The sequence below is a fragment of the Variovorax sp. 10N432 genome (assembly GCF_056394465.1).
Map to the genome: position 1 here is coordinate 110,099 of NZ_JBFTHX010000008.1, position 110,524 is coordinate 220,622.

110 protein-coding genes (2 of these 110 cut by a window edge) are annotated in these 110,524 nt (G+C 69.6%); 66 read left to right on the forward strand and 44 right to left on the reverse strand.

Going from position 1 to position 110,524, the window contains the following annotated elements; genetic code table 11:
* The 3 genes in view from glgX to AC1DF3_RS12050 are tightly spaced (at most 16 nt apart) and all read right to left on the reverse strand, a layout consistent with a single transcriptional unit that may run on beyond the window.
* Positions 1-418, reverse strand: the start of a protein-coding gene (gene glgX, locus AC1DF3_RS12040) for a glycogen debranching protein GlgX (protein ID WP_478139741.1). The gene continues 1,622 nt to the left of window position 1, outside the view; 418 of the gene's 2,040 nt are visible here — the first part of the coding sequence; its start codon is at positions 416-418; the stop codon falls past the left edge of the window.
* A 16-nt stretch (positions 419-434) separates the two neighbouring features.
* Positions 435-2,594: a 1,4-alpha-glucan branching protein GlgB gene (glgB, locus tag AC1DF3_RS12045; protein WP_286533549.1), complete on the reverse strand. Its 2,160-nt coding sequence runs from the start codon at positions 2,592-2,594 to the stop codon at positions 435-437.
* Positions 2,584-4,206 (reverse strand): alpha-glucosidase, encoded by a 1,623-nt coding sequence (locus AC1DF3_RS12050; RefSeq protein ID WP_286533550.1) that lies wholly within the window; start codon positions 4,204-4,206, stop codon positions 2,584-2,586. The genes glgB and AC1DF3_RS12050 overlap by 11 nt, the downstream gene beginning before the upstream one ends.
* 170 nt (positions 4,207-4,376) lie before the next feature.
* Between AC1DF3_RS12050 and leuS the strand changes: the two genes are divergently transcribed.
* From leuS to AC1DF3_RS12095, 9 genes are all read left to right on the forward strand, one after another.
* Positions 4,377-7,016 carry a leucine--tRNA ligase gene (leuS, locus tag AC1DF3_RS12055; RefSeq protein ID WP_478139742.1) on the forward strand — a complete coding sequence of 880 codons (2,640 nt, stop codon included), beginning with the start codon at positions 4,377-4,379 and terminating at the stop codon, positions 7,014-7,016.
* Complete coding sequence (locus AC1DF3_RS12060) at positions 7,013-7,516, forward strand: LPS-assembly lipoprotein LptE (protein ID WP_478139743.1); 504 nt, start codon at positions 7,013-7,015, stop codon at positions 7,514-7,516. Before leuS ends, AC1DF3_RS12060 begins: the two co-directional genes overlap by 4 nt.
* 6 nt (positions 7,517-7,522) lie before the next feature.
* The gene (holA, locus tag AC1DF3_RS12065) at positions 7,523-8,596 is read left to right on the forward strand and encodes a DNA polymerase III subunit delta (protein ID WP_286533553.1); all 1,074 of its coding nucleotides are present in this window, start codon (positions 7,523-7,525) and stop codon (positions 8,594-8,596) included.
* 91 nt (positions 8,597-8,687) lie between these two features.
* Positions 8,688-9,980, forward strand: a complete 1,293-nt coding sequence (locus AC1DF3_RS12070) for a glutamate-5-semialdehyde dehydrogenase (RefSeq protein WP_478139744.1) — start codon at positions 8,688-8,690, stop codon at positions 9,978-9,980.
* A gap of 116 nt (positions 9,981-10,096) precedes the next feature.
* Positions 10,097-11,395, forward strand: a complete 1,299-nt coding sequence (gene gshA / locus AC1DF3_RS12075; protein WP_286533557.1) for a glutamate--cysteine ligase — start codon at positions 10,097-10,099, stop codon at positions 11,393-11,395.
* A gap of 152 nt (positions 11,396-11,547) precedes the next feature.
* Positions 11,548-13,416 (forward strand): potassium transporter Kup, encoded by a 1,869-nt coding sequence (locus tag AC1DF3_RS12080; RefSeq protein ID WP_286533558.1) that lies wholly within the window; start codon positions 11,548-11,550, stop codon positions 13,414-13,416.
* 19 nt (positions 13,417-13,435) lie between these two features.
* Complete coding sequence (locus tag AC1DF3_RS12085; protein ID WP_478139746.1) at positions 13,436-14,683, forward strand: benzoate/H(+) symporter BenE family transporter; 1,248 nt, start codon at positions 13,436-13,438, stop codon at positions 14,681-14,683.
* On the forward strand, positions 14,680-15,627 hold the full coding sequence (gshB, locus tag AC1DF3_RS12090) for a glutathione synthase (protein ID WP_478139747.1): 948 nt from the start codon (positions 14,680-14,682) through the stop codon (positions 15,625-15,627). Before AC1DF3_RS12085 ends, gshB begins: the two co-directional genes overlap by 4 nt.
* Positions 15,624-16,475 (forward strand): PhzF family phenazine biosynthesis protein, encoded by an 852-nt coding sequence (locus AC1DF3_RS12095; protein ID WP_286533565.1) that lies wholly within the window; start codon positions 15,624-15,626, stop codon positions 16,473-16,475. Before gshB ends, AC1DF3_RS12095 begins: the two co-directional genes overlap by 4 nt.
* Here AC1DF3_RS12095 and AC1DF3_RS12100 read toward each other — a convergent pair.
* The 3 genes from AC1DF3_RS12100 to AC1DF3_RS12110 form a co-directional block, all read right to left on the reverse strand.
* Positions 16,472-16,642, reverse strand: coding sequence for a hypothetical protein (locus AC1DF3_RS12100; protein ID WP_286533567.1), 171 nt, complete (start codon positions 16,640-16,642; stop codon positions 16,472-16,474). The two genes, AC1DF3_RS12095 and AC1DF3_RS12100, sit on opposite strands and share 4 nt — an antisense overlap.
* 72 nt (positions 16,643-16,714) lie before the next feature.
* Positions 16,715-17,479: a class II glutamine amidotransferase gene (locus AC1DF3_RS12105; protein ID WP_286533568.1), complete on the reverse strand. Its 765-nt coding sequence runs from the start codon at positions 17,477-17,479 to the stop codon at positions 16,715-16,717.
* 25 nt (positions 17,480-17,504) lie between these two features.
* Positions 17,505-18,962 carry an MFS transporter gene (locus tag AC1DF3_RS12110; RefSeq protein WP_286533569.1) on the reverse strand — a complete coding sequence of 486 codons (1,458 nt, stop codon included), beginning with the start codon at positions 18,960-18,962 and terminating at the stop codon, positions 17,505-17,507.
* Between the two features lie 117 nt (positions 18,963-19,079).
* Here AC1DF3_RS12110 and AC1DF3_RS12115 point away from each other — a divergent pair, with 117 nt between their 5' ends.
* Positions 19,080-20,408, forward strand: coding sequence for a zinc-binding metallopeptidase family protein (locus tag AC1DF3_RS12115; RefSeq protein WP_478139748.1), 1,329 nt, complete (start codon positions 19,080-19,082; stop codon positions 20,406-20,408).
* Here the strand turns inward: AC1DF3_RS12115 and AC1DF3_RS12120 are convergent.
* The 7 genes from AC1DF3_RS12120 to AC1DF3_RS12150 form a co-directional block, all read right to left on the reverse strand.
* Positions 20,400-20,597, reverse strand: coding sequence for a hypothetical protein (locus AC1DF3_RS12120; RefSeq protein WP_478139749.1), 198 nt, complete (start codon positions 20,595-20,597; stop codon positions 20,400-20,402). The genes AC1DF3_RS12115 and AC1DF3_RS12120 overlap by 9 nt on opposite strands.
* A gap of 3 nt (positions 20,598-20,600) precedes the next feature.
* Complete coding sequence (locus AC1DF3_RS12125; protein ID WP_478139750.1) at positions 20,601-20,822, reverse strand: cysteine-rich CWC family protein; 222 nt, start codon at positions 20,820-20,822, stop codon at positions 20,601-20,603.
* Complete coding sequence (locus tag AC1DF3_RS12130) at positions 20,819-22,078, reverse strand: 6-phosphofructokinase (RefSeq protein ID WP_478139751.1); 1,260 nt, start codon at positions 22,076-22,078, stop codon at positions 20,819-20,821. The genes AC1DF3_RS12125 and AC1DF3_RS12130 overlap by 4 nt, the downstream gene beginning before the upstream one ends.
* A 43-nt stretch (positions 22,079-22,121) precedes the next feature.
* Positions 22,122-23,285, reverse strand: coding sequence for an acyl-CoA dehydrogenase family protein (locus AC1DF3_RS12135; RefSeq protein WP_478139752.1), 1,164 nt, complete (start codon positions 23,283-23,285; stop codon positions 22,122-22,124).
* Entirely contained in the window at positions 23,282-24,085 is an 804-nt protein-coding gene (locus tag AC1DF3_RS12140) for an enoyl-CoA hydratase-related protein (protein ID WP_478139753.1), read from the reverse strand. The genes AC1DF3_RS12135 and AC1DF3_RS12140 overlap by 4 nt, the downstream gene beginning before the upstream one ends.
* 1 nt (position 24,086) lies before the next feature.
* On the reverse strand, positions 24,087-25,265 hold the full coding sequence (locus AC1DF3_RS12145; protein WP_478139754.1) for an acetyl-CoA C-acetyltransferase: 1,179 nt from the start codon (positions 25,263-25,265) through the stop codon (positions 24,087-24,089).
* Positions 25,266-25,390: 125 nt separating this feature from the next.
* Complete coding sequence (locus tag AC1DF3_RS12150; RefSeq protein ID WP_478139755.1) at positions 25,391-25,702, reverse strand: DUF2917 domain-containing protein; 312 nt, start codon at positions 25,700-25,702, stop codon at positions 25,391-25,393.
* 82 nt (positions 25,703-25,784) lie between these two features.
* On the opposite strand from AC1DF3_RS12150, the gene AC1DF3_RS12155 reads away from it, so the two are divergent.
* The 4 genes from AC1DF3_RS12155 to AC1DF3_RS12170 all read left to right on the forward strand — a co-directional run bounded on the left by AC1DF3_RS12155 (position 25,785) and on the right by AC1DF3_RS12170 (position 30,461).
* Positions 25,785-26,720 (forward strand): LysR substrate-binding domain-containing protein, encoded by a 936-nt coding sequence (locus AC1DF3_RS12155; protein WP_286533581.1) that lies wholly within the window; start codon positions 25,785-25,787, stop codon positions 26,718-26,720.
* An 89-nt stretch (positions 26,721-26,809) separates the two neighbouring features.
* Positions 26,810-27,598, forward strand: coding sequence for a ProQ/FINO family protein (locus AC1DF3_RS12160; RefSeq protein WP_286533582.1), 789 nt, complete (start codon positions 26,810-26,812; stop codon positions 27,596-27,598).
* Between the two features lie 105 nt (positions 27,599-27,703).
* The gene (locus AC1DF3_RS12165; protein ID WP_478139756.1) at positions 27,704-29,176 is read left to right on the forward strand and encodes a DUF1800 domain-containing protein; all 1,473 of its coding nucleotides are present in this window, start codon (positions 27,704-27,706) and stop codon (positions 29,174-29,176) included.
* A gap of 16 nt (positions 29,177-29,192) precedes the next feature.
* On the forward strand, positions 29,193-30,461 hold the full coding sequence (locus AC1DF3_RS12170) for a DUF1501 domain-containing protein (protein WP_478139757.1): 1,269 nt from the start codon (positions 29,193-29,195) through the stop codon (positions 30,459-30,461).
* A 2-nt stretch (positions 30,462-30,463) separates the two neighbouring features.
* On the opposite strand, the gene AC1DF3_RS12175 is transcribed toward AC1DF3_RS12170, so the two are convergent.
* Entirely contained in the window at positions 30,464-32,641 is a 2,178-nt protein-coding gene (locus tag AC1DF3_RS12175) for a malate synthase G (protein WP_478139758.1), read from the reverse strand.
* 308 nt (positions 32,642-32,949) lie between these two features.
* On the opposite strand from AC1DF3_RS12175, the gene AC1DF3_RS12180 reads away from it, so the two are divergent.
* From AC1DF3_RS12180 to AC1DF3_RS12195, 4 genes are read left to right on the forward strand one after another with little or no spacing between them, the layout of a single operon-like run.
* Entirely contained in the window at positions 32,950-33,885 is a 936-nt protein-coding gene (locus AC1DF3_RS12180) for a hydroxymethylglutaryl-CoA lyase (RefSeq protein WP_478139759.1), read from the forward strand.
* A complete protein-coding gene (locus tag AC1DF3_RS12185) occupies positions 33,878-35,071 on the forward strand; it encodes a CaiB/BaiF CoA transferase family protein (protein WP_478139760.1) in 1,194 nt (397 codons plus the stop codon). The genes AC1DF3_RS12180 and AC1DF3_RS12185 overlap by 8 nt, the downstream gene beginning before the upstream one ends.
* Before the next feature lie 46 nt (positions 35,072-35,117).
* Positions 35,118-36,053 (forward strand): LysR family transcriptional regulator, encoded by a 936-nt coding sequence (locus AC1DF3_RS12190; RefSeq protein ID WP_286533588.1) that lies wholly within the window; start codon positions 35,118-35,120, stop codon positions 36,051-36,053.
* Positions 36,054-36,075: 22 nt separating this feature from the next.
* A complete protein-coding gene (locus AC1DF3_RS12195; RefSeq protein ID WP_478139761.1) occupies positions 36,076-36,528 on the forward strand; it encodes a DUF2214 family protein in 453 nt (150 codons plus the stop codon).
* 113 nt (positions 36,529-36,641) lie between these two features.
* Here AC1DF3_RS12195 and AC1DF3_RS12200 read toward each other — a convergent pair whose 3' ends face one another.
* Entirely contained in the window at positions 36,642-36,899 is a 258-nt protein-coding gene (locus tag AC1DF3_RS12200) for a hypothetical protein (RefSeq protein WP_286533590.1), read from the reverse strand.
* 132 nt (positions 36,900-37,031) lie between these two features.
* Between AC1DF3_RS12200 and argS the strand changes: the two genes are divergently transcribed.
* From argS to AC1DF3_RS12235, 7 genes are all read left to right on the forward strand, one after another.
* Positions 37,032-38,705, forward strand: a complete 1,674-nt coding sequence (argS, locus tag AC1DF3_RS12205; RefSeq protein ID WP_478139762.1) for an arginine--tRNA ligase — start codon at positions 37,032-37,034, stop codon at positions 38,703-38,705.
* A 14-nt stretch (positions 38,706-38,719) separates the two neighbouring features.
* Complete coding sequence (locus AC1DF3_RS12210; protein ID WP_286533593.1) at positions 38,720-39,421, forward strand: SPOR domain-containing protein; 702 nt, start codon at positions 38,720-38,722, stop codon at positions 39,419-39,421.
* A gap of 169 nt (positions 39,422-39,590) precedes the next feature.
* Positions 39,591-40,238, forward strand: a complete 648-nt coding sequence (locus AC1DF3_RS12215; protein WP_286533595.1) for a thiol:disulfide interchange protein DsbA/DsbL — start codon at positions 39,591-39,593, stop codon at positions 40,236-40,238.
* A 124-nt stretch (positions 40,239-40,362) separates the two neighbouring features.
* Positions 40,363-41,049 carry a lipopolysaccharide transport periplasmic protein LptA gene (gene lptA / locus AC1DF3_RS12220; RefSeq protein WP_286533596.1) on the forward strand — a complete coding sequence of 229 codons (687 nt, stop codon included), beginning with the start codon at positions 40,363-40,365 and terminating at the stop codon, positions 41,047-41,049.
* A 14-nt stretch (positions 41,050-41,063) separates the two neighbouring features.
* Complete coding sequence (lptB, locus tag AC1DF3_RS12225) at positions 41,064-41,840, forward strand: LPS export ABC transporter ATP-binding protein (protein ID WP_286533598.1); 777 nt, start codon at positions 41,064-41,066, stop codon at positions 41,838-41,840.
* Positions 41,841-41,853: 13 nt separating this feature from the next.
* Entirely contained in the window at positions 41,854-43,449 is a 1,596-nt protein-coding gene (locus AC1DF3_RS12230; RefSeq protein WP_478139763.1) for an RNA polymerase factor sigma-54, read from the forward strand.
* 65 nt (positions 43,450-43,514) lie between these two features.
* Entirely contained in the window at positions 43,515-45,059 is a 1,545-nt protein-coding gene (locus AC1DF3_RS12235; RefSeq protein WP_478139804.1) for a phospholipase D family protein, read from the forward strand.
* Positions 45,060-45,110: 51 nt separating this feature from the next.
* Here AC1DF3_RS12235 and AC1DF3_RS12240 read toward each other — a convergent pair whose 3' ends face one another.
* The 8 genes from AC1DF3_RS12240 to AC1DF3_RS12275 form a co-directional block, all read right to left on the reverse strand.
* On the reverse strand, positions 45,111-45,608 hold the full coding sequence (locus AC1DF3_RS12240; RefSeq protein ID WP_478139805.1) for a VOC family protein: 498 nt from the start codon (positions 45,606-45,608) through the stop codon (positions 45,111-45,113).
* 128 nt (positions 45,609-45,736) lie between these two features.
* Entirely contained in the window at positions 45,737-46,438 is a 702-nt protein-coding gene (locus AC1DF3_RS12245) for a Crp/Fnr family transcriptional regulator (protein ID WP_286533603.1), read from the reverse strand.
* 29 nt (positions 46,439-46,467) lie between these two features.
* The gene (locus AC1DF3_RS12250; protein WP_478139764.1) at positions 46,468-47,772 is read right to left on the reverse strand and encodes an MFS transporter; all 1,305 of its coding nucleotides are present in this window, start codon (positions 47,770-47,772) and stop codon (positions 46,468-46,470) included.
* A 149-nt stretch (positions 47,773-47,921) separates the two neighbouring features.
* Positions 47,922-48,218, reverse strand: a complete 297-nt coding sequence (locus AC1DF3_RS12255; protein ID WP_286372042.1) for a hypothetical protein — start codon at positions 48,216-48,218, stop codon at positions 47,922-47,924.
* A 242-nt stretch (positions 48,219-48,460) separates the two neighbouring features.
* Positions 48,461-49,078, reverse strand: coding sequence for a YceI family protein (locus AC1DF3_RS12260; RefSeq protein ID WP_478139765.1), 618 nt, complete (start codon positions 49,076-49,078; stop codon positions 48,461-48,463).
* 37 nt (positions 49,079-49,115) lie between these two features.
* Positions 49,116-49,700: a YceI family protein gene (locus AC1DF3_RS12265; protein ID WP_478139766.1), complete on the reverse strand. Its 585-nt coding sequence runs from the start codon at positions 49,698-49,700 to the stop codon at positions 49,116-49,118.
* Positions 49,697-50,299, reverse strand: coding sequence for a cytochrome b (locus AC1DF3_RS12270; RefSeq protein ID WP_478139767.1), 603 nt, complete (start codon positions 50,297-50,299; stop codon positions 49,697-49,699). Before AC1DF3_RS12270 ends, AC1DF3_RS12265 begins: the two co-directional genes overlap by 4 nt.
* A gap of 18 nt (positions 50,300-50,317) precedes the next feature.
* The gene (locus tag AC1DF3_RS12275; RefSeq protein WP_286533613.1) at positions 50,318-52,081 is read right to left on the reverse strand and encodes an ATP-binding response regulator; all 1,764 of its coding nucleotides are present in this window, start codon (positions 52,079-52,081) and stop codon (positions 50,318-50,320) included.
* A 62-nt stretch (positions 52,082-52,143) separates the two neighbouring features.
* Between AC1DF3_RS12275 and AC1DF3_RS12280 the strand changes: the two genes are divergently transcribed.
* Genes AC1DF3_RS12280 through AC1DF3_RS12290 form a run of 3 tightly spaced genes read left to right on the forward strand, consistent with a single transcriptional unit; the run spans position 52,144 to position 54,528 of the window.
* Positions 52,144-53,361: a THUMP domain-containing class I SAM-dependent RNA methyltransferase gene (locus AC1DF3_RS12280; RefSeq protein ID WP_478139768.1), complete on the forward strand. Its 1,218-nt coding sequence runs from the start codon at positions 52,144-52,146 to the stop codon at positions 53,359-53,361.
* Between the two features lie 50 nt (positions 53,362-53,411).
* Entirely contained in the window at positions 53,412-54,116 is a 705-nt protein-coding gene (locus tag AC1DF3_RS12285; RefSeq protein ID WP_286533615.1) for a glutathione S-transferase N-terminal domain-containing protein, read from the forward strand.
* Between the two features lie 7 nt (positions 54,117-54,123).
* The gene (locus AC1DF3_RS12290; RefSeq protein WP_286533616.1) at positions 54,124-54,528 is read left to right on the forward strand and encodes a putative toxin-antitoxin system toxin component, PIN family; all 405 of its coding nucleotides are present in this window, start codon (positions 54,124-54,126) and stop codon (positions 54,526-54,528) included.
* Here the strand turns inward: AC1DF3_RS12290 and AC1DF3_RS12295 are convergent.
* Entirely contained in the window at positions 54,525-55,418 is an 894-nt protein-coding gene (locus tag AC1DF3_RS12295; RefSeq protein ID WP_478139769.1) for a BUD32 family EKC/KEOPS complex subunit, read from the reverse strand. The genes AC1DF3_RS12290 and AC1DF3_RS12295 overlap by 4 nt on opposite strands.
* Positions 55,415-57,064: an FMN-binding glutamate synthase family protein gene (locus tag AC1DF3_RS12300; RefSeq protein WP_478139770.1), complete on the reverse strand. Its 1,650-nt coding sequence runs from the start codon at positions 57,062-57,064 to the stop codon at positions 55,415-55,417. The genes AC1DF3_RS12295 and AC1DF3_RS12300 overlap by 4 nt, the downstream gene beginning before the upstream one ends.
* Before the next feature lie 64 nt (positions 57,065-57,128).
* Here AC1DF3_RS12300 and AC1DF3_RS12305 point away from each other — a divergent pair, with 64 nt between their 5' ends.
* Genes AC1DF3_RS12305 through AC1DF3_RS12325 form a run of 5 tightly spaced genes read left to right on the forward strand, consistent with a single transcriptional unit; the run spans position 57,129 to position 60,558 of the window.
* Entirely contained in the window at positions 57,129-57,914 is a 786-nt protein-coding gene (locus tag AC1DF3_RS12305) for a UPF0149 family protein (protein WP_478139771.1), read from the forward strand.
* A 55-nt stretch (positions 57,915-57,969) separates the two neighbouring features.
* Positions 57,970-59,163: an MFS transporter gene (locus AC1DF3_RS12310; RefSeq protein ID WP_286533827.1), complete on the forward strand. Its 1,194-nt coding sequence runs from the start codon at positions 57,970-57,972 to the stop codon at positions 59,161-59,163.
* 24 nt (positions 59,164-59,187) lie between these two features.
* Complete coding sequence (locus AC1DF3_RS12315; RefSeq protein WP_286533624.1) at positions 59,188-60,099, forward strand: ketopantoate reductase family protein; 912 nt, start codon at positions 59,188-59,190, stop codon at positions 60,097-60,099.
* Positions 60,096-60,347: a DUF3297 family protein gene (locus tag AC1DF3_RS12320; protein ID WP_286372029.1), complete on the forward strand. Its 252-nt coding sequence runs from the start codon at positions 60,096-60,098 to the stop codon at positions 60,345-60,347. The genes AC1DF3_RS12315 and AC1DF3_RS12320 overlap by 4 nt, the downstream gene beginning before the upstream one ends.
* Positions 60,348-60,363: 16 nt before the next feature.
* A complete protein-coding gene (locus tag AC1DF3_RS12325) occupies positions 60,364-60,558 on the forward strand; it encodes a hypothetical protein (RefSeq protein ID WP_478139772.1) in 195 nt (64 codons plus the stop codon).
* Positions 60,559-60,567: 9 nt separating this feature from the next.
* On the opposite strand, the gene AC1DF3_RS12330 is transcribed toward AC1DF3_RS12325, so the two are convergent.
* Genes AC1DF3_RS12330 through AC1DF3_RS12350 form a run of 5 tightly spaced genes read right to left on the reverse strand, consistent with a single transcriptional unit; the run spans position 60,568 to position 63,145 of the window.
* Positions 60,568-60,876, reverse strand: a complete 309-nt coding sequence (locus tag AC1DF3_RS12330) for a GNAT family N-acetyltransferase (protein ID WP_353506398.1) — start codon at positions 60,874-60,876, stop codon at positions 60,568-60,570.
* Positions 60,877-60,895: 19 nt separating this feature from the next.
* Complete coding sequence (locus AC1DF3_RS12335) at positions 60,896-61,384, reverse strand: nuclear transport factor 2 family protein (RefSeq protein ID WP_286533630.1); 489 nt, start codon at positions 61,382-61,384, stop codon at positions 60,896-60,898.
* Positions 61,385-61,395: 11 nt separating this feature from the next.
* Positions 61,396-61,923, reverse strand: coding sequence for a CinA family protein (locus AC1DF3_RS12340; RefSeq protein ID WP_478139773.1), 528 nt, complete (start codon positions 61,921-61,923; stop codon positions 61,396-61,398).
* Positions 61,917-62,477 (reverse strand): phosphatidylglycerophosphatase A family protein, encoded by a 561-nt coding sequence (locus AC1DF3_RS12345; RefSeq protein ID WP_478139774.1) that lies wholly within the window; start codon positions 62,475-62,477, stop codon positions 61,917-61,919. Before AC1DF3_RS12345 ends, AC1DF3_RS12340 begins: the two co-directional genes overlap by 7 nt.
* Positions 62,477-63,145 (reverse strand): helix-turn-helix transcriptional regulator, encoded by a 669-nt coding sequence (locus AC1DF3_RS12350; protein WP_478139775.1) that lies wholly within the window; start codon positions 63,143-63,145, stop codon positions 62,477-62,479. The genes AC1DF3_RS12345 and AC1DF3_RS12350 overlap by 1 nt, the downstream gene beginning before the upstream one ends.
* Positions 63,146-63,232: 87 nt before the next feature.
* Between AC1DF3_RS12350 and AC1DF3_RS12355 the strand changes: the two genes are divergently transcribed.
* Positions 63,233-64,690: an MFS transporter gene (locus AC1DF3_RS12355; protein WP_478139776.1), complete on the forward strand. Its 1,458-nt coding sequence runs from the start codon at positions 63,233-63,235 to the stop codon at positions 64,688-64,690.
* Here the strand turns inward: AC1DF3_RS12355 and AC1DF3_RS12360 are convergent.
* A complete protein-coding gene (locus AC1DF3_RS12360; protein ID WP_286519984.1) occupies positions 64,665-64,934 on the reverse strand; it encodes a hypothetical protein in 270 nt (89 codons plus the stop codon). The two genes, AC1DF3_RS12355 and AC1DF3_RS12360, sit on opposite strands and share 26 nt — an antisense overlap.
* 125 nt (positions 64,935-65,059) lie before the next feature.
* On the opposite strand from AC1DF3_RS12360, the gene AC1DF3_RS12365 reads away from it, so the two are divergent.
* Positions 65,060-65,674: a response regulator gene (locus AC1DF3_RS12365; RefSeq protein ID WP_478139777.1), complete on the forward strand. Its 615-nt coding sequence runs from the start codon at positions 65,060-65,062 to the stop codon at positions 65,672-65,674.
* Positions 65,674-67,491 carry an ATP-binding response regulator gene (locus AC1DF3_RS12370; protein ID WP_478139778.1) on the forward strand — a complete coding sequence of 606 codons (1,818 nt, stop codon included), beginning with the start codon at positions 65,674-65,676 and terminating at the stop codon, positions 67,489-67,491. The genes AC1DF3_RS12365 and AC1DF3_RS12370 overlap by 1 nt, the downstream gene beginning before the upstream one ends.
* A gap of 7 nt (positions 67,492-67,498) precedes the next feature.
* On the opposite strand, the gene thiL is transcribed toward AC1DF3_RS12370, so the two are convergent.
* The 4 genes from thiL to apaG form a co-directional block, all read right to left on the reverse strand.
* A complete protein-coding gene (gene thiL, locus AC1DF3_RS12375; protein WP_286533640.1) occupies positions 67,499-68,467 on the reverse strand; it encodes a thiamine-phosphate kinase in 969 nt (322 codons plus the stop codon).
* 7 nt (positions 68,468-68,474) lie between these two features.
* Positions 68,475-69,599 carry a YbdK family carboxylate-amine ligase gene (locus AC1DF3_RS12380; RefSeq protein ID WP_286510404.1) on the reverse strand — a complete coding sequence of 375 codons (1,125 nt, stop codon included), beginning with the start codon at positions 69,597-69,599 and terminating at the stop codon, positions 68,475-68,477.
* 59 nt (positions 69,600-69,658) lie between these two features.
* Complete coding sequence (locus tag AC1DF3_RS12385) at positions 69,659-70,927, reverse strand: cation:proton antiporter (RefSeq protein WP_286533643.1); 1,269 nt, start codon at positions 70,925-70,927, stop codon at positions 69,659-69,661.
* Between the two features lie 83 nt (positions 70,928-71,010).
* Positions 71,011-71,406 carry a Co2+/Mg2+ efflux protein ApaG gene (apaG, locus tag AC1DF3_RS12390; RefSeq protein ID WP_286519991.1) on the reverse strand — a complete coding sequence of 132 codons (396 nt, stop codon included), beginning with the start codon at positions 71,404-71,406 and terminating at the stop codon, positions 71,011-71,013.
* A gap of 69 nt (positions 71,407-71,475) precedes the next feature.
* Here apaG and rpe point away from each other — a divergent pair, with 69 nt between their 5' ends.
* Positions 71,476-72,171, forward strand: a complete 696-nt coding sequence (rpe, locus tag AC1DF3_RS12395) for a ribulose-phosphate 3-epimerase (protein ID WP_286533645.1) — start codon at positions 71,476-71,478, stop codon at positions 72,169-72,171.
* Here the strand turns inward: rpe and AC1DF3_RS12400 are convergent.
* Complete coding sequence (locus AC1DF3_RS12400) at positions 72,161-72,424, reverse strand: hypothetical protein (protein ID WP_286533647.1); 264 nt, start codon at positions 72,422-72,424, stop codon at positions 72,161-72,163. The two genes, rpe and AC1DF3_RS12400, sit on opposite strands and share 11 nt — an antisense overlap.
* An 81-nt stretch (positions 72,425-72,505) precedes the next feature.
* Here AC1DF3_RS12400 and AC1DF3_RS12405 point away from each other — a divergent pair, with 81 nt between their 5' ends.
* Complete coding sequence (locus tag AC1DF3_RS12405) at positions 72,506-73,516, forward strand: succinylglutamate desuccinylase/aspartoacylase family protein (RefSeq protein ID WP_478139779.1); 1,011 nt, start codon at positions 72,506-72,508, stop codon at positions 73,514-73,516.
* Here AC1DF3_RS12405 and AC1DF3_RS12410 read toward each other — a convergent pair.
* The gene (locus AC1DF3_RS12410) at positions 73,494-74,096 is read right to left on the reverse strand and encodes a phenylacetic acid degradation protein PaaY (protein ID WP_478139780.1); all 603 of its coding nucleotides are present in this window, start codon (positions 74,094-74,096) and stop codon (positions 73,494-73,496) included. The two genes, AC1DF3_RS12405 and AC1DF3_RS12410, sit on opposite strands and share 23 nt — an antisense overlap.
* 173 nt (positions 74,097-74,269) lie before the next feature.
* On the opposite strand from AC1DF3_RS12410, the gene AC1DF3_RS12415 reads away from it, so the two are divergent.
* The 18 genes from AC1DF3_RS12415 to AC1DF3_RS12500 all read left to right on the forward strand — a co-directional run bounded on the left by AC1DF3_RS12415 (position 74,270) and on the right by AC1DF3_RS12500 (position 92,954).
* On the forward strand, positions 74,270-75,070 hold the full coding sequence (locus AC1DF3_RS12415) for an enoyl-CoA hydratase-related protein (protein WP_478139781.1): 801 nt from the start codon (positions 74,270-74,272) through the stop codon (positions 75,068-75,070).
* 17 nt (positions 75,071-75,087) lie between these two features.
* On the forward strand, positions 75,088-75,534 hold the full coding sequence (gene paaI / locus AC1DF3_RS12420) for a hydroxyphenylacetyl-CoA thioesterase PaaI (RefSeq protein ID WP_286533655.1): 447 nt from the start codon (positions 75,088-75,090) through the stop codon (positions 75,532-75,534).
* Positions 75,535-75,569: 35 nt separating this feature from the next.
* On the forward strand, positions 75,570-76,889 hold the full coding sequence (gene paaK / locus AC1DF3_RS12425) for a phenylacetate--CoA ligase PaaK (protein WP_478139782.1): 1,320 nt from the start codon (positions 75,570-75,572) through the stop codon (positions 76,887-76,889).
* Between the two features lie 24 nt (positions 76,890-76,913).
* Positions 76,914-77,927, forward strand: coding sequence for a 1,2-phenylacetyl-CoA epoxidase subunit PaaA (gene paaA / locus AC1DF3_RS12430; protein WP_286533658.1), 1,014 nt, complete (start codon positions 76,914-76,916; stop codon positions 77,925-77,927).
* A 27-nt stretch (positions 77,928-77,954) separates the two neighbouring features.
* On the forward strand, positions 77,955-78,260 hold the full coding sequence (gene paaB, locus AC1DF3_RS12435; RefSeq protein WP_286372007.1) for a 1,2-phenylacetyl-CoA epoxidase subunit PaaB: 306 nt from the start codon (positions 77,955-77,957) through the stop codon (positions 78,258-78,260).
* A gap of 8 nt (positions 78,261-78,268) precedes the next feature.
* On the forward strand, positions 78,269-79,042 hold the full coding sequence (gene paaC, locus AC1DF3_RS12440) for a 1,2-phenylacetyl-CoA epoxidase subunit PaaC (protein ID WP_478139783.1): 774 nt from the start codon (positions 78,269-78,271) through the stop codon (positions 79,040-79,042).
* On the forward strand, positions 79,036-79,557 hold the full coding sequence (gene paaD / locus AC1DF3_RS12445; protein WP_478139784.1) for a 1,2-phenylacetyl-CoA epoxidase subunit PaaD: 522 nt from the start codon (positions 79,036-79,038) through the stop codon (positions 79,555-79,557). The genes paaC and paaD overlap by 7 nt, the downstream gene beginning before the upstream one ends.
* Before the next feature lie 10 nt (positions 79,558-79,567).
* Positions 79,568-80,653, forward strand: coding sequence for a 1,2-phenylacetyl-CoA epoxidase subunit PaaE (gene paaE, locus AC1DF3_RS12450; RefSeq protein WP_286520009.1), 1,086 nt, complete (start codon positions 79,568-79,570; stop codon positions 80,651-80,653).
* 22 nt (positions 80,654-80,675) lie between these two features.
* Entirely contained in the window at positions 80,676-81,299 is a 624-nt protein-coding gene (locus AC1DF3_RS12455; RefSeq protein WP_478139785.1) for a TetR/AcrR family transcriptional regulator, read from the forward strand.
* A gap of 54 nt (positions 81,300-81,353) precedes the next feature.
* Positions 81,354-82,508, forward strand: coding sequence for an ABC transporter substrate-binding protein (locus AC1DF3_RS12460; RefSeq protein WP_478139786.1), 1,155 nt, complete (start codon positions 81,354-81,356; stop codon positions 82,506-82,508).
* Positions 82,509-82,674: 166 nt separating this feature from the next.
* The gene (locus AC1DF3_RS12465; RefSeq protein WP_286533667.1) at positions 82,675-83,703 is read left to right on the forward strand and encodes a branched-chain amino acid ABC transporter permease; all 1,029 of its coding nucleotides are present in this window, start codon (positions 82,675-82,677) and stop codon (positions 83,701-83,703) included.
* A complete protein-coding gene (locus AC1DF3_RS12470; RefSeq protein ID WP_478139787.1) occupies positions 83,700-85,529 on the forward strand; it encodes a branched-chain amino acid ABC transporter ATP-binding protein/permease in 1,830 nt (609 codons plus the stop codon). Before AC1DF3_RS12465 ends, AC1DF3_RS12470 begins: the two co-directional genes overlap by 4 nt.
* Positions 85,526-86,263, forward strand: coding sequence for an ABC transporter ATP-binding protein (locus tag AC1DF3_RS12475; RefSeq protein ID WP_286533669.1), 738 nt, complete (start codon positions 85,526-85,528; stop codon positions 86,261-86,263). The genes AC1DF3_RS12470 and AC1DF3_RS12475 overlap by 4 nt, the downstream gene beginning before the upstream one ends.
* A 101-nt stretch (positions 86,264-86,364) precedes the next feature.
* Positions 86,365-88,410, forward strand: a complete 2,046-nt coding sequence (paaZ, locus tag AC1DF3_RS12480) for a phenylacetic acid degradation bifunctional protein PaaZ (protein ID WP_286533670.1) — start codon at positions 86,365-86,367, stop codon at positions 88,408-88,410.
* A gap of 79 nt (positions 88,411-88,489) precedes the next feature.
* Positions 88,490-91,018: a DNA ligase D gene (ligD, locus tag AC1DF3_RS12485; protein WP_478139788.1), complete on the forward strand. Its 2,529-nt coding sequence runs from the start codon at positions 88,490-88,492 to the stop codon at positions 91,016-91,018.
* A 55-nt stretch (positions 91,019-91,073) separates the two neighbouring features.
* Complete coding sequence (locus AC1DF3_RS12490; RefSeq protein WP_286533673.1) at positions 91,074-91,463, forward strand: hypothetical protein; 390 nt, start codon at positions 91,074-91,076, stop codon at positions 91,461-91,463.
* 19 nt (positions 91,464-91,482) lie between these two features.
* Entirely contained in the window at positions 91,483-91,992 is a 510-nt protein-coding gene (locus AC1DF3_RS12495) for a gamma-glutamylcyclotransferase family protein (RefSeq protein WP_478139789.1), read from the forward strand.
* A 44-nt stretch (positions 91,993-92,036) separates the two neighbouring features.
* Positions 92,037-92,954 carry a hypothetical protein gene (locus tag AC1DF3_RS12500; protein WP_286533676.1) on the forward strand — a complete coding sequence of 306 codons (918 nt, stop codon included), beginning with the start codon at positions 92,037-92,039 and terminating at the stop codon, positions 92,952-92,954.
* 6 nt (positions 92,955-92,960) lie between these two features.
* Here AC1DF3_RS12500 and AC1DF3_RS12505 read toward each other — a convergent pair whose 3' ends face one another.
* Entirely contained in the window at positions 92,961-93,578 is a 618-nt protein-coding gene (locus tag AC1DF3_RS12505; RefSeq protein WP_478139790.1) for a hypothetical protein, read from the reverse strand.
* Between the two features lie 158 nt (positions 93,579-93,736).
* Between AC1DF3_RS12505 and AC1DF3_RS12510 the strand changes: the two genes are divergently transcribed.
* Both AC1DF3_RS12510 and AC1DF3_RS12515 read left to right on the forward strand, forming a co-directional pair.
* Positions 93,737-94,705, forward strand: a complete 969-nt coding sequence (locus tag AC1DF3_RS12510) for an AraC family transcriptional regulator (RefSeq protein ID WP_286533679.1) — start codon at positions 93,737-93,739, stop codon at positions 94,703-94,705.
* Positions 94,702-95,142, forward strand: a complete 441-nt coding sequence (locus tag AC1DF3_RS12515; RefSeq protein ID WP_286533680.1) for a cyclophilin-like fold protein — start codon at positions 94,702-94,704, stop codon at positions 95,140-95,142. Before AC1DF3_RS12510 ends, AC1DF3_RS12515 begins: the two co-directional genes overlap by 4 nt.
* Here AC1DF3_RS12515 and AC1DF3_RS12520 read toward each other — a convergent pair.
* Positions 95,120-95,593, reverse strand: coding sequence for a YqhA family protein (locus tag AC1DF3_RS12520; RefSeq protein ID WP_286520025.1), 474 nt, complete (start codon positions 95,591-95,593; stop codon positions 95,120-95,122). The genes AC1DF3_RS12515 and AC1DF3_RS12520 overlap by 23 nt on opposite strands.
* Positions 95,594-95,674: 81 nt before the next feature.
* On the opposite strand from AC1DF3_RS12520, the gene AC1DF3_RS12525 reads away from it, so the two are divergent.
* Positions 95,675-96,061: a DUF4345 family protein gene (locus AC1DF3_RS12525; protein WP_286533682.1), complete on the forward strand. Its 387-nt coding sequence runs from the start codon at positions 95,675-95,677 to the stop codon at positions 96,059-96,061.
* Here AC1DF3_RS12525 and AC1DF3_RS12530 read toward each other — a convergent pair.
* Positions 96,058-96,876, reverse strand: coding sequence for a transglutaminase-like domain-containing protein (locus AC1DF3_RS12530; RefSeq protein ID WP_286533684.1), 819 nt, complete (start codon positions 96,874-96,876; stop codon positions 96,058-96,060). The genes AC1DF3_RS12525 and AC1DF3_RS12530 overlap by 4 nt on opposite strands.
* 275 nt (positions 96,877-97,151) lie before the next feature.
* Between AC1DF3_RS12530 and katE the strand changes: the two genes are divergently transcribed.
* A complete protein-coding gene (gene katE, locus AC1DF3_RS12535) occupies positions 97,152-99,356 on the forward strand; it encodes a catalase HPII (protein WP_478139806.1) in 2,205 nt (734 codons plus the stop codon).
* Positions 99,357-99,359: 3 nt separating this feature from the next.
* Here the strand turns inward: katE and AC1DF3_RS12540 are convergent, their stop codons facing one another.
* The gene (locus AC1DF3_RS12540) at positions 99,360-100,037 is read right to left on the reverse strand and encodes an outer membrane lipoprotein (protein ID WP_478139791.1); all 678 of its coding nucleotides are present in this window, start codon (positions 100,035-100,037) and stop codon (positions 99,360-99,362) included.
* A gap of 27 nt (positions 100,038-100,064) precedes the next feature.
* Complete coding sequence (locus tag AC1DF3_RS12545; RefSeq protein ID WP_478139792.1) at positions 100,065-100,898, reverse strand: amidohydrolase family protein; 834 nt, start codon at positions 100,896-100,898, stop codon at positions 100,065-100,067.
* A gap of 127 nt (positions 100,899-101,025) precedes the next feature.
* Here AC1DF3_RS12545 and AC1DF3_RS12550 point away from each other — a divergent pair, with 127 nt between their 5' ends.
* From AC1DF3_RS12550 to AC1DF3_RS12575, 6 genes are all read left to right on the forward strand, one after another.
* Positions 101,026-104,499, forward strand: a complete 3,474-nt coding sequence (locus AC1DF3_RS12550) for a response regulator (protein ID WP_478139793.1) — start codon at positions 101,026-101,028, stop codon at positions 104,497-104,499.
* The gene (locus AC1DF3_RS12555) at positions 104,496-105,347 is read left to right on the forward strand and encodes a CheR family methyltransferase (RefSeq protein WP_286533691.1); all 852 of its coding nucleotides are present in this window, start codon (positions 104,496-104,498) and stop codon (positions 105,345-105,347) included. The genes AC1DF3_RS12550 and AC1DF3_RS12555 overlap by 4 nt, the downstream gene beginning before the upstream one ends.
* Before the next feature lie 61 nt (positions 105,348-105,408).
* A complete protein-coding gene (locus AC1DF3_RS12560) occupies positions 105,409-106,008 on the forward strand; it encodes a chemotaxis protein CheB (RefSeq protein WP_286533692.1) in 600 nt (199 codons plus the stop codon).
* Positions 105,998-107,203 (forward strand): hybrid sensor histidine kinase/response regulator, encoded by a 1,206-nt coding sequence (locus AC1DF3_RS12565; protein WP_478139794.1) that lies wholly within the window; start codon positions 105,998-106,000, stop codon positions 107,201-107,203. The genes AC1DF3_RS12560 and AC1DF3_RS12565 overlap by 11 nt, the downstream gene beginning before the upstream one ends.
* Positions 107,204-107,284: 81 nt before the next feature.
* The gene (locus tag AC1DF3_RS12570; protein ID WP_286533696.1) at positions 107,285-107,641 is read left to right on the forward strand and encodes a response regulator; all 357 of its coding nucleotides are present in this window, start codon (positions 107,285-107,287) and stop codon (positions 107,639-107,641) included.
* A gap of 7 nt (positions 107,642-107,648) precedes the next feature.
* Complete coding sequence (locus AC1DF3_RS12575; RefSeq protein WP_286533697.1) at positions 107,649-108,374, forward strand: hypothetical protein; 726 nt, start codon at positions 107,649-107,651, stop codon at positions 108,372-108,374.
* 5 nt (positions 108,375-108,379) lie between these two features.
* Here the strand turns inward: AC1DF3_RS12575 and AC1DF3_RS12580 are convergent, their stop codons facing one another.
* Positions 108,380-108,598, reverse strand: a complete 219-nt coding sequence (locus AC1DF3_RS12580; protein WP_286520044.1) for a hypothetical protein — start codon at positions 108,596-108,598, stop codon at positions 108,380-108,382.
* Positions 108,599-108,767: 169 nt separating this feature from the next.
* Positions 108,768-110,524, reverse strand: the 3' portion of a protein-coding gene (locus AC1DF3_RS12585; protein ID WP_286533699.1) for an ATP-binding protein. 235 nt of this gene lie beyond the right edge of the window; only the last 1,757 of its 1,992 coding nucleotides appear in the window; the start codon falls outside the window, past its right edge — the gene reads right to left on this strand; its stop codon occupies positions 108,768-108,770.

The window sequence follows — 110,524 nt, forward strand, 5'->3', positions numbered from 1 at the left end:
CGGGCAGCGGGGTCGTGACGCGGGCCTTGAGCGCGATGGCCGCGTTGTCGCGCGCATCGCGCTGCAGCGGCTGCGCGGGGTCGTGGCCGAGGAACAGGTCTTCGCCGCCGTAGCTGCCGACGATCTCGCGCGCGTAGGGGTCGAGCAGCAGCTTGGCGGGGTTGAAGCGCAGCCCCTCGGCGGGCGACCAGGGGCCATGGACGCGCCAGCCGTAGACCAGGCCGGGCCGGGCGCCCGGCAGGCGGGTGTGCCAGACGCCGTCGGTCCGGGCCTGCAGCCTCAGGCGCTGCTGCTCGTGGGCGCCGGTGCCGTCGAACAGGCACAGCTCCACGGCCGTGGCGTTGGGTGCGGCGAGCGCGAAATTGACGCCTTCTGGGCTCGCCGTGGCGCCGAGCGGCAGGGGCGTGCCGTCGTTCATGCGCGCTGCCCCGGCCTCACGCCAGCACCCACATCACGGTTCCGAGCGGCGGCACCGACATCACCATCGAGCGCGCCCGGCCATGCCAGGGCACGGGCTCGCTGGCAACCGGCCCGTTGCCGACGCCGCTGCCGCCGTAGACGTGGTTGTCGGTGTTGATGAGTTCGCGGTAGGTGCCGTCCGCCGGCATCCCGAGCCGGTAGCCCATCCGAGGCACCGGCGTGAAGTTGCACACCGCCACCACGAAGCGGCCGTCGCGTGCCCGCCGCACGAAGGAGAACACCGAGTGGTCGGCGTCGTCGTGGCAGATCCACTCGAAGCCTTCGCCCTCGCAGTCGAGCTCGTGCAGCGCCGGGAAGTGCCGGTAGACGTTGTTGAGGTCGCGCACCAGCCGGCGGATTCCCTGGTGCGCCGGCTGGTCGAGCAGGTGCCAGTCGAGGCTGCGGTCGGCGTTCCATTCGGCGAACTGGGCGAATTCGCCACCCATGAACAGCAGCTTCTTGCCCGGGTAGGCCCACAGGTAGCCGTACAGGTTGCGCAGGCCGGCGAACTTCTGCCAGTTGTCGCCCGGCATGCGCCCGATCATCGAGCCCTTGCCGTGCACCACCTCGTCGTGCGACAGCGGCAGCACGAAGTTCTCGCTGAAGGCGTACATCAGGCCGAAGGTGATCCGCTGGTGATGGTGCTTGCGGTAGATCGGGTTGATCCCGGCATAGGCCAGGGTGTCGTTCATCCAGCCCATGTTCCATTTGTAGTGGAAGCCGAGGCCGCCGTTCTCGGGCGGTCGCGTCACACCCGGGAAACTGGTCGATTCCTCGGCCAGGGTCATGGCGCCCGGCCGCTCGACGCCGACCACGCGGTTCATGCGGCGCAGGAACTCGATCGCCTCGAGGTTCTCGCGGCCGCCGAGCGCGTTCGGCACCCATTCGCCGGCCTTGCGGCTGTAGTCGCGGTAGAGCATCGAGGCCACCGCGTCGACCCGCAGGCCGTCGACGCCATAGCGCTCGAGCCAGTACAGCGCGTTGCCGACCAGGTAGTTGCGCACCTCGACCCGCGCATAGTTGAAGATCAGCGTCTGCCAGTCGTTGTGGAAGCCCTCGCGCGGGTCGGCGTACTCGTAGAGCGCGGTGCCGTCGAAGTTGGCGAGCCCGTGGACGTCGGTCGGGAAATGGGCCGGCACCCAGTCGAGGATCACGCCCAGGCCCGCTGCATGGGCGGCTTCGACGAAGTGGCGGAAGTCGCCCGGCGTGCCGAAGCGCGAGGTCGGCGCATAGAGGCCGATCGGCTGGTAGCCCCAGGAACCGTCGAACGGGTGCTCGCTGACCGGCAGCAGCTCGATGTGCGTGAAGCCCATGTCGCGGGCATAGGGCACCAGGGTGTCGGCCAGTTCGCGGTAGTCGAGCCATTCGTGGCCGTTCTTGCGCCGCCAGGAGCCCAGGTGCACTTCGTAGATGCTGATCGCGGCGTCGCGCGCGTTGGCTTCGGCGCGTCCGGCCGGCAGGGCCACGGGGGCCGGCAGCGGCTGCACCACGCAGGCGGTGTCGGGCCGCAGGCGGGCCGAGAAGCCGAAGGGGTCGGCCTTGCGCAGCACCTGGCCCTGGGCCGAGAGCAGCTCGAATTCGTAGGCGTCGCCAGGTGCCACGTGCGGCGCGAAGATCTCCCAGACCCCGCACTCGCGCCGCAGGCGCATCATGTGCCGCCGGCCGTCCCACTGGTTGAAGTCGCCGACCACCGAGACCCGGCGCGCATTCGGCGCCCAGACCGCGAAGGCGACGCCGCGCACGCCGTCGATCTCGCGCAGGTGGGCGCCGAGCTGCTCGTAGGGCCGCAGGTGGGTGCCCTCGGCCAGCAGCCAGACGTCGGTCTCGCCGAGCACCGGCGGGAATCGATACGGGTCTTCGAGCGCCGATCTGTGCGCGCCCCAGTCGACCTCGAAGCGATAGCCGAGCCGGGCCTCCGAGGCCGGCACCAGGGCGGCGAAGAGGTCGCTGTCGCCCTGGCGGTCGAGTTGGGCCAGCGGCCAACCCGAGCCCGAGTGCAGCACGGCCACGGACTGCGCGCCCGGCAGCAAGGCGCGAACCCACAAGCCCTCGTCCGTCTCGTGCGGACCGAGCACGGCGAACGGGTCGCCATGTTCGGCGCGCATCAGTGCGCGGACTTCGGCTTCAGGCAGCATGCGGGGGTTCTCCCATGAAAACGCCATAGGGCGGCAGCGTCAGCATGCGGCCGTCGAGCCCGGCGCCGCCGAACGGCGATCCGGACAGCGGCACCAACGGCGCGTCCAGTTGCAGCGTCGCCGGTGCGTCGGACAGATTGAACACCGCCTGCAGCGCCTTGTCACCTTCGCGCCGCTCGAACCACAGCAAGGGTTCGGGCGCATCGAAGAAGCGCATGCCGCCGGTCCGCAGCAGCGGCTGGGTGCGGCGCCAGTGCAGCAGGGCGCGGCTGTAGTGCAGCATCGAGCGCGGATCGCCGGCCTGCTGGTCGATCGCCAGTGCCAGGTGGGCTTCCGATACCGGCAGCCAGGGCAGCCCGTCGGTGAAGCCCCCGTGCGGCTGGTCGGCCCGCCAGGGCATCGGGGTGCGGCAGCCGTCGCGGCCCTTGAATTCGGGCCAGAAGGCGCGGCCGTACGGGTCCTGCAGCAGCTCGAAAGGCACTTCGGCCTCGGGCAGGCCGAGTTCCTCGCCCTGGTAGACGCTGGCGCTGCCGCGCAGGGACAGCAGCAGCGCCAGCCAGAGCCGGTCGCGCCGGGTGTCGGCCGAGCCGGCGGCGTTCCAGCGGCTGGCGACCCGGGGCACGTCGTGGTTCGACACCGCCCAGCAGCCCCAGCCGTCGGTCCTGGCCAGGGCGCTGTCGAGCGCCTCGACCTGGGTCCGCAGGTGGCGCGCGCTGTGTTCGCTGGTCAGCAGGCTGAAGCTGTAGGCCAGGTGCAGCCGCTTGTCGCGTTCGGTGTAGCGCGCCATCACGGGCGGCGCGTCCTCGTCGCCGACCTCGCCCAGCGCGACCGCGCCGTAGCCGTCGAGCAGCCGGCGCAGCTTTTCGAGGAACAGCAGGTTCTCGGGCTGGCTCTTGTCGTGCAGGTGCTGCTGCATCGCATAGGGGTTGTCGGCCCGCACCGTGCTCACCTCCCCACCGCTGGCCGGCGGGTTGTCGCGCAATTGCGCATCGTGGAACTGGTGGTTGCAGGCATCGAAGCGGAAGCCGTCGACGCCGCGCTCGCACCAGAACTTCACCTCGCCCAGCAGCGCCTCCTGGACGGCGGGGCAATGGAAATTGAGGTCTGGCTGCTCGGCCAGGAAACTGTGCAGGTAGTACTGGCGCCGCCGCGAGTCCCATTGCCAGGCCGAGCCGCCGAAGACCGAGAGCCAGTTGTTGGGCGGCGTGCCGTCGGGTTGGGGGTCGGCCCAGACGTACCAGTCGGCCTGCGGGTTGTCGCGGCTGGCCCGGCTGGCGGCGAACCAGGCGTGCTGGTCGGAGGTGTGCGACAGCACCTGGTCGATGATGATCCTGAGGCCCAGCCCGTGGGCCCGGGCCAGCAGGGCGTCGAAATCGGCCAGGGTGCCGAAGATCGGGTCGACCGCCCGGTAGTCCGAGACGTCGTAGCCGAAATCCTTCATCGGGGAGCGGAAGAACGGAGAAATCCAGATCGCGTCCACCCCAAGCCCCGCCACGTGGCCCAAAGTGCCCGTGATACCCGGCAGATCGCCGATGCCGTCGCCGTTGCTGTCCATGAAGCTGCGCGGGTAAATCTGGTAGATCACCGCGCCCCGCCACCAGTCCTTCGCCATGCATGCCCCCAGGAATCCGAATTCATTGTGGCATGCGAAAAGCATGCCGCTCGCCCCCAGGCAGACGGTGGACGGGCTACATGAAGTGAGCCCAACCTGGGGGCGAGTATCAGAACCCCGCGATAATCCTTTTCCCCGGCCGCCTGGCGCCGGGCTGTTGTCGAGTGCCCATGAACCCCAGCTACAAACCCGCCGATGTCGAGTCGGCCGCCCAGGCCCACTGGACCGCCGCCGATGCCTACCGCGTGACCGAAGACACGCGCAAGAAGAAGTACTACGCCTGCTCGATGCTGCCCTACCCCAGCGGCAAGCTGCACATGGGCCACGTGCGCAACTACACGATCAACGACATGCTCACGCGCTACCTGCGCATGAGCGGCTACAACGTCCTGATGCCCATGGGCTGGGACGCCTTCGGCCTGCCGGCCGAGAACGCAGCGCTCAAAAACGGCGTTCCACCGGCGAAATGGACCTACGAGAATATCGGCTACATGAAGGGCCAGCTCCAGGCCATGGGCCTGGCGATCGACTGGAGCCGCGAGATCGCCACCTGCGATCCGAGCTACTACAAGTGGAACCAGTGGCTGTTCCTGAAGATGCTCGAGAAGGGCATCGCCTACCGCAAGACCCAGGTGGTCAACTGGGACCCGGTCGACCAGACCGTGCTGGCCAACGAGCAGGTGATCGACGGCAAGGGCTGGCGCACCGGCGCCACGGTCGAGCGGCGCGAGATCCCTGGCTACTACCTGAAGATCAGCGACTACGCCGAGGAACTGCTCGAGCACACCCAGCACCGGCTGCCGGGCTGGCCCGAGCGCGTCAAGCTGATGCAGGAGAACTGGATCGGCAAGAGCGAAGGCGTGCGCTTCGCGTTCACGCACAAGATCAAGGACGACCAGGGCCACCTGATCCAGGACGGCCGCATGTACGTCTTCACCACCCGTGCCGACACCATCATGGGCGTGACCTTCTGCGCCGTGGCGCCCGAGCATCCGCTGGCTGTCCATGCCGCGAAGACCAACCCCAAGGTGGCCGCCTTCATCGCCGAGGCCAAGGGCGGCGGCACCACCGAGGCCGAGCTGGCGACGCAGGAAAAGAAGGGCGTGCCCACCGGCCTCACCGTGACCCACCCGATCACCGAGGAGCAGGTCCCGGTCTGGGTCGGCAACTACGTGCTGATGAGCTATGGCGACGGCGCCGTGATGGGGGTGCCGGCGCATGACGAGCGCGACTTCGCCTTCGCCAACAAGTACGGCATCGAGATCATCCAGGTCGTGCTGGTCGACGACGAGCCGCACTTCGACTACCACCGCTGGCAGGACTGGTACGCCGACAAGCAGCGCGGCGTGACCATCAATTCCGACAACTTCAGCGGCATGCACCATGCCGAGGCGGTCAAGGCGGTGGCCCATGCCCTCGGCCAGAAGGGCTTGGGCGAGATGCAGACCACCTGGCGCCTGCGCGACTGGGGCGTGAGCCGGCAGCGCTACTGGGGCACGCCGATCCCGATCATCCACTGCGAAGAGCACGGCGCGGTGCCGGTGCCCGAGAAGGACCTGCCGGTGGTGCTGCCGACCGACTGCGTGCCCGACGGCCACGGCAACCCGCTGATCAAGCACGAAGGCTTCCATGCCGGCGTCGTGTGCCCGGTCTGCGGCAAGCCCGCGCGCCGCGAGACCGACACCATGGACACCTTCGTCGACAGCTCGTGGTACTTCATGCGCTACTGCGATCCGACGAACGACGAAGCCATGGTGGCCGACGGCGCCAAGTACTGGATGCCGATGGACCAGTACATCGGCGGCATCGAGCACGCGATCCTGCACCTGCTCTACGCCCGCTTCTGGACCAAGGTCATGCGCGACCTCGGCCTGGTGAAGGTCGACGAGCCCTTCAGCAAGCTGCTGACGCAGGGCATGGTGCTCAACCACATCTTCTACAACCGGGGCGAGAAGGGCGGCAAGAACTACTTCCCGCCCTCTGATGTCACGCCGGAACTCGACGCGCAGGGGCGCATCGTCGGCGGTACGCTGGCCGACGGCACGAAGCTCGAATACGGCGGCGTCGGCAAGATGGGCAAGACCGAGCGCAACGGCGTCGACCCGCAGGACCTGATCGAGAAGTACGGGGCCGACACGGCCCGGCTCTACACCATGTTCACCGCGCCGCCCGAGGCCACGCTCGAATGGAACGACGCAGCGGTCGAAGGCAGCTACCGCTTCCTGCGCCGGGTCTGGAACTTCGGCGTCGCGCAGCATGGCGCCGGCGCCGCGGCGGCACCGGCGGGCCAGCCCGTGTTCGGCAAGGAGGCCAAGGTGCTGCGCCACGAGATCCACACCGTGCTGCGCCAGATCGACTACGACTACCAGCGCATGCAATACAACACGGTGGTGTCGGGGGCGATGAAGCTGCTCAACGCGCTGGAAGGCTTCAAGCCGGCCGCGGACGACGCCGGCAACCGCGCCGCGGTGCGCGAAGGCTTCGGCATCCTGCTGCGCTGCCTGTACCCGGCGACACCGCACATCGCGCACGCGCTCTGGCATCAGCTCGGCTACGACAAGGACCAGGGCGGCCTGCTCGACGCGCCCTGGCCGGTGGTCGACGCCAGCGCGCTGGCGCGCGACGAGATCGAACTGATGCTGCAGATCAACGGCAAGCTGCGCGGCTCGCTGCGCGTGCCGGCCGCGGCGACCAAGCCGGAGATCGAGAAGATCGCACTCGCCTGCGAGGATTTCATCCAGCACGCCGCGGGCGCGGCTGCCAAGCGCGTCATCGTGGTGCCGGGCCGGCTGGTGAACGTGGTCCTATGAGCGGCCCGTCGCTGCCGCGTCGCGGCTTTCTGGCCGCGGCGGCTTCTGTCGCGCTCGCGGGCTGCGGCTTCGAGTTGCGCAAGGCGCCGGAGTTCGCGTTCAAGAGCATCGCGGTGATGGGGACCTCCGCGTTCTCGAACTACCTGCGGCGGCAGCTGCGGGCCGCCGGCACCCTGGAGGTGTTGCCGGCCGACCAGTCCGACAAGGCCGAGGCGGTGCTGGAGATCCTGGGCGAGAGTCGCAACAACATCGTGCTCTCGACCACGCCCGACGGCCAGGTGCGCGAGCTGCAGCTGATCCTGACGCTGCGCTTCAGGGTGCGGGGCCAGGGCGGCAAGGAATTGCTCGGGCCGACCGAGATCCAGCAGTCGCGCGACATCACCTACAACGAGACGGCGGCGCTGGCCAAGGAAGGCGAGGCCGAACTGCTGTATCGCGACATGCAGAACGACATCGCCCAGCAAGTGCTGCGCCGGCTGGCCGCGATCAAGACCTCCTGATCCGCCGTGCAACTCGCGACTGCCCAGCTCTCGTCCCACCTCGCGAAGCGGGTGGCGCCGCTCTACGTCATCCACGGCGACGAGCCGCTGCTGGCGCAGGAGGCCGCCGATGCGATTCGCGCCGCCGCGCGCACCCAGGGCTACACCGAGCGCAGCGCCTACACCGTCGCCGGTGCCCATTTCGACTGGGGCGCGGTGCTGGCGGCGGGCGGTTCGCTGAGCCTCTTCGCGGACAAGCAGATCGTCGAGATCCGGATCCCGTCGGGCAAGCCCGGCAAGGACGGCAGCGCCGCGCTGCAGCAGATCGCCGAGGCCGCAGCCGGCAATGACAGCACCCTGACGCTGGTGCTGCTGCCCCGGCTCGACAAGGCGACCCGCAGCGGCGCCTGGTTCGCCGCGCTCGAGAACCATGGCGTCAGCCTGCAGGTCGACACCGTCGAGCGCGCCGCGCTGCCGCAGTGGATCGCCCAGCGGCTGGCGCTGCAGGGGCAGCGCGTCAAGGCCGGCGAGGAAGGCCAGCGCACCTTGCAGTTCTTCGCCGACCGGGTCGAGGGCAACCTGCTGGCCGCCCACCAGGAAATCCAGAAACTGGCGCTGCTGCACCCTGAAGGCGAACTCGGCTGGGAGCAGGTCGAGGCCGCGGTCAACAACGTCGCGCGCTACGACGTCTTCAAGCTGTCGGAAGCGGTGCTGGCCGGCAATCCGCAGCGCGTCGCGCGCATGCTCGACGGCCTGCAGGCCGAAGGCGAGGCCGAGGTGCTGGTGCACTACACGCTGGCCGAGGACATCCGGGCCCTGAAGCGGGTCAGGGACGCGATGGCGGCCGGCCGGCCGCTGCCGATGGCGCTGCGCGAGAACCGCATCTGGGGTCCGCGCGAGCGGGCCTTCGAGCGGGTGCTGCCGCGGCTCGACGACCGGGCGCTGGCGCGCATGCTGCGCGCCGCGCACGTGGTCGACGGCATCGTCAAGGGCCTCAAGCAGCCCGACTGGCCGGCCAATGGCTGGCAGGCGCTGCAGCGGCTGGCGCTGATGCTGTGCCGGGCCTGCGGGCCCGCGGCGTCGGCGCCCCGGGCCCGTTGACCGCGCGGGCGATGGGCGGATTGCGCACAGAAATGGTGCATAACTGTCCCTCGGCGCACGCCGCCTTTGGCCGTCGCGGCACAATCCGGGGATGAATACGTTGAATGTCTCCGAGTACGTCCAGACGCTCGGCTTGCAGGCCAAGCTCGCTTCGGCCCTGATGGCACGGGCGGATGCCGCCACCAAGAACAAGGCCCTGAAGGCGCTGGCGCGCCGCCTGCGCGCCGCGGCCGCCCCCTTGGCCGAAGCCAATGCCAAGGACCTGGCCCGGGCCGAAGGCGCCGGCCTGTCGGCGCCGATGGTCGATCGCCTCAAGCTGACGCCCAAGGCCATCGAGACCGTCGCCCAGGGCTGCGAGCAGCTGGCCGCGATGTCCGACGTGATCGGCGAGGTCATCGGCATGCGGCAGCAGCCCAGCGGCATCCGGGTCGGCCAGATGCGGGTGCCGATCGGGGTTTTCGGCATGATCTACGAGAGCCGGCCCAACGTGACCATCGAGGCGGCCAGCCTGGCGATCAAGAGCGGCAACGCGGCGATCCTGCGCGGCGGCTCGGAGGCGATCGAATCGAACAAGGCGCTGGCGCTGCTGGTGGCCGAGTCGCTCGAAGAGGCCGGCCTGCCGGTCGACGCCGTGCAGCTGGTGGGCACCACCGACCGCGAGGCCGTGGGGCAGCTGATCGCGATGCCGCAATTCGTCGACGTCATCATCCCGCGCGGCGGCAAGGGCCTGATCGAGCGCATCAGCCGCGACGCCCGGGTGCCGGTGATCAAGCACCTCGACGGCAACTGCCATGTCTATGTCGATCACACGGCCGAGCTCGACATGGCCCTGAAGATCGTCGACAACGCGAAGACCCAGAAGTACAGCCCCTGCAACGCCGCCGAAGGCCTGCTGGTGGCCTCCTCGATCGCCGAGACCTTCCTGCCCGAGATCGGCGCCATCTTCGCCGCCAAGGGCGTCGAGATGCGCTGCGACCCGGTGGCGGCGCAGATCCTGCGCGCCGAGGGCGGGCACCTGCCGGCCGACAAGGTGCTCGACGCGGTCGAATCGGACTGGTCCGAGGAATACCTGGCCGCGGTCATCAGCATCAAGGTGGTCGAGGGCGTGGACGAGGCCATCGCGCACATCAACCACTACTCGAGCCACCACACGGACGCGATCGTCACCCGCGACCACATGAACGCCCAGCGCTTCCTGCGCGAGGTCGATTCGGCCAGCGTGATGGTGAATGCGAGCACCCGTTTCGCCGACGGCTTCGAGTTCGGCCTGGGCGCCGAGATCGGCATCAGCACCGACAAGTTCCACGCCCGCGGGCCGGTCGGGATCGAGGGCCTGACCTCGCTGAAGTACGTGGTTCTGGGCCAGGGCGAAGTACGGACCTGACCCGGGTGCCCGGACACGAAGCGCCGGGCAACCAGGGGCGAGCTTGTCATCGGGGCGTCCGTCCCCAAATCTACAATCCCTGATTAGCCCAGGCATAAATCCAACAAGGCCGCCGCATGGTCCCCCATCTCGTCACCGCCCTGACCGGCCCCATCAACGAACTCGAGCAGCGCGTGCTCGACTCGACGCCCGCCATCGAGCGCTGGTTCCGGCTCGAATGGATGGAGCACACGCCGCCGTTCTACAGCTCGGTCGACATCCGCAACGCCGGCTTCAAGCTGGCGCCGGTCGACACCAACCTCTATCCGGGTGGCTGGAACAACCTCACGCCCGAGATGCTGCCGCTGGCGGTGCAGGCGGCGCAGGCGGCGATCGAGAAGATCTGCCCCGAGGCGCGCAACCTGCTGGTGATTCCCGAGAACCATTCGCGCAACACCTTCTACCTGGCCAACGTGGCCCAGCTGGTGCGGATCTTCCACATGGCCGGCCTGAACGTGCGGGTCGGATCGATCGATCCGGCGATCAAGTCGCCGAAGAAGATCGAGCTGCCCAACGGCGACACGGTCTGCCTGGAGCCGGTGGCGCGCAGCAAGCGGCGCCTGGGGCTCAAGCACTTCGACCCCTGCACCATCCTGCTCAACACCGACCTGTCGGCCGGCACGCCGGGCATCCTCGAGGATCTGCACGAGCAGTACCTGCTTCCGCCGCTCCACGCCGGCTGGTCGGTGCGGCGCAAGAGCAATCACTTCCACAGCTACGAAGAGGTTTCCAAGCGCTTCGGCAAGCTGCTGGGCATCGACCCGTGGCTGATCAATCCGATGTACGCCAAGGCGGCCGAGGTCAGCTTCGCGACCGGCCAGGGCATCGACGTCCTGACCAGCCATGTCGACGCCCTGCTCACCAAGGTGCGCCGCAAGTACAAGGAATACGGCATCAACGAGAAGCCATTCGTGGTGGTCAAGACCGACAACGGCAGCCCCGGCCTGGGCGTCATGACGGTGCGCGACGCCAAGGAGATCGAGGCCCTGGTCCGCCGGCCGCGGGCCAGCAAAGCCGGCGCCGCCAAGGAAGGGCAGGAGCCCTGCGACCTGATCGTCCAGGAGGGCGTGCTGACCAACGAACGGGTCCACAACGGCGTCGCCGAGCCGGTGGTCTACATGATGGACCGCTACGTGGTCGGCGGTTTCTACCGGGTGCACGCCGAGCGCGCGCCGGACGAGAACCTGAACCTGCCGGGCGCCAGCTTCGTGCCGCTGGCGTTCTCTGAAAGTGCGCACTTACCGCAGCCGGGCGCCAAGCCGGGCGCCAGCGCGCCCAACCGCTTCTACATGTACGGCGTGATCGGCCGGCTGGCCATGGTGGCCGCGAGCTACGAGCTGGAGGCGACCGATCCGGACGCCGAGGTCTATGAATGATTTGGCGATGCAACTTGCAGACCGTCGCCGCGGCGGCAAAATAGCCACCCCATAACAACGACGACGAGGGTGGGAGCCGATGCAGCGGCCGCAACGGGCCGCAACAGCGCCTCGTGGCGTGCTGCACGCCGCCGACCCTTTGCAGCCCTTCCGTGTCCGCCCCTAAATCCTCTTCCGCTGCGCTGATCCTCGCGGCCATCGGTGTCGTCTACGGCGACATCGGCACGAGCGTCCTGTATGCGGTCAAGGAGGTGTTCGGCCACGGCCACGTGCCTTTCACGATCGACAACGTCTACGGCATCCTGTCGATGTTCTTCTGGACGCTGACCGTGATCGTCTCGCTGAAGTACGTCGTGCTGGTGCTGCGGGCCGACAACGAAGGCGAGGGCGGCCTGGTCGCGATGCTGGCGCTGGCCTCCCAGGCGGTGGTCGACAAGCCCCGGCTGCGCCAGGTGCTGCTGGTGGTCGGCATCTTCGGCACCTCGCTGTTCTACGGCGACGGCGTGATCACGCCGGCGATCTCGGTGCTGTCCGCGGTCGAGGGCCTGGAGGTGGTGTCGCCGCAGTTCAGGCACTACGTGATCCCGATCACCCTGGTCGTGCTGTTCTGCCTGTTCGCGCTGCAGAAGCACGGCACGGCGGGCATCGGCCGCTTCTTCGGCCCGATCACGCTGGCCTGGTTCTTCGCCATCGCGGTGCTCGGCGTGACGCAGATCCTGACCCATCCGGAGATCCTCAAGGCGCTGAGCCCGTTCTACGCGCTGCGCTTCATGTGGGAGAACCCGGGCACCAGCTTCATCATCCTGGGAGCCACCGTGCTGTGCGTGACCGGTGCCGAGGCGCTCTACGCCGACCTCGGCCACTTCGGCAAGAAGCCGATCCGCATCGCCTGGTTCTCGGTCGTCATGCCGGCCCTGACGCTCAACTACTTCGGCCAGGGCGCGCTGCTGCTCGAGAACCCGCTGGCCGTGAAGAACCCGTTCTTCATGATGGCGCCCGAGTGGGCCCTGCTGCCGCTGGTGCTGCTGGCCACGGCCGCCACCGTGATCGCCTCGCAGGCCCTGATCACCGGCGCCTTCAGCGTCACGCGCCAGGTGATCCAGCTCGGCTTCCTGCCGCGCATGAACATCGAGCACACCAGCGTGCGCACCGCGGGCCAGATCTACATCCCGTTCGTCAACTGGGGCCTGTTCGTGGCGATCGTGCTGGCGGTCGTGATGTTCCGCTCGTCGAGCAACCTGGCGGCCGCCTACGGCATCGCGGTGACCACCGACATGCTGATCACCACGGTGCTGACCTTCTTCGTGATCCGCTATGCCTGGAAGTACCCGCTCATCCTGTGCATCGCGGCCACCGGCGCCTTCTTCGTGGTCGACTTCCTGTTCTTCGCCTCGAACCTGCTCAAGCTGTTCGACGGCGGCTGGTTCCCGCTGCTGATCGGCGGCTCGATCTTCATGCTGATGCTGACCTGGAAGGAAGGGCGCCGGCTGATGGGCGAGACCCAGCTGGCCGAGGCCATCGACCTGCGCGGCTTCCTCGATTCGGTCTTCGTGAGCCCGCCGGCGCGGGTCGACGGCACCGCGGTCTTCATGACGGCCGAGCCGGGCGTGGTGCCGAATGCGCTGCTGCACAACTTGAAGCACAACAAGGTGCTGCACGACCAGAACCTGTTCGTCACGGTGCGCAACCACGAGGTGCCCTGGATCCCGATGGACAAGCGCATCGAGATGGAAGCGCTGGGCCACCACTGCTGGCAGGTGGTGGTGCACTACGGCTTCAAGAACGAAATCGACCTGCCGCGCGCGCTCGAGAACGCGCGGCTGCGCGGCTGCCAGATCGAGCCGATGGCCACCAGCTACTTCCTGTCGCGCGACGTCGTGATTCCTACCCTCGGCAGCGGCATGGCGCCCTGGCGTGAAAAGCTGTTTGCGCAGATGCACCACAACGCCAGTGGTGCGGCGGATTTCCTCGGGCTGCCGAACAACGCGGTGGTGGAGCTTGGCTCCAAGATAGAAATCTAGGCCCCGGCACAATCCAGGGATGCGGTTCTTCAAGGATTTGAGCCTCTCGGCCTTCACCGCCGGCTTCGTCGCCGTACTGGTGGGCTTCACGAGTTCGGTGGCGATCGTGTTTCAGGCCGCCCAGGCCTTCGGCGCGACGCCCGAGATGGTGTCCTCCTGGATGTGGGCGCTGGGCATCGGCATGGGCCTGGCCTCGGTGCTTCCCTCGCTGTGGTGGCGCCAGCCGGTGATGATCGCCTGGAGCACGCCCGGTGCCGCCGTGCTGGCGGTCGCCGGCGCCGGCTACGGCATGAACGAGGCGGTCGGCGCCTTCATCGTCTGCGCGCTGCTGATGACGCTGGCCGGCGCCACCGGCTGGTTCGAGCGCGTCATGAACAAGATCCCGATGGCGCTGGCTTCGGCGCTGCTGGCCGGCGTGCTGGCGCGATTCGGCCTGCAGGCCTTTATTGCCGCCCAGACCGCGCTGCCGCTGGTGCTGCTGATGCTGGGCGCCTATCTGGTGGCCAAGCGGGTGCTGCCGCGCTATGCGGTGCCGCTGACCCTGGGCGTGGGCATCGCCTTCGCCGCCGCGCGCGGCGAACTGGCCTGGAGCGCCGTGCATTTCAGCCTGGCGCTGCCGGTGTTCACGATGCCGGTGTTCAGCTGGCAGGCGGTGGTCAGTCTCGCGCTGCCGCTGTTCGTCGTCACGATGGCTTCGCAGAATCTGCCCGGCGTGGCGGCGATCCGGGCCGCGGGCTACGACATGCCGGTGTCGAAGCTGATCACGATCAGCGGCCTGTTCACGCTGGTGCTGGCGCCTTTCGGTGCCTTCGCGCTGAACCTGAGCGCCATCACCGCCGCGATCTGCATGGGCCGCGAAGCGCACGAAGACCCGGCACGGCGCTACACGGCGGCGGTCAGCTGCGGCGCGATCTACATCGTGATCGGCGTGTTCGGGGCTGCCGTCACGGGCCTGCTGACCGCCTTCCCGAAAGAACTCGTCGCCACCATCGCCGGCCTGGCGCTGCTCGGCACCATCGGCGGCGGCCTGGCCGCTGCGGTGCGCGACGAGACGCACCGCGAGGCGGCGCTGATCACCTTCCTGGTCACGCTCTCGGGCGTCACGCTGGCGGGCATCGGCTCGGCCTTCTGGGGCGTGGTGGCCGGTGCGCTGGCGCTGGGCATCCAGCAGCTCGGCCGCAAGAAGGCCGCGCCGGGCAAGGACATCGCGCCTGCGTGCAAGATCAAGCAGGAAGCCAAAGCCGCTATTGGAAAGAACAGCCCGTGAACATCCTCTTCGTCGCCGACCCGCTCGAGCATTTCAAGATCTACAAGGACACCACTTTTTCGATGATGCGCGAGGCCCAGCGCCGCGGCCATGGCATCTCGGCCTGCGAGCCGCGCGACCTGGGCTGGCAGACCGGGCAGCCGGTGACGGCCGGCGTGCGCGACATCACGCTCACCGGCAACGGCGACGACTGGTTCACCGAAACCCCGCGCCGCCAGGCTGCGCTGCACGGCTTCGATGCGGTCCTGATGCGCAAGGACCCGCCCTTCGACGCCGAGTACATCTACGCCACGCACCTGCTGGGCCAGGCCGAGCGCGAAGGCGCGAAGGTCGTCAACAAGCCGGCCGCGCTGCGCGAGCACCCCGAAAAACTCGCGGTGATGGAGTTCCAGCAATTCACCAGCCCGACCCTGGTCACGCGCGACCCGGCGGCCGTGCGGGCCTTCCACGCCGAGCACAAGGACATCATCCTGAAGCCGCTCGACGGCATGGGCGGCATGGGCATCTTCCGCGTCCGCGAAGACGGGCTCAATCTGGGCTCGATCACCGAGACCCTCAACAAGAACGGCGCCGAGACCCTCATGGTGCAGCGCTTCGTGCCCGAGATCGCGGCCGGCGACAAGCGCATCCTGATCATCGGCGGCGAGCCGGTGCCCTTCGTGCTGGCCCGCATCCCGCAGGGCACCGAGGTGCGCGGCAACCTTGCGGCCGGCGGCAAGGGCGTGGCGCAGCCGCTGACGCCGAAGAACCGCGAGATCGCGGAGGCCGTGGGCCGCGCGCTGGCGCCGCGTGGGCTGCTTTTGATCGGCCTCGACGTGATCGGCGACTCCGTGACCGAGATCAACGTCACCAGCCCGACCTGCTTCCAGGAGATCACCGAACAGACCGGCTTCGACGTGCCGGCGATGTTCATCGATGCGCTGGAGGCCGAGGTCCGGCGATGAAGGTCGAGCGCTTTGCCGCCTTTTCGGATGGACAGGTCGGCGGCAATCCCGCCGGGGTGGTCCTGTGCGACGCGTTGCCTCTCGCCGATGTCATGCAGGCGGTGGCGGCCGAGGTCGGCTATTCGGAGACTGTCTTTGCTGCGCCCACCGAGGACGGCTGGCGAGTCCGGTATTTCGCGCCCGAATCCGAAGTCGCCTTTTGCGGGCACGCGACGATCGCGCTCGGTGCGGCCCTCGCGCAGCGCCTCGGGGACGGGGTTTTCAAGCTGCAGCTCAACGCCGCTGCGATCAGCGTCGAGGGGCACCGCGAGGGGGCGACGGTCGCCGCGGCGCTGCAGTCGCCGCCGACCGCCAGCAGGCCGGCGTCCGATGCGCTGGTCGACACGGCGCTCGCCCTGTTTTCGTACCGGCGCGACGACCTGGATCCGCGGATTCCTCCGGCGATCGCCAATGCCGGGCTGAACCATCTGGTGCTGGCGCTACGCAGCCGAGCACGACTGGCCGCCATGCGCTACGAGCTTGAGGCCGGCCGGACGTTGATGACGGCCGAGGGCATCGGCACGATCAGCCTGGTCCATGCGCAGACCCCTCGGTGCTTCCATGCCCGCAATCCCTTTGCCATTGGCGGTGTCTACGAGGACCCGGCCACCGGCGCGGCGGCCGCGGCCCTGGGCGGCTATTTGCGTGACCTGGGCTGGTCGCACGAAGGCGCCATCGAGATCATCCAGGGCGAGGACATGGGCATGCGCTCGCGTCTTCGCGTGGAAATTTCGCCGGCGGCCGGGGCGAGCGTCCGCGTGTCCGGCAGCGCCCGGGTCATCGTCGACCCCTCGCGCCCGAGCACCTAGAAGTCGACGCTGGCGTTCAGCACGAAGGTGCGCGGCGCTCCCACAACGAGGTAGTTCGAGCCCGGAAAGCCGCCGGCCGAGGCCCAGGACGACTTGTTGAACAGGTTGCCGGGAGGGCGGGCACGCTGGCGCGCGCGACGGGACGCAGGGAGAAAGGACGCCGGCATGGAACGGCCCTTTGAATGCAACCGAGAACCGTTATTTGTCTCCAAAATCCGCGGCAACGCTTTTTTGAGGTCTCAGCTGCAGCGTCGTCCGTCGACGAACACCGCCAGCTCCTGCGGCGCGAACGCCGTCCATTGCTCGTTGGTCGTGAGCGGCGCGGTCACCACCACGGCGACGCGGTCGTTCGGCGTGGTGTGCTGGGCGAAGTCGATGCTCAGGTCTTCGTCGGACAGCTCGGCCGTCAGGAACGGGTGCTGGCGCTCGACGTACCAGAGGTGCGTCGAGGCATGCGCCCACAGCGCCTGGCCGTTCGACAGCATGAAGTTGAAGGTGCCGTGGGCGGCCAGCCGCGGCGCGAGTTCGCGCAAGGTCAAGGTCAGCTCGTCGACGCTCGGCACGCCGGCATGCGACTTGGCCAGCTCCTGCATGATCCAGCAGAACGCGTGTTCACTGTCGGTGCTGCCGACGGGATGGAAGTTGCCGTGCAGACGGGGCCGGAAATCCTTCAGGTCGCCGTTGTGCGCGAACACCCAGTAGCGGCCCCACAGCTCGCGCACGAACGGGTGGCAGTTCTGCAGGTTGACCGCGCCCTGCGTCGCCTTGCGGATATGGGCGATGACGTTGCGGCTCTGGATCGGGTAGCGCCGGATCAGCTCGGCCACCGGCGACTCGCAGGCCGGCTGATGGTCGACGAAATGCCGCAGCCCCCGGTCCTCGAAGAAGGCGATGCCCCAGCCGTCGGCGTGGTGATCCGTGCGGCCGCCGCGCTGGGCGAAGCCCGTGAAGCTGAAGGTCACGTCGGTCGGCGTGTTGCAGTTCATTCCGAGCAGCTGGCACATGGCGGCTATTAGAACTGAAGCGGGCTCATGGCTGCGCGGCGGGCGGCTTCACCCGCAGCTGCCAGGCCGCGACGATCGCCAGCGCGCACAGGCCCGCCAGCATCAGGAACACCTCGTCGAAGGCCGCCAGCCGCGCCGGGCTGGTCGCCACGTTGGCGAGCGAATCGCCATGGGCCGCCAGCCGCCACTCGAGCACGATCGCGCACAGGCTGACACCGGCGGCGCCGCCCAGCATGCGCAGGAAATTGATCGCGCTGGCGCCCTGCGGAATCAGCGGCTTGGCCAGCGGGCGCATCGAGCCCAGGTTGAGCGAGGGCAGGATGAAGCCGAGTCCGATGCGCCCGATGACCGCGAAGGCCACCAGCAGCCACAGCGCACTGTCGAGCTTCAGCACCACCATCAGCGCGAAGGAGGCGGCCAGCAGCAGCAGCCCGGTGCACACCAGCAGCCAGGTCGGATGCCGGTCGGCCAGCCGGCCGACGCCGGCGATGGTGATCGCCAGCACGATGCCGGCCGGCAGCAGGATGGTGCCGACGTGCGACGCCGACAGCTGCAGCCCGACCTGCATGTAGACCGGCAGCAGGTAGGTCGAGCCGAACAGCGCCGTGCCGTAGATGAAGGCGACCACGCTGCCCATCGCGAACTGGCGGTACTGGAACAGGGCCAGGTTCATCAACGGCGCGCCGCCGCTCGCGGCCAGGCGCTTCTGCCAGGCAACGAAAGCGCCGAAGGCGATGCCGGCGCCGGCCAGCAGCAAGGTCGCGTGCAGGGCCGACTCGCCGCGCAGCGCGACCAGGCCGTTCAGCAGGCAGAGGGTACCGACCGTGCCGAGCGCCAGGCCGCGCCAGTCGAGGCCCTCGCTGCGTGCCGCGACCACGCCGCCGGGCGCGGTGGTCGGCACGAACTTGTAGGCCAGCCAGATCGACGCCAGGCAGAAGGGCACCACCATGAAGAAGATCGAACGCCAGCCGAACAGGTCGACCAGCACCCCGCCGATGCTCGGTCCGATGGCCGGCGCCAGCACCACGCCCATGCCGAAGATGCCGCTGGCGCGGCCCTGCTCGTGGGGCTGGAAGGCGCGCAGGATGATGATCGCCGGGATCGGCTGCACGACCCCGGCCGCCAGCCCCTCGGCCACGCGTGCGGCCAGCACCAGCGTGAAATCGGTCGCCAGTCCGCCGGCCATCCCGCCGGCGAGCAGCAGCACCATGGTGCCGACGTAGGTGCGCCGGTAGCCGTAGCGGGAGAGCAGCCAGGGCGTGGTCAGCATCGACACCGTCATCGCCACCATGAAGCCCGAGCTGACCCACTGGGCCCGCTCCTGGCCGAGCGAGAAATGGTGGCTCATGCCGGGGATGGCGACGTTGACGATCGTCGACGACATGATCGAGGCCATCACGCCGACCATGACCGAGACGAGCAGGAGCCAGCGGTAGCGCTCGCCGTAGCGGCTGCTCAGGGACTGCGGGGGAGGATTGTTCATCAAGGAGGGAAATTGCCGCGCTCGGCCGTCCTACAAGGATATCGGCGTTTGCACCGCTCCGCGCCCCGATGCGCGCCGCCAAAATCATTCGCTGTTCCGCACGCGATCCAGACCGCCATGCAATCCCAGAACCAGAACAACAGCCCAGACGCCGTCGCCGATTCGCTCGAAGCCGACGGCAGCAGCGCCGACACCGGCGGCTCGCTGGCCTCCGAGCTGCAGGTGCCGACACTGAGCCGGGCCTACCAGTGCCAGTGCGGCCGCCCGGTGTTCCTGCGCAACAGCCAGTGCCTGGCCTGCCTGACGCCGCTCGGCTACGTGGTCGAGCGGCTCGGCGTGGTGCCGCTCGCGCCGGCCGGTTTCGAGGGCGCCGAAGCCGACACCTTCACGCTCTTCGGCGACGTCCACGGCAGGGCCTACCGGCGTTGCGCCAACCTCATGACGCCGGCAGCCTGCAACTGGATGGTGCCGGCGCCGCGCGAGGGTGACGACCCGGCCTTCAACACCGAGGGCCTGGTGCCCGGCCTGTGCCTGTCGTGCAGCGTGACGCGGACCATTCCCGACCTTTCGGTGGAGAGCAACGGCGCGCTCTGGCTGAGCCTCGAACTGGCCAAACGCAGGCTGATCTCGCAGCTGCTCGCGCTCGGCCTGCCCGTGGTCACGCGCCTGAGCGACCCGGGGCACGGCCTGGCCTTCGACTTCCTGAGCCATGTGCCGGGCGGACCGCACGTCATGACCGGCCACGAGATGGGCGTCATCACGCTGAATGCCGAAGAGGCCGAGGACGCCGTGCGCGAGCGCATCCGGGCCGAGATGCGCGAGCCCTACCGGACCCTGCTGGGCCACTTCCGGCACGAGATCGGCCACTACTACTGGGACCTGCTGGTGGCGCCGACACCGTGGGTCGACGGCTTCCGCCAGCTCTTCGGGGACGAACGCGACGACTACGCCGCGGCCTTGCGCAGCCACTACGACAACGGTCCGCCGCTCGACTGGGCCGATCGCTTCGTGACCAGCTACGCGAGCTCGCATCCCTGGGAGGACTGGGCCGAGACCTGGGCCCACTACCTGCACATGGCGGACACCGCCGACACCGCGTTGAGCTTCGGCGTCGATGCGCAGAACGTCGAACTGACCAGCGACTTGTTCGGGCCTTCGGACCTCTGGCAGCCCGAGCACCCCGAGGCCGGCCGCTTCCTCGATTTCCTCAATGGCTGGGTGCGGCTGACCAACGTGCTCAACGAGTTGTCGCGCAGCATGGGCCAGCCCGACTACTACCCCTTCGTGCTGCCGCGGGCGGCGGTCGGCAAGCTGCAGTTCATCCACCAGGTGATCACCGAGCAGCGCGAGCGCGGCGGGTTGCCGGCGATGGCGGTGAAGGAGGAGGCGCCGGCTGCGCCCGAGCCCGAGGCGGTCAAGGTCGATCAGTCTCCGGCTTCAGGCTAGGCGGATTGAGACCTCGCGCCGGCCGCCGCCGCTGGCGTCGGCAAGCCTTTCATCAGCCAGATCGAGGGCGGCAAGCGCGCGGGCTCCACGGCGACGCTGAAAAAGCTGGCGGCGGCCTTGGGGATTTCGCTGGATGCGCTTGGCTGATGGATGGGTGCCGGCACGGTGCGCGTCGGCGTCCCGGTCCAAGGCTCACTCCTGAAGCGCGTCCTGCGCGGCGCAGCGCGCGCAGATGCAGGCCATGCGCCGCTGCCCCTCCGGCACCCGCGCCAGCAGGTCCTCGCTGAAGTCGACCTCCATGCACCAGCAGGCCGGCTGCAACTGGCCGGTCTCGCGCTCGATCTCCAGTGCGCAACGATTGGACTCGCCGCACAGCGGACAGCGCGACGGATCGGGGCGCTGCACCGCGTTCATCCAGCGACCTCGAACGGCGGCAGCTTCTTCGGCACCGCGACGTTGTGCAGCGTCACGTAGACCGGCAGCCCGTCTCGATAAGCCGGATAGTCCTCGCCCTGGATCAGCGGCAGCAGGTAGCGCCGGCATTTCTCGGTGATGCCCCAGCCGTCGTCCGAGATGAAATCGCGCGGCATGAACTTCTCGGCATTGGCCACCGCATCGAGCGATGCCGTGCCGAGCCGGTAGTCGTAGGGGACGTCGGAAATCCGCTCGATGGTCGGCATCACCGCGTTGCGCCCCTCCAGCGCCAGCTCGACTGCGCGCTGGCCCAGTTCATAGGCCTGCTTGACGTCGGTGGCCGACGCGATGTGCCGGGCCGCGCGCTGCAGGTAGTCGGCGACCGCCCAGTGGAACTTGTGGCCCAGCGCCTCCTTGACCATCTGCGCCACCACCGGGGCGGCACCGCCGAGCTGCGCATGGCCGAAAGCATCCTTGGTGCCCTGCTCGGCGAGGAAGCTGCCGTCAGGATGGTGGCAGCCTTCGGACACCACCACCGTGCAGTAGCCGTGGTACTTGACCAACGCGTCGACCCGGGCCAGGAAGGCCGGCTGGTCGAAGGGAATCTCAGGGAACAGGATCACGACCGGGATGCCCTGGTCGGCCACCAGCCCGCCGGCCGCGGCGATCCAGCCGGCGTGGCGGCCCATCACCTCGATCACGAAGACCTTGGTGGAGGTCGCAGCCATCGAACGCACGTCCATCGAGGCTTCGAGCGTCGACACCGCCACGTACTTGGCGACCGAGCCGAAGCCCGGGCAGCAATCCGTCAGGGGCAGGTCGTTGTCGATGGTCTTGGGCACATGGATCGCCTGCAGCGGATAGCCCAGCGACTGCGACAGCTGGCTCAGCTTGAAGCAGGTGTCGGCCGAATCGCCGCCGCCGTTGTAGAAGAAATAGCCGATGCCGTGGGCCTTGAAGACCTCGACCAGGCGCTCGTACTCGCGCCGGTTCTTGTCGAGCGACTTGAGCTTGTAGCGGCAGGAACCGAAGGCGCCGCTGGGTGTGCTGCGCAGCGCCGAAATCGCCTCGGCCGACTCGCGGCCGGTGTCGATCAGGTCCTCGGTGAGCGCACCGAGGATGCCGTTGCGGCCGGCGTAGACGTTGCCGATGCGGTCGGGATGCCGGCGCGCCGTCTCGATCACGCCGCAGGCCGAGGCGTTGATCACGGAGGTGACGCCGCCGGACTGGGCGTAGAAGGCGTTGAGGAGGGGCATGGCGGCATTGTCCCGCAGCCCCTCGCCGGGCGCCAGTGGCGGTTCAGCGGCCCGGCAGGCCCATCGCGCGCGCGATCACTTCCTTCATGATCTCGTTGGTGCCGCCGTAGATGCGCTGCACCCGGGCATCGGCGTAGGCGCGCGTTACCGGGTACTCCCACATGAAGCCGTAGCCGCCGTGCAGCTGCACGCATTCGTCCATCACCTTGCACTGCAGGTCGCTGGTCCAGTACTTGGCCATGCTGGCGGTCGCGGTGTCGAGCTTCTCGGCCATGAGCAGCTCGATGCACTTGTCGACGAAGACCTGCGCCACCTGCACCTCGGTCTGCAGTGCGGCCAGCGTGTAGCGGGTGTTCTGGTAGGCGCCCACCGGCTGGCCGAACACCTTGCGCTCCTTCACGTAGGCCACGGTCTGGTCGATCGCCGCCTGCGACGCCGCCACCGCGCTGATCGCGATCTGCAGCCGTTCCCAGGGCAGCTGCTCCATGAGGCAGACGAAGCCGCGGTTCTCCTGCGCGGCGCCGCCCAGCAGCGCCTCGGCCGGCAGCCGCACGCCGTCGAAGAACAGCTCGGAGGTGTCCTGCGCCTTCAGGCCCAGCTTCTTGAGCCGCTTGCCCTTCTCGAAGCCCGGCATGCCGCGCTCGACCAGGAACAGGCTGGTGCCCTTGGCGCCGCCGGCCGGGTCGGTCTTGGCGACCACGATCACCAGGTCGGCATGCCAGCCGTTGGTGATGAAGGTCTTGCTGCCGTTGAGCAGGTAGCTGCCGTCGGGCTGCTTGAGCGCGGTGCTGCGCACCGCCTGCAGATCGCTGCCGGCGGCCGGCTCGCTCATCGCGATGGCGCCGATCATCTCGCCGCTGGCGAGCCGGGGCAGGTAGTGCGCCTTCTGCGCCTCGGTGCCGTAGCGCAGGATGTAGGGCGCCACGATCTCGCTGTGCAGGCCCCAGCCGATGCCGGTGAAGCCGCGGGCCCAGAGCTCCTCGAACTGGATGACGGAATAGAGCAGGTCGGCGCCCGAGCCGCCGTATTCCTCGGGCAGCGACATGCACAGGAAGCCGTTCTGGCCGGCCTTGGTCCAGACTTCGCGGGCCACGTACCCCTGCTCTTCCCAGGCTTCGTGGAAGGGCGCGATCTCCTTGTCCATGAAGCGTCGGAAGGCGTCGCGGAAGGCCTCGTGGTCGGGACCGAAAAGAGTGCGTTCGATCATGGCGTCGCGCGCGGTGGAAAGACCGGTGCACGCTTCTGCAGGAAGGCCATCACGCCTTCGGCGAAGCTCGGCTGCTCGATCAGCTCGCGCTGGCGCTCGCTCTCGTAGTGCAGCTGCTCGGCCAGCGTGTGGCGCTCGGAGCGCTCGATCGCGTGGCGCGCCTCGTGCACCGCATGGACCGGCAGCTGCGCCAGGCGCTGGGCGATCTTCAGCGCCTCGAGCAGCAGCGGGCCATCGTCGATCGCGGCCCAGATCAGGCCCCACTGCGCCGCCGTTTCGGCATTGAGCTTCTCGTCGAGCAGCGCCATGCCCATCGCCCGCGCCGGGCCGACCCGCCGCGGGATGAACCAGGTGCAGCCGAGGTCGGGAACGATGCCGAGCTTGGGCAGGAAGGGCAGGTAGAAGTAGGCGCTGCGCGCCGCCACCACGATGTCGCAGGCCAGCGCCAGGCCGACGCCGGCGCCGGCGGCCGGCCCGTTGACCGCGCAGACCACCGGCACCGGGAGCTCGCGCAGCTCCTGGATCAGGGGGTTGCTCATGGTCTGCATCCAGTCGGCGGTCTGGTCGCCCAGGGTCTGGCCGTCTTCGGGCGGGCGCATCGCGCTCAGGTCGGCGCCGACGCAGAAGGCCTTGCCGGCACCGGTCAGGAGGACGGCGCGCACCTGGCTGTCGCTGCGCACCCGCGCGAAGCATTCGCGCAATGCCTGCTGCAGGTCGAGCGCGACCGGATTGAGCTTGGACGGCAGGTTGAGCGTGAGGGTCGCGATGCCTTCGTTGAGCTCGTAGAGAACCGGGCCCATGTCAGAGCCGCTCCACGATCGTGACGTTGGCCATGCCGCCGCCCTCGCACATGGTCTGCAGCCCGTAGCGCTTGCCGCGCTGGCCGAGTGCGTTCACCAGCGTGGTCATCAGCTTGGTGCCCGAGGCGCCGAGCGGATGGCCGAGCGCGATCGCGCCGCCGTTGACGTTGAGCCGGGCCGGGTCGGCGCCCAGCTTCTGCAGCCAGGCCAGCGGCACCGGTGCGAAAGCCTCGTTGACTTCGTAGAGGTCGATGTCGTCGATCTTCATGCCGGCCTTGGCGAGCGCCCGCGCGGTGGCGGGGATCGGGGCCTCGAGCATGATCACCGGGTCGTGGCCCATCACGCTCATGTGGTGGATGCGCGCCAGCGGCTTCACGCCCAGTGCCTTCAGGCCGCGCTCGTTGACCACCAGCACGCCGCTGGCGCCGTCGCAGATCTGACTCGCGGTGGCCGCCGTGCAGCGCCCGCCCTCGGCAATGAGCTTGACCCCGGCGATGCCTTCCAGCGTGGCTTCGAAGCGAATCCCCTCGTCGACGGTGTGCATCTCGCCGCTGCCGGAACCATCGGCCAGCCGCACCTCGACCGGAACGATCTCGTCGGCGAACAGCTGCTCGCGCGTGGCAGCGATCGCGCGCTGGTGGCTCTCGAAGGCATAGCGGTCGAGCATGTCCTTGGTCAGGCCGTAGTTCTTCGCGATCATCTCGGCGCCGGTGAACTGGCTGAACTCGACGCCGGGGTAGCGCCGCTGCATCGCCGGGCTCATGTAGGTGCCGAGGCCGGCCTTGGCCGGCAGCGCATTGGGCGTGAACATCGGCACCCGCGTCATGCTCTCGACGCCGGCCGCGATCACCGCGTCCATGCTGCCCGACATCACGGCCTGGGCCGCGAAGTGCAGCGCCTGCTGCGACGAGCCGCACTGGCGGTCGACCGAGGTGCCGGGCACCGATTCGGGCAGCTTCGAGGCCAGTACCGCGTTGCGCGCGACGTTGGTGGCCTGCTCGCCCACCTGGCTCACGCAGCCGAGGATGACGTCCTCCACGGCGGCCGGGTCGATGCCGCTGCGCGCCACCAGCGCGTCGATGGCCTGGGCCGCCAGGTCGACCGGGTGCCAGCCCGACAACCTGCCGCCGCGACGGCCGCCCGCGGTGCGCGCGGTGGCCACGATGTATGCCTCTGCCATGGTGTGTCCTTCCTCCGAGAGATGGGGGCCCGGAGCGGACGGCGTCGGGCCGTCGGTTCACGACGGCGACGGAATGCGCCTTTCCTGGCCCGGAGCGTCGATGGTTCAACGCCCGGGGCGCCGGGTCAAGCCGGGGTCATCCCGTGGGCCCACAGTCGCCAAGGCGACCGCTCGGCCGGCGCCGGCCGGGCGGCCACCGACAGCGCGGCGGCGCTGAAGCGCACGCAGGACGATTCGAGCGCCGCCACCAGTGCGCGGCGGTGCGAGTCGCTGCGGAAGCGCTCGCCGGGTTCCAGCACGATGTCGCGCCGGTCGTGGTCGAGCGTGATCCAGACCGCGCCGCGGGTGCATTCGATGTCGACTTCGTGGGCGTCGGGCAGCGTGAAGACGGCCATCTTCGGCAGGCTGAGGCTCAGGCGTTGGGTGCGGGGGTCCATGAAGAGCTCCTTTGCATTCGCGATGGGAATGAATATAGTGAGCAGGCCCCGCCGTGTCATACGGTGATTCGGAACTCGTTGCATGCTTCCCGAGAATGCGAAAAGCGCCGTATCGTCGGCCGACCTGCCGCCGCTCGAACTGCTGCGCAGCTTCGAGGCCGCGGCCCGCTGCCTGAGCTTCACGCAGGCCGCGGCCGAGCTGTTCCTGACCCAGTCGGCGGTCAGCCGGCAGATCCAGCAGCTCGAGGCAGCGCTCGGCGTGCTGCTGTTCGAGCGCCGCCATCGGGCGCTGGCGCTGACCGAGGCCGGGGCCGTGCTGCAGCGCGCGGTGGTCGAGAGCCTGGAGCGGCTGCGCGATGCCACCGCCCGCGTTCGCAGCGTGCCGCTGCCACGGCATGTGGCGGTCACGACCACGCCGGGATTCGCCTCTTTCTGGCTGATCCCGCGGCTGGCGCGCTTCACGGCCGATCATCCCGAGGTCGACGTGCGGGTGTCGGCCACCCTCGACGTGCTCGACCTCGAGCGCAGCCGGGTCGACGTCGCGGTGCGCTTCGTTCCCATCGCGCGCGGCACCGGGCTGGCGCTGTTCGAGGAAACCGTCCTGCCGCTGTGCGCGCCGGAGATCGCGGCGCGGCTGCACGAACCGGCCGACCTGCTGGGCCAGACCTTGCTCACGATCGACGAGCCCGGCCACGCCAACACGCCCACCGTCGACTGGGAGCCCTGGCTGCAGGTCATGGGCCTGAACGACCTGCGCATGAAGAACACGCTGCGCTTCACGCTCTACACCGACGCGGTCGCCGCGGCGGTGGCGGGCCAGGGCGTGGTGATCGGCCGGCTGCCGCTGGTGGGCGCGCTGGTGCGCAGCGGCCAGCTGGTGTCTCCCTTCGGCGAAGGTGCGGCCTCGCGCCGTGGCTATTTCGTCGACAGCGCGCGTCGTGCGTCGGCCAACCCGGACGCCCAGGATTTCGTGCGCTGGCTGCGGGCCGAGGCCGACGCCGCCCAAGGGCCGCCCTGAGGGCCGCGGGACCTCGGGGTCGCGACACGATTACAGTAGGTGCCATTCCGGGGCTTCCGAGCCCCCTCGCTTCGCTGACCAAGATTCCGATGACCCCGACGACAGAGACCGTTTCCGCACCCGAGGCCGCCGAGGCCCCCGCCGCATCCGCCACACCGGCCGCGCCCGCCGCCCCCAGGGAAGGCCGCCGCGGACGGCGCAAGCCCCGGCCCGAGGGCAGGCCCGACGCCAGGCCCGACGCCACGCCGAAGGCCGGCCCCGAGGCCAAGGGCGGCCAGCGCGCGCCGCGCAAGGCCAACGCGGTGCTGGAGCGCCTGTTCGAGCTCTATCCGAAGATGTTCGGGGCCCGCTTCCGGCCGCTCAAGCTCGGCGTCTACCAGGAGCTGCTGGCCTTGCACCCCGACGTCTTCAAGAAGGAGGACCTCAAGATCGCGCTCGGCCTGCATGCGCGCTCGACCCGCTACCTCGATGCGGTGGCCGCCGGCGAGCAGCGCCATGACCTGAACGGCGTGCCGGTCGAGCCCGTGGCGCCCGAGCACGTGCACCACGCCATCCTCGAAGTCTTCAAGCGCCGCCAGGCGCGCACCGCGGAAGACCTGCGGCCGAAGCTGCGCGCCCGCCTGGTCGAGGCCATCGAGGCCTCGGGCCTGTCGCGCGAGGACTACGTGCTGGCCGTGCGCACGCAGGACGAAGTCACCAACGCCGTGCTCGACGAGGCCTTCGTCGAAGTCGGTGCCCGCACCGCCAAGCGCGAGGCCTTGCTGCGTGCCTTCGAGGCCAGCGGCCGCACGGTGGCGGAGTTCGCGGAGATGTACGGCATGGACCCGGCCGAGGTCGGGCGGACCCTGGCGCGCGCCCGGCCGGCGCCTGGCGGCTGACGACGCCGGTCCGTCAGCCGAGCTTGACGGGCAAGGTCGGCCGAGTCCGCCGACGCGGCGTTGTGGAGGTGTCGCCCTTCAGCCACCCCGTCGCAGGAGTTGTCCATGAAAGCTCGCGTCATCGCCTGGGCCCTGGCTTGCGCGGCCTTCGGCGCGTTGCCCGCGCAAGCGCAGCGCGCCTCGGAGGCCGACGCGCTCCATGTGCTGAATCGCCTCGGCTACGGCCCCGCGCCCGGCGACCTGGCGCATGTGCGGCAGGTCGGCATCGATCGCTACATCGACGAGCAGCTGCACCCCGAGCGCCTGCCGCTGCCGGCCGATCTCGCGCAGCAGCTCGCCGCCCTGCCGACGGCCGCGGCGTCGCAGCGGGAGCTGATCACGCAGTACCGCGAGGCGGCGCAGGCGGTCAAGGACGGCGGCGACGAGGCCCGGGCGGCACGCCGCGAGGCCCTCCGGCAGCTCGACATCGAATCGGGCCAGGCGCGTCTCTGGCGGGCCGCGCGCAGTCCGCGCCAGCTCGAGGAGCGGATGGTGGACTTCTGGTTCAACCACTTCAACGTCTTCGTCGGCAAGGGCCTGGACCGGGTGCTGGTCGGCAACTACGAGCGCGAGGCGATCCGGCCCTACGCGATGGGCCGCTTCCGCGACCTGCTGGGGGCCACGGCCCATCACCCGGCGATGCTGTTCTACCTGGACAACTGGCAGTCCGTGGCCGCGGGCTCGCAGCCGCCAGGCGGCGCCGGCCCGGCCGCCAGGGCCAGCGGCCTGAACGAGAACTACGCCCGTGAGCTGATGGAGCTGCACACGCTGGGCGTCGATGGCGGCTACACCCAGCAGGACGTGACCGAGCTGGCCCGCGTGCTGACCGGATGGACCTTCGCGCCGCGCCTGACCACCGGCGCCTCGGTCTTCGCGTTCGACGCGCGGCGGCACGACCGCGGCGACAAGCTCTGGCTCGGGCAGCGGATCGGCGACCAGGGGCAGGCCGAAGGCGAGCGGGCGCTGGACCTGCTGGCGATGCATCCGGCCACCGCGCGCCACGTCAGCTACCAGCTGGCGCAGTACTTCGTCGCCGACCAGCCGCCCGCGGCGCTGGTCGACCGCCTCGCCCGGCGCTACCTGGCGAGCGGCGGCGACATCCAGGCGCTGCTCGAGACCCTGTTCGCCAGCCCCGAGTTCCGCAGTCCCAAGGTGCAGGGACAGAAGTTCAAGACGCCCTACGACTACGTGGTCTCGACTGTCCGCGCCACCGACTGGCCTTCGACCGACGTCCGGCCCCTGCTCGGCACGCTGCGCCAACTCGGCATGCCGCTCTACGGCTGCCAGACGCCGGACGGCTACAAGAACACCCAGGACGCCTGGCTCAACCCGGACGCGATCACGCGCCGCATCGCCTTTGCGACCGCCCTGGCATCGGGCCGGCTGCCGGCCGCGCCCACGCCGCCGGTCGATGCCCAGGCGCTGCTGGCGACGCTGGGCGGCGGCATCTCGCCCAAGACCCGTGCCGCCCTGGCCGAGGCCGCGCCCGAGCTGCAGGCGCCGATGGCGCTCGGCAGCCCGGATTTCATGCACCGCTGACTTGCCGGGAGCCGCCATGCTGCGTCGCGATCTGCTGAAACTCGCCGTCCAGGGCGGCGCCGTCCTGCTCCCGATCGGCCCCTCTGCGTGGGCCGTGGTGGGCGAGAGCCTTACCGCCGCGCCGCCGCGGCTGGTGGTGATCTTCCTGCGCGGGGCCGTCGATGGCCTGAGCGTCGTCGTGCCCCATGCCGACGACGCCTATTACGCCGCCCGCCCGTCCATCGCCCTGGCGCGTCCGGGCGACGATGGCGGGGTGCTCGACCTCGACGGCCGCTTCGGCCTGCATCCCGCGCTGGCGCCCCTGATGCCGCTGTGGCGGGCCGGCCAGCTCGGCTTCGTGCAGGCCTGCGGCTCACCCGATGCGACGCGCTCGCATTTCGATGCCCAGGACTACATGGAATCCGGCACGCCGGGGCGCAAGTCGACCGCCGACGGCTGGCTCAACCGGCTGCTCGGCGCGCTGCCGCCCGACCCGGCGGGCGGCGCGAGCGCCACCCGGGCCGTCAGCATGGGCCCGGTGCTGCCGCGCATCTACGCAGGCCGCAACAGCGTCGCCAATGTCCCGCTGGGGGCTGCCGCCGGCAAGCCGACGCTGCTCGACCGGCCGCAGGTCGCCGAAGCCTTCGGCCGGCTCTATGGCGGCGACGATGCCTTGTCGCGGGCCTTCCAGGCGTCGCGCCAATCGCACCAGGAGGTGATGCGCTCGATGAACGGCGACAGCCTGGAGCGCGAGATGCAGGCCGCCAGCAACGGCGCTCCGTTGCCGAATGGCTTCCCCGACAACGCGGCCCGGCTCGCGACCCTGATGCGCAACGACCCGCGGGTGCAGCTGGCCTTCATGGACCTGGGCGGCTGGGACACCCACGCCAACCAGGGCGCAGCCAGCGGCCAGCTCGCCAACCGGCTCGGGCCGCTGGGGCAGGGCCTGTCGGCCCTTGCGACGCGGCTGGGCCCGGTGTGGAACGACACGGTGGTGGTGGTGATGTCCGAGTTCGGCCGGACGGTGCGCCAGAACGGCAACGGCGGCACCGACCACGGCCATGGCAACGTGATGTGGCTGCTCGGCGGGCGGGTGGCCGGCGGCCGCGTGCACGGACGCTGGCCGGGCCTGGACGATGGCGCGCTGCACGAGGGCCGCGACCTGGCGGTGACCACCGATTTCCGCCAGGTGCTGGCGGAAATCGGCGAGCGGCACCTGCGCCTGCAGGACGCGCGGATGGCCGAGCTGTTTCCGGGTTTCGCCTTCAGGGCGCCGGGTGCGGCGCAGGGCCTGATGCGCGCCTGAACTCAGGCCGTGCCGGCCTTCACCTTGAGGCGCCAGGCGTGCAGCAGCGGCTCGGTGTAGCCGCTCGGCTGCTCGATGCCCTTGAACACCAGGTCCTGCGCCGCCTTGTACGCCGCCGAGGTCGAGAAGTGGCCGGCCATGTTCTTGTAGAGCGGGTCGCCGGCGTTCTGCTGGTCGACCACCGCGGCCATGCGCTCGAAGGTGGCGTTGACCTGCTCCTTCGTGACCACGCCGTGCAGCAGCCAGTTGGCGATGTGCTGGCTGGAGATGCGCAGGGTGGCGCGGTCTTCCATCAGGCCGATGTCGTGGATGTCCGGCACCTTGGAGCAACCGACGCCCTGGTCGATCCAGCGCACCACGTAGCCCAGGATGCCCTGCACGTTGTTGTCGAGCTCCTGCTGGCGCTCGGCGGCGGTCCAGTTCACCGATGGCACCACCGGCACCTTCAGCAGGTCGTTCAGGATGTTGTCGCGCTCGGCATTGGCGTCGATCTTCTCGAGTTCCTTCTGCACCTCGGCCACGCTGACCTGGTGGTAGTGCAGCGCATGCAGCGTGGCGGCGGTGGGCGAGGGCACCCAGGCGGTGTTGGCGCCGGCCTTGGGGTGGGCGATCTTTTGCTCGAGCATCGCGTGCATCAGGTCGGGCATGGCCCACATGCCCTTGCCGATCTGGGCCTTGCCGCGCAGGCCGCACGAGAGGCCCACCAGCACATTGTTCTTCTCGTAGGCCTGGATCCAGGGCGTGGACTTCATGTCGCCCTTGCGCAGCATCGGGCCGGCCTGCATGGCGGTGTGCATCTCGTCGCCGGTGCGGTCGAGGAAGCCGGTGTTGATGAAGGCCACGCGCGCGGCCGCTTCGGCGATGCAGGCCTTGAGGTTGATGCTGGTGCGGCGTTCCTCGTCCATGATGCCGAGCTTGACCGTGTTGGCCGGCAGGCCGAGCAGTTGCTCGACCGCGCCGAACAGCGCGCTCGCGAAGGCCACTTCGGCCGGGCCGTGCATCTTCGGCTTCACGATGTAGACGCTGCCGGTGCGCGAGTTGCCCTTGCGCTTCAGGTCGATGGTGGCGATGGTCGTGGTGATGACCGCGTCCATGATGCCTTCGGGGATCTCCTTGCCGCCGGCGTACAGGATGGCCGGATTGGTCATCAGGTGGCCGACGTTGCGCACGAACATCAGCGAGCGGCCGTGCAGCTTCACCGGCTGGCCGTCGGCGCCGGTGTATTCGCGGTCCGGGTTCAGGCCGCGGGTGAAGGTCTTGCCGCCCTTGGCGACTTCCTCGGTCAGGTCGCCCTTGAGGATGCCGAGCCAGTTCGAGTAGGCCAGCACCTTGTCGGCCGCATCGACCACCGCCACCGAGTCCTCGAGGTCGAGGATGGTCGACAGCGCGGCTTCGAGCACCACGTCGCTGACGCCGGCCGCGTCGCTCTTGCCGATCGCGGTCGAGCGGTCGATCTGGATGTCGAGGTGGATGCCGTTGTGCTTCAGCAGCACCGACTTCGGCGCCGCCGCCTCGCCGGTGTAGCCGATGAACTGCGACGGGTCCTTGAGGCCGGTGCTGCTGCTCTGCAGCGCGATCACCAGCTTGCCGTGCTCGACCTTGTAGCCGGTCGCCATCTTGTGCGAGCCGTTGTCCAGCGGCGCGGCCTGGTCGAGCACGTGGCGCGCGAACTCGATCACCTTGGCGCCGCGTGCCGGGTTGTAGCCCTTGCCCTTCTCGGCGCCGCCGGTCTCGGGAATCGCGTCGGTGCCGTAGAGCGCGTCGTACAGCGAGCCCCAGCGCGCGTTGGCCGCGTTCAGCGCATAGCGCGCATTGAGGATCGGCACCACCAGCTGCGGGCCGGCCTGGAGGGCCAGCTCGGCGTCGACGTTGGCGGTGGTGGTCTGCACGTCCTTGGGCTGCGGCAGCAGGTAGCCGATCGATTCGAGGAAGGCGCGGTAGGCCGGCATGTCGGCGATCGGGCCCGGGTGCGCCTTGTGCCAGGCATCCATCTCGGACTGCAGCCGGTCGCGTTCGGCCAGCAGGGCCAGGTTCTTGGGCGCGAACTCGCTCACGATAGTGTCGAAGCCCTTCCAGAAGACCTCGCTGGCGACGCCGGTCGCGGGCAGCACCTGCTGCTCGATGAACTGGTGCAGTTCGGTGGCGACCTGGAGGCCGTGGACGGTGGTGCGGGCGGTCATGGTTCTGTACTCCTTGAATAGATGCTTGCCAGCACTTTATTCGATACAAGTCTGGCGAGTAATAGCCGAAAACGGGTTTTATCCGTGACCAAAACGAAGGTAATCAATGACGAGGTTCGTGCATTGCAAGCGTACGCGCACGGCCGCGGGAAATCCGCGCTGCAAGCTTCAGACCTGACAGCCGAGCGGCATACAGTGCATGCGGGCGCGGCTTGACAGGAAGCGGAAATGCCGGCTTAATTCTGCTGTATAGAATATTGTTCTATTAGATAGAACTATCAACCACCACCCCGAAGGAGACGACCCCGATGCCCGCCCCCGACGTGCTCATCAGCGAGGTCGGCCCTCGCGACGGCCTGCAATCGGTCAAGGCCACCATGCCGACCGAACACAAGCTGCGCTGGATCGACGCCCTTCACGCCGCCGGCCTGCGCGAGATCGAGGTGGCCTCGTTCGTCCCGCCCCGCCTGCTGCCGCAGATGGCCGACGCCGCCGAGGTGGTCAGGCATGCGATCACCCTGCCCGGCCTCACTGTGATGGCGCTGGTGCCCAATCGCCGCGGCGCCGAAGCCGCGCTCGCTGCCGGCGTCCACAAGCTCACCATGCCGGTGTCCGCCAGCGCTGCCCATTCGCTCGCCAACGTGCGCAAGACGCGCGAAGAGATGGTCGAGGAAGTCCGGGCCATCGCGGCGCTGCGGCGCGAGATGGCGCCGCAGGTCCGGCTCGAGGCCGGCATCTCGACCGCCTTCGGCTGCACCTTGCAGGGCGAGGTGCCCGAGGACGAGGTGATCCGGCTTGCGGTGCAATGCGTCGCCGCGGGCGCCGACGAATCGGGCCTGTCGGACACCGTCGGCTATGCCAATCCGGCGCAGGTGCGCCGCCTGTTCAGGCGCTTGCGCGCGGAACTCGGCGACCGGGCGGGCGCGGCCCACATGCACAACACGCGCGGACTCGGCCTGGCCAACTGCCTGGCCGCCTATGAAGAGGGCGTACGTACCTTCGATGCATCGCTCGGTGGCCTGGGCGGCTGTCCCTATGCGCCGGGAGCGTCGGGCAACGTGGTCACCGAAGACCTGGTCTTCATGTTCGAGGCCATGGGCGTCCGCACCGGCGTCGATCTCGCCAGACTCATCGCGGCCCGCGCGCCGCTCGCAGCCGGCCTGCCGGGCGAACCGGTCTACGGCATGACGCCCGAGGCCGGCCTGCCCAAGGGCTTCACGCAAGGAAAGCAGTCCCATGTCTGAGTCCAAGCCCCCCCTGCCGTATGCCGGCATCCGCGTCGTGGAGTTCACCCACATGGTGATGGGCCCCACCTGCGGCCTGCTGCTGGGCGACCTCGGGGCCGAGGTCATCAAGGTCGAGCCGATCGACGGCGACAACACCCGCCGCCTGCTCGGCTCGGGCGCGGGCTTCTTCCCGACCTTCAACCGCAACAAGAAGAGCATCGCGCTCGACCTCAAGAAACCCGAGGGCGTGGAGGCCGCGCTGCGCCTGATCGCCACCGCCGACATCGTGAGCGAGAACTTCAAGCCCGGCACGATGAAGAAGCTCGGCCTCGACTACGACAGCTTGAAGAAGCTGAACCCGAGGCTGATCTACGTCAGCCACAAGGGCTTCCTGCCCGGCCCCTACGACCACCGCACGGCGCTCGACGAAGTGGTGCAGATGATGGGTGGCCTGGCCTACATGACCGGCCGCGCCGGCGACCCGCTGCGCGCCGGCACCAGCGTCAACGACATCATGGGCGGCATGTTCGGCGCTATCGGCGCGATGGCCGCGCTGCGCCAGCGCGACCAGACCGGCCAAGGCTGCGAGGTGCAGTCGGCGCTGTTCGAGAACAACGTCTTCCTGGTTGCGCAGCACATGATGCAGTTCGCCGCCACCGGCCGCGCCGCCGACCCGATGCCCAGCCGCATCTCGGCCTGGGGCGTGTACGACGTCTTCACCGTCAAGGACGGCGAACAGATCTTCCTGGCGGCGGTCAGCGACAAGCAGTGGGGCATCTTCTGCAAGGCCTTCGGGCTCGAGGAGCTGCTGGCGGATCCGCGCCTGGCGACCAACAACGACCGCGTGATGGCGCGCGACTGGATGATGCCGATGCTGCGTTCGCACCTGGCCGGCCGCAGCGCGGCCGAGCTCAGCGCCGTGTTCGAGCAGAACGAACTGCCCTTCGCGCCCATCACCCGGCCGCAGGCACTGTTCGACGATCCGCACCTCAATGCCACCGGCGGACTGGCGCCGATCCGCATGAACGACGGCAGCCAGTCGAAGGTGCCGCTGATGCCGTTCACGCTCGGCGGCGAACGCCCGGGAGTTCGGCTGCAGCCGCCGCTGCTCGGCGAGCACACGGACGCGCTGCTCGGCGAAGTCGGCTACAGCGAGGCGCAGATCGCGCAGCTCAAGGCGAAGGGCGCGATCGCCGGCGAATGAAGGCCATGCCCCGCAGGACCGCGCCCGCTCGTGATAATCGCCGGCGATGGACCGCCTGAAGCAACTCGAATCCTTCGTCGCGATCGCCGCCCGCGGCAGCCTCACGGCGGCGGCCAAGGCCGAGGGCGTGGCGCCGGCGATCGTCGGCCGGCGCATCGACGCGCTCGAGGAACGGCTGGGCGTCAAGCTGCTGGTGCGCACCACGCGCCGGATCGCGCTCACCCACGAGGGCAGCGCCTTCCTGGAGGACTGCCAGCGGCTGCTGGTCGAACTGGCGAACGCAGAGGCCAGCGTCAGCGCCGGCGGCGTCAAGGCCAGCGGCCACCTGCGCGTCACCGCGCCGGCCGGTTTCGGCCGCCGCCACGTGGCACCGCTGGTGCCGCGCTTCCACGAACTGCACCCCGAGGTCACGATCTCGCTGAACCTCAGCGACCGGCTGGTCGACATGGCGGGCGAGAGCTTCGATTGCGCGGTGCGGGTCGGCGACCTGCCCGATTCGTCGCTGGTCAGCCTGCGGCTGGCCGACAACCGGCGGCGCTGCGTTGCCACGCCCGATTTCGTGCGCCGGCACGGGGCCCCGCGCCATCCGGGGGAGCTGGCGCGCTTCGCCTGCCTGAGCCTGTCGAGCGACGCCTCGCAAACCCGCGGCTGGGCCTTCCGGGTGCCGGCGGCCGGCGGCGAGCATGAAGTGATCTACCTGAAGCCGACCGGTCCGCTCGACTGCTCCGACGGCCAGGTGCTGCACGACTGGTGCCTGGCCGGCCACGGCATCGCCTGGCGCAGCACCTGGGAGGTCGAGGCCGAGATCGATGCCGGCCTGCTGGTGCCACTGCTCGACGAGTTCGCCGCGCCGCCCAACGGCATCTACGCCGTGTTCCCGCAGCGCAAGCACCTGCCGCTGCGGGTGCGGCTGTGGCTGGATTTCCTGAAGGCCCAGTACGCCCGGCCGGAGTTCTGGGGCGGCACAATCGCGGCGCCGTAGAACCACAAGAAGGAAACCCCCGATGACCCTCGAAGCCATCCTTGCCTATCTGCACCTGCTGGCCATCCTGACCATGGTGGTCTTCATCGCCAGCGAGGCCGCGCTGTGCCGCGTCGAGTGGCTCAACGCCGCGGTGGTCGAGCGCCTGGCCAAGGTCGACAGGGTCTACGGCATCGCCGCGGTGGCGGTGATCGCCACCGGCGTGGCGCGCACCTGGTGGGGCATGAAGGGCACGGCCTGGTACTGGACCAATCCGTTGCTGCACCTGAAGCTCACGCTGTTCGTCATCGTCGGCGTGATCTCGATCTTTCCGACGATTCGCTACCTGCGCTGGCGCCAGGCGCTGCGCACCACCGGCGCACTGCCGGCCGAGGCCGAGATCCGCAAGACCCGCAAGCTGGTGATGATCCAGGCGCACATCATCGCGGTCATCCCGCTGGCGGCGGTGTTCCTGGCGCGCGGCTTCGGCAAGTAGCGCTGCGCATCAGGCCAGGGATACCGCGGAACCGGCTTTGCCGGGCCGCTGGTGTTGCCCCCGGTAGGGGGTGGGCGCCCTGACACGAAGTGCAGGGCAACCTGGGGGCGAGCTCAAGCTCCCGCTTCGCACTTCTTCATGAAGCTCGTCTTGGCGGCGCCGGCCAGCGGCTTGCCGTTCTTGTCGATCGCCTTGGCGGCGCAAGCCGGTGCGGCGGCGGCTGCGGTGTCCTTCTCGCACTTCTTGACGAAGCTGGTCTTGGCCGCGCCGCTCAGCTTCTTGTCCGCCGCCTGGGTGTCGCAGGGGGAAGCGTGCGCGATGCCGAACGACAGGGTGGCGCCCAGAGCCAGCAGGGAAAGGAGCTTTTTCATGATGTAGGAGTCCTTGGAAAGTCGGTTGAGACGGTGTTCCCCCGCCCCGGGGCTGTTCATCCTAACGGCCGACGTTCACTGTTGGATGACGTTCGTTACGGGTACGCCTTTTGGCCCCGGTAAAATCCCGCGATGCTATTGGTCAAACAGGAGCTGCTCGCGGCGCTCGCGAACACGCTCGAATCCCTCTCGCCCGGCGCCGGCAGCAAAGCCGCGTTCGAGTCGCCCAAGGTGGCGGCCCATGGCGATTTCGCCAGCACCGCCGCCATGCAGTTGGCCAAGCCGCTGCAGCGCAAGCCGCGCGAGCTGGCCGAACAGCTGGCGGCCGCGCTGCAGGCCACGCCCGCCTTCGCCCAATGGGTCGAGGCGGTCGAGATCGCCGGCCCCGGCTTCCTCAACATCCGCCTCAAGACCGCGGCCCGCCAGCAGGTGGTGCGCGAGATCCTCCAGGCCGGCGCCGCCTTCGGCAGCCAGCCCGCGCGCGACGAGCGGGTGCTGGTCGAGTTCGTCTCGGCCAACCCGACCGGCCCGCTGCACGTCGGCCACGGCCGCCAGGCGGCGCTGGGCGACGCCATCTGCAACCTGCTCGCCACGCAGGGCGACAAGGTCTGGCGCGAGTTCTACTACAACGACGCCGGCGTGCAGATCCAGACCCTGGCCACCAGCACCCAGCTGCGCGCCAAGGGCGTCAAGCCGGGCGACCCCGAGTGGCCCGAGCAGGCCTACAACGGCGAGTACATCGCCGACATCGCGGCCGACTTCAAGGCCAGGAAGACCGTGCGCTCGGACGACCGCGAATACACCGCCAGCGGCGACGTCGAGGACATCGACTCGATCCGCCAGTTCGCGGTGGCCTACCTGCGCCACGAGCAGGACCTCGACCTGAAGGCCTTCCAGGTCCGGTTCGACAACTACTACCTGGAGTCCAGCCTCTACACCAGCGGCCGGGTCGCCGCCACGGTGCAGAAGCTGGTCGATGCCGGCAAGACCTACGAGCAGGACGGCGCGCTGTGGCTCAAGTCGACCGACTACGGCGACGACAAGGACCGGGTCATGCGCAAGGGCGATGGCAGCTACACCTATTTCGTGCCCGACGTCGCCTACCACATCGCCAAGTGGGAGCGCGGCTTCCACAAGGTGGTCAATATCCAGGGCACCGACCACCATGGCACGATCGCGCGGGTGCGTGCCGGCCTGCAGGCGGCCGGGGTCGGCATCCCCGCGGGCTATCCCGACTACGTGCTGCACACCATGGTGCGCGTGGTGCGCGGCGGCGAAGAGGTCAAGATCAGCAAGCGCGCCGGCAGCTACGTCACTTTGCGCGACCTGATCGAATGGACCAGCACCGATGCGGTGCGCTTCTTCCTGCTGAGCCGCAAGCCCGACACCGAATACACCTTCGACATCGACCTGGCGCTGGCGCAGAACAACGACAACCCGGTGTACTACGTCCAGTACGCCCACGCGCGCATCTGCTCGGTGCTGGCGGCCTGGGGCGGTGACCCGGCGAGCCTCGAAGGCGCCGACCTGTCGCCGCTCGAAAGCCCGGCGTCGCAGGCGCTGCTGCTGCAACTGGCCAAGTACCCCGCGATGCTGACCGCCGCGGCCAAGGATTTCGCGCCCCACGATGTCACGTTCTACCTGCGCGAGCTGGCCGCCAGCTACCACAGCTACTACGACGCCGAGCGCATCCTGGTCGACGACGAGCCGGTCAAGCGGGCCCGGCTGGCGCTGGTCGCCGCGACCGCGCGGGTGCTGCACAATGGCCTCGCTGTTCTGGGCGTCAGTGCGCCGCAGAAGATGTGATTCCTCTCTCCACCATGAAACAAAGACAAAGCGGCAACATCGTCATCGGGTTGATCATCGGCCTGGTGCTCGGCCTGGGCATCGCGCTCGGCATCGCGGTCTACGTGACCAAGGTGCCGATCCCGTTCATGACCAAGACCCAGCGCGGTGGCGCCGAACAGGACGAAGCCGAGGCGCGCAAGAACCGCGACTGGGACCCCAATGCGCCCCTGGCGGGCAAGGCCGGCGCGCCGGGCCGTGGTCCGGCGACCGCGGCCCCGGTTCCGGCCACCGCTCCTGCAACGGCCGCGGCGCCGCCCACGGCCCCGGTGCCGGTGGTGGTGGCCCCCGGCAGCACCGCCACGCCGCGGCCGCCGCGGACCGCGCCGGCGCCGGCGGAAGCCAATGCGCTGCCGCCCTCGAACGACCCGATCGGCGATCTCGCCAAGGCGCGCAGCGGCTCGGGCAGCGGCGCGGCGGCGGCCGGCACCGGGACCGATCCCTTCATGTACTTCGTCCAGGCGGGTGCTTTCCGAACCCAGGAAGATGCCGACGCCCAGCGCGCCAAGCTCTCGCTGATGGGCGTCGAGGCGCGCGTGACCGAGCGCGAGCAGGCGGGCCGCACGGTCTACCGGGTGCGCGCGGGTCCGTTCAACAAGAAGGACGACGCCGACCAGCTCAAGGAGCGCCTGGACAGCGGAGGCCTCGAATCCGCCCTCGTCCGCGTCCAGCGCTAGAAAATGGCCCCCACGCTCCCCCACTTCGTGTGGGTCGCTGCCCCCCGAAGGGGGCCGCAGGCCGCCTTGGGGCGGCCCCGCGCCGGCCTCTTCACCGATCTTTACTTCGTGCGCCCGGGGAACTCCACCCCGGTTCGCGGGCTCTTTCTGCCGACAGGAGAATTTCCAAATGCAACGTCGTGACTTTTCTTTGGCCGCTGCCTCGCTGGCCCTTCTTCCGCTGGCCAGCCCTTCGCATGCGCAGGGCCGTGCCTTCAAGGCCGGCACCGACTACATCGTGCTCGGCAAGCCGGCACCGGTCGATGCGCCGGCCGGCAAGGTCGAAGTGATCGAGTTCTTCTCGTTCAACTGCCCGCACTGCGCGGCCTTCGAGCCGAAGGTCGAGCCCTGGATCAAGCAGCTGCCGCCGCATGTCGCGTTCCGGCGGGTGCCGGTGCCCTTCGTCGGCAACGACACCGACGCCAAGGCGCGCTTCTACTATGCGCTGGAGGCCATGGGCAAGGCCGACGAATTCGTGCCCAAGGTCTTCCAGGCGATCCACCAGCAGCGCCTGAACCTGACCGGCGACGCCGCGATCCAGGCCTGGGTCGACAAGCAGCCGGGCCTCGATGCGAAGAAGTTCGCCGAGCTTTTCAAGTCCTTCTCGGTGGTCGGCAAGGCCAAGCGCGCCGCCCAGCTGACGACCGACTACCAGGTCGCCGGCGTGCCCGCCCTGGGCGTGGCCGGCCGCTGGTATGTCGACGGCGACACCGCCGGCTCGCTCGACCGCGCCTTGCAGACGGTCGATTTCCTGGTCACGGAAGCCCGCAAGGGCTGAGCGAAGGGCGGCGCCGCCGCCACATTTCCGTTCACGAAGCCCGCATCCGCGGGCTTTTTCGTCAAGGCCGCGCGAGGCGGCGTCCCGCGGACGCTTACAATCGCAGAGCAAGTTTCGTGCCTCTATGACATTTCCCTTACGCTCTTCCCCCCGCCGTCGTCCTGTGCGCGTGCTGATGCTCGCCCTGGCGCTGGCCGGTTTCGCATCGCTGGCCCCGGCCGAGCAGGCCGACCGGAGCAAGCCGATGAACATCGAGGCCGACAACATGCGCTACGACGACCTCAAGCAGACCAGCGTGTTCACCGGCAACGTGGTCGTCAACAAGGGCACGATCCAGATCCGCGGCACCCGGATCGACGTCCGCCAGGATCCCGAGGGCTACCAGTACGGCGTCGTCACGGCCGAACCGGGCAAGCTGGCCTACTTCAAGCAGAAGCGCAACAGCGGCACCGACGAGTGGATCGAGGGCGAGGGCGAGGTGATCGAATACGACAGCCGCGCCGACAACGTGAAGTTCATCCGCCGCGCGGTCATGCGCCGCCTGATCGGCGCCACCCCCAACGACGAGAGCAGCGGACCGCTGATCGTCTACGACCAGAGCAACGACACCTTCACGGTGAATGGTTCGTCGCTGCCGCCGAATGCCGGCGTCTCGACCCAGGCGAGCGGCCGGGTCAAGGCGATCCTCACGCCCAAGGCGGCCGCGGCACCCGCAACCCCCGGCGCCAAGCCGGCGGCGCCGGCCACCACGCCGGCGCCGGGCAACAGCCTGCGTTCCACCACCACGCTGGGCGGAGACTCCAAGCAGTGATCGAAACAGCCGGGATGAGTGTCAGCGACAGCCAGCCGGGCAGCCGGCTGGAAGCGCGCAGCCTGCAGAAGAGCTATGGCAGCCGCACGGTCGTCAAGGACGTGTCGCTGGCGGTGCAGAAGGGCGAAGTGGTCGGACTGCTGGGCCCCAACGGCGCCGGCAAGACCACCTCGTTCTACATGATCGTCGGGCTGGTGCGGGCCGATGCCGGCGAGATTTCGATCGATGGCGAGCCGATCGCCCACATGCCGATCCATCGCCGCGCCCGCATGGGCCTGAGCTACCTGCCCCAGGAGGCCTCGATCTTCCGCAAGCTGACGGTCGAGGAAAACGTCCGCGCGGTGCTCGAGCTGCAGGCCGAGCCCGACGAACGCGGCCGGATGGTGCCGCTCGACAAGGCCCGCATCGAGGAGCGCCTGGGCGAGCTGCTGGCCGACCTCCGGGTCGACCACCTGCGCGATTCGTCGGCGCTGTCGCTGTCCGGCGGCGAGCGCCGCCGGGTCGAGATCGCCCGCGCCCTGGCGACCCAGCCGCGCTTCATCCTGCTGGACGAACCCTTCGCCGGCATCGACCCGATCGCGGTGATCGAGATCCAGCGGATCATCAGTTTCCTGAAGGAGCGCGGCATCGGCGTGCTCATCACCGACCACAACGTGCGTGAAACGCTGGGCATCTGCGATCACGCGTTCATCATCAGCGACGGGCATGTGCTGGCACAAGGCACGCCTTCGGAGATCGTCGACAACGCCGAGGTACGACGCGTGTACCTGGGCGAGCACTTCCGGATGTAGGAGCCCAATCTCGATGAAGCAGGGGCTTTCGCTTCGCGTCTCTCAGCACCTGGCGCTCACGCCGCAGCTGCAGCAGTCGATCCGGCTGCTGCAGCTCTCCACGCTCGAGTTGAGCCAGGAGGTCGAGCAGATGCTCGACGACAACCCGTTCCTCGAACGCACGGCCGAGGAAGCCGCGCGCGAGGAATTCGGCCTCGAGAGCGCCGATACGCCGGTGCGCGACGAAGATCGCCAGGCCGAATTCAACGGCGATGGCGACGGCGACTTCACGCCCGGCCCCTCGGCGCCCGCCGCCGAGGTCGCGGTGTCCGCCGAGGTTGCCGAGCCCGCCACCCTGGACGCGGTCGACGGCGAGCCCGACTGGGAGGGTGACGGCACGGTCGACATGGCGCCCGACGACAGCGAGTGGGGCAGCGATGCGCCCGCGCGCACCAACAACCTGGGCGACGACGAGCGCACCGATGCCACCGAATTGGCGCGCAGCCAGGAGTCGCTGCAGTCCTTCCTGCACCGCCAGGCGCTGGGCCTGCGGCTCAGCGAGACCGACCGTGCGGCGCTGCGCTTCCTGATCGAATCGCTCAACGACGACGGCTACCTCGAGGATTCGCTGCCGGCGCTGGCCTCGGGCCTGGCCGGCGACGACAACGACCAGTTCGACGACCTGGTGCATCACTTCCAGGTCGCGCTCGGCCTGCTGCAGAGCCTGGAGCCGGCCGGTGTCGGCGCGCGCAACCTGGGCGAGTGCCTGACGATCCAGCTGCGCGCCCTGGCGCAGCCCGACGATGACGCCGACGAGGCGCAGGTGCGCAAGACCGCGATCGCGATCTGCAAGCAGCCGATGGAACTGCTCGCGCGGCGCGACTTCAAGCGGCTGGCGACGCTCACGCGCAGCAACGAGGAAGAGGTCCGCGCGGCGCTGCAGCTGATCGCGCGGCTCGAGCCCAAGCCGGGCCGCCGCTTCGTCGACGTCGAGCGCAACGTGGTGATACCCGACGTGATCGTGACGCGCATCGGCAACGGCACCCACACCAGGTTCCGCGTCATGCTCAACCCCGAGGTCATGCCGCGGCTGCGGGTGCACGACATCTACGCCGGCGCGCTCAAGCAGCACAAGGGCGAAGGCAGCCAGGCGCTGTCGCAGCGGCTGCAGGAGGCGCGCTGGTTCATCAAGAACATCCAGCAGCGCTTCGACACCATCCTGCGGGTGTCGAACGCGATCGTCGAGCGGCAGAAGAGCTTCTTCGTGCACGGCGAGCTGGCGATGCGGCCGCTGGTGCTGCGCGAGATCGCCGACGAGCTCGGCCTGCACGAATCCACCATCAGCCGCGTGACCACCGCCAAGTACATGGCGACGCCCTACGGCACGGTCGAGCTCAAGTACTTCTTCGGCTCGGCGCTCGGCACCGAGACCGGGGGCAACGCCTCCAGCACCGCGGTACGGGCGCTGATCAAGCAGTTCGTGAGCGCCGAAGACCTGAAGAAGCCGCTGTCGGACAGCCAGATCTCCGAGATGCTCAAGGAGCAGGGGATCGAATGCGCGCGCCGCACGGTGGCGAAGTACCGCGAGGCCCTGCGCATCGCGCCGGCCAATCTGCGCAAGGCCCTCTAGGGATGCTTCACCGCCCGGGCCTGCTGGCGCGCTGGTGGCGGCTCGGCCTGGCGCTGGTGGCGACGATGCTGCTGGCCAGCGGCTGCGCGATGCTGCCGGCCGAGTTCGAGCGCCAGCCCTCGAGCGCGATCGCGGCCTCCGCGGAGACCACGCTGGGCCGGATCGCCAAGGCCTCCTCGCCCGACCCGGACCTGAGCGGTTTTCGGCTCATGCCCGGCGGCGATTTCGCCCTCGACACCCGCTTGCAGCTCGCGCGCCGCGCCGAGCGCACGCTCGACGTCCAGTACTACCAGATCGAGAACGACGAGACCGGCCGCTACTTCCTGCGCGCCCTGCGTGACGCGGCGCTGCGCGGCGTGCGCGTGCGGCTGCTGATGGACGACCTCTACACCTCCGGAGAGGACGAACTGCTGCTCGCGCTGGCCGCGACGCCGAACCTCGAGCTGCGGCTGTTCAACCCGTTTCCGGCCGGCCGCGGCAGCATGCTGCAGCGCTTCTCCAGCTCGCTGTTCGACTTCGATCGGGTGAACCGGCGGATGCACAACAAGCTCTTCATCGCCGACGGCGCGATGGCGGTGGCGGGCGGCCGCAACATCGGGAACCAGTACTTCACGCAGACCGCCGGCGCGAACTTCCTGGATATCGACACCTTCGTTGCCGGCGCCCTCGTGAAGCGCCTCGGCAGCCTGTTCGACCTGTTCTGGAATAGCCCCTACGTGCGGCCGATCGGGACCGTGATCGGCTCCCCGCTGCCGCCGGCGGAACTGCAGCAGCGCTTCGATCAGGCCACGGGCCCCGCCACGACGCCGGCGCCGCGCCCACCGGCACCCAACGACGTGCTGGGCTACGCGCCGCTCGGGCCGGAGCTGAAGGACGGCGCCCGGCTCGACCTGATCTGGACCTTGGCCGAGGCCTATGCCGACGCCCCCGACCGGGTCGTCGGCAAGACCGCGTCGTACGGCGGCGTGCCGCTGCTCGATGTCGACAGCGTGCGCTACAACGTGATCGAGCAGATGCGGCGCTCGCGCTCCGAAGTCACGCTGGTGTCGCCCTACCTGATCCCGGGCAAGGCCGGTCTCGAGGTCATGCGCGAGATCCGCGGGCGCGGGGTGCGCATCAGCGTCGTCACCAATTCGCTCGCCGCCACCGACGAGCCGGTGGTCCACACCGGCTACCGGCGCTACCGGCCCGACATGCTGCGGCTCGGCGTCGAGATCTACGAATTGAGTTCGGCGCGCACCAAGCGCAGCGTGCGGCTCGGGCTGTTCGGCTCGCAGGTCGGCCGCCTGCACGCGAAGGCGGCGATCTTCGATCGGCGCTCGCTGTTCCTGGGCTCGATGAACTTCGATCCGCGCTCGGACACCCACAACACCGAGATCGGGCTTTTCATCGCCAGCCCCGAGCTGGCGCAGCAGGTCCTGAAGCTGCTCGACGTGCTCAAGCAGCAGGGCGCCTACCGGGTGCGCTTCGCCAAGGGCGGCGAAAAGCTCGAATGGGTCACGTCGGAAGACGGGGCCGACCAGGTGCTGACGGTCGAGCCCGACTCGGACCTGTGGGACCGCCTGATGCTGGAGCTGCTCGCGCCGCTGGCGCCGGAGAGCCTGCTGTAGAAGGACGTCCGGCCGGCCGTCGAGCCCAGGTGGAGGCGATGCGGACTTGACTCACTTCGACGATTGTTTGCGCGGGTCGAACGTGGGGAAGCCTGGTTCTCGGGTCTGCGCCAAGCCCCAGTGGTAGCCGTTGATGTCCGCGATGAGGGCGAACCGATCCCCCCAGGGGGCGTCACGGGGCGGCTCGAGCACCGTTCCGCCAGCAGCTCTCGCACGTGCAGCCACCGCATCCACGTCGTCTACGTAGAGGTAGAAGTAGGATGTGTGCTGCCTGGGGTCGGCGAAAGAGATCGGCGCCAATGTCGGGCGGCCACCGACGTTCTCCGGCACGAACATGAGCGCCAGTTCGCCGTGATAGTCCATCTCGACGTGCACGGGAAGGCCATCCTTGAGGTTTTCGTAGCGCAGCTTGAAGCCGAAGGTCTGAGTGTAGAACTGCTTGCTGGCGGCGACGTTCTTGACTGTCAGGTGGGGCGTGATCAGCCGGGAAGACAGCCACGGCGAGCCCGTCGTACTCGCGTGTCGGGTCTGCGCATTGCTCGATGCAATGGCAACGCTTGCACCCGTCAGTGACGCAGCAAGCAAGAAGACGCTGAAGAAATTCACTTGATGATCTCCTGTGGAATAAAAGAACACATGCGGGATCTGCCTCGAGGCGATCCCACCGGACCCGCGGCTCAAAGCTTGGTTCGATCCGCCACGTACTCGCCAAGCCGGTCGATGTCGTTGACCACGATCGTGCGCCCCTCCAGGCTGAGCAGCCCGCGGTCGGCCAGTTCGCGGAAGTGGCGCGACAGGGTCTCCGGCGTGAGGTTGAGCTGCGCCGCGACCACGTTCTTGTGCATCGACAGCTCGATCTTGGCGGGCGTCATGCTGCCCGGTGGCAGCAGGCGCAGCAGGTAGGTCACCAGCCGCGCGGCAGGGGGCTGCAGCGAGAAGCACTCGATGTCGTCGACCACGTTGCGCATCCGCATCGACAGGCTGGCGAGCATGCGCATCGCGAAGCGGCTGTCGCTCTCGATCAACCGCACGATCGCATCGCGCGGAAGGTAGAGCAGCAGGCTGTCTTCGAGCGCCTGCGCAGTGAGGTAGTACGGGCGCTCCAGCAGCATCGTGATGTCTCCGAAGCTGCCGCCGGCAGTGACGATGTCCAAAGGCTTGTCGACGCCCTGCGAAGACACCAGGGACAGCTTGACCTTGCCCGACACCAGCATGTGGAAGCCCTCGCAGGGGTCGCCTCGCTTGAAGAGCACCTTCCGGCGTTCGGCGTGCACGGTTCGAACCGATGGCACGAGCGCATCGAGGTCCGCCTGCCTGACCTCCAGGAACAGAGGCAGGTTGCGGAGAATTTCAAGGTAGCGTTGTGTGGGGGCTGTCACTCGAGCGGGTTCCAGGGACCTGGCGATCATCAGCCGGATGCGCCCAGCACGACACCGGGCGGAAGGCTTCTCTTGCGTTCGCGCCACCAGAGGATGCCGCCACAGGCGAAGACGATCGCCTGCGTACCGATGAGCAGAGCGAAGCCGGCGAAGAATCCGGCGGCCGCGCCGCCCGATCCGTCGGTGTTGGCGGAAACCGAGCCGATCACGATGCTCATCAGCGCCGGCATGAAGCCGGCCACCAGGCTGCCCGTGCCATTGACGACGCCGAAGGCGCTGGCAACGTGTTCCGGCCTGGAGAAGTACTGCACCGTGCTCGGAATGGCCGGGCTCAGCAGGCCCCAGCAGAAGCTGGCGGCGATCAGGCAGTAGGTGGCCGAATAGCCGTCTTCGACGTTGATGGCCAGCAGCACCGACAGCGCGACGCCGACGCTGGCGGCCATGAAGACCAGCGGCACCTGCGGGCGGTCGATGCGGTCGAGCAGGATGCCTCCGAGCAGGACCGCCAGCACCGTGGCGTACTGCGGCAGGGAGGCGAGCCAGCCCATTTCCGCGCGGCTGAAGCCGCGTGCCTGCTCCAGGTAGGCAGGCAGCCAGTTGCTGGCGCCCCACAGGTAGGCGAGCGCCGCCGAGGTGAGCACCGTGATCAACATCAGGTGGCGCGTCTGGAGGGCGCCCTTGATGATGCCCTGGATCTGGCCGAGGGCGGCGCCGACGGATTCCGGCCGGGCCTGGTTGCCGATGGTCTTGGGCATGTGGATGAAGGCGAAGACGAGCGGAATGCCCAGTGCGACGTTCATCAGGCCCAGCAGGTAGAACGAGGTCTGCCACTGGAAGTGCACCAGCATCAGGCTGATCAGCGGGAAGCCGACGGCCAGGCCGAGGCCGGTGCCCATGTTCACGAAGGCATTCGGCTTGCCGTTCTCGCGGTCTTCGAAATGCGCCTTGATGTAGGCGGAGGCGAGCGAGAAGAGCGGGCCTTCGGAGACGCCGAGCAGGACCCGCGACGCCAGCAGGCTGCCATAGCTGTCGAACGAGGGCGATATCGCCGTCACCCCGCCCCAGATCAGGAGTCCGCCGAGCAGGCTGTTGCGCACCCCGAAGAGCGCGGCGCAGAAAGGCGTGAAGATGAATGCCGAGATGCCGTAGCCCAGCATGAAGGCGGTGGCCAGGAAGCCCTGTCTGCCCTTGTCGTCGAGCGTCAGCCCGATGTGCTCCAGGAAGTCGGCGTTGTTGAACAGGATGGCGATGTTGATGCGGTCGATGTAGGAGATGGCAACGACGACGAACAGCGTGGTGATGCCGTACCACCGCATGGAACTCTGTGATTTCATGTGTCTCCCCGCCTGAATGGTGGCAGTGGCCTCGGCGGCCTGCTGGATTTGTTCTTGACCCGGATCGGCCGCGTGGGCTCGAAACGAAGATTCGCCGGCGCTTCGGAAGAAGCCGGGCCGGCGAATCGGGACCGCGCTGGCGGGCTCGCCTACTTGGTCAGCCAGATGGCGTCTTCGACGCTCGAGAAGATGCCTTCGGGTGCCACCGGGATCTTGCCGCTGGAGGAGTCCTCGATGACGCGGCGCTTGATGTCCTCGAGTTCCTGGATGCTCTTGTGGTACGACACCATGACCATCTGGCCGATCGGGCCGCCGATGCGGACATGGACCTCGGCATTGGTGCCGTAGGCCTTGTTGACTGCGGCGGCGCGGCCCTTGACGAATTCGAAAGCCTCGGCCTGCTTGCCGGGCAGCGGAGTTCCGATGCGGGTGAATACAACGCTCATGATCAATCCCTTGTTATGGCTGTGTGACGATATCGGCGGGGCGGTGGATCCGTGACCGGATCGCGCCTCTGCCTCCCTGCAGCCGATCCGCTGAGGATCGACTACGGTGTAGCGTACGTTTGCCACTTCCCGGCGTGAACGGGTCGCCTTGATTCAAATCAAGCGATCCGGCGCCTGCGACTAGAGGAAAACCATGGGTGAATGCAACGCGAATGCAAACGTCGATCGCGCTGCCCGCCGACTCACTGAATATTGACCGCCTCGACCTGCACCAGCAGCCGGACCTTGTCCTCGAAGCCGAAGGCCAGGCCCCAGCTGATGCCCCACTGGCTGCGCTCGACCGTGGTCTCGAAGTCGCCGCCGCAGATCTGGCGATTGATCAGCGGGCTCAGGTAGCAGTTGAAGCGGTTGGCCTTGAGCAGCACCGGGCGGGTCTGGCCCATCAGGGTCAGCGTGCCGTTGACCTGCGTGACCTTGTCGCCGCTGAAGTCGATCTGGCCGGCGACGAAGCGGGCGATCGGAAACTCGGCGACGTTGAAGAAGTCCTTGCTCATCAGGTGCCGGTTGAGCAGGTCGACGCCGGTGTTGATGGAGCTGATGTCCATCGTGATGTCGACCTTGCCGGTGCTGCCCGACGGGTCGATCTTGATGCTGCCGTCCTTGGTGCTGAAGCGGCCGCGGTTGGTGGTGGTGCCGTAGTGGCCCATCTCGTAGTTGACGAAGGTGTGGGTCGGGTCGACCACGTAGGTGGCGCCCTTGACCGGGCCGCCTGCCGGCTTGGCGGCGGCTTCGGGTGCCTGCTGGGCGCCGGCCAGTGCCGCCGCGGTCGTCAGGGCGGCGAGAGTGAGCATTTTCTTCATGACGAGCTTTCGGATGGACGTGGCGAAGGTGGCGGGTTCACAGCGGACCGAGTCCGGCCAGCACCAGCTTGAAGCGGACCTGGACGTCGTCGGCCACCACCGACGTGTCGGTCCATTCGCCGTCGCCGATCTTGTAGGCGAGGCGCTGGATCGTAAGGCTTCCGCTCGCGGTCGACTGGCCGGCCGACTGCGTGATCTCGACCGGCACCAGCGCGTCCCGGGTGCTGCCCTTGATCGTCAGCTTGCCGGCGATCTCGAAACGGCCGCCGCCGAGCGCCTTGATCGTGCTGGAGCGGAACTCGGCCTTGGGGAAGTGCTGGCTGTCGAACCAGGCCGCCTTGGGCAGTTCGGCGTCGCTCTGCGGAATGCCCAGGCTGGCGCTGGCGACCTCGATCTCCAGTGCCACGCTGCCGCCTTCGGGCTTGCGCGGATCGAAGGCCACCTGGGCGTCGAATTTCTTGAACGAGCCTTCCACCGGCACGCCCATCTGCCGGCTCACGAAGACGATCTGGCTCTGGGCCGGCAGCAGCTTTGCCGGCGTGACCGGTTCGGCGCCGGCCGCAGCGGCGGCGAGCAGCGCGGCCGCGCACAGCAGGTGGCGGCCCGGGAATGAAAAGGTCATGGCAGGCGATTCCGGTGTGGGAAGGGCGACATGCGATCGAGCAGGCCATCGCGGTCGATGAAATGGTGCTTCAGGGCGGCGGCCGCATGGACCCCGGCCACCGCGGCCAGGCTGAAGGCGCCGAGGGCGTGCAGCGGCTTCAGCACCGCTTCGGCGAAATCCTTGTCGACCGGCACGAAGTCCGGCAGAGGCAGCACGCCGAGCCAGACGATCGGGACACCGAGCGCCGAGCTGTAGGCCCAGCCCAGCAGGGGCACGGCGAAGAACAGCAGGTAGAGCAGGGCGTGCAGCCCGCGGTGGGCGGCCAGCTGCCAGCCGGGCATGGCCGAGCGGATGGGCGCGGGCAGCGGCGGCGGCGGGTGCGACAGGCGCCACAGCAGCCGAACCGCCGACAGCGCCAGGATCGTGATGCCGGCCCACTTGTGCCAGTTGTAGAGCTTGAGGCGCAGCGGCGAGAAGGGCAGGCCGGTCATCGACAGGCCGACGCAGAAAGAGGTCAGGATCATCAGCGCCAGCAGCCAGTGGAGGGCGATCGCCACCGGCCCGTAGCGGGGGGCGTCGCGGGACTCGGCCGGGGATGACTGCAGCGCGGGGGACATGGCGGCAGCATAGGCGCTTCAGCGCTGCAAGCGCCGCAGCAATGCTTGCAGCGTGGCGGGCTGCACGGGCTTTCGCAGCGCCTGCCAGCCGCGCTCGTGCGCCAGCTGCCGGGTCGCGTCGTCGATGTCGGCCGAGACCAGCGCGATCGGCAGCGATGGGCGGCGGCGCTGGAGCTCGGTCGCCAGCGCGATGCCGTCAAGCTGGCCGGGCAGCCGGATGTCGCACAGCGCGATGTCGAAAGGCGCGAGGTCGGGCAGCGCGAGCGCTTCGGCCGCGCTGCCGCAGAGCTGCGGCCGGGCGCCCCACAGGCGCAGCAGCGCCGCGATGCCGTCCGCCACCACGGCGTTGTCCTCGACCACCAGCACGACCAGGCCGGGACGCGGCGGCTGCGGCGCCTGCGCGGCCTCGGCGTCCGCCACCGGTGTCGGCGCCAGCGGCACCCCCGGCGGGGCCGCGGGCAGCGCGAAGGCGAACACCGAGCCGCGCCCCGGCGCCGAGCGCAACGACATCTCGACGCCCAGCCTCAGCGCCAGCCGCCGGACGATCGCCAGGCCCAGGCCATGGCCGCGCTGCAGGTTGCGCTCGACGTTGCCCACCTGTTCGAAGTCGCCGAAGACGCGATCCTGGGCCTCCGGCGCGATGCCGATGCCGGCATCCCGGACCTCGATCCGCCAGCTCTCGCCGCGCTGGCGGCAGGCCAGCAGGACCCGCCCCCGGGGCGTGAACTTGAGCGCGTTGTCGACCAGGTTGCCGAGGATCCGGCGCAGAGCGACCAGGTCGGTCCAGACCACGGCCGTGGCCGGGCAGCGCACCCGCACGCGGCCGCTGCCGGCCTGCCGCGCGAACTCGTTCAAGAGCGGCGCCAGCGCGACCGCCACCGGCGCTATCGGGTCGGCGGCGGCCTCGATGCGGCCGATTTCGAGCAGCTGGTTGGTGAGCCCTTCGAGCGCCTGCTGGGCCCGCGACAGGGCGGCGACGGTGTTCATCACGCGGGCCATGTCCTCGCCCGCATGCAGCTGCTGGCGCAGCACCTCGGCTTGCAGGCCCATCGCCATCACCGGCTGGCGCAGGTCGTGGTTGGCGGCCGAGAAGAAGCGCAGCCGCTCGGCCTCGGCCTGCTGCGCTTCCCGCAGCCCGGCCAGCGCCTGCTGGCGCAGCGCGCTTTCGTTGTGGCGCAGGCCGATGTTCTCCTCGAGCTGGCGGGAGCGTTCCGACACCAGTTTCCAGACCATCGCCAGCAGGCCGATGCCGAGCAGCGACAGCACCTTCATGACCGGCGCACCCAGCGCCAGCCCCATGCCGATGACCGGTGCCAGCAGCAGCGCGATCGCGAGCTGCATCGCTGGCGTGTGGTAGGAGACCGAGAAGGCCGAGGACAGCGTCATCGCCATCACCACCAGGCCGATCATCAGCTGCGAGGTCGGATCCTGCGGGTTGAAGAGCAGGATCCCGGCCAGCCCGTGGGCGCCCTCGTGCAGCGCGATGCGCAGCGTGTGCTGGCGCAGCGCCGGCTGCAGGTTGTCGGCGGTCAGCGGCACCGGGAGCCGTTGCGGGAAGAAGCCGCGCCAGGCGGTGGTGGCCGCGATCAGCGCGAGCCAGGCGGCCGCGTGCGGCACCGAGTATTGCCAGGCGAACAGGGCCGCCACGCCGCAGTCGAGCAGGAACTGCACCCACAGCACCGGCCCGCTCGGTTGGGCGCTGAGCCGCAGCACCTCGCAGCGGATGGCGAATCGGTCCGCGCCGGCGGCCTCGGGGTGTGCGGGGGTGGGCGAGAAGCTCATCGGCCGGTCGACTATAGAACAGCCGACGGCTGGCCGGGCCCTGTCGAGGCGACAATCGCGGCGTGAACGATCTCTCGCTTTTTCTCCCTTGCGCCGCCGGCGTCGAGGATTTCCTGGCGCAGGAAGTGCATGCGCTGACCGGGCGCATGGGGCAGGACCTGCTCACCCTGCGCGGCGGCGTGCGGGTGCGCGCCGACTGGCGTGACGCGCTCAATCTCAATCTGCACAGCCGGCTGGCCCAGCGGGTGCTCATCGAACTCGCGCATGCGCCCTACCGCAGCGAGAACGACCTCTACGCGATCGCCAGCGGCGTCGCCTGGGAGATCTGGTTCACGCCGAAGCAGACTTTCAAGATCGAGACCACGGCCCAGCACAGCCCGCTGCAGAGCCTGAACTTCGCCACCCTGCGCATCAAGGACGCGATCGCCGACCGCTTCCGCGCCAAGGCGGGCGGCGTTCGGCCCAGCATCGAGACGCAGTGGCCCGACTGCCGCGTCTTCGCCCACCTCACGACCGACACCTGCACGCTCTACATCGACACCTCGGGCGAGCCGCTGTTCAAGCGCGGCTGGCGCCAGGACAAGGGCGATGCGCCGCTCAAGGAGACCCTGGCGGCGGCGATGCTGGCGGCCAGCGGCTGGTGGAACCCGGAAACCGGCGCGGTGGCCGCGCAGCCGCTCTACGACCCCTGCTGCGGCAGCGGCACGATCGCGATCGAGGCGGCGCAGATCGCCTCGGGCATCGCCGCCGGCTCGCTGCGGCGCTTCGGCTTCGAGAAGCTGCTGCCCTTCCAGCCCCATGTCTGGTCGGCCCTGAAGGCCGCGTCGGCGCCGGCGTCGCCGCCGCAGCCGCCGGCGATCTTCGGCTCCGACGTCTCGCACCGCATGGTCGACTTCGCCGAGCGCAACGCCGAGCGCGCCGGCGTGGCATCGGCGATCCAGTTCCGCGGCGGCGATGCCCTGCAGCGCATGCCGCCGGCCGAATCGGGCGTGATCGTGCTCAACCCGCCCTATGGCGAGCGGATCGAAGTCGGCGGCGTGGCCCGCGGCCGCGAGGATGCGCAGACCGAGGACGGCGGCGAGTTCTTCGTCCAGCTCGCGAGCCACTGGAAAAAGAACTACGCCGGCTGGACCGCCTGGGTGCTGACGCCCGAGCTGCAGCTGCCCAAGCGGATGCGCCTGAAGGAGTCGCGCCGGGTGCCGATGTGGAACGGGCCGATCGAGTGCCGGCTGTTCCGGTTCGACATGGTGGCGGGCTCCGCACGCGGCAAGGCCGCTTGAGACAGAATGCGGCCCACCCCGGGCCGCCGGCGCCCGACACAGGAACCTTCATGACCGATTTGTCCGCCTTCCCGATCACCAGGAAATGGCCCGCCACCCACCCCGACCGCCTGCAGCTCTATTCGCTGCCGACGCCCAACGGCGTCAAGGTGTCGATCATGCTCGAGGAGACCGGGCTCGCCTACGAGCCGCACCTGGTCAGCTTCGAGACCAACGACCAGATGTCGCCGGCCTTCCTCTCGATCAACCCGAACAACAAGATCCCGGCCATCCTCGATCCGAACGGTCCGGGCGGCGAGCCGCTGGCGCTGTTCGAATCGGGCGCGATCCTGGTCTACCTGGCTGACAAGACCGGCCAGCTGATCCCGCAGGATGCGGCCGGACGCTACCAGACCCTGCAGTGGCTGATGTTCCAGATGGGCGGCATCGGCCCGATGTTCGGCCAGCTCGGTTTCTTCAACAAGTTCGCCGGCAAGGCCTACGAGGACAAGCGACCGCGCGACCGCTACGTGGCCGAGTCGCGGCGCCTGCTCGGCGTGCTGGAGCAGCGCCTCGCCGGCCGCGCCTGGCTGATGGGCGATGCCTACACGATCGCCGACATCGCAACCTTCCCGTGGGTGCGCAACCTGATCGGCTTCTATGAGGCCGGCGATCTGGTCGGCTTTGCCGATTTCCCGAACGTGGGCCGCGTGCTGGAGGCCTTCCTGAAGCGCCCCGCGGTGGTGGCCGGGCTCAATATCCCCAAGCGCGGCTGAGCTTCCGGTGCGGGTCGTCATCGACACCAACATCGCGCTCGACCTGCTGGTGTTCGAAGACCCGGCCCAGGCGCCGCTGGTGGAAGCGCTGGCGGCCGGCGCGCTCGAATGGATCGCGACCGCCGCGATGCGCGACGAACTGGCGCGGGTGCTCGGCTATCCGCTGATCGCCCGCCGGCTGCAGGCCAGCGGGCGGCAGGCCGACGCGGTGCTGGCGGCCTTCGATGCCCGCACGCGCCGGATCGAGGGCGCGCCGCCGCGCGCACCCTGCGTGTGCAGCGATCCCGACGACCAGGTCTTCATCGATCTCGCCGTGGCGCATGGCGCGCGGCTGCTGAGCAAGGACCGCGCGGTGCTGTCGATGCGCAAGCGGCTGGCGGCCCGCGGCGTCGCGGTGTCGCCTGCGTTCTAGCTCCCGTACCAGCGCGCCAGCAGGCGCGCCACGGCCCGCACCCGCTGCGTGTCGCGGCCCCAGCGCCGGCCCGCGGGCAGGTGCCGCAGCCAGCGCATGCGCCCCGCCGCGATCGCCAGCCGGTCGCGCACGTCCTCGCTGGCCTGGTCCAGCACCTCGTGCCATTGCGCGGCGGCCGCATGCGGCGAGGCGGCGTCGACCAGCATCGCGGTGGAGTGCAGGTAGCTGAGCCAGTCGCGCGCTTGGCATTCGGCCAGCGGCAGCGTCTCGCCGGGATCGTCCTCGAAATCGATGTAGCCGATGGTGCCGTCGGGGCACTGCACGAGGTTGCGGTCGAAGGCCTGGCTCAGGTAGGTCTGGCGCGCATGCACGAGCGCGATCGCGGCCAGGCCTTCGCGCCAGGTCGCCAGCAGCGCCGCCGGCCCGGCGGCCGCCGCCTGGTCGAGCCGCTCCTGCAGCACCACAGGCGGGCGCCCGCTTTGCCCGAGGTCGGAGATCAGCAGCCCGTCGGCCTGCTGCGCCAGCACCGCCGGCACCCGCAGCCCGGCGGCGCCGAGCTCGCGCAGCCGTTCGGCCTCGATCGCGATCGCCGCCTCGCCGCCCGGATTCGGCACCGGCTTGAGCACGTCGAGCCGCAGCGCCCCGGCGATCGCCGCCAGCAGGTGGTAGCGCAGCTTGCCGTGGCGCGGTCCGGCCTTCTTGAGCCAGACGCGCTCGCTGCCGAAACGGTGGCTGGCCACGGCCTTCTCCTGCTGCGGCAAGGTGACGCGCAGGAATTCGGCGTAGTCCTCGGGCAGCGGCGGTGCGCCGGCTTCGAGCGGCGCCGGCGCGGAGGCCATGCTCTTGCGCATCTGTACGCGCGTGGATGCGCCTCGTCGGACGGGATTCATAGGGCCAGGGGCTGGAAGCTCTGGGCGCTGGCCAGCGGCCAGTAGGTGCGGAACACGTTGTGCTGGCCGTCGAGCGGCCCGAGCAGCGCGCCGGGCCGCACCTGCATCACCAGGTTGCTGAGCAGCCGCACCTCGGTGTCGGAGATGCGCCGCACGATGTGGTGGGCCGTGATCTGCTGCGGGTGGTCGAGGCCGGCGGCCTGCACCAGCTCCTGCAGCGCATGCAGCGTGCTGCGGTGGAAGTTGCGCACCCGGTCGGCCTTGGTCGGCACCACCAGCGCCTGCTGGCGCACCGGGTCCTGGGTGGTCACGCCGGTCGGGCAGAAGCCGGTGTGGCAGGCCTGGGCCTGGATGCAGCCCAGCGACATCATGAAGCCGCGCGCCGCGTTGCACCAGTCGGCGCCCAGCGCCATCATGCGTGCCAGGTCGAAGGCGGTGATCACCTTGCCGGCGCAGCCGATCTTGATGCGCTCGCGCAGGCCGACGCCGACCAGCGTGTTGTGCACCAGCAGCAGGCCCTCCTGCAGCGGCGCGCCGACGTGGTCGCTGAACTCGACCGGCGCCGCGCCGGTGCCGCCCTCGGCGCCGTCGACCACGATGAAGTCGGGCGTCAGGCCGGTCTGCTGCATCGCCTTGACGATCGCGAACCATTCCCAGGGGTGGCCGAGGCAGAACTTGAAGCCGGTGGGCTTGCCACCCGACAGCACGCGCAGCCGGGCGATGAAATGCATCATCTCGACCGGCGTCGAGAAGGCGCTGTGGGAGGACGGCGAGATGCAGTCCACGCCCACCGGCACGCCGCGCGCGGCCGCGATCTCGGCCGTGACTTTCGGCGCCGGCAGCACGCCGCCGTGGCCGGGCTTGGCGCCCTGGCTCAGCTTGATCTCGATCATCTTCACCTGCGGGTCGCGCGCGTTGGCGATGAAACGCTCCTCGCTGAAGGAGCCGTCGTCGTTGCGGCAGCCGAAGTAGCCCGAGCCGATCTCCCAGATCAGGTCGCCGCCGTGCACGCGGTGGTGCGAGGAGATCGAGCCCTCGCCGGTGTCGTGCGCGAAGCCGCCGAGGCGGGCGCCCTGGTTCAAGGCCAGGATCGCGTTGGCCGAGAGCGCGCCGAAGCTCATCGCCGAGATGTTGAACACGCTCGCGCTGTAGGGCTGGGTGCAGGTCTCGCCCGCGGGCGAGGCCGGGTTGGGCGTGCCGCCGATGACGATGCGGAAGTCGTGGTCGACCAGCTGGGTCGGCTGCATCGAGTGGTTGATCCACTCGTAGCCCGAGACCGTGACGTCGAGCTGGGTGCCGAAGGGCCGGTTGTCGGGTTCGCCCTTGCTGCGCTGGTAGACCAGCGAGCGCTGGGCGCGCGAGAACGGCGCCGCCTCGGCATCGCTTTCGATGAAGTACTGCCGCATTTCAGGGCGGATGTATTCCAGCAGGAAGCGCAGGTGGCCGATGACGGGATAGTTGCGCAGGATCGCGTGGCGGGACTGGCGCAGGTCGTGCACGCCGGTGCCGGTGAGCAGGCCGAAGACGGCCAGCGCCACCCAGGCAGCCCAGAGCTGCGGGGCCATCAGCACGGCCGCCAGGCTGGCGACCGCGCCGGCCGCGGACAGCGCGAACGCGGTGTAGCGCGCCGGGAACGGCGAAATCATCGGTGTCGAAATAGTGGGTCTCCGCAAGCCTTGCTGCATCATAGAGGGCTGCATTTGTAACGCCATGACAACCCAGCCCGACACCCCGACCCCCGCCACGCCCGATGCCGCCCCGCTCGGCCCCGACGATTTCGACGCCCAGGACCAGGTCCTCGACGCCCTGCGCGAGCAGGACGACGAGACGCCGCAGTGGGAGTTCTGCGAGGGCTTCATGGCCGCGCTGGTCTGCACCCGGCGCCCGATCGAGCCGGCCGAATACTGGCCGGTGCTGCTCGGCGAGGGCTTCGTGCCGGCGCAGCACATGGAATTCGTCTGGCGCTGGAAGCGGCGCTGGCGCGAGATCGAGACCGGCCTCGACGCCGACGTGGAGTCGCTCGACGACGAACGCACCTGGCAGCCGGAGGTGCTCGACACCCGCGGCGCGATCGCCGCCCTGCCGGAAGAGGAGCGCGCCGAGATGGCCGGCGAGGCGATCCCGTCCTTCGCCCAGGTCTGGGCGCTGGGCTTCATGTACGCGGTCGAGAACTGGCCCGACGACTGGGCGCCGCCGCGCGACAAGGAGGCGGCCGGGATGCTCGACGAGGCGCTCGACGCCATCGTCACGCTGACCGAGGACGACACCGGCAAGCCGGCGCTCTCGATGTACGCCGAGGACGGCCCGCCCAGCGTCAGCCAGCAGCGCGTGGACGACTTCGGCGCTGCGATCTGGGCCGTGTACGACCTGCGCCAGCTGTGGCGCAGCATGGGGCCGCGCGTCGAGACGATCCGCAAGGAGGCGACGCCGGGCCGCAACGACCCCTGCCCCTGCGGCAGCGGAAAAAAATATAAGAAGTGCCACGGTGCCGGCTGAGACGGCCGCCGCAGGACTGGCGCCGCCGGCGTTGACGCTGCGCGCCGCCTGGGCCATGGTGCTGGCCCTGTGCACCGCCTTCGCGCTGAGCCAGGCCTACCGCACCGTCGGCGCGATCATGGCCAGCCAGCTGCAGGCCGAGTTCAGGCTGTCGGCCCAGGCGCTCGGGATCTTCTCGGCCGCCTTCCATTTCTCCTTCGGCGCGATGCAGCTGTTCATGGGCATCGGCATCGACCTGCACGGCGTGCGCCGCACCGTGCTGACCGCCTTTCCGCTCGCGATCGTGGGCGCCCTGCTGTCCGCGGTCTCGAAGGACTACGCGCTGCTGGTGGCCGGCCAGGTGCTGATCGGCGTCGGCTGCGCGCCGGCCTTCCTGGTCTGCACGGTGTTCATCGCGCGCCATTTCCCGGCCGCGCGCTTCGCTTCGGTGTCGGGCCTGGTGCTGGGCATCGGCGGCGTCGGCATGCTGATCACCGGCACGCCGCTCGCGTGGCTGGTGCAGGAGCACTCCTGGCGCATGGGCTTCGTCGTGCTCGCCGCGGTCTCGGTGCTGGCCTGGCTGGCGATCTGGCACTGGGTGCGCGAACCGGCGCGCCCGGGCGGCCAGCCGCGGGAGTCGGCGCTCGCGGCGCTGCGCCAGTTCGGTGCGCTGTTCGCGCTGCCGCACACGCTCGGCATCCTGGTGCTGGGGGCCGTGACCTACGCGGCCTTCATCTCGCTGCGCGGGCTCTGGCTCGGGCCGCTGCTGATCGAGCGCCACGGCTACACGCTGGTGCAGAGCGGCAACGTGGCGCTGATCGTCTCGGTGATCTCGCTGGTCGGCCCGCCGCTGTTCGGCCGGCTCGACCGCGAGGGCCCGGTGCGGCGGCGCCGCATCATTGGCTGCAGCCTGGCCTATGCGGCGTTGTTCGCCGCGATCGGTTTCTTCACCGAAGCCTGGGTCGACGTCGGCGGCACGATCGCGATCGGGCTGCTTTCGGGCTTCATCGTCTGGCAGTACGCCGACGTGCGGGCCGCGTACCCGGCGGCGATCACCGGCCGCGCGATGGCGGTCTTCACGATGGCGATGTTCCTCGGCGTGGCGCTGATGCAGTGGATCACGGGCGTCGCGGCATCGATCGCGGTGGCGCACGGCATGGAACCCTTCACCGCGGTGCTGGCGACCATCGCCGCCCTGTTGCTGGCCGCGACCCTCGGCTTTGCGATGCTGCCGGCACCCGCGCCGCGGCCGGGCCGGGTGTCTTCGTAGCGGTGTCATCGATTGGAGGCAGGGATGAAGATTGCAGTCATGGGCGCCGGCGCGGTCGGCTGCTATTACGGCGCGATGCTCGCGCGGCAGGGCCACGAAGTCGTGCTGATCGGGCGTGCGCTGCATGTCGACGCCGTGCGGGCCCTGGGGCTGCGACTCGAGACCGCGGACTTCGACCAACGCATCAAGCTGGCGGCCAGCACCGAGGCCAGCGCCGCGAAGGGCGCGGAACTGGTGCTGTTCTGCGTCAAGTCGACCGACACCGAGGCCGCCGGTGCACTGCTCGCGCCGTGGCTCGAGCCGCAGGCGCTGGTGCTGTGCCTGCAGAACGGGGTCGACAACGCCGACCGCCTGCGCGGCGTGCTGCCGCAGGAGGTGGCCGCGGCGGTGGTCTACGTCGCCACCGAGATGGCCGGGCCGGGCCACGTGAAGCACCACGGGCGCGGCGAACTCGTGATCGAGCCGTCGTCCGGCAGCGGCGCGCTGGTGCAGGCGCTGGCCGAGGCCGGGGTCCCGGTCGAGATCTCTGACAACGTGCGCGGCGCGCTGTGGGCCAAGCTGATCCTCAATTGCGCCTACAACGCCCTGTCGGCCATCACTCAGCTGCCCTACGGCAGGATCGTCGCCGGGGTCGGCGTGGCCGAGGTGCTGCGCGACATCGTGGCCGAGTGCGTCGCGGTCGCCCAGGCCGACGGCGTGCGGCTGCCGGCCGGCCTGGACCTCGCGGTGCGCCGCATCGCCGAGACCATGCCGACGCAGTATTCGTCCACGGCGCAGGACCTGGCGCGCGGCCGGGCGAGCGAGATCGACCACCTGAACGGCTACATCCTCCAGCGCGGCGCGCTGCTGGGCGTGGCGACGCCGGTCAACCGCGTGCTGCACACGCTGGTCAGGCTGCTGGAGCGAAAGAACGACGAGGCAAAATTCAAGACATGACCGAAAACACGCCCCTTCCCCCGCTGCCCGACCACCTGTCGATCGACCCGCGCAGCCCGCACCACGTCGCCGCCGTCTTCGAGCGCGACATCGGCATCCGCTTCAACGGCAAGGACCGTTCCGACGTCGAGGAGTACTGCATCAGCGAAGGCTGGATCAAGGTGCCCGCGGGCCGCACGCTGGACCGCAAGGGCAAGCCGCTGCTGATCAAGCTCAAGGGCAAGGTCGAGGTGTTCTATCAAGACTGAGCTCTGCGCCCTGGCCGTGGCGGCGGTGCTCGCCGCCGGCTGTGCGTCGCGCCCGGTGCCGCGCGTGACCCGGCTCGGCGATGGCGTCTTCAAGTCGCCCACCGCGCAGGATGCCGAGGCCTATTGCCGCAACTTCGGCGCCCCGACCCGCTTCCTGGACGGCGCGGCAGCGCGCGTTCAGGCGGGCGAGGTCAGCTACCGCTGCGACTGACGCCCGGCCTCAGATCTTGAAGGCCCGCTGCACGTCGGGGCGCACCAGGTCCGCGTAGTCGCGGTGCTTGCGGATGTAGCCGGCGATGAACTGGCAGACCGGGATCACGTGCTTGCCGTCGGCCCGGGCCTGGTCGAGCACGTGCCTGGCGAGCGCCGAGCCGACGCCCTTGCCTTCGAAGGCCTCCAGCACTTCCGTGTGGGTGAACATGATGGCTTCGCTCAGCAGGTTGTATTCGCAGTAGCCGGCGAGTTCGCCGCCGATGCGGGCTTCGTAACGGTGCTCGGCGGGGTGGTCGGCGATCGTGATGTCGGTCATGGACGGGTTCGTGGTGGGGTCAGGGGTTGCGGGCCAGGAAGGCCTGGAGGTTCGCCGCCGCAGTGGCGCGCACCTTCTTCTTCAGCATCGGCGACCAGCCCAGCAGCAGGCCGGGTGCGCCCAGCGCCTGCCGCGACCAGCGCCAGAAGTCGAAGCGGTCGCGCTGGGTGGCGATCAGGCCCTCGGGCGTGAAGGTGAAGCGCGAGTCGATCGCGTTGTCGACGATGCGGCCCGTAGCGCTGAAGAGATAGTGCGCGTCCCAGTGCGCCTTGCCGCCGGCGGCATCGGCCTCGACGTCTCGGTAGTTGAGCTTCCAGACCGAGGCGCCCTTGGCCTGGGTGCCGCTGCAGAGCATCTTCCACATGCCGCCGACTTCGCGCGCGCCGCGCAGCGAGAAGGCCTCGTCGTCGAAGCGCGCGTCCGGCGCGTAGCAGGCCGCCATGGTGTCGGCGTCGAGCCGGGCGAAGGCGTCGTAGAAGCGGCGAAGGGTCTGTTCGGTGGGCGACATGCGGCATCGTATCAAGGGGGCGCCCGCAGCAGCTCGACCAGCGTCTGCAGCGCGTAGTGCACCGTGGCCGCGCGCACCGCCGCACGGTCGCCATCGAAGCGGCGGCGCTCGGTGCGCGTGCGGCCATCGACCGACCAGCCGAACCAGACGGTGCCGACCGGCTTGTCGGCCGAGCCGCCGCTGGGTCCGGCGACGCCGGTGACGGCGACCGAGACCTGGGCCCGCGAGCGGGCGACCGCGCCTTCGGCCATCGCCCGGGCCACCGGCTCGCTGACCGCGCCATGGGCCTCGATCAGCGCGGCGTCGACGCCCAGCAGCTCGTTCTTGGCTTCGTTCGAATAGGTCACGAAGCCGCGCTCGAACCAGACGCTGGAGCCGGCGAGGTCGGTGCAGGCGCCGGCGATCAGGCCACCGGTGCAGCTTTCGGCCGTGGCCATCATCCAGCCCTTCTGCGGCAGCAAATCGGCGAGCTGGAGCACCAGGGCGGAAACGTCGAGATCGGACAAGGAGGTCGGGTGGTCGTTCATCGGGTTCACCATGCGCGCAAGGCGGCGATCACCAGCAGCGTGCAGAAGGCCGCCACCAGGTCGTCGAACAGGATGCCGAAGCCCGCGGCGCCCCAGCCGGTCGTGCCCGTGCCATTGGCCGACGCCCGCGGCTTGAAGAGCCGGTCGGCCCAGCCCACCGGGCCCGGCTTCACGGCATCGAAGAAGCGGAACAGCCCGAAGGCGATGAGCTGGGCCAGCAGCCCGCCGGGCAGCACCAGCCAGAGGATGATCCAGAAGGCGACCACCTCGTCCCAGACGATGCAGCCGGGGTCGGCGATGTTCATGTGGCGGGCGGTCACGGTGCAGGCCCACCAGCCGATCGGCAGCGACGCCAGGATCACCCAGCCGATGGCGGCGCTCGACAGCCAGCGCTCCATCACGAGGAACGCGACCCAGGCCCAGAGCGTGCCGACGGTGCCGGGCGCCCGGCGCGGCAGCCCGGAGCCGAAGCCCAGGGCGATCAGGTGCGCCGGATGCGCGAACAGGAAGCGCAAAGTCGGGCGGAACGGGGGCGCGGCGGCAGGGGAATCGGAAGCGGTTGGCATCAACCCGCAGTGTCGCCCATCTTTGGCTGCGCACCGGTGACCGGCGTGATCCGGTAGACGCAGCGGCGCGCGCCGGCGATCAGGTGCTCCTCGCGGCGCAGCTGGCCCTGGGGCCCGGCCACTTCTCGGAACAGCGCCAGCTCGGAGCGGCAGAAGCCCTGGCAGGCCTCGGCGGCGACGCAGATCGGGCAATGGTCCTCGATCAGCAGCCAGTCGTCGCCATCGGCCTCCAGCCGCGCCATGTAGCCTTCCTGGTCGCGCAGCGCGGCCAGCCGCCGCAGCCTCGGCGCCAGCTCGGGCAGGTCCCGGCAGGCTTCCAGGTAGCTGGCGCGGGAAGCCTCTTCGCGGCGGGCGATGAGTTGCTCCAGCCCGGCTTCGCCGAACACCTCGCGCACCGTGTCGACCAGCTGGCGCGTGAGTTCGGCGTGCCGGTCCGGAAAGCGGGCGTGGCCGCGGGCGCTCAGCGACCAGGCCTGGCCCGGGCGTCCGACGCCTGAGGGCGCTTCGGCGACGCCACGCACCAGGCCGGCCTCCGCCAGCTTGTGCACCTGCTGCCGCACCGCCTCGGTGGTGGTCTGCAGCGAGGCCGCCAGCGCGGCCGTCGACATCGGGCCGCGGCTTTTGAGCAGCAGCAGGATGCGATCGGCGGTGGTGGCGCTCGGCGTCATGTTATCCAAGAGTTTACTTGCTTAATTGAGGTGTGCTGCTAATATGAAAGTCATTACTTTGATAATTGCCGCCAGGGAGCCGATTGCATGTCCTCGTCGTTCACCGCCGCCCTCCCGCCCCCGACCGCCTCGTGGGCCGAGCTTTTCTCGGGCCGCAACGCGTGGCGCGCGGTCGCCGTCACCGGCGGCGTCGCGCTGCATGCTGTCAACGTCCACATCGTGACCACCGTCCTGCCCTCGGTGGTGCGGGAGATCGGCGGGGTCGAATGGTATGCCTGGAACACCACGCTGTTCGTGGCGGCCTCGATCCTCGGGGCCACGCTCTCGGTGCGCCTGCTGCAGCAGTTCGGGCCGCGCCGCAGCTACCTCGCGGCCTTGGCCGTATTCGTGCTGGGCAGCATCGGCTGCGCCACGGCCCCGGACATGGCCTGGATGCTGGCCGGACGCACGGTGCAGGGGCTTGGCGGCGGCGTACTGGCGGCCTTGGGCTATGCCTTGATCCGCCTGATGTTCGAGGCCCGGCTGTGGCCGCGCGCCGTGGCGCTGGTGTCGGGCATGTGGGGCGTCGCGACCCTGTGCGGGCCGGCGGTTGGCGGCGTCTTCGCCGAACTGGGGCATTGGCGCTGGGCCTTCTGGGCCCTGCTGCCGGTGGCGCTGGGGCAGGCACTGATCGCCGGCCTGCAGCTGCCGGCGCGCAGCCCGGGCGAGACGGGCGCATCCCGCGTCGCCCTGCCGATCGGCCAGATCCTGCTGCTGATCGCTTCGGCCCTGAGCGTGGCGACCGCCAGCCTGTTCGACACGCTGTACGCGCAGCTGGGCATGGTGCTCTTCGGGTTGGCGCTGGGCCTGGCGCTGGTGCGGATCGACCGGCGCGCGAAGGTCCGCCTGCTGCCGACCGGCGCCTGTGCCCCCTTCACCGCCTTCGGTGCGATCTACGCCAGCGTGGCACTGCTCCTGATCGGCACCGACACCGAGATCTTCGTGCCGTATTTCCTGCAGACGCTGCACGGCCATTCGCCGCTCGCCGCCGGCTACCTGACGGCCGCGATGGCCGGCGGCTGGAGCGCGGCCTCGCTGCTGTCCGCCGGCCGCAGCGGCCCGCGGGCCGACAGCATGCTGCGCTTCGGCCCGCTGATCAGCATGGCCGGCCTGATCGGACTGCTGCTGCTGGTGCCGGTGGCGCGATGGGCGCCGGCGGCCCAGACCCTGGGCATGGCGCTCGCGCTGGGCGCCACCGGCTTCGGCGTCGGCATGGGGTGGCCGCATCTGCTGACGCGGGTGTTGACGCTGGCGCCGCGCGGCGAAGAGAACCTGGCCTCGGCATCGATCACCACCGTGCAGCTCTACGGCATGGCGATCGGTGCCGCGGTGGCCGGGCTGGTGGCGAACGCAGCGGGGCTGACCACGCCCGGCGGCAGTGCGGGCGCGCAATCGGCCGCCGGCTGGCTGTTCGGGAGTTTTGCGCTGGCGCCCGCGCTCTCGGCCCTGCTGGCCTGGCGCTTCGTCGCCGGGCCGACCGTCAGGCCGGCTGGAAGTGCTGGCTGATGCGGCGCGCCACGGCCAGCGGGGTGTTGCGCAGCGCGTCGACCGCGCAGGCGCCCAGGAACAGGCCGTCGAACTTGAGTTCCACCTGCTGGAAGTAGCGGCCCAGCGATTCGCCGGCGTCGCGCAGGCAGTGCTCCAGCGCGGCGAAGCTGCGGCTCTCTTCCTGAACCGCGCCGCCCTGGGCGCTGATGCGGTGGCGGAAGGCATCCGGTCCGATGCGTTGGATGTCGATCAGGGGCTTCATTCGGCGTGGCGGCAGGCGGGGGTTCGTCAACGGAGAGAGCTTCGGCACATCGATGGTCGCTCCTGGGGCGCCGCTGGTAAATAGTCCATTTGGACCGGTCCGACTTCGCGCAGAATCGGCGCCTCATGCTCCCGGCCCGCATCCTCCTCATCGACGACCACGCCCTGTTCCGCTGCGGCCTTCGCATGGTGCTCGCCTCCGGCATTCCCGAGCTCGAAGTCGCCGAGGCGAGCTCGCTCGAAGAGGGGCTGCGCGCCGGCATGGACGACCCGGCCCTGGTGCTGCTCGACATCCAGCTGCACGGGCTCAATGGCCTGGAGGGCATCGCGCTGGTGAAGCGCAAGTGGCCCGAGGCGGTGGTGGTCATCCTGTCGTCCGACGCCGGCCCGCACAACGTGCGCATGGCGCTGGAGCGCGGCGCCGCCGCCTTCGTCTCCAAGGCCGACACCGCCGACAACATCCTGGCCGTGATCGAGCAGCTGCGCCGCGGCGAGCCTGCCGGCGCCGCCGCACAAGCGACGGCCGGCGAGGGCGCCGGGTCGCCCCAGTTGCTGACGCCGCGGCAGTTCGAGGTGCTGGACCTGCTGTGCCAGGGCCTGCCGAACAAGGTCATCGGCCGCCGCCTCGGGCTGTCGGAGAACACGGTGCGCGGCCACGTGCAGGCGGTGCTGGCGGCGCTGCAGGTGTCGAGCCGCTCCGAGGCCGGCTTCGCGGCGCGCCGCCGGGGATTGGTCGGCTGATGGCGGGGTTCCTGCGCCTGGCCGACGGGCGCACGCTGGTCGAGCAGCTGCGGCTGCAGCTCGGCAACATCGGCAGTTCGGTGGGCCCGACGATCGGGGTCGCGCTGCTGCTGGTCTGGGTGCTGGCCAACGACACCAATGCGCTGGCGCTGCGGCTGTGGGCCGGCGTCGTGATCCTGATCAAGCTGTATTGCGCCCGCGATGCCCGCCGCACGCTGGCCCGCGAGATCTCGTTCGAGCGCGCGCCCCGGCTGGTCTGGCGGCAGATGGTGCTCAACGGCATCGACGCCGCCGCCTGGGGCGCCCTGGGCTGGGTCACGCTGGGCAGCACCTCGACGGCCGGCAGCATCCTGGTCATCGCGGTGCTGGCGGGCGTGGCCGGCAGCTCGATGTCTTCGCTCTCGCCGGTGCTGCCGGTGTTCGTGGTCTTCGGCACGATCGAGCTGGCCGTGCTGGCGGCCAAGCTGGTGCTGCTGGGCGACCCGGCCTTCAATGCGCTCGGGGCGGCCGGGGTGCTGTACGTGGCGACCCTGCTCGGCCAGGCGCGCAACGGCGCCCGGGCGGCGCGGGCGGCGATCGACCTGCGCTTCGAGAACCTCGAGCTGATCGAGCGGCTGCGGATCGAGACCGGCCATGCGCAGGCGGCCCAGCTCAAGGCCGACGAGGCCAACCTGGCGAAGTCCAAGTTCCTGGCCGCCGCCAGCCACGACCTGCGCCAGCCGATCCACGCCCAGGGGCTGTTCCTCGAGGTGCTGGCGCGCAGCAAGCTGTCGGCCGCGCAGTACGACGCGCTGGCCAACGCCCGGGCCACCTGGCACGCCTCGGCCGAGATGCTCGACACCCTGCTCGACTTCTCGCGCATCGAGGCCGGGGTGGTCGAGCCGCAGATGCAGGACTTCCAGCTTCAGCCGCTGCTCAACCGCATCGAGAACGAACTGGCGCCGCAGGCCGACGCCAAGGGCATCGTCTACCGTTCGCGCGAGACCCATGCGGCGGTGCGCTCCGATCCGGCGCTGGTGGCGCTGATCCTGCGCAACCTGGTGTCGAACGCGATCCGCTACACCGACAGGGGCGGTGTGCTGGTGGCCTGCCGCTCGCGCCGCCGCGAGCTGCTGCTCGAAGTCTGGGACACCGGCATCGGCATCGCGCCGACCCAGCAGAGCGAGATCTTCCGCGAGTTCCATCAGCTCGGAAACGCCGAGCGCGATCGGCGCAAGGGCCTGGGGCTGGGCTTGGCGATCGCCCAGGGCCTGGCACGCGCGCTCGGCCACTCGCTGTCGCTGGTGTCGGTGCCGGGGCGCGGCAGCGTGTTCAGGCTGGCACTGCCGATGGCGCAGGCGGGCGTGGCCAGCGGCGGCCTGGAGGCGGCGGCCGGGCATGCGCGCGTGTTCGACGTGCGGGTGCTGGTGATCGACGACGACGAAGCGGTGCGCGCCGGCATGAAGCAGTTGCTGACCGCCTGGGGCTGCGAATGCGACGTAGCCGATTCGATCGAGGACGCCCAGGCGCTCGCCCGGACTCATCCGCCGGGACTGGTCATCAGCGACTACCGGCTGCGCGAGCTGCGCACCGGCGCCGAGGCCATCGCGGCGCTGCGCGCCGAGTTCGGCGAGCAGCTGCCGGCGCTGCTGATCACCGGCGACACGGCGCCGCAGCGCCTGCGCGAAGCCCGTGCCAGCGGCGTGCCGCTGCTGCACAAGCCGGTGTCGCCGAACGAGCTGTACCGGGGCCTGACCTGCGTGCTGAACGATCTCGAGATCGATTCCGCGTTCGCGGTTTTGGAGGCAGTGCCGGTGCAGGCCCGGCGCCGCGCCTGACCGTGCTTCAGGCGAAGTGGTCGAACGACGCGAAGCGTTGCGTCACGGCTGCGCCTTGCGCATCGACCAGCCGCAGGCCCGCTTCGGCCTCGATGGCGCCGATGCGTGCGACCGGCGTCGCGCTGGCGCGGCCCGCCTGCTCGACCGCGGCGCGCGCCGCCGGCGGCGCGGTGAACGCGAGCTCGTAGTCGTCGCCGCCGGCCAGTGCGCAGGCGCGCCGCAGGTCGACATCCAGGCCTGCCGAATCGACTGTCGCCAGCAGCTTCGCGGCGGCATCGGCGTCGAGCCGCGCACCGACGCCGCTGGCCTTCAGAATGTGCCCGAGGTCGCCGGCCAGCCCGTCGCTGATGTCGACCGCCGCCGTGGCGATGCCGCGCAGTGCCATGCCGAGCGCGACCCGCGGCGTCGGCTGCTCCATGCGGCCGCGCGCCAACGCGAACGATTCGGCCGGCAGCGCCAGGGTGCCGCGGAAGACTTCGAGCGCCAGGCGCGCATCGCCCAGCGTGCCGCTGACCCAGACATCGTCGCCGGCGTGCGCGCCCGAGCGCAGCAGCGCCGCGCCGGCCGGCACTTCGCCGAACACCGTGATGCAGAGGTTGAGCGGGCCGCGCGTGGTGTCGCCGCCGACCAGCTCGCAGCCGTGCGCATCGGCCAGCGCGAACAGGCCGCGCGAGAAGCCCTCCAGCCAGGCCGCGTCGACCGCCGGCAGCGAGAGCGCCAGCGTGAAGGCCAGCGGCCTGGCGCCGCAGGCCGCCAGGTCGCTGAGGTTGACCGCCAGCGCCTTGTGGCCGAGACGCGCCGGGTCGACCGTCGGCAGGAAGTGCCGCCCCTCGACCAGCATGTCGGTGGACACCGCGAGCTGCATGCCCGCGGCCGGCGCCAGCAGGGCGCAGTCGTCGCCCACGCCCAGCGGCGAGCGCCGCGCGGGGCGCGTGAAGTAGCGCGCGATGAGATCGAATTCGCCGGTGCCGCTCATGCCGTGCTCACACCGTCGTGCTGCGGAAGCGCAGCGCGGCCTGCCGCACCACCTCGGCCAGCAGGCGTTCCTTGCCCTGCTTCTCGCGCAGCCAGCGGGCGTCGTTGCGGTTGGCCTCGACGCTGGTGCGCAGCTCGCCGAGCGCCTGCGTGGCGTTGAGGGCTTCGCTGTGCCATTCGAGCTGCGTCATGGTCATGAGGATATGGTCGCGCAGCGGCATGTGCTCGCCGCTGGCCGGGTCGACATACAGAGCATCGAGGCCGAAGCGGCAGGCCTGGAAGCGGTTGTAGGTGTAGACCAGGTAGTCGTCCTCGGTCGGCGTGAAGGGCTGCTCCTGCAGGAACCAGGCGGCCAGCGACTGCACGTAGCCCGCCAGCGCGGCGGCGCGCTCCACCGTGAGCGGGGTGTCGAAGACGCGGATCTCGATGGTGCCGAACTCGGGCTTGGGCCGGATGTCCCAGTAGAAGTCCTTCATGCTGCGGACCACGCCGGTGCGGGTCATGCGCTTGAAGTAGTTCTCGAATTCGCGCCACGACAGGGTGAAGGGCGCGCGGCCCGACAGCGGGAACGCGAACACGGAATTGAGCCGGGCCGAATCGAACTGCGTGTCCTGCCCCTGGACGAAGGGCGACGACGCCGACAGCGCGATGAAGTGCGGGATGTAGCGCGACATGCGGTGCAGCATCAGCAGCGCCGCGTCGGCATCGGGACAGCCGATGTGCACGTGCTGGCCGAAGATCGTGAACTGCTTCGACAGGTAGCCGTACAGCTCGGACAGCTCGCGGAAGCGCGGCTTGTCGTAGATGCGCCGCTCGTGCCACTGCTGGAAGGCATGGGTGCCGCCGCCGACCACCGCGATGTTGAGCTTGTCGGCGTTGCGCACCAGCGCGTCGCGGATCGGCGTCAGCTGGGCGATCACGTCCTGCGCCGAATGGCAGACGTCGGTCGAGATCTCGATCATGCTCGAGGTCATCTCGGGCACCACGCTGCCCGGCAGCGGCGTCTGCGCCATCAGCCGCAGCATGTCCTCGGCATAGGGCGCGAGGTCGTAGTCGTGGGTGTTGACCAGCTGCAGCTCGAGCTCGACGCCGAGCGACAGCGCCACCGACTTGTTGAAGGGCTCGAGCGGCACCACCCGGCTGGCGGGCGTGTTGGCCGGCGAGCCGGTGGCGGGATCGATCGTGCGATGACTCATCTTTGCGTGTCCTCCACGGTGCCGAAGGCCTCGGGGGTCCAGGGCGTGGAGCTCTCGCCGGCGGCGTGGATGGCGACCGTCGCGAGCACCGCGCCGAGCACCTCCATCAGCAGGATCGCAGGCAATGCGACCTGGGTGATCATCGCGCCCAGCAGCGGCGAGGCGGTGACGAAGGCCGAGGTGATCAGCAGCGCGATCGAGGACAGCGGCGACATCGCGCAGCCGACCCAGAAAGCCTGCTTCCAGCTCGCGCCGCTGCCCGGGTTGGCGATCGCGACGCCGGCGATCTTGGCGACCGCGCGCACGCCGATCACGCTCAGCACCACGCTGGCCACCGGCAGGCTCCAGTCGGCCTGGGCGGCGACGATCGAGACCAGCACGAACATCAGCATCGTGAGCAGCGAGGCCGCGGTGCCGAGCTGCCGCGGCCAGGCCCAGGGCTTGGGGTTCAGCGCCTTCAGCAGCACGCCGCCGATCAGGGCCGCCAGCGGCGCCGAACCGCCGAAGTGCGCCGCCAGCGCGGCCCCGGCGGCGATGATCGCCAGCAGCAGGATCGAGGTGTTCTCGCTGGTCGGGCTCATGACGCGCAATGCCGAGCGCAACGACAGCGCCATCAGCGCGCCGACCACGAAGGACAGGCCGAGCACCACGCCGACCGGGTTGAGCTTCTCGAGCAGTCCGGTGGGCGCGTGCTCGATCAGCCCGGCCTGCGCATAGCCGAGCGCCAGCGCGTAGAAGGTGTTGAGGGTGGCGAGCGTCATCGCGCGCTCGGTCACGGGGCCCGAGGCCCGGGTATCGATCACGACCCGGCTCAGCACCGCCGGCGAGGCGACGATCGCCATCAGCGCGATCGGATTGGCCACCGGGTCGGGGATGCCGAGCCAGTGCAGGGTCCAGAAGACGCCGAAGTAGGTCAAGGTCGATTCGAGCAGGCTCTGCACCAGCACCATCGGGTTGTGGCGGAACCAGCGCAGCGGCAGGCGGCCGCCGGCCTCGAACAGCACGATCGCCACGCCGAGTTCGAGCAGGAACAGGCTGATGCCCTGCAGCGGCCAGATCGCGCCCTCGAAGCCGGCGAAGCCGACCACGGTGCCGACGATCGAATAGCCGACCACCTTGGGCAGGCCCATGTAGCGTTGCACCAGGTGGCCGGCCGCGGCCGCGGTGGCCAGCAGCAACGACCACAGCACGGTCGGCAGGCCGGCCGAGGGCCGCACCCACTCCGACCAGAAACCCAGCAGATCATTGGGCAGGAAAGACGTCATCGGTTCAGCTTGAGGGGGGCATCGCCCCCCGCGGAAGATCCAGAGCGCGCAAGGCGTTCATGGCGCGAAAGAGAAAAGCGTGCTCAGTGCAGCACGCGCGAAGTGGGCATGTCGCCCGCGTCGGCTTCCAGCACCAGCGTGGGGATCGGAACGTCGAAGCGTTCGCCGCGCTCGGTGACGAAGAAGAAGCTGCCGTGCATGGTACCGCTGGGGGCCTGCAGCCGGCAGCCGCTGGTGTAGCGGAACGATTCCCCTGGCGCCAGCAGGGGCTGCTGGCCGATGACGCCGAGGCCGTCGACCTCCTGCGTGTGGCCGGAGGCGTCGGCGAAGATCCAGTGGCGCGCGATCAGCTGCGCCGCCACCGGGCCGTTGTTGGTGACCGTCACGGCGTAGGCGAAGGTGTGGACCCGGTCCTCGGGCGAGGACTGGTCTGGCAGGTAGCGTGGCTCGACCTGGACACTGATCGGTAGCGTGGACATCGCAGGGATAGTAACGGAAGGCTCCTGTGGCGCTGCAAGCCGCCGCCCCTGCTGCGACAATCCGGACTCATGAGCAGCCCCTTCAGAATCGCCCCATCCATCCTCTCGGCCGACTTCGCCCGCCTTGGCGACGAGGTGCGCGACGTCATCGCCGCTGGCGCCGACTGGATCCATTTCGACGTGATGGACAACCACTACGTGCCGAACCTGACCTTCGGGCCGATGGTCTGCCAGGCGCTCAAGCCGCATGCGAAGACGCCCGACGGCCAGCCGGTGCCGATCGACGTCCACCTGATGATCCAGCCGGTGGACGCCCTGGCCGCGGCCTTCGCGCAGGCCGGCGCCGACTACATCAGCTTCCATCCCGACGCCTCGCCGCACGTGCACCGCAGCATCCAGGCGATCAAGGCGGCGGGCTGCAAGGCCGGTCTGGTGTTCAACCCGGGCCTGGGCCTGGAAGCGCTCGACTGGGTGATCGACGACATCGACCTGATCCTGATCATGAGCGTGAACCCCGGCTTCGGCGGCCAGAGCTTCATCGATTCCGCCCTGCGGAAGATCGAGCACGCGCGCAAGCGCATCGACGCGACCGGTCGCGACATCCGGCTCGAAGTCGATGGCGGCATCAAGGCCGACAACATCGCGCAGGTGGCGAGCGCGGGCGCCGACACTTTCGTGGCGGGCAGCGCGATCTTCAATGCCAAGGACTATGCGGGCGTGGTGCGGGCGATGCGCGATCAACTCGCCACCGCCGTCAAGGCTTGAGCTTGTCGTTGTAGACCCGGTCGGTCACCGGGCCCTTGTCGGTGTCGACCAGGCCGCGCTCGAGGTCCTCGTGCGCCTGGCGGCCGACGCGCGGCGGGGCGCCGTCGGCGCTTTTCTGGCTGTCGGACGACTGGTCGTGCTCGTGCGGCAGGCGCGGCGCCGATTCGCCCTCCTGCTCGACCTGGGTATTGCCTCCTCCCGCATCCTTCGAACCCTGGGCATCGGTCTTCGCGGGATTGTTCTTCGTGGCCATCGCTTGCTCCTGTCTGGTGCCTGCGTTTGTCTCACGCTACGGGGGAGAACGCGGTAGGACCGGCCTACGCGGGCCTGTAGGATGGGCAGCGAAATGACCGCTTCCACCGACCTCCTTCGCATCCATGGCTACGCCAGCCTGCAGCCGGGGCCGCGGCTGATCGTCCTCGGCGGGGTGCACGGCGACGAGACCTGCGGCACCGCCGGCATCGAGCGCGTCGTGGCCGCGCTGGATGACGGTTCGCTCCAGCTTCTGCGCGGCCAGCTGACCCTGGTGCCGGTCGCCAATCCGCTGGCGCGGCGGCTGCTGCGGCGCGAGGGCGAGCGCAACCTCAACCGCCTGTTCCGTCCGACCACGCCGGGCGCCGAGCCGGCCGACTACGAGGCCCGCATCACCGACCTGCTGTGCCCGCTGCTCGATCGCCACGAAGTGCTGCTCGACCTGCATTCGTTCCAGAGCGAGGGCGAGGCCTTCGCGATGATCGGGCCGCGCGACAACCAAGGGCCGCTCGAGCCGTTCGCGCGCGCCTTCGAGGAAGGGCAGCTGGCGCTGCACCTCGGCACGCCCCGGGTGGTCGAGGGCTGGCTCGACATCTATGCGGCCGGGCTGGCGCAGCGCGGGCAGGCCGCCGACGAGGCGGCGCTGGCCTTCGGCTGGGGCACCAACGAATACATGCGCAGCCGCGGCGGCTACGGCGTGACGCTCGAATGCGGCCAGCACCAGGACCCGGCGGCGCCCGACGTGGCCCGGCGGGCGATCCTTTCGACCTTGCGGCTGCTGGGCATGATCGAGCCCGACCCGGCGGCGGCGCCTCCGCGGGCGCCTTCGCTGCTGCGGCTGGTCAGCGTGGTGGACCGGCTGCACGCCGAAGACCAGTTCGTCCGCGAGTGGGCCACCTTCGACCCCGTGGCGCGGGGCGAGCCGATCGGCGTGCGCGAGGACGGCAGCATGCTGCACGCCGAACGCGACGGGTTCATCGTGTTCCCGAATGCCGAGGCCTTGCCGGGGACCGAGTGGTTCTATTTCGCGGTCGAGAGCGACCGCGACCTGACCCGGCCCGCGCCAGCCCTCAGCCGCGCTTCGTCGCGATGAGCGGCTTGACGTCCGGCGCCGCCACGCGCGGCCGCTCGGGCTCGACCGCGGTCAGGGCCGCCACTTCCTGCATGCTGGCCAGGCTGCGCAAGGTCAGCGCCTGGTAGGTGCGGGTGCCTTCGAGCTTCCAGGCCACTTCCTGGTCGCTGAGGGCGCGCATCACCTTGGCCGGCATGCCGGCGGCCAGCGAGCGCGGCGGGATCTTGCGGCCGGCCGGCACGAAGGCGCAGGCGGCGACGATCGAGGCCTCGCCGATCTCCGCCTCGTCCATCACCACCGCGTTCATGCCCACCAGCGCATCGCGCCGCACGATGCAGCTGTGCAGCACCGCGCCGTGGCCGATGTGGCCGTTTTCCTCGACCACCGTGTCCTGCGCCGGGAAGCCGTGGACCACGCAGGTGTCCTGCACGTTCGAGCCGCGCTCCAGGACGATGCGGCCGAAATCGCCGCGCAGCACGGCGCAGGGCCCGACATAGCAGTCGGGGCCGACGATCACGTCGCCGATCAGGACCGCGGTGGGGTGCACGTAGGCGCTCGGGTCGATGACCGGCACCACGCCTTCGATGGAATAACAAGGCATCGCGAATCTCCGTTGTTTGAATGAGGAACAGGCCCTAAGGGTTATCCCTTGGCACTTTTGACTTGCGTCAATCTTTTTCCGATCCTATGATTAACCGACCGGTCGGTCAACGATACTTTGACGCCGGTCAAGACCCCCAGCCCCACGCCAAGAACCCAGACAGGAGACACAGCTTGTCCGACTCCCTCGTCCTCGCGACCCAGCAGGGTCCGGTCCTGACGCTGACCTTGAACCGGCCCGCCGCCCTCAACAGCTTCACCGAAGGCATGCACCAGGCACTGCGCGCGGGGCTCGACGCCGCTGCCGCCAACCCCGAAGTGCGCTGCGTGGTGCTGACCGGCGCCGGCCGCGGCTTCTGTGCCGGCCAGGACCTGGCCGACCCGATGGTCGCGCCCGCAGCGCCGGGCGAGCCGCCCAAGGACCTCGCGCTGGCAATCAACACGCTCTACAAGCCGCTGGTGCAGCGCCTCAAGTCGATGCCGGTGCCGGTGATCGCCGCGGTCAACGGCGTGGCGGCAGGCGCGGGCGCCAACCTGGCGCTGAACTGCGACTTCGTGCTGGCCGGGCAGTCGGCCAGCTTCATCCAGGCTTTCGCCAAGATCGGGCTGGTGCCCGACACCGGCGGCACTTGGCTGCTGCCGCGCATCGTCGGCCGCGCCCGTGCGCTGGGCCTGGCGATGCTGGGCGACAAGCTGCCCGCGGCCGAGGCCGAGCGCATCGGCCTGATCTGGAAATGCGTGGACGACGCTGCCCTGGCCGACGAATCCGCCAAGCTCGCCCAGCGGCTGGCCGCGATGCCCGCGAAGGCGCTGGCCGCGACCCGCGCCGCGATCGACGGCGCGCAGGCGCTCACGCTCGACCAGGCGCTCGACATGGAAGCCGCGCTGCAGTCGCAGCTCGGCAGCGCCCACGACTACCTCGAGGGCGTGGCCGCCTTCGGCGCCAAGCGCGCCCCCGTCTTCACCGACCGATGAACGCAAGCCCCACAGACATGCCCGACACCTCCGACCGCACCCCCCAGCAGACCGCCGAACGGGTCCGCGAGCGCATGTACGCCAACGATCCCGCCGTGCGCGGCCTGGGCATCGACGTGACCGAGGTCGCGCCGGGCCAGGCCACGGTCACGATGACGGTGCAGGGCCACATGCTCAACGGCCACGCCACCTGCCACGGCGGCTTCCTGGCGGCGCTGGCCGACACCGCCTTTGCCTACGCCTGCAACTCGTACAACGAACTGACGGTGGCTTCGGGCTTCTCGATCGACCTGGTGGCGCCGGCGCGCGAGGGCGACGTGCTCACGGCCCGCAGCTTCGAGCTGTCGAAGGCCGGCCGCACCGGCGTCTACGACAGCGAGATCACCAACCAGCACGGCGAGCGCATCGCGATGTTCCGCGGCCGCTCCTACACCATCAAGGGCAAGCCGGCGGTCGCTGACTGACACGCCGCCGACCGAACCGCCAGAGGAGACACCACATGCCCGTCAAGCAACCCCAGCCCGGCGACCTCGACGCCATCGAGACCGCCAGCCGCGACGAGATCCAGGCGCTGCAGCTCCAGCGCCTGCGCTGGACCCTGCAGCACGCCTACGACAACGTGCCGCACTACCGCCAGGCCTTCGATGCCAAGGGCGTTCATCCGTCCGACCTGAAGCAGCTGAGCGACCTCGCGAAGTTTCCGTTCACGGCCAAGAAGGACCTGCGCGACAACTACCCCTTCGGCATGTTCGCGGTGCCGCGCGAGCAGGTGGCGCGCATCCATGCCTCGTCGGGCACCACCGGCAAGCCGACCGTGGTCGGCTACACGCAGGGCGACATCGACCGCTGGGCCGACCTGGTGGCGCGCTCGATCCGCGCCGCGGGCGGGCGCCGTGGCGACATCATCCACGTGGCCTATGGCTACGGACTGTTCACCGGCGGCCTCGGGGCCCACTACGGCGCCGAGCGCGCGGGCTGCACCGTGATCCCGATGTCGGGCGGCCAGACCGAGAAGCAGGTGCAGCTGATCCGCGACTTCCGGCCCGACCTGATCATGGTCACGCCGAGCTACATGCAGGTGATCATCGAGGAGTTCGTGCGCCAGGGGCTGGACCCGCGCGAGAGTTCGCTCAAGGTCGGCATCTTCGGTGCCGAGCCCTGGACCGAGGCCATGCGGCGCGAGATCGAAGGCAAGGCCGGCATCGATGCGGTCGACATCTACGGCCTGTCGGAGGTCATGGGCCCGGGTGTCGCCAGCGAATGCATCGAGAGCAAGGACGGTCCGGTGGTCTGGGAAGACCACTTCTACCCCGAGATCGTCGACCCCGAGACCGGCGAAGTGCTGCCCGACGGCTCGGAGGGCGAGCTGGTCTTCACCTCGCTCACCAAGGAAGCGCTGCCGATCATCCGCTACCGCACGCGCGACCTCACGCGCCTCTTGCCGCCCACCGCGCGCTCGTTCCGTCGCATGGGCAAGATCGTCGGCCGCTCCGACGACATGCTGATCATCCGCGGCGTCAATGTCTTCCCGACCCAGATCGAGGAGATCGTGCTGCAGCACGCCAAGCTCTCGGGCCAGTACCAGATCAACGTGGCGCGCGACGGCCTGCTCGACACGGTCGTGGTGCAGTGCGAGCTGCAGCCGCAGGCCGCGGCGGGCACCGATGCCGCCGAGCTGCGCGAGATCACGCAATGGCTGCAGCAGCGCATCAAGACCCTGGTGGGCATCTCGACCACGGTCAACGTGCTCACCCCCGACACCATCGAACGCACGCTGACCGGCAAGGCCCGGCGCGTCGTCGACCAGCGACCGAAATAAGGCCCCGCGCCTGAAAGGATCACCATGTACACCCAAGCGATGGATACGATGGGCAAGGAGCCCGGCGACGCCAAGAAGCCGATCCGCTCCGCCGAAGAGATGCAGCTCGAGCAGCGCTTCGACGCCCGCATCGACGAAGGCGGCTTCATCGAAGCCAAGGACTGGATGCCCGAGCACTACCGCAAGACGCTGGTGCGGCAGATCAGCCAGCACGCGCACTCCGAGATCGTCGGCATGCTGCCCGAAGGCAACTGGATCACGCGCGCGCCGACCCTCAAGCGCAAGGCGATCCTGCTGGCCAAGGTGCAGGACGAGGCCGGCCACGGGCTCTACCTCTACTCGGCCGCCGAGACCCTGGGCACCTCGCGCGACCAGATGGTCGACGCGCTGCACAGCGGCCGCGCCAAGTACAGCTCGATCTTCAACTACCCGACCCTGACCTGGGCCGACATGGGCACCATCGGCTGGCTGGTCGACGGCGCCGCGATCATGAACCAGGTGCCGATCTGCCGCTGCTCCTACGCGCCCTATGCGCGCGCCATGATCCGCATCTGCCGCGAGGAGAGCTTCCACCAGCGCCAGGGCTTCGAGGCGCTGCTGACGATGATGCAGAACGGCACCGAGGCGCAGAAGGCGATGGTGCAGGACGCGGTCGACCGCTGGTGGTGGCCGTCGATCATGATGTTCGGCCCGCCGGACGACCAGTCGCCCAACTCGGCGCAGTCGATGCGCTGGGGCATCAAGCGCTTCACCAACGACGACCTGCGTGCCAAGTTCATCGACGCCGCGGTCGAGCAGGCCAAGGTGCTCGGCGTGACCCTGCCCGACCCCGACCTGAAGTGGAACGAGGAGCGCCAGCACCACGACCATGGCCCGATCGACTGGAGCGAGTTCTGGCGCGTGATCGGCGGCGACGGCCCCTGCAACCGCGAGCGCCTGGGCGCCCGGGTCAAGGCCTGGGAAGACGGTGCCTGGGTGCGCGAGGCCGCGCTCGCCCATGCCGCCAAGCGCGCCGAACCCACCTCACTGGCGGCCTGAGCGCCCCATCTGCAAGGAAAAGACGACATGACGAACCCCACCCCCGCCTCCGCCGCCGAATGGCCCCTCTGGGAGGTCTTCGTGCGCAGCCGCTCGGGCCTCGACCACAAGCATTGCGGCAGCCTGCACGCCGCCGACCCCAAGATGGCGATCCAGATGGCGCGCGATGTCTACACCCGCCGCCAGGAAGGCACCAGCGTCTGGGTGGTGCGCTCCGACCAGATCGTCGCCAGCGACCCGGCCGACAAGGACATGTACTTCGACCCGATGGAAGACAAGGTCTACCGCCACCCGACCTTCTACAAGCTGCCCGGTTCCGTCGACCACATGTGAGCCTGACCATGCAAGCTTCCATCGCCATCGAATCCACGCCCGCCGTGCAGTACCTGCTGCGCCTCGGCGACACCTGCCTGATCCTCGGCCAGCGGATCGCCGAATGGTCCGGCCACGCGCCGATCCTCGAAGAGGACATCGCCCTGTCGAACATGGCGCTCGACCTGATCGGCCAGGCCCGCGCCGTGCTGACGCACGCCGGCCGCATCGAGGGCCTCGGCCATGACGAGGACCAGCTGGCCTTCCTGCGCGACGAGAAGGACTACCGCAACCTGACGCTGGTCGAGCTGCCGCGCGGCGACTTCGCCTTCACGGTGCTGCGCAATGCCATGGTCGCGACGCTGATGAAGCTGCTGTGGGAGCGCCTGCGCGACTCTTCCGATGCCGAGCTCGCCGGCATCGCCGGCAAGGCGGTCAAGGAGGCGCGCTACCACCAGCAGCATGCGGCCGACTGGGTGGTGCGCCTGGGCGACGGCACCGAGGAATCGCGGCGGCGCATCGAAGCGGCGCTGGCCGACCTGTGGCGCTACACGCCCGAGATGTTCGAGTCCGACGCGGTCGACGAGGCCGCGGCCGCCGCCGGCCTGGGGCCGCGCTGGTCCGAGCTGGAGGCGCCCTGGCGTGCGGAGATGCGCACGATCCTCGGCGAAGCCGCGCTGGTCGAGCCCAAGGAAGCAGCCTTCCGCAGCACCGGCAAGAAGGGCGTCCACACCGAGCACATGGGCTACATCCTGGCCGAGATGCAGCACCTGCAACGCAGCTTCCCCGGAGGCGTGTGGTGACTGCGCCCGCCGCGGCCGACACGCGCTGCGCCCAGGCCTGGGACGTGCTCGGCACCGTGCTCGACCCCGAGGTGCCGGCGCTGTCGGTGCGCGACCTCGGCATCGTGCGCGACGTGATCGAGCACGACGACCGGCTCGAGGTCGTGCTGACGCCGACCTACTCGGGCTGCCCGGCGACCGAGGTGATCGAGCACGACGTGCTGGCCGCCATCGACCAGGCCGGCCTCGGCCCTGCCTATGTCACCTTGCAGCGCGCACCGGCCTGGACCACCGACTGGATCAGCGCCGACGGCCGCCGCAAGCTGTCCGAGTACGGCATCGCACCGCCCGGACCGGCCTCGGCCGACGGCACGGTGCCGATCCGCTTCTTCGGCCGCCGGGTCGATGCGGTGGCCTGCCCGCGCTGCGGCAGCAGCAACACCGAGCGGCTGTCGGCCTTCGGCTCCACCGCCTGCAAGGCGATGTACCGCTGCGTGAGCTGCCGCGAACCTTTCGAACATTTCAAACCGATCTGACGGGCCTCCCATGAGCGTCATCTTCCATCCGCTTCGCGTGCGCGCCGTCGAGCCCGACACCGACGAAGCCGTCATCGTCTCCTTCGACGTGCCGACCGACTTGCGCGAGGCCTTCGGCTTCACCCAGGGCCAGTACCTCACCTTGCGCAAGGACATCGAGGGCCAGGACCTGCGCCGGTCCTACTCGATCTGCGCCGGCGTCGACGACGGCGAACTGCGCGTCGGCGTGCGCAAGGTCAAGGGCGGCACCTTCTCGAACTGGATCAACGAGAAGCTGCAGCCCGGCGACACCATCAGCGTGATGGCGCCGCAGGGCCGCTTCTTCGTGCCGATCGAGCCGCAGTCGAAGCGCCAGCACGTGGGCATCGTCGGCGGCAGCGGCATCACGCCGATCCTGTCGATCATGAAGACGGTGCTGGCGCGCGAGCCGCAGTCGCGCTTCACCCTCATCTACGGCAACCGCAAGCTGCAGTCCACGATGTTCAAGGAAGAACTCGAGGACCTGAAGAACCGCTACATGTCGCGCCTGGTGCTGCACCACGTGTTCTCGGGCGAGCCGACCGACGCGCCGCTCAACATGGGCCGCATGGACCGCGCCAAGCTCGGCGAATTCCTGTCGAGCGTGGTGCCGGCGGGCAGCATCGACCATGCCTACATCTGCGGCCCGTTCCAGATGAACGACGAGGCCGAGGCCGCGCTGCTCGCGGCCGGCGTGCCCGAGGAGCGCATCCACATCGAGCGCTTCGGGGTTGCCGCGCCCGAAGGCGCACCGGTCGGCGCCGTGATCCACGAGGCGAAACCGGGCGACGCCGAAGTGGCGAAGATCGTCATCGTGCGCGACGGCCTGCAGCGCGAGATCGAATTCCGCAAGGACCAGCCGAGCATCCTCGACTGCGCCTCGGCGGCCGGCATGGAAGTGCCTTTCTCGTGCACCTCGGGCGTCTGCGGCACCTGCCGCGCCAAGGTGATCGAGGGCAAGGTCCGCATGGAGCGAAACTTCGCCCTCGACAAGAATGAAGTGGCGGCCGGCTTCGTGCTGACCTGCCAGGCCCACCCGCTGACCGAGCGCGTGGTGCTGTCATTTGACGAACGCTGAACCAACACCCCCGAAGGAAGCCATGGCCCGAGGACGAGCTGCCGGATACGACGACCAACGCGACATGATCCTGGAGCATGCCGCGCTGCTGTTCGCCAACCGCGGCTATTCGGCGACCTCGATGAACCAGGTGGCGGAGGCCTGCGGCTTCTCGAAGGCGCTGCTCTATCACTACTACCGCGACAAATACAGCCTGCTCGTGAGCATCGCCGAGAACCACGTCTCGCGCCTCGAGGACCTGGTGAGCGACGTCGAGCGGCAGGGCCTGGCGCCGGCCGCGCGGCTGCGCGAACTGATCCGCCGCTTCGTCGAGGAATACGCCGGCGCCAAGCACGCGCATCGGGTGCTGACCGAGGACGTCAAGTTCCTCGAGGAAGACGACCGCGAGCGCGTGCTCGGCACGCAGCGCACCGTGGTGGCGGGCTTCGCGCGCGTGGTCGCCGAACTGCGGCCCGACCTGCAGCAGGCCGCGCTGGCCAAGCCGCTGACCATGCTGCTGTTCGGCATGATCAACTGGATGTTCATCTGGATGCGCCCCGACGGCGAGCTCGACTACGACGCGATGGCGCCGGTGGTGGCCGACCTTTTTCTCGGCGGCCTGCCCGCCGTGCAAACGCCTGTTCGCGTGACGGCCATCGACGACTGACGCCCACGCTTCCCGCTTATCCTCAACCCCCTCGAAAAACCGGAGACAACCCGAATGAAACTACTGAAACCGATCGCCCTTGCCGCGATGCTGCTGGCCTCGGCGCTGGCCCAGGCCGACATCAATGTCGGCGTCACCGTGTCGGCCACCGGCCCGGCCGCCTCCCTCGGCATCCCCGAGAAGAACACGATCGCGCTGATGCCCAAGACCATCGGCGGCCAGAAGATCAACTACATCGTGCTCGACGACGCCAGCGACACCACGGCCGCGGTCAACAACACGCGCAAGCTGATCTCCGAGAACAAGGTCGACATCATCCTGGGCTCGACCACCACGCCGAACTCGCTGGCGATGATCGACGTCGCGGCCGAGAGCCAGACGCCGGTGATCTCGATGGCCGCCTCGGCCCGCATCATCGAGCCGATGGATGCCAAGAAGCGCTGGGTCTTCAAGACGCCGCAGAACGACATCATGATGTCGCTCGCGATCGCCGAGCACATGGCCGCCAGCGGCGTGAAGACGGTCGGCTTCGTCGGCTTCTCCGACGCCTACGGCGAAGGCTGGTACCAGGAATTCGCCAAGGCCGCCGAGCTCAAGAAGCTGCAGATCGTCGCCAACGAGCGCTATTCGCGCACCGACACCTCGGTCACCGGCCAGACGCTCAAGCTGATGTCGGCCAAGCCCGATGCGGTGCTGGTCGCGGGCTCCGGCACGCCGGCCGCGCTGCCGCAGAAGAGCCTCAAGGAACGCGGCTACGCCGGCAAGATCTACCAGACCCACGGCGTGGCCAACGCCGACTTCCTGCGTGTCGGCGGCAAGGACGTCGAAGGCACGCTGCTGCCGGCCGGCCCCGTGCTGGTGGCCGAGCAGCTGCCCGCGGGCAACCCGGTGAAGAAGTCGGCGCTGGCCTATGTCGCCGCCTACGAAGCCGCCAACGGCAAGGGCTCGGTGTCGACCTTCGGCGCCCACGCCTGGGACACCGGCCTGCTGATGGCCGCCGCGGTGCCGGTGGCGCTCAAGAAGGCGCAGCCGGGCACGCCCGAGTTCCGCGCGGCGCTGCGCGATGCGCTCGAGCAGGTCAAGGAGCTGCCGGGTGCGCACGGCGTGTTCAACATGACGCCGAACGATCACCTGGGCCTCGACCAGCGCGCACGCGTCATGGTCAAGGTCGAGAACGGCACCTGGAAATACATCCCTCCCGCGAATTGACGCTCGCCCCCAGGTTGGCTCACTTCGTGTAGCCGCCCACCCCCTGCCGGGGGCAACACCAGCGGCCCGGCAAAGCCGGTTCCGCGGTGTTCCACCAACGGGCCTCGCTTCGCTGGCCTCGAGGTTGCCAGCTGAGAAACGGCATCTCGACACTGGAAAGACTTGAATGGACTTGCAGATTGCCCTGTTGCTGGGGCAGGACGGCATTGTCAACGGCGCGGTCTACGGACTGATGGCCTTGGCCCTGGTGCTGGTGTTTTCAGTCACGCGGGTGATCTTCATCCCGCAGGGCGAACTGGTCGCGTTCGGCGCGCTGTCGATGGCGGCGCTGACCGCCGGGCGGGTGCCGGCCACGCTGTGGCTGCTGGTCGCGCTGGCCGCGATGACGCTGGTGGTCGAGGCCTGGCGCTGGAAGCGCGGGGCCACGGTCGACTGGAAGTCGACGCTGGTCTGGACCGTGCTGTTTCCCGTGCTCGCGGCCGGCCTGGTGCTGGGCCTGCGCCCCTCGTCGCTGGCGCTGCAGGCAGTGACCACGCTGTTTCTCATCACGCCGCTGGGGCCGCTGCTCTACCGGCTGGCCTACCGTCCGCTGGCCCACGCCACGGTGCTGATCCTGCTGATCGTCTCGGTGGCGCTGCATGGCGTGCTGGTCGGCCTCGGCCTGCTGTTCTTCGGCGCCGAGGGGTCGCGCACCCCGGCGTTCTCGGAAGCGCGCTTCGATATCGGCGGCGTGCCGATCAGCGGCCAGTCGCTGGTGGTGGTCGGCGTCGCCTTCGTGCTGGTGGTGCTGATGTTCCTGTTCTTCGAGCGTTCGATCGTCGGCAAGGCGCTGCGTGCCACCGCGATGAACCGGGTCGGCGCACGCCTGATGGGCATTCCGACCGACCTCTCGGGCGACCTGAGCTTCGCGCTCTCGGCGCTGATCGGCGCGGTCTCGGGCCTGCTGATCGCGCCGCTGACCACGGTCTACTACGACACCGGCTTCCTGATCGGCCTCAAGGGTTTCGTGGCCGCCATCGTCGGTGGCCTCGGCAGCTACCCGATCGCGCTGCTGGGTGCGCTGCTGGTCGGGCAGCTCGAAGCCTTCTCCTCTTTCTGGGCCAGCGCCTTCAAGGAAGTGCTGGTGTTCACCTTGATCATCCCTGTGCTCTGGTGGCGATCGCTGCGCAGCCGCCATGTGGAGGACGAGGAATGACCCGTCGCCACCTCACCCTCCTCTGCATCGCCGCGCTGGCGCTCAGCTGGCCCTGGCTGCCCGAGTTCACGGTCACGCTGTTCAGCTACATCGCGCTCTATTCGCTGGTCGCGGCCGGCCTCGTGATGCTCACCGGCGTCGGCGGCATGACCTCCTTCGGCCAGGCCGCCTTCGTCGCGGTCGGGGCCTATGCCACCGCCTGGGTCTGCACCTCGCCGACCGCCGCCGCCGCGCTCGGCGGCATCGTGCCGGCGCCACTGCTGCCATGGGTCGGACTGCTGTTCGGCCTGCTGCTGACCTTCCTGGTCGCCTGGGGGCTCGGCGCGATCACGCTCAAGCTCTCGGGCCACTACCTGCCGCTGTGCACCATCGCCTGGGGCCTGAGCCTCTACTTCCTGTTCGGCAACCTCGAGTTCCTCGGCGGCCAGACCGGCATCACGGGCGTCCCGGCACTGACCGTCTTCGGCGTCTCGCTGGCGTCGCCGCGGGCGCTCGGCCCGCTGATCTGGGCGGTGCTGCTGCTGGCGCTGTGGGCGCTGCACAACCTGCTCGACTCGCGCGAGGGCCGCGCCGTGCGGGCGCTCAAGTCGGGCCGCGTGATGGCCGAGTCGATGGGTGTCGACACGGCGCGCTACCGGGTCAAGGTGTTCGTGCTCGCTGCACTGCTGGCGGCCCTGTCGGGCTGGCTCTACGCGCACCTGCAACGCTTCGTGAACCCGACGCCGTTCAACATCAACATCGGCATCGAATACCTGTTCATGGCGGTGGTCGGCGGCTCGGGCCACTTGTGGGGCGCAGTGCTGGGCGCGACCTTGATCACGCTGGTCAAGGAGCAGCTGCAGGACATCCTGCCGAAGCTGCTGGGCGCCAGCGGCAACTTCGAGGTGATCGTCTTCGGTCTCTTGATGCTGTTCGTCTTGCAGCGTTTCGCCGACGGTCTCTGGCCGACGCTGGCGCGCGTGAGCGGCCGCTTCCTGAAGCCGGAGCCGGTGAAGCCGGCGAAGGCGATCGCGGCGCTGGACGCCCGCACGCTGCCGGCCGCCGGCGAACTGCTGCTCGAGGCCGACCGCGTGACCAAGCGCTTCGGCGGCCTGGTCGCCAACAACGCGGTCGCGATGACGCTCAAGGCCGGCGAGGTGCATGCGCTGATCGGCCCCAATGGCGCCGGCAAGAGCACCTTCTTCAACATGATCTCGGGTGTCGACGACCCGACCGAAGGCGAAGTGCGCCTGCTCGGCGCGGCCATGACCGGCAAGCCCTCGCGCGACTTCGCGGCGCGCGGCCTGGGCCGGACCTTCCAGCACGTGCGGCTGCTCGGCAACCGCAGCGTGCTCGAGAACGTCGCGCTCGGCGCCCACCGGCGCGGCCATCGCGGCTGGATCGCCTCGATGCTGCGCCTCGACCGCGCCGAAGAGGCCGCGCTGCTGGCCGAAGCCCGCCGCCAGATCGAACGCTGCGGACTCGGCGCCCATGCCGACGCGCCGGCCGCCTCGCTGGCGCTGGGCCAGCAGCGGGTGGTCGAGATCGCGCGCGCGCTCGCCGGCCAGCCGGCCGCGCTGCTGCTCGACGAGCCGGCCGCGGGCCTGCGCCACCTCGAGAAGCAGGCGCTGGCCGAACTGCTGTCGCAACTGCGCGCGGAAGGCCTCGGCATCCTGGTGGTCGAGCACGACATGGAGTTCGTCATGAACCTGGCCGACCGCATCACGGTGCTCGAGTTCGGTGCCGTCATCGCCGAGGGCACGCCGGCCCAGGTGCAATCCAATCCCCGTGTGCTGGACGCCTATCTGGGCGGCAGCGACGAAGAAACGATGGCGGTGACTGCATGACAGCGCTTTTTGAACTCCGGGACTTCAGCGTCGCCTACGGCGCGGTGGAGGCCGTGCACCAGGTCGCGCTGCAGGTGAACGAAGGCGAGATCGTCACCGTCATCGGACCCAACGGCGCCGGCAAGACCACGCTGCTGTGCGCCGCGATGGGCCTGCTGCCATCCAGCGGCAGCCTGAGCCTGGCGGGCGAGCGCATCGCGCGGCCGAGCGTCGAGGCGATGGTCGCGCGCGGCGTGGCGCTGGTGCCCGAGCGGCGTGAGCTGTTCGGCGAGATGCCGGTCGAGGACAACCTGCTGCTCGGCGGCTTCTACCGCTGGCGCACCGGCAAGCGCGACCAGAAGGAGCGCATGGAGGAGGTCTTCGCGATCTTCCCGCGCCTCAAGGAACGACGCGCCCAGCTCGCCAGCACGCTGTCGGGCGGCGAGCGCCAGATGCTCGCCATCGGCCGGGCGCTGATGGCGCGGCCGCGCCTGCTGATGCTCGACGAGCCCTCGCTGGGCCTGGCGCCGCTGATCGTGCGCGAGGTGCTGCACGTGGTGTCGTCCTTACGCGCCCATGGCGTCTCGGTGCTGCTGGTCGAGCAGAACGCGCGCGCCGCGCTGCAGGTCGCCGACCGCGGCTATGTGCTGGAGACCGGCGCCGTGGCGCTGACCGGCCCGGCGCAGGACCTGCTCCACGACCGGCGAATCATCGACACCTACCTCGGCCTCGGCAACAAGAGCGCCGTGACATGACCCCCACGCTCCTTCACTTCGTGTAGTCGCTGCCCCCCGAGGGGGCCGCAGGCCGCCTTGGGGCGGCCCGGCGCCGGCCTCGTTCCTTCCTGGAGAACCTTATGACTCAAATCCTTCAAAGCTTCATCGGCGGCCGCTGGCTCGGCACGCAGGCAGCGCAAGCGCTGCGCAGCGCGGTCAACGGCCGGCCGGTCGCCAGCACGCATGCCGAGGCCATCGACTTCGGCGAGGCGCTCCAGCATGCCCGCACGGTCGGCCTCGCCAACCTGCTGGCGATGGACTTCCAGCAGCGGGCCCAGCGCCTGCGCGCGCTCGCCAAGTACCTGGCCGAGCACAAGGAAGAGCTCTACGCGGTCTCGGCCCACACCGGTGCCACCCGCGCCGACAGCTGGGTCGACATCGAGGGCGGCGCCGGCACGCTGGCCGCCTATGCCGGCATCGGCGGCAACGAGCTGCCCTCGGGCAACCTGGTGCACGAAGGCCCGGCGATGCCCCTGGGCAAGAAGGGCGGCTTCGCGGGCACTCACATCCTGGTGCCGCGGCGCGGCGTGGCGGTCCACATCAACGCCTTCAACTTCCCGGTCTGGGGCCTGCTCGAGAAATGGGCGCCGAGCTTCCTGGCGGGCATGCCCTGCATCGGCAAGCCGGCCACTTCGACCAGCTACCTCACCGAAGCGCTGGTGCGCCTGATGCACCGCTCGGGCCTCTTGCCCGAAGGCAGCCTGCAGCTGGTGATCGGCAGCACCGGCGACCTGCTCGACCGGCTCGACGGCATGGACGTCGTGACCTTCACCGGCTCGGCCGACACCGCGGCCAAGCTGCGCGTGCATCCGAACATCGTGCGCCAGTCGATCCCGTTCAATGCCGAGGCCGACTCGCTCAACTGCGCGATCCTGGCACCGGACGTGACGCCCGACGACGAGGAGTTCGACCTCTTCGTCAAGGAAGTGGCGCGCGAGATGACGGTCAAGTCGGGCCAGAAGTGCACCGCGATCCGCCGTGCCATCGTGCCGCGCCAGCACATCGACGCGGTGGCCGAGAAGCTGCGCGCGCGGCTGGCCAAGACCGTGGTCGGCGACCCGGCGCGCGAGGACGTGCGCATGGGCGCCCTGGCCTCGCATGCGCAGCAGGCCGACGTCGCCGAGCGCGTGCGCCTGCTGATGCAGGGCGCCGAACTGGTCTACGGCGAGCGCGACGGCTTCGCGCCGCAGGGCGAGGGCGTGGCCGAAGGCGCGTTCTTCTCGCCCACGCTGCTGCTGGCCCGCGACCCGATGGGCAACGATGCGGTGCACGACATCGAGGCTTTCGGCCCGGTCAGCACGCTGATGGCCTACGACGGCCTCGACGAAGCACTGGCGCTGGCCGCGCGCGGCCGCGGCAGCCTGGTCGGCACCTTGGTCACCAAGGACCCGGCGACCGCGGCCAAGGCGATCCCGATCGCCGCCGCCCACCATGGCCGCATGCTGGTGCTCGACCGCGAGGCCGCGGCCGAATCGACCGGCCATGGCTCGCCGCTGCCCTTCCTGAAGCACGGCGGCCCGGGCCGCGCCGGCGGCGGCGAGGAGCTCGGCGGCCTGCGCGCCGTCAAGCACTACCTGCAGCGCGCCGCGCTGCAGGGCTCGCCGAGCATGATCGCCGCCGTGACCGGCGAATACATGCGCGGCGCGAAGCTCAACGAATCCGAACTGCATCCGTTCCGCAAGCACTTCGAGGACCTGGCCATCGGCGACTCGCTGCTGACCCACCGCCGCACCGTCGGCGAGGCCGACATCGTGGCCTTCGGCGGCATCTCGGGCGACTACTTCTACATGCACTTCGACGAGATCGCGGCCAAGGAAAGCCCGTTCGGCAAGCGCATCGCGCATGGCTACTTCGTGCTGTCGGCGGCGGCCGGGCTGTTCGTCTCGCCGGCGCCCGGCCCGGTGCTGGCGAACTACGGCCTCGACACGCTGCGCTTCGTCAAGCCGGTGGGCATCGGCGACACCATCCGCGCGCGCCTCACCTGCAAGCGCAAGATCGATCGGCAGAAGAAGGACGCCAACGGCGTCGGCCAAGGCGTCGTCGCCTGGGATGTCGAGGTGACCAACCAGGATGGCGACCTGGTCGCGAGCTACGACATCCTGACGCTGGTGGCCAAGCGGGGCTGAGGCCCGGGCTCCGACTCGGGGCGCGTTCCTACAGGCGGGTTCTCCAGTGCACCCTAACGTGCCAGACTGGAGAACCCCCATGCCTGCAGCCACTCGAGCGAGCGACGCCCTGGCGCCCTACCACGGCAAGCGCGATTTCAAGAAGACGCCCGAACCTCGCACCGGCGGAAAGTCGGCGCGGGGCGCGCTCTCCTTCGTGGTCCAGAAGCACCATGCCAGCCATCTGCACTACGACTTCCGCCTCGAACTCGACGGCACGCTGAAGAGCTGGGCGGTGCCCAAGGGGCCTTGCCTCGATCCGACGGTCAAGCGCATGGCGGTGCAGGTCGAGGACCACCCGATTTCCTATGCGAGCTTCGAAGGCACGATCCCGCCCAAGCAGTACGGCGCCGGCAGCGTGATCGTCTGGGACCGCGGCGCGTGGGCGGCCGAGGGCGATGCGCGCGTGGCGCTGGCCGAAGGCAAGCTCAAGTTCGAACTGCACGGCGACAAGCTGCGCGGCCACTGGACCCTGGTGCGGATGCGTGACAAGGGAGAAAAGCAGGTGCCCTGGCTGTTGATCAAGGAGCGCGATGCCGAGGCGCGCCCGCTGGCCGACTACGACGTCGTCGAGGCCGAGCCCGACAGCGTGCTGAGCGGCCGCGGCGTGGACGACCCGGTGCGGCGCGAGGCGCCGGCCGCGAAGAAGGGCGGCGCAAAGAAGAGCGCCGCGAAGAGCGAAGGCCGCAAGGCGGCCCTGCCCGAAGCGCTGGCCCCGCAGCTCGCGACTCTCGCCTCGGCGCCACCCGCCACGCCCGGCGACTGGCTCTACGAGCTGAAGTTCGATGGCTATCGCCTGCTGGCCCGCATCGACGGCGACAAGGTCCGGTGCTTCACGCGCAACGGCCACGACTGGACCTCGAAGCTGCCCACGCTCGCCAGGTCGCTGGCCAGGCTGAAGACGACTTCGGCCTGGCTCGACGGCGAGATCGTGGTCGCCGGCGAGCATGGCGCCCCCGACTTCCAGGCGCTGCAGAACGCCTTCGACAGCGGCGCCACGTCGGACATCGTCTACTGGCTGTTCGACGCCCCCTTCCTCGACGGCGTCGACCTGCGCGCGGTGCCGCTCGAAGAGCGCCGCGCCCGGCTGGCGCGACTGCTCGGCAGCCGGCCGCCGGCGCAGCTGCGTCTCAGCGAAGTCTTCGACGCGGCGCCGCGCGACCTGCTCGCCTCGTCGGCGCAGCTGGGATTCGAAGGCATCGTCGGCAAGCGCAAGGGATCGATCTATGTCTCGCGCCGCTCGCCCGACTGGATCAAGCTCAAGAACCAGCGCCGCCAGGAGTTCGTGATCGGCGGCTACACGGCGCCCAAGGGATCGCGTTCGGGCTTCGGCGCGCTGCTGCTCGGCGTGCGCGACGATGCCGGCACGCTGGTCTACTGCGGCAACGTCGGCACCGGCTTCGACGAGAGCCGGCTGGCAGACATCAAGGCGCGGCTCGACCGCCAGGCCAGCGACACCTGCCCGTTCGGCGAGAAGCCCGCCGGAGTGAGGGCGCAGTGGGTGAAGCCGGTGCTGGTGTGCGAGGTGTCCTTCGGCGAGTGGACCCGCGAGGGCCGGATCCGCCACCCGGTGTTCCAGGGGCTGCGCAGCGACAAGCCGGCGGCGCAGATCCGGCGCGAGCGCGCCGAGCCGCCCGAGGCCACCCCCGCGGGCGCCGACGGCCACGAAAGAGGAGCGAAGAAGTCCATGGCGATGCGCATCACCCACGCCGAGCGCGTGATCGACACCGAGAGCGGCACCACCAAGGGCGAGCTGGTGGCGTTCTACGAGCAGGTGGCCGAACTCATGCTGCCGCACCTGAAGGGGCGGCCGGTGTCGCTGGTGCGGGCGCCCGAGGGGATCGGCGGCGAGCTGTTCTTCCAGAAACATGCGCAGCACAGCGAGCTGCCGGGCGTGAAATTGCTCGACCCTTCGCTCGACCGCGATCACGATCCGCTGCTGCAGATCGACACCGCGCGCGGGCTGCTGTCGGCGGCGCAGATGAACGTGATCGAGTTCCATACCTGGAACGCGACGTCGAAGGCGATCGACACGCCCGACCGCATCACCTTCGACCTCGATCCGGGCGACGGCGTGCCTTGGGCGCGCATGCAGGAGGCGGCGATGCTGGTGCAGACGCTGCTGGCCGAGCTCGGCCTGCCGGCCTTTCTCAAGACCAGCGGCGGCAAGGGGCTGCACGTGCTGGTGCCGATCAAGCGGCAGCACGGCTGGGATGCGGTCAAGGGCTTCTCGCAGGCCGTCGTGCAGCACCTGGCGACCACCATCCCGGAGCGCTTCGTCGCCAAGAGCGGGCCGCGCAATCGCGTCGGCAAGATCTTCGTCGACTACCTGCGCAACGGTTTCGGCGCGACCACCGCCAGCGCCTGGTCGGCGCGCTCGCGTCCGGGGCTCGGCGTGTCGGTGCCGCTGGCATGGGACGAACTGCCCGATCTGCGCAGCGCATCGCAATGGACGGTGCGCAACATCGCCGAACGGCTGGCGGTCGGCAATGGTCCCTGGGACGGCATGGAGAAGAGCCGCAAGGCGCTGGGGCCGGCGATGAAGAAGCTGGGCTACGTGCCGGCCTGATGCGAGCTCTTCGACCGCCTTGCGCAATCGGCGCGGGGATGCAATATTGCGCGGCATGAACAAGGTGATCCCGACCCTGCTCCTGGCCATGGCCGGGTTCCTGACCGCGGGGCCCGCCTCGGCCCAGTGGCACAACAGCCCGCAGTTCGACCGCGACCTCAGGGCGTGCGACCGGCGGGGCGTGAACTTCGAGCGCTGCATGTGGGAGCGTGGCTGGCAGCGCGGCGGCGGCCAGCGCTGGAATCACAACCAGAACTGGCACCGGCCACCGCACCAGCAGAACTGGCACCGGCCGCCCCCGAATCAATGGCACCAGCCGCCGCCGCCACGGCGCAACCAGCCCCGGCTGAGCGACATGCAGCAGCGCGCCCTCGACAACTGCCGCCTGCTGCAGCCATCCGAGCAGCCCCGCTGCCGCGCCACCGTGATGTCGACGGTGCGCTGACGGCCCACGACTTCGCGGGATGGACCCGGCCCCCTTCGTCTACTTTGCCTACGGCTCCAACATGAGCGGGGAGCGCCTCCGCGCCGCGGACCGGGCGCCGTCCGCCGAGCGGAAGGGCTCGGGGAGCGTGGCGGGCTATCGCCTGGTTTTCGACAAGGTCGGCAGGGATGGCTCGGGCAAGGCCGACTGCGAGCGCACCGATGCGCCGCTCGACGCGGTCCATGGCGCCTTGTTCCAGATCGCCGGTCGCGACCGCCAGGCGCTCGACAAGGCGGAAGGCCTCGGAGACGGCTACGACGCCGTCCAGATCAGCGTCCGGACGGATTCGGGGGAGGTCCTGGCGCTGACCTACCTGGCGACCCGAAAGAATTCGGCGCTGAGGCCCTACACCTGGTACCTGCGGCACGTGCTTGCCGGGGCCAGGCAAAGCGGGCTTCCCGCGCGCTACATCGAGGCCATCGAGCGAGTCCAGGCGGTGAGGGACACGGACGCCGAACGGGAGGCAAGGGAACTCGCCATCCATGGGTGATGCGGCATACTGCCAACCCCCCCAACTCGCCACAAGCCTACTGAATGGACAAGGAAGTCGACCCCCAGGTACTCGCTGTCATCGATGAGAAGCGACTGTCAGGACCACGGCTCACCCCGGTCGAGATCGTCGCCAAGATGGGCGTGTTCGATGCCCGCGACAAGCCCTACGAGTACGCCTGGATGGCGACCGGCGACAACGTCATCGCCACCATCTGGGCCGAATATGTCAGCGTCGGCGCCGGTGGACGCTGGTTCTACCTCGAGTCGCTGGACACCCAGCACCGCGCGAGCGGCGGCGCGCGCACGGCCAACCAGGTCCAGCGCGCCAAGGACCGGCTGGCCTTGCTCAAGCGAACCCTCGACGCCGGCCAGGGCTTCAGGGCGGTCGTGCAGACCAACCGGGTGCCGATCGCCGAACTCGAGACCAACAAGAGCGCCAAGGTGTCGACCCGGGTGCGCGACGACGACGAATGGCACGTCGCCTCCTGGGAGCCCGACCAGCTGCTGGCGGTGCTGGTCCGCGGCCCGCGCGGCTGGCTGCCCACCGAGGCCGAAGTGCAGGCCGCCAAGGCGCGTGGCGGTGTTCCGGCTCCGGCCGAGGCGGCCCCTGCGGCGGCGCAGGCCGCTTCGCCGGAGCAGCTCCAGGCCGCCGCGCTCGACTACGTGAAGCGTCACTTCGGCGGCTACGGCTACAAGGCCGAGGACGTCAGCGCCCAGCAGATCGGCTTCGACCTCGAGGTGTCGAACGCCAAGGGCGTGACCTTGCTGAAGGTCGCGGTGAAAGGCACCGCCTCGGGCCTGCCGGGTTTCAAGCTCACCGGCGAAGAGCGCACGGCCTCGGCGCGCGATCCCCTCTGGCGCCTGCTGGTGGTCACGGACGCCGGCGGCCCGGCGGCGCAGCACAAGATCTACAAGCCTTCCGAGATGAGCCAGGCACCCGGCTTCGACCCGCTGGGCTGAGGCCCCTCAGCGGTTCTCGCGCAGCTGCTCCGCCTGCTGCGCGAGCCGCGCGGCCTCGACGATCTGCGCGATCGACAGCACGCCCGTGGGCTCGATGTCGCCGGTGAGGAGGCTCTCGAGCGCTGCCTGCCCCGCCGGCCCGGCCAGCCACGCGAATGCGGACGTGATCGATCCGCCGCCGAACTTGGCTTGCAACGCCTTCGACGCCGCCCGACCGACCTGGGCGAAGGCCTGCTGGTCCGGTGCGGCCGAGGCGGCACGCACGATCATGCAGAACGCATCGAGCTTCTCGGCTTCGGTGCGCAGGCGTCGGGCCTTGGCCTCGCTGTGGGCGGCGGGCCCCAGCAGCGCCGCCTCGAAGGCATCGTCGAACAGCTGGATCTCGCTGCCGTCGACCCCGCCGGCATCCGTTTGCGCCCGCACGGCGACGGCGCGGCCGCGCGCCGCGGACGCGCGCTCGGCCGCCGCCTGCGCGGCAGGCGCCTCGGTCGCGGGCCACGCCAGCAGGGGGGATCGCGCACTGCCCTGCAGGGCCCATCGGCCCGCGGCATTCAGCACGCGCGCAGGGCCGCCCGACGACGCAGGGTCCGCAAGGCTGAGGAACAGGTACTGTGGGGGCGGCATCTTGGCGGTGATTTCGAACGACGCGCCGATTGTCGCCCCAGGCTGCCGCGTCGCCGCGAAGCCTTCCGCTTGCAGGATTCTGGAGGATGTTTGCACGATGGTCCGGCAGACGCGCCCGGGCCGAGACAAGCGGGCGCGAGATGCCTAAGCTTCGCTCCATGTTCACTTCCACCCCTCGATCGCTGCATGGCGAGCGCCCCGTCGAGCAACTTCAGACCACCGTGATGCGGGCCGAACTCGCCGCGCTGATCGACCGGATGACCGTCGTCGACGGCGCCCATCAGACCGCGATACCGCGCCTGCTCCTGGCCCGGGCTTCGCAGATGCAGCATCCGGTGCATGCGATCCACGAGCCGGCGTTCTGCGTGCTGGCGCAGGGCAGCAAGCGGGTCCTGCTCGGCGAAGATGTCTACATCTACGACAGCAGCCAGTACCTGGTCGTGGCGCAGAACCTGCCGGTGTCGGGCCAGGTGGTCGACGCCTCGCCGGAGGCGCCGTACCTCGGCCTGCGGCTGAGTTTCGACGTCAAGGACATCGCGGCGCTCGGCCTGGACCTGCAGCTCGACGCCGCGCTCCCGAACCGGCGCTCTCCGCGCGGCATCTTCACCGGCGACCTGTCGACCACCCTGCTGGACCCGCTGCTGCGCCTGACCCGGCTGCTGGACACGCCCGAGGACGTGCCGGCGCTGGCGCCGCTGATCACGCGCGAGATCCTGTACCGGCTCCTGAAGGCGCCCGACGGCTGGCGGCTGGCCCAGATGGCGATGGTCGACAGCCACAGCCAGCGCATCGCCCAGGCCATCAGCGTGCTCTCGCAGCGCTTCCAGCAGGCGCTGCGGGTCGAAGACCTGGCGGACGAGGTCCACATGAGCGTGTCGTCGCTGCACCAGCACTTCAAGGCGGTCACGGCGATGAGTCCGCTGCAGTTCCAGAAGCAGCTGCGGCTGCAGGAGTCGCGGCGCATCATGATCAGCGAGAACGTCGACGCCGCCACGGCGGGGCATCGGGTCGGCTACGAGAGCCAGTCACAGTTCAATCGTGAATACAGCCGCTTCTTCGGCTCGCCCCCCGCGCGCGACGTGAAGCGCCTGCGCGAGCTCCAGCTGGGCCGGGGAGGCCAGACATGAAGATCCATCTGAAGCTGAATGGCCAGGTGATCCCGGCCACCCTGGCGGACAACCGGGCGGCGCAGGAGTTCGTCGCCATGCTGCCGCTGACGCTCACGCTGCACGACCTGTTCAGGCGCGAGAAATTCGGCCCGCTGCCCTCGGCCGTCTCGGCGAGCGGCACGCGGACCCAGGCCTACGAGGTCGGCGACATGATCTGCTGGGCGCCCGGCCCCGACCTGGCGATCCTCTATCGCCAGGACGGGCAGGCCATCAGCGGCGGCTTCCACGTCCTCGGCCGGATCGATGCCGGGGTCGAGGCCTTCGCTGCGCCGGGTCCGATCGAGGTGACGATCGAAGTGCCGGCGGGCGAAGTCGACGAGGCTGCGCTCGCCGTCGGTGCCCGTGGCCTGCGCTCGCGGGGCGGGCCTTGCGTCATCGGCGGGCGTTGTTCTTGACGAGGAAGAAGGTCAGGGCGCCGATCACCAGGGCCATGCCGGCGCCGAACGCGGCGATGGCGCTGGTGCCGTCCCAGGCCACGACCTCGCGCAGGAACAGCACGGCGAGCACCGCGATGACCACGCTGACCAGGTTGCCCTTGAGGTCCTCGAGGTTGTGGACCTCGAGCCACTTGGGCAGCGGCAGCTTGTCGTCGATGAACAGCGAATAGAGGCCGATGCTGATGATGTAGACCGCGATGGCGATCAGGAAGACGTCGACCGCCTCGACGATGCCGACTGCGAAGATCTTGACCGCCTTGGCCGAGACGGTGCCGTCGCGGATGGTGTCGATGAAGCTCGCGTACAGCGCCATGGCCTCGTACAGGATCAGCGCCATCGACCCCAGGAAGGTGCCGATCACGGGGACGATCATGATGTAGCGGCTCGAAGCCAGGATTGTTCGCAGCATCCGGCACCTTCCTCTGCAGTGGGGTTCGCCGGATCTTAGCCTTGGGCAGAATGCGGCAACGGATCACCAGAAAGAGGCTCCATGACGCCCGACGCCCCCCTCCTCGTCAGCCAGGTCATCGTGCGTGCCTGCCTGTTCCTCGTGGCCGCCATCGCCCTGTTCGGCGGCACCGTGCAGATGGTGCTCGGCCAACCGGACACCAGTCCGCGCCTGGACAACGTTCACCGCTTCATGGCGGGCGTCTATTTCTCGATGGGGCTGATCTGCCTTTGGGCCGGCGTCACGGTCCGCCAGCAGGGCTTCCTGGTCTACCTGATCGCCCTGGGCGTGCTGCTCGCGGGCCTGGGCCGACTGTTGTCGATCTCGAAGGTGGGCCTGCCCGAGCCGCGCCGGGTCTGGCTCGCGTACCTGGTTCCCGAACTGGTGATTCCGTTTGTGATGGCCGGGGCGCACTTCAGTGCGAGTTAGGCAATCACCTCGTCGGTCGTGACCTCGAAGCGCTGCAGCGTGTTGACGCCGAACACCATCGTGATCGGCACGTCGGCCGCGTCGCGGCCCCGCGCGATCACCACCCTTCCGATGCGCGGCGTGTTGTGCCGGGCATCGAAGGTGTGCCAGCGGTCGCCCAGGTAGACCTCGAACCAGGCACTGAAGTCCATCGGATACGGCACCGGTGGAATGCCGATGTCACCCAGGTAGCCCGTGACGTAGCGCGCCGGGATGTTCATGCAGCGGCACAGCGTGATCGCCAGGTGCGTGAAGTCGCGGCAGACGCCGACACGCTCCCGGAAGCCCTCCAGCGCGGTGCGCGTGGCGCGGGCGCATTGGTAGTCGAATCGCAGGTGCCTGTGCACGAAGTCGCAGATCGCCTGCACCCGCTGCCAGCCCTGCGGCACGCCGCCGAACTGGGCCCAGGCGAACTGCAGCAGTTCGCTGTCGACCTCGCAATAGCGGCTCGGCAGCAGGAACTGCAGCGTCTCCAGCGGCAGGTCGGCGGGCGCATGTTCGATCGCGCCGAGGCACACCGGGTCCGGCCAGCCGGTGTCGAACACCACCGCTTCGTTGCGCAGTCGCACGCGGCTCACGCCGGCGGGCACCGCCACGCGGGCGCAGTGGTTGTTGAAGCTGTCGGTGTAGTGGTCGGTGCGCAGCGGCGGGCTGATCGTGAGCTGCTCGCTGCCTTGGAGGTCGGCTGCGCGCGAAGGATGGAGCTGCAGCATGTAGATGAGGGCCGTCGGCGCCGTGACCCCGAGCTCGATGTCGAATCCGATTCTGATGAGCATGGTGCGCGGACCTTTGGTGGAGAAAAACTGGTAAAGCAGGTTTGATGCCGGCCGGGACGTACTTCATCGTAAGGAAGTGCACCGCGGCGTCGCGTGGGCAGGGCCGCCCGAAACCGCGTAGGCCATCGCGAGGGATCGTCGGTGCGGTCCTACCGTGATCGCCTCGCAGCGCCGACAGCCGGGAGCGCGCGCCCACTACGTGCTGCGCGCCGGCCCGACTTTAAGCTGAGGCATCACCCGCAGTATGGACCGCGGCCCGGTCGCCGGCCGTCGTTCTGCGAAAACCCGAGGACACCCCGATGACGCAACAGAACAAGGCGGCCGCCGGCCGTCGCCCGAAGCCGGGCGACGGCAGCCAGGCCAAGCAGGACCAACTGGCTGCCTTCACCAGCGACAACGTCGCCCGGCTGACCACCAACCAGGGCCTGCAGGTGCCGGACAACCACAACTCGCTGAAGGCGGGGCCGCGCGGGCCGACCCTGCTCGAGGACTTCATCCTGCGGGAAAAGATCACGCACTTCGACCACGAGCGCATTCCCGAGCGTGCGGTGCATGCCCGGGGGTCCGCAGCGCACGGCTATTTCGAGGTCTACAAGTCGATGTCGCAATTCACGGCGGCCGAGTTCCTGCAGGATCCGGCGGTGAAGACGCCCGTTTTCGTGCGCTTCTCGACCGTGGCGGGATCGAAAGGCTCGGCCGACACGGTGCGCGACGTGCGCGGCTTCGCGGTCAAGTTCTACACCCAGCAAGGCAACTACGACCTGGTGGGCAACAACATCCCGGTGTTCTTCATCCAGGACGCGATGAAGTTCCCCGACCTGGTCCACGCCGTCAAGCCGGAGCCGCACCATGGCATGCCGCAGGCGGCGAGCGCGCACGACACCTTCTGGGACTTCGCCTCGCTGATGCCCGAGACCACCCACATGCTGATGTGGGCCATGTCGGACCGCGCCATTCCGCGCAGCCTGCGCATGATGGAGGGCTTCGGCGTCCATACCTTCCGCTTCGTCAACGCACGCGGCGAGAGCCACTTCGTCAAGTTCCACTGGAAACCCAAGCTGGGCATCCACGGCCTCGCCTGGGACGAGGCGCAGAAGATCGCCGGCAAGGACGCCGATTTCCATCGGCGCGACCTGTGGGAGGCGATCGAGGCCGGCGATTTCCCGGAATGGGAACTCGGCGTGCAGATGATCCCGCAGGACAAGGAACATGCCTTCGGCTTCGACCTGCTCGATCCGACCAAGCTGATTCCGGAGGAGATGGTGCCGGTGCAGCGCATCGGCCGCATGGTGCTGAACCGCAACCCGGACAACTTCTTCGCCGAGACCGAGCAGGTCGCGTTCCATCCGGGCCACGTGGTGCCGGGCATCGATTTCTCGAACGACCCGCTGCTCCAGGGGCGCTTGTTTTCCTACACCGACACGCAGATCTCGCGCCTGGGCGGCGCCAACTTCCACGAGTTGCCGATCAACAAGGGCGTCTGCCCCTTCCACAACTTCCAGCGCGACGGCATGCACCGGCAGACCATCGCGCGCGGCCAGGTGGCGTATGAGCCGAATTCGCTGGGCGACGGCAAGGAGTTCCGGGTCGATGGCGCCAGCGCCGGCTTCCAGTCCTTCCCGGAGGAACTGGAGCCGCCCAAGCTGCGCCGGCGCAGTCCGTCCTTCGACGATCACTTCACGCAGGCCCGGCTCTTCTTCAACAGCCAGAGTGCGCCCGAGAAGGAGCACATCATCGCGGCCTTCCGCTTCGAGTTGTCCAAGGTCGAGGTGCCGGCCGTGCGCCAGCGCATGGTCGACAACCTGGCGCACGTGGACGAGAAGCTGGCGCGGCGCGTGGCAGAGGTGCTGGGCATCAACGCACCCGACGCCAAGGCCGCGGCCGGGCGCGCGGGCTTCCGGGCCCACCGCTTCACGATGCCGATCGACGAATCGCGGGCGCTCAGCATGGCAGACACCGGCAACGGCTCGATCAAGACCCGCAAGGTCGCCATCCTGGTCGCCGACGGGGTCGACTCGGCGTCGCTGAAGGCGATCCGCGAGGGCATCGAGCAGGCCGGCGCGCAGTGCAAGCTGGTCGGACCGCGGCTCGGCACGGTCGCCAGCGCCTCGAAGCGCCAGCTGGATGTCGATGCGACCTTCGTCAACATGCCATCGGTGATGTTCGACGCCGTGCTGGTGCCGGCCGGGGCCGAGGGCGCCCGAACGCTGGCGGCCAACGGCGACGCGGTGCACTTCGTGCTCGAGGCCTACAAGCACTGCAAGGCGATCTGCACCGTGGGCGAGGGGGTCGAACTGCTGGCCACGCTGGGCATCGGCGCCGACCCGAAGGCGGCGCCGTCGGGCGTGGTCGTGGCGGCGACCCCGGTCACCAACCTGGGCGATGCCAGCGCCGCGCAGCAGGTGGCGCAGGACTTCGTCGCCGCGATCGCGAAGCACCGGCACTGGGACCGGACCAACGTCGACGCGGTGCCGGCCTGAAGCTTATTTGTGGCCGTCGGCCGGCTGCAGCAGCTTGCCCTTGAGCGTGACCGCCTTGCCGACCGGCGGCGCCGTGGCGGTCTCGACGGTGCGCAGCGATCCGTCCTGCATCCGCACCCCGACCTCGTAGACGGTGGCGGTGTGGTAGCGCTTCTCGACCTCGTTGCCCGCGAAGCCGCCGCCCACCGCGCCGATCACCGTCGCCGCGGTGCGGCCGTTGCCATTGCCGATCTGGTGGCCCAGGACGCCACCCAGCACACCGCCGGCCACGGCGCCGACACCGGTGGCCGGAACCTGGCGCTGCACGGGGCGGACCGACTCGACGTGGCCGCAGGTGGCGCAGACCGGCACCGGGCGCGGCGCCGGGGGGGCGGCGGCTGCTGCTGCCGGCGCGGCAGGTGGCGGCAGCACGTCGGGCGCGCGAACGGGGGCGGGCGCCTGCGCCACGACCGGCGGTGGCGGCGCGGCCGGCACCAGGCCGGGCTTGCCGTCATCGGGCGCGGGCGCCAGCATCGGCGGCGCCGCGGCCACCGGTGAAGCCGGCGCCGAGTCCGCGTTGCGGGCCTGCTGGTGCAGCAGGACGCCACCCAGCGCCGCGACCGCCACGGCGAGGGCGCCGATGGTGGCCCACATCGCCTTGAGCGAGCGGCCCGGGGGAGGGTGGAGGGGTGTGGGGTCCATGGCGGTTCCTTTCCGGCGCCGCGCGGCTCAGTCGGTCCATCCAAGAAGCCGTCGGGGCGTTTCCCAGAACAGCTTCCGGCGCTCGCCGGCATCCGGGAAGAGCTGCTCCATCAGTTTCAGCTGTAGGCCATAGTCGATTCGTTCGGTCGCCCTCAGGTAGGGCCAGTCGGAGCCCCACAGGCAGCGCTCGAGCGTGAACGCCTCGGCCAGGGCCCGAACAAAGGGCCAGACATCCTGGTGCGGATGCGGCTGGCCCGAGAACTTCGCGAAGCCGGACAGCTTGACGCAGGCCTTGCCCGATCGTCCCAGGCCGAGCAGCGCCTGGAAGCCGGGCTGCCGCAGGCCTGCCGCGATATCGGGCTTGCCGCAATGGTCGATCAGGATCGGCACGCCGGCGTCCGCCAGCAGCGGCAGCAGGGCGGGCAGCTGGTCCCGCTCGACCTGTACCTGCAGCAGCAGGCCGAGCTCGCGCAGCTTGCCGACCAGCGCGCCGGCACCGAGGTAGTAGTCGACGCCGAGGAAGGAGGGGTTGAAGGCCACGCCCACGATGCCCTGCGCCTTCAGCTCGGCCAGTGCGTCGAGCGCGATCCCGTTGTCGACCACCGCAATCCCCTTCATGCGGCCCTGGCTGCGCGCGATGGCGTCGAGCAGGCAGGCGTTGTTGCCGGTGCCGTAGCCGGAGTTGGGGCCGACGACCAGGGCACGCTGCACGCCATGGGCCGCCATCACGGCCAGGAAGAGATCGGCCGAGCCCGTCTCCTGGCCCGCCGGCGCGTAGTGCGTGTCGCTCGCATAGGGGAAGCGCCTGGGGTCGAGGATGTGGTTGTGGCAGTCGATCTTGGGTTCGTCGAAGATGTCCATGGGGCAAGGGTAGCGCGGCGCTGCCGCATCGCAAGGCGCGGCGGCCCAGTTCGCGGCCTTATCCGACAGGGCTCGGCCGCCGGGTCTGGCACGCTTCTCGGGTTTTGCTTCGTCCATCTCCGACTCCATGAAAACTCCCTCCGCGATCGACCCCGAGGAATTCCAGCGCCTGCTCAGCCGCAACCTGAAGCTGCCGCTGATCGGCGGCGTGGTCGGGGCCGTGGTCTTCGTCGGGTTGATCCTCTACCTGCTGTCGGTGATCGGCTGGGTCGAGCACACCGACCGCGTCACGGGCAGCGCGACCGAGCTGCAGCGCCGCAGCATCGACATGGAGACCGGCATGCGGGGCTTCCTGATCACCGGCGACGAGAGTTTCCTGGAGCCCTACGACAGCGCCCTGGCGCGCGTGAAAGACGACTTCGGCGCCTTGAAGGCCCTGGTGTCCGACAACCCCGCGCAGGCGGCGCGGGTCGACCGCATCGCTGCGCTGCAGGCCTCGTGGAACGACTTCGCCCGCGAGACCATCGCCCTGCGGCGCAACGGCGGCGACTACCAGCAGGCGGTGAGCCTGGGCCGCGGCAAGCGCCTGACCGACGACATGCGCGCCGAGTTCGCGGCCTTCGTCGACACCGAGCGCAACCTGCGCTTCCAGCGCAACAACGAAGTGACGAACACCAGCATCGCGATCGTCGCGCTGTTCGTGCTGTTCACCCTGGCCTCCACCGGGCTGCTGGCCTATTTCGGCCGGCGCCAGCTGCTGCGCCTGTCGGACAGCTACGACGCGGCGCTGGGCGAGCAGGCCGCGCATGCCGAGACGCTGCGGCAGCAGGCCTGGCTGCGCAGCGCCCAGACCGAGCTGGGTGCCGAACTGGTGGGCGAGCCCGGCGCCCAGGAGATGGGGCGCAAGGTGCTGGCCTTCTTCTCGCGCCATGTCGGCAGCCTGGTCGGCGCGATGTACCTGCGCGAGCGCCATGGCGCGCTGCACCGGATCGCGAGCTATGGCTTCTCGACCGCGGCCGAGGCCTCGCCACAGGTGTTCGCTCCCAACGAGGGCCTGGTCGGGCAGGCGGCGTCGGAGCGGCGATTGCTGCGGGTCGAGCCGGTGCAGGCCGACTACCTGAAGGTCAATTCGGGGCTTGGCGAGATGGCGCCGGCGGCCGCGGTGCTGCTGCCGGTCCAGAACGACGGCGTCGTCAACGGCGTGATCGAGCTCGGCCTGCCGCGCCCGCCGAACGAGCGCGACCTGCAGCTGCTCGACCTGGTGGCCGCCACCATCGGCAGCGCGGTCGGCGCGGTGCGCTATCGCCAGCAACTGCAGGACGCGCTGGCCGAGACCCAGCAGCTCAACGAGGAACTCCAGGTCCAGCAGGAAGAGCTGCGCACCGCCAACGAGGAGCTCGAGGAGCAGTCGCGCGCATTGCGGGCCTCGCAGGCCACGCTGGAGAACCAGCAGGCCGAACTTGAACAGACCAACAGCCAGCTCTCGGAGCGCACGGAGGCGCTGGACCAGCGCAATGCCGCGCTGCGCCGGGTCCAGCGCGACCTCGAGGAGCGGGCCGACGAACTGCAGCGCGCGAGCCGCTACAAGTCCGAGTTCCTGGCCAACATGTCGCACGAGCTGCGCACGCCGCTCAACAGCGCGCTGATCCTGGCCAAGCTGCTGGGTGACAACCCGCGGGGCAACCTCGACGCCGAGCAGGTGAAGTTCGCCGAATCGATCTACGCCTCGGGCAACGACCTGCTGGTGCTGATCAACGACATCCTCGACATCGCCAAGGTCGAGGCCGGCAAGCTCGACGTGGTGGCCGAGCATGTGCCGCTCGCCAGGCTCGGCGAGAGCCTGCGCATGAACTTCGCCCCGCTGGCGGGGCAGAAGCAGCTCGGCTTCCGGCTCGACATCCGTCCCGACGCGCCGGCTTCGCTGGTCACCGACCGGCAGCGGGTCGAGCAGATCCTCAAGAACCTGCTGTCGAACGCGCTCAAGTTCACCGACCGTGGCGAGGTCGCAATGACCGTGTCGGGCACGGCCGATGGGGGAGCCGCCTTCGCGGTGTCCGATTCGGGCATCGGCATCCCGGCCGACCAGCAGGAGGTGATCTTCGAGGCCTTCCGCCAGGCCGACGGCACCACCAGCCGGCGCTACGGCGGCACCGGCCTGGGCCTGTCGATCTCGCGCGACCTGACCCGCCTGCTCGGCGGCACGCTGAACGTGCACAGCGTGCCCGGCGCCGGCAGCACCTTCACGCTGCAATTGCCGGCGCGGTCGCCGCAGGCCGAAGCGACGGCGGCGCCCAAGGCGCCCCCCGCGCCGGCCCGCGCCGATCTGCCGCCGGCGCCGCCGGCCCCTGCGGCCCCGGTCGCGGCGGCGATCCCCGCGCCCCAGTTCGCCGACGATCGCGCCCTGCCGCGCGACCAGGCCCGGCGGGTGCTGGTGATCGAGGACGAACCGCAGTTCGCCCACATCCTCTACGACCTCGCGCACGAGCTCGGCTACCGCTGCCTGATCGCCCATGGCGCGGCCGACGGCTTCAGCCTGGCGACCCAGTTCCTGCCCGACGCGATCCTGCTCGACATGGGGCTGCCCGACAGCCCCGGCCTCGGCGTGCTGCAGCGCCTCAAGGACGATCCGCTGACCCGCCACATCCCGGTCCACGTGGTGTCGGCCCAGGACAGCGCCGAGGCGGCGCTGCACATGGGCGCGATCGGCTATGCGCTGAAGCCGACCACGCGCGACCAGCTGAAGGCCGTGTTCCGCAAGTTCGAGGACAAGCTGACGCAGAAGGTCAAGACGGTGCTGCTGGTCGAGGACGACGCGCTGCAGCGCGACAGCGTGGTGAAGCTGATCGCCGATGACGACGTCGTGATCACCGCGGTGGCGTCGGGCGGGGAGGCGCTGGCGCTGCTGCGCAGCCGCGTCTTCGACTGCATGATCACCGACCTGCGGCTGCCCGACATGCAGGGCAGCGAGCTGCTCAAGCGGATGGCGACCGAGGAGATCGTGTCGTTCCCGCCGGTGATCGTTTACACCGGGCGCAACCTGACCCGCGACGAGGAAGCCGAGCTGCTGCGCTATTCGCGCTCGATCATCATCAAGGGCGCGCGCTCGCCCGAACGCCTGCTCGACGAGGTCACGCTGTTCCTGCACAAGGTCGAGGCCGACCTGTCGAGCGAACGCCAGAGCATGCTGAAGACCTCGCGCGGCCGCGACCGGGTGTTCGAGGGCCGCCGCATCCTGCTGGTGGACGACGACGTACGCAACATCTTCGCCCTCACCAGCGCTCTGGAGCAGCGCGGCGCCACGGTCGAGATCGGCCGCAACGGCCGCGAGGCGCTCGAAAAGCTCGACCAGGTCGAGGACATCGACCTGGTGCTGATGGACGTCATGATGCCGGAGATGGACGGCCTCGAGGCCACGCGCCGGCTGCGCCAGGACCCGCGTTTCGAGAAACTGCCGGTGATCGCGGTCACCGCCAAGGCCATGAAGGACGACCAGGAGCAGTGCCTGGCGGCCGGCGCCAACGACTACCTGGCGAAGCCGGTCGACCTCGACCGGCTGTTCTCGCTGCTGCGCGTGTGGATGCCGAAGATGGAGCGGCTGTGAAGACGGACCCGGTGCAACGCGCGCTGCATCCGCCGAGCGCCACGGAGATCGAGCTGCGCCTGCTGATGGAGGCGATCTACCTCAAGTACAGCTACGACTTCCGCGACTACACCGGCGCCTCGCAAAAGCGGCGCGTGCTGTATGCGCTGGGCCAGCTCGGCCTGCCGAACATCTCGGCGCTGCAGGAGCGCGTGCTGCGGGACCCGACGCTGTTCGCGCAGCTGCTGCAATACCTCACGATCCCGGTCAGCGAGATGTTCCGCGACCCGGCCTACTTCCTGGCGCTCAGGCGCCAGGTGGTGCCGGTGCTCCACACCTATCCGTCGCTGACGGTCTGGGTGGCGGGCTGCAGCACCGGCGAGGAGGTGTTCTCGCTGGCCATCCTGCTGCGCGAGGAAGGCCTGCTCGAGCGCACCCGCATCTATGCGACCGACATCAATCCGGCTTCGCTCGAGAAGGCCCGCCAGGGCATCTTTCCGCTCGAGTCGGTGCGCAACTACACCGCCAACTACCAGCGCGCCGGCGGCCAGCGCGCCTTCTCGGACTACTACACCGCGGCCTACGACGCCGCCCGCTTCGATCCCTCGCTGTGCGCCGACGTGACCTTCGCCGACCACAGCCTGGCGACCGACAGCGTGTTCGCCGAGACCCACCTGGTGTCCTGCCGCAACGTGCTGATCTACTTCAACCGGGCCCTGCAGGACCGCGCGCTGGGCTTGTTCCACGAGTCGCTGTGCCACCGCGGCTTTCTCGGCCTCGGCGCCAAGGAGAGCATCGACTTCTCCGGCTATGCCGAACGCTTCGGGGTGCTGGCGCGCGCCGAGCGCATCTACCGGAAGGCCTCATGAGCCCCCGCCCGGCCGCTCCGAAGGGGGCTCGCACCGCAGTGCGAAGCACGGAGGTTGCCGCATGACCGCCAGTCCGCTGCCGCCGCGTCGGATCGAGGCCGTGGTCGTCGGCGCCTCGGCCGGTGGCGTCGACGCGCTGATCGCGCTGCTCGGCGACCTGCCGGCCAGCTGGCGGCTGCCGACCGCGGTCGTGATCCACTTGCCCGAGGCCCATGAAAGCCGGCTGGCCGAGATCTTCCGCCACCGGCTGCCGTTCCCGGTCCTGGAGGCCGAGGACAAGGCGCCGGTGGCGCAGGGCACGCTGTACTTCGCGCCGCCCGGCTATCACCTGTCGATCGAGCGCGACCGCTGCTTCTCGCTGAGCTGCGAGCCGCCTGTGCTGTTCTCGCGGCCGGCCATCGACGTGCTGATGGCTTCGGCGGCCGATGCCTATGGCCCGGCGCTGGCCGGCGTGCTGCTCACCGGAGCCAACGAAGACGGCGCCGAGGGCCTGCTGCGCATCCACCAGGCCGGCGGACTGACGGTGGTCCAGGACCCGGCCGAGGCCCTGGTGCCGACCATGCCGCGCGCGGCCATCGCCGCCCACGCGCCCGATTTCGTGCTACCCCTGCGCGAGATCCGCGCGCTTCTGCTGGAACTGGATGCTGCCCATGCCCATTGATGTCGAAAGCAAGCTGCTGATCGTCGACGACCTGCCGGAAAACCTGCTGGCGCTCGAGGCGCTGATCCGCGGCCCGGGGCGGCCGGTGTACCAGGCGTCGTCGGCCGAGCAGGCGCTGGCGCTGCTGCTGGAGCACGAGTTCGCGCTCGCCATCCTCGACGTCCAGATGCCGGGCATGAACGGCTTCGAACTGGCCGAGATGATGCGCGGCACCGAGCGCACGCGCCACATCCCGATCATCTTCGTGAGCGCCGCCGGGCGCGAGATGAACTACGCCTTCAAGGGCTACGAGAGCGGCGCGGTCGACTTCCTGCAGAAACCGCTCGATGCCCAGACGGTGAGCAGCAAGGTCAGCGTCTTCGTCGACCTGTACCGGCATCGCAAGGCGCTCAAGCACGAGATCGACGCACTGGCCGTGTCGCACCGCCGGCAGGAGGCGCTGGTGCAGCAGCTGCAGTGCACCCAGCGCGAGCTGGAGCGCGCGGTGCGCATGCGCGACGACTTCATGTCGATGGTCTCTCACGAGCTGCGCACGCCGCTCAACACGCTCTACCTCGAGACCCAGGTGCGCAAGCTGCACCTGTCGAAGAACAACATGGCGCCCTTCGCGCCTGACCGCCTGCCGGCGATGATCGAGCGCGACCAGCGCCAGATCCAGAACATGGTTCGGCTGATCGACGACATGCTCGACGTCACCCGCATGCGCAGCGGCGCCCTGTCGATCCAGCCCCGGCCGGTGGACCTCGCGCAGCTGGCGCGCGGCGTGGTCGAGAGCCTGGCACAGCAGGCCGAGGCGGTGGGCCCACCGATCCGCCTCGAAGCGCCGGCCGGCGTGCCGGGCGTGTGGGACGAGTTCCGCATCGAGCAGGTGCTGACCAACCTGATCACCAACGCGCTGCGCTACGGTGGCGGCAAGCAGGTCGAGGTCAGCGTGCGCCAGGAGGGGGGCCGCGCGCGGATGAGCGTCAGCGACCAGGGCCCGGGCATCGCGGCCGAGGACCATGCGCGGATCTTCGAGCAGTTCGAGCGCACCGACGACAGCCGCCGGCAGGCCCCGGGCCTGGGGCTGGGCCTCTATATCGCGCGCCAGATCGTGCGCTCGCACGGCGGCGAGATCGAACTGGCGAGTGCGCCGGGGCAGGGCGCCACCTTCAGCGTGATTCTGCCGCTGAGCGCCGACACGCCGGCGGCCTGAACGGTGCGGGGCGGCGTCCTACACCGCCATTGCGCTTGCCAGCCCGATACTCTGGAACTTTGCTTTGGTGGAGATTTGCAAGTGAACGTCCTGATCGTCGACGACAACCACGCCGCGGCGGACCTGCTGCAGGAGCTGCTGGTGCTGCAGGACCACACGGCATGCTGCACCTACACCGGCCAGCAGGCGCTCGATGTGGCCGCCCAGCAGCGCTTCGACGCCGCGCTGGTCGACCTCACCCTTCCCGATTTTCCCGGCACCGAGGTGGCGCGCCAGTTGCGCGCCAGCGCCCGCGGCGAGCCGCCGCTCCTGGTCGCGATCTCGGGCTACGCCGCCGACGAGGCCGGCGACGCCGCGGGGCTGTTCGACCACCACCTGCAGAAGCCGATCGATTTCGACGTCCTCGATCGCATCCTGGCGCGGCCGCTGGCGGGATGACGGCTCGATGAAGTCTTCGCCCGGAGCGCGCAGCTGGATGGCGGCAGGGGTGCGCCACGAGCTGCTGACCCGCGCCTTGCCGGCGCTGCGCCACGAGATGGCGGCCCCGGTGTCGGTGATCCGGATGGGCGTGCTGCTGCTCAAGCGCCAGCTCGCCAACGTGGCCGAGGTCGCCCCCGATGCCGCCGCCATGGCCGAGCGCGTGGCGCTGATCGAGGACCAGGTGGCGGCGCTGGCCAGCGGCGTGCGCTCGCTGCGCGACTGGGAGCTGGCCACCCATGACGACGGCATCACGCGCAGCGCACTGGTGGCCCAGTGCACGACCTTGATGCGGGTGGCGTTCGAGCTCAACGGCATCGGGCTGAGGCTCGGCGAGGGGCTCGCGCCGGTCGAAGGCGAGCCGCGCTTTCCGGCCGCCGCGGCGCTGCGCTACATGGCGCTGGGCGCCCTCGGCCACCTGCACGACAGCGTGCCCAACCTGGGCGAGATCCGGGTCGAGGCCGTGGGCGGCGACGGGCTGCGCTTCGTGGCCAGCCATGGCGCCGCGGCGCCGGTCGAGCCCATCGCCGGCGCCCACCGGGCGCCGCGCGCGCTCGCGATCGACGCCATCGCGCTGCAGGCACTGGCCGACGGGCTGGGCTGTGCGGTGACGGTGGAGGGCGAGAGCGTGCGTTTCGGGCTCGGAACCGCGATGGACCCGGTCTTGACGGCGCCGGGCCGCGCGCCGGGCTGACGCGCTCAGCGAAGCCGCGAGCCCGTCGGACCGGCCTCGGCGCCGGTGGTCATCGGGTTCATTCGCTCTTCGCACTCGGACATCATTCGGACGCTGCGCTTGACGCGGGCGGTCATCTTGTCGTTGAGGTGGTTCCAGCCACGGTACATCGGCACCACGACCAGCCAGCCGATGCCGATCACGCCGCCCAGCGCGCCCATGTACTCCCAGTGCATCGGTTCCATGTGTCCCAACTCATCCTTTCCGCAGCCTGCGGACCGGGGTAAAGATACAAATGGTATCAATGGCGTGCCTTAAACATGGCGAATCGTCGTGCTGGCGCATGCGCTGTTCGGGCGCTATGTCACAGCCAACCAACAAGTTGATTCGACAAGGAATGCTTTCGAATTCAAGTCAGGCCATGACAGTGCTGCGCCGGGTCGACAGCAGCGCCCGCAGCTTGGCCGGCGCCACCGGCTTGGTGAGCAGCAGCACGCCGCCCTGCCGCAAACGCTGCAGCGCCTCGGGCCCGGTGGCGCCCGACACCAGCACCGGCAGCGCGTCCGGCTGCAGCCGGTGCGCCGCCGCGAGCACCTCCATGCCGTCCTCGTCGTGGGCCAGTTGCAGGTCGCACAGCACGACGTCGAAGTGCGCGCCGCCGGTGCCGAGCTGCGCCAGGGCCTCGGCCTGGTTGGAGGCGCAATCCACCTGGCAGCCCCATTGCGCGAGCAAGGTCCGGCTGCCCTCGAGGATCGCCGGATCGTCGTCCACCACCAGGCAGTGGAGGCCCGCCAGCGGCGCCGACGCCGGTGCTTCGGGCGCCACCGGCACCACCTCGCGCGGGCTCGCCAGCGGCAATTCGATCGCGAAGGTGCTGCCGGCCTGGAGCGCCGAGCGCACCGAGATGCGAGCGCCGAGCAGGGCCGCGATGCGCGAGCAGATCGCGAGGCCGAGGCCGAAGCCCTGGCGCCGGTCGCGCTCGGTGTTCGCGACCTGGTAGAACTCCTCGAAGATGCGGGTCTGGTGGATCGGCGCGATGCCGACCCCGTTGTCGCGCACCTCGATGCGCACCGCGTCGCCGCGCCGGCGCGCGGTCACCAGCACCGTGCCGTCGGGTGGCGTATGGTGCACCGCGTTGCTCACGAGGTTGCCGACGATCCGCAGCAGCAGCGCGGCATCGCTGCGCACCGCCAGGCCGCGATCGCGCCACAGCAACTGCACCCGGGCGGCGGCCGCGGGCGCGGCGTGCCGGGCCTCGAGCTGGTCGAACAGCGTGGCCAGCGAGACGCCGCTGATCGCCGGCGTCAGCACCTGGGCGTCGAGCCGCGAGATCTCCAGCAGGTCGTCGAGCAGCACGCCCATGAACTCGGTCGCTTCCTGCAGCCGCAGCACAGCCGGCCGCTGGAGCGTCGAGGCGGTCGGCAACAGGCCGTCGATGAACAGGCCCATGGCGTGCAGCGGCTGGCGCAGGTCGTGGCTCGCGGCCGCCAGGAACCGGGCCCGGGACAGTGCCGCCTGCTCGGCCTCGGCCATCCGCTGCAGTGCGACCGCGGTCGCTTCGCGCACCCGCTCCTCGCTCGCCTGGCGGTTGCGCTGCAGCCGCTCGGCCAGGCGATTGATGTCGTGCGCCAGGTTGGCGAACTCGTGCCGGGCGCGACGGTCGCGGGCGCCGGCTTCGCGCTCTCCCTCGTCCTCGGCCACCACGTTGCAGCGGGCGTCGAAGCGGCCCGATTCCAGCGCCGCCACGGTGCGCGAGATCCGCCGCAGCGGCTGGGCGACCGCGCGCGCCGTATGGCGCACCCAGGCCCAGGCGGCCAGCAGCGCGATGATCGCGACGCCGATGCCGGCCATCAGCGAGCGGGTGCGTTCGCGATCGTAGGCGGTGGTGTCGCGGAAGGTCTGGACCAGGCCGATCGGTGTCTCGCCGGAGGCGGTCGACCCGGCCGGCGCGAAGGCGTTGGCGCGCGAGGCCTCGCGCAGCGTGACCGGCGCGGTGAACATGCGCAGCTGGGCCAGCGGCGCGGTCTTCGGTCCGGCCGTGACGTAGATGCCGGCGCTGTTGCTGATCTCGACCCGCGTCACCTGGCCGCCGCGCAGGGCGGCGTTGGCGACGTTCTGCAGCGCCGGCAGGTCGCCGGCATATAAGCTCAAGTCGGACATCGCCGCCACCT

Excerpts from the sequence above, each read along its gene's own strand:
- AC1DF3_RS12530 (WP_286533684.1), bottom strand. The coding sequence starts at position 96,876 with ATGCTCATCAGAATCGGATTCGACATCGAGCTCGGGGTCACGGCGCCG.
- AC1DF3_RS12305 (WP_478139771.1), top strand. The coding sequence starts at position 57,129 with ATGACAACCCAGCCCGACACCCCGACCCCCGCCACGCCCGATGCCGCC.
- AC1DF3_RS12400 (WP_286533647.1), bottom strand. The coding sequence starts at position 72,424 with ATGGCCACGAAGAACAATCCCGCGAAGACCGATGCCCAGGGTTCGAAG.
- AC1DF3_RS12315 (WP_286533624.1), top strand. The coding sequence starts at position 59,188 with ATGAAGATTGCAGTCATGGGCGCCGGCGCGGTCGGCTGCTATTACGGC.
- AC1DF3_RS12195 (WP_478139761.1), top strand. The coding sequence starts at position 36,076 with ATGACCCTCGAAGCCATCCTTGCCTATCTGCACCTGCTGGCCATCCTG.
- AC1DF3_RS12085 (WP_478139746.1), top strand. The coding sequence starts at position 13,436 with ATGCGGTTCTTCAAGGATTTGAGCCTCTCGGCCTTCACCGCCGGCTTC.
- AC1DF3_RS12355 (WP_478139776.1), top strand. The coding sequence starts at position 63,233 with ATGTCCTCGTCGTTCACCGCCGCCCTCCCGCCCCCGACCGCCTCGTGG.
- glgB (WP_286533549.1), bottom strand. The coding sequence starts at position 2,594 with ATGCTGCCTGAAGCCGAAGTCCGCGCACTGATGCGCGCCGAACATGGC.
- AC1DF3_RS12385 (WP_286533643.1), bottom strand. The coding sequence starts at position 70,927 with ATGACGTCTTTCCTGCCCAATGATCTGCTGGGTTTCTGGTCGGAGTGG.
- AC1DF3_RS12260 (WP_478139765.1), bottom strand. The coding sequence starts at position 49,078 with ATGAAGAAAATGCTCACTCTCGCCGCCCTGACGACCGCGGCGGCACTG.
- AC1DF3_RS12130 (WP_478139751.1), bottom strand. The coding sequence starts at position 22,078 with ATGCCCCTCCTCAACGCCTTCTACGCCCAGTCCGGCGGCGTCACCTCC.
- AC1DF3_RS12525 (WP_286533682.1), top strand. The coding sequence starts at position 95,675 with ATGACGCCCGACGCCCCCCTCCTCGTCAGCCAGGTCATCGTGCGTGCC.
- AC1DF3_RS12360 (WP_286519984.1), bottom strand. The coding sequence starts at position 64,934 with ATGAAGCCCCTGATCGACATCCAACGCATCGGACCGGATGCCTTCCGC.
- AC1DF3_RS12125 (WP_478139750.1), bottom strand. The coding sequence starts at position 20,822 with ATGAACGCGGTGCAGCGCCCCGATCCGTCGCGCTGTCCGCTGTGCGGC.
- paaC (WP_478139783.1), top strand. The coding sequence starts at position 78,269 with ATGCAAGCTTCCATCGCCATCGAATCCACGCCCGCCGTGCAGTACCTG.
- AC1DF3_RS12135 (WP_478139752.1), bottom strand. The coding sequence starts at position 23,285 with ATGATCGAACGCACTCTTTTCGGTCCCGACCACGAGGCCTTCCGCGAC.
- AC1DF3_RS12185 (WP_478139760.1), top strand. The coding sequence starts at position 33,878 with ATGTCTGAGTCCAAGCCCCCCCTGCCGTATGCCGGCATCCGCGTCGTG.
- AC1DF3_RS12505 (WP_478139790.1), bottom strand. The coding sequence starts at position 93,578 with ATGCCGCCCCCACAGTACCTGTTCCTCAGCCTTGCGGACCCTGCGTCG.
- AC1DF3_RS12070 (WP_478139744.1), top strand. The coding sequence starts at position 8,688 with ATGAATACGTTGAATGTCTCCGAGTACGTCCAGACGCTCGGCTTGCAG.
- paaK (WP_478139782.1), top strand. The coding sequence starts at position 75,570 with ATGCCCGTCAAGCAACCCCAGCCCGGCGACCTCGACGCCATCGAGACC.
- AC1DF3_RS12270 (WP_478139767.1), bottom strand. The coding sequence starts at position 50,299 with ATGTCCCCCGCGCTGCAGTCATCCCCGGCCGAGTCCCGCGACGCCCCC.
- AC1DF3_RS12275 (WP_286533613.1), bottom strand. The coding sequence starts at position 52,081 with ATGAGCTTCTCGCCCACCCCCGCACACCCCGAGGCCGCCGGCGCGGAC.
- AC1DF3_RS12540 (WP_478139791.1), bottom strand. The coding sequence starts at position 100,037 with ATGGACCCCACACCCCTCCACCCTCCCCCGGGCCGCTCGCTCAAGGCG.
- AC1DF3_RS12560 (WP_286533692.1), top strand. The coding sequence starts at position 105,409 with ATGACCGCCAGTCCGCTGCCGCCGCGTCGGATCGAGGCCGTGGTCGTC.
- AC1DF3_RS12170 (WP_478139757.1), top strand. The coding sequence starts at position 29,193 with ATGCTGCGTCGCGATCTGCTGAAACTCGCCGTCCAGGGCGGCGCCGTC.
- AC1DF3_RS12165 (WP_478139756.1), top strand. The coding sequence starts at position 27,704 with ATGAAAGCTCGCGTCATCGCCTGGGCCCTGGCTTGCGCGGCCTTCGGC.
- paaI (WP_286533655.1), top strand. The coding sequence starts at position 75,088 with ATGCCCGACACCTCCGACCGCACCCCCCAGCAGACCGCCGAACGGGTC.
- AC1DF3_RS12050 (WP_286533550.1), bottom strand. The coding sequence starts at position 4,206 with ATGGCGAAGGACTGGTGGCGGGGCGCGGTGATCTACCAGATTTACCCG.
- AC1DF3_RS12310 (WP_286533827.1), top strand. The coding sequence starts at position 57,970 with ATGGTGCTGGCCCTGTGCACCGCCTTCGCGCTGAGCCAGGCCTACCGC.
- AC1DF3_RS12580 (WP_286520044.1), bottom strand. The coding sequence starts at position 108,598 with ATGGAACCGATGCACTGGGAGTACATGGGCGCGCTGGGCGGCGTGATC.
- AC1DF3_RS12490 (WP_286533673.1), top strand. The coding sequence starts at position 91,074 with ATGAACAAGGTGATCCCGACCCTGCTCCTGGCCATGGCCGGGTTCCTG.
- argS (WP_478139762.1), top strand. The coding sequence starts at position 37,032 with ATGCTATTGGTCAAACAGGAGCTGCTCGCGGCGCTCGCGAACACGCTC.
- AC1DF3_RS12115 (WP_478139748.1), top strand. The coding sequence starts at position 19,080 with ATGCAATCCCAGAACCAGAACAACAGCCCAGACGCCGTCGCCGATTCG.
- AC1DF3_RS12340 (WP_478139773.1), bottom strand. The coding sequence starts at position 61,923 with ATGGTGAACCCGATGAACGACCACCCGACCTCCTTGTCCGATCTCGAC.
- AC1DF3_RS12330 (WP_353506398.1), bottom strand. The coding sequence starts at position 60,876 with ATGACCGACATCACGATCGCCGACCACCCCGCCGAGCACCGTTACGAA.
- apaG (WP_286519991.1), bottom strand. The coding sequence starts at position 71,406 with ATGTCCACGCTACCGATCAGTGTCCAGGTCGAGCCACGCTACCTGCCA.
- AC1DF3_RS12475 (WP_286533669.1), top strand. The coding sequence starts at position 85,526 with ATGACAGCGCTTTTTGAACTCCGGGACTTCAGCGTCGCCTACGGCGCG.
- paaB (WP_286372007.1), top strand. The coding sequence starts at position 77,955 with ATGACGAACCCCACCCCCGCCTCCGCCGCCGAATGGCCCCTCTGGGAG.
- AC1DF3_RS12350 (WP_478139775.1), bottom strand. The coding sequence starts at position 63,145 with ATGACGCCGAGCGCCACCACCGCCGATCGCATCCTGCTGCTGCTCAAA.
- paaA (WP_286533658.1), top strand. The coding sequence starts at position 76,914 with ATGTACACCCAAGCGATGGATACGATGGGCAAGGAGCCCGGCGACGCC.
- AC1DF3_RS12215 (WP_286533595.1), top strand. The coding sequence starts at position 39,591 with ATGCAACGTCGTGACTTTTCTTTGGCCGCTGCCTCGCTGGCCCTTCTT.
- AC1DF3_RS12510 (WP_286533679.1), top strand. The coding sequence starts at position 93,737 with ATGTTCACTTCCACCCCTCGATCGCTGCATGGCGAGCGCCCCGTCGAG.
- ligD (WP_478139788.1), top strand. The coding sequence starts at position 88,490 with ATGCCTGCAGCCACTCGAGCGAGCGACGCCCTGGCGCCCTACCACGGC.
- AC1DF3_RS12550 (WP_478139793.1), top strand. The coding sequence starts at position 101,026 with ATGAAAACTCCCTCCGCGATCGACCCCGAGGAATTCCAGCGCCTGCTC.
- thiL (WP_286533640.1), bottom strand. The coding sequence starts at position 68,467 with ATGAGCGGCACCGGCGAATTCGATCTCATCGCGCGCTACTTCACGCGC.
- AC1DF3_RS12370 (WP_478139778.1), top strand. The coding sequence starts at position 65,674 with ATGGCGGGGTTCCTGCGCCTGGCCGACGGGCGCACGCTGGTCGAGCAG.
- AC1DF3_RS12110 (WP_286533569.1), bottom strand. The coding sequence starts at position 18,962 with ATGAACAATCCTCCCCCGCAGTCCCTGAGCAGCCGCTACGGCGAGCGC.
- AC1DF3_RS12545 (WP_478139792.1), bottom strand. The coding sequence starts at position 100,898 with ATGGACATCTTCGACGAACCCAAGATCGACTGCCACAACCACATCCTC.
- paaE (WP_286520009.1), top strand. The coding sequence starts at position 79,568 with ATGAGCGTCATCTTCCATCCGCTTCGCGTGCGCGCCGTCGAGCCCGAC.
- AC1DF3_RS12160 (WP_286533582.1), top strand. The coding sequence starts at position 26,810 with ATGACCCCGACGACAGAGACCGTTTCCGCACCCGAGGCCGCCGAGGCC.
- gshA (WP_286533557.1), top strand. The coding sequence starts at position 10,097 with ATGGTCCCCCATCTCGTCACCGCCCTGACCGGCCCCATCAACGAACTC.
- AC1DF3_RS12335 (WP_286533630.1), bottom strand. The coding sequence starts at position 61,384 with ATGTCGCCCACCGAACAGACCCTTCGCCGCTTCTACGACGCCTTCGCC.
- AC1DF3_RS12230 (WP_478139763.1), top strand. The coding sequence starts at position 41,854 with ATGAAGCAGGGGCTTTCGCTTCGCGTCTCTCAGCACCTGGCGCTCACG.
- AC1DF3_RS12150 (WP_478139755.1), bottom strand. The coding sequence starts at position 25,702 with ATGGACCCCCGCACCCAACGCCTGAGCCTCAGCCTGCCGAAGATGGCC.
- AC1DF3_RS12300 (WP_478139770.1), bottom strand. The coding sequence starts at position 57,064 with ATGATTTCGCCGTTCCCGGCGCGCTACACCGCGTTCGCGCTGTCCGCG.
- AC1DF3_RS12365 (WP_478139777.1), top strand. The coding sequence starts at position 65,060 with ATGCTCCCGGCCCGCATCCTCCTCATCGACGACCACGCCCTGTTCCGC.
- AC1DF3_RS12100 (WP_286533567.1), bottom strand. The coding sequence starts at position 16,642 with ATGCCGGCGTCCTTTCTCCCTGCGTCCCGTCGCGCGCGCCAGCGTGCC.
- AC1DF3_RS12515 (WP_286533680.1), top strand. The coding sequence starts at position 94,702 with ATGAAGATCCATCTGAAGCTGAATGGCCAGGTGATCCCGGCCACCCTG.
- AC1DF3_RS12255 (WP_286372042.1), bottom strand. The coding sequence starts at position 48,218 with ATGAGCGTTGTATTCACCCGCATCGGAACTCCGCTGCCCGGCAAGCAG.
- AC1DF3_RS12155 (WP_286533581.1), top strand. The coding sequence starts at position 25,785 with ATGCTTCCCGAGAATGCGAAAAGCGCCGTATCGTCGGCCGACCTGCCG.
- AC1DF3_RS12470 (WP_478139787.1), top strand. The coding sequence starts at position 83,700 with ATGACCCGTCGCCACCTCACCCTCCTCTGCATCGCCGCGCTGGCGCTC.
- AC1DF3_RS12405 (WP_478139779.1), top strand. The coding sequence starts at position 72,506 with ATGGGCAGCGAAATGACCGCTTCCACCGACCTCCTTCGCATCCATGGC.
- AC1DF3_RS12190 (WP_286533588.1), top strand. The coding sequence starts at position 35,118 with ATGGACCGCCTGAAGCAACTCGAATCCTTCGTCGCGATCGCCGCCCGC.
- lptA (WP_286533596.1), top strand. The coding sequence starts at position 40,363 with ATGACATTTCCCTTACGCTCTTCCCCCCGCCGTCGTCCTGTGCGCGTG.
- AC1DF3_RS12175 (WP_478139758.1), bottom strand. The coding sequence starts at position 32,641 with ATGACCGCCCGCACCACCGTCCACGGCCTCCAGGTCGCCACCGAACTG.
- lptB (WP_286533598.1), top strand. The coding sequence starts at position 41,064 with ATGAGTGTCAGCGACAGCCAGCCGGGCAGCCGGCTGGAAGCGCGCAGC.
- AC1DF3_RS12060 (WP_478139743.1), top strand. The coding sequence starts at position 7,013 with ATGAGCGGCCCGTCGCTGCCGCGTCGCGGCTTTCTGGCCGCGGCGGCT.
- AC1DF3_RS12105 (WP_286533568.1), bottom strand. The coding sequence starts at position 17,479 with ATGTGCCAGCTGCTCGGAATGAACTGCAACACGCCGACCGACGTGACC.
- AC1DF3_RS12295 (WP_478139769.1), bottom strand. The coding sequence starts at position 55,418 with ATGAATCCCGTCCGACGAGGCGCATCCACGCGCGTACAGATGCGCAAG.
- AC1DF3_RS12180 (WP_478139759.1), top strand. The coding sequence starts at position 32,950 with ATGCCCGCCCCCGACGTGCTCATCAGCGAGGTCGGCCCTCGCGACGGC.
- AC1DF3_RS12495 (WP_478139789.1), top strand. The coding sequence starts at position 91,483 with ATGGACCCGGCCCCCTTCGTCTACTTTGCCTACGGCTCCAACATGAGC.
- AC1DF3_RS12265 (WP_478139766.1), bottom strand. The coding sequence starts at position 49,700 with ATGACCTTTTCATTCCCGGGCCGCCACCTGCTGTGCGCGGCCGCGCTG.
- AC1DF3_RS12455 (WP_478139785.1), top strand. The coding sequence starts at position 80,676 with ATGGCCCGAGGACGAGCTGCCGGATACGACGACCAACGCGACATGATC.
- AC1DF3_RS12140 (WP_478139753.1), bottom strand. The coding sequence starts at position 24,085 with ATGGGCCCGGTTCTCTACGAGCTCAACGAAGGCATCGCGACCCTCACG.
- leuS (WP_478139742.1), top strand. The coding sequence starts at position 4,377 with ATGAACCCCAGCTACAAACCCGCCGATGTCGAGTCGGCCGCCCAGGCC.
- AC1DF3_RS12145 (WP_478139754.1), bottom strand. The coding sequence starts at position 25,265 with ATGGCAGAGGCATACATCGTGGCCACCGCGCGCACCGCGGGCGGCCGT.
- AC1DF3_RS12235 (WP_478139804.1), top strand. The coding sequence starts at position 43,515 with ATGCTGCTGGCCAGCGGCTGCGCGATGCTGCCGGCCGAGTTCGAGCGC.
- AC1DF3_RS12320 (WP_286372029.1), top strand. The coding sequence starts at position 60,096 with ATGACCGAAAACACGCCCCTTCCCCCGCTGCCCGACCACCTGTCGATC.
- AC1DF3_RS12095 (WP_286533565.1), top strand. The coding sequence starts at position 15,624 with ATGAAGGTCGAGCGCTTTGCCGCCTTTTCGGATGGACAGGTCGGCGGC.
- AC1DF3_RS12210 (WP_286533593.1), top strand. The coding sequence starts at position 38,720 with ATGAAACAAAGACAAAGCGGCAACATCGTCATCGGGTTGATCATCGGC.
- AC1DF3_RS12500 (WP_286533676.1), top strand. The coding sequence starts at position 92,037 with ATGGACAAGGAAGTCGACCCCCAGGTACTCGCTGTCATCGATGAGAAG.
- AC1DF3_RS12460 (WP_478139786.1), top strand. The coding sequence starts at position 81,354 with ATGAAACTACTGAAACCGATCGCCCTTGCCGCGATGCTGCTGGCCTCG.
- AC1DF3_RS12345 (WP_478139774.1), bottom strand. The coding sequence starts at position 62,477 with ATGCCAACCGCTTCCGATTCCCCTGCCGCCGCGCCCCCGTTCCGCCCG.
- AC1DF3_RS12250 (WP_478139764.1), bottom strand. The coding sequence starts at position 47,772 with ATGAAATCACAGAGTTCCATGCGGTGGTACGGCATCACCACGCTGTTC.
- AC1DF3_RS12200 (WP_286533590.1), bottom strand. The coding sequence starts at position 36,899 with ATGAAAAAGCTCCTTTCCCTGCTGGCTCTGGGCGCCACCCTGTCGTTC.
- paaZ (WP_286533670.1), top strand. The coding sequence starts at position 86,365 with ATGACTCAAATCCTTCAAAGCTTCATCGGCGGCCGCTGGCTCGGCACG.
- AC1DF3_RS12575 (WP_286533697.1), top strand. The coding sequence starts at position 107,649 with ATGAAGTCTTCGCCCGGAGCGCGCAGCTGGATGGCGGCAGGGGTGCGC.
- rpe (WP_286533645.1), top strand. The coding sequence starts at position 71,476 with ATGAGCAGCCCCTTCAGAATCGCCCCATCCATCCTCTCGGCCGACTTC.
- AC1DF3_RS12520 (WP_286520025.1), bottom strand. The coding sequence starts at position 95,593 with ATGCTGCGAACAATCCTGGCTTCGAGCCGCTACATCATGATCGTCCCC.
- AC1DF3_RS12285 (WP_286533615.1), top strand. The coding sequence starts at position 53,412 with ATGACCGATTTGTCCGCCTTCCCGATCACCAGGAAATGGCCCGCCACC.
- AC1DF3_RS12410 (WP_478139780.1), bottom strand. The coding sequence starts at position 74,096 with ATGCCTTGTTATTCCATCGAAGGCGTGGTGCCGGTCATCGACCCGAGC.
- AC1DF3_RS12465 (WP_286533667.1), top strand. The coding sequence starts at position 82,675 with ATGGACTTGCAGATTGCCCTGTTGCTGGGGCAGGACGGCATTGTCAAC.
- AC1DF3_RS12565 (WP_478139794.1), top strand. The coding sequence starts at position 105,998 with ATGCCCATTGATGTCGAAAGCAAGCTGCTGATCGTCGACGACCTGCCG.